This window comes from Rhizobium sp. Rhizsp82, assembly GCF_047325115.1.
GTDB lineage: Bacteria > Pseudomonadota > Alphaproteobacteria > Rhizobiales > Rhizobiaceae > Rhizobium.
In genome coordinates, this window is record NZ_CP168570.1 from 1396743 (window position 1) to 1508900 (window position 112158).

At 61.9% G+C, this 112158-nt stretch carries 111 protein-coding genes and 2 tRNA genes; 65 read left to right on the forward strand and 48 right to left on the reverse strand.

Annotated features, from left to right (window positions below; all coding sequences use genetic code 11):
• Nucleotides 1-23 precede the first annotated feature (23 nt).
• Nucleotides 24-527 (reverse strand): Rrf2 family transcriptional regulator, encoded by a 504-nt coding sequence (locus ACEN84_RS11575; RefSeq protein ID WP_112714362.1) that lies wholly within the window; start codon nt 525-527, stop codon nt 24-26.
• Nucleotides 528-608: 81 nt separating this feature from the next.
• The gene (locus ACEN84_RS11580; RefSeq protein WP_413710938.1) at nt 609-1538 is read right to left on the reverse strand and encodes an alpha/beta hydrolase; all 930 of its coding nucleotides are present in this window, start codon (nt 1536-1538) and stop codon (nt 609-611) included.
• 162 nt (nt 1539-1700) lie between these two features.
• On the opposite strand from ACEN84_RS11580, the gene ACEN84_RS11585 reads away from it, so the two are divergent.
• From ACEN84_RS11585 to pdeM, 3 genes are read left to right on the forward strand one after another with little or no spacing between them, the layout of a single operon-like run.
• Entirely contained in the window at nt 1701-2336 is a 636-nt protein-coding gene (locus tag ACEN84_RS11585) for a YitT family protein (protein WP_025555275.1), read from the forward strand.
• Between the two features lie 44 nt (nt 2337-2380).
• Nucleotides 2381-4891 (forward strand): ligase-associated DNA damage response DEXH box helicase, encoded by a 2511-nt coding sequence (locus ACEN84_RS11590; protein ID WP_413710939.1) that lies wholly within the window; start codon nt 2381-2383, stop codon nt 4889-4891.
• Nucleotides 4892-4913: 22 nt separating this feature from the next.
• A complete protein-coding gene (gene pdeM, locus ACEN84_RS11595) occupies nt 4914-5639 on the forward strand; it encodes a ligase-associated DNA damage response endonuclease PdeM (protein ID WP_413710940.1) in 726 nt (241 codons plus the stop codon).
• Between the two features lie 29 nt (nt 5640-5668).
• On the opposite strand, the gene ACEN84_RS11600 is transcribed toward pdeM, so the two are convergent.
• Complete coding sequence (locus ACEN84_RS11600) at nt 5669-6250, reverse strand: transglycosylase SLT domain-containing protein (RefSeq protein WP_413710941.1); 582 nt, start codon at nt 6248-6250, stop codon at nt 5669-5671.
• An 80-nt stretch (nt 6251-6330) separates the two neighbouring features.
• Nucleotides 6331-7254 carry an alpha/beta fold hydrolase gene (locus ACEN84_RS11605; RefSeq protein WP_413710942.1) on the reverse strand — a complete coding sequence of 308 codons (924 nt, stop codon included), beginning with the start codon at nt 7252-7254 and terminating at the stop codon, nt 6331-6333.
• Nucleotides 7255-7341: 87 nt separating this feature from the next.
• Between ACEN84_RS11605 and ACEN84_RS11610 the strand changes: the two genes are divergently transcribed.
• Nucleotides 7342-7920: a TetR/AcrR family transcriptional regulator gene (locus ACEN84_RS11610; RefSeq protein ID WP_413710943.1), complete on the forward strand. Its 579-nt coding sequence runs from the start codon at nt 7342-7344 to the stop codon at nt 7918-7920.
• A 53-nt stretch (nt 7921-7973) separates the two neighbouring features.
• Nucleotides 7974-8477, forward strand: coding sequence for a winged helix-turn-helix transcriptional regulator (locus ACEN84_RS11615; RefSeq protein ID WP_413710944.1), 504 nt, complete (start codon nt 7974-7976; stop codon nt 8475-8477).
• Here the strand turns inward: ACEN84_RS11615 and ACEN84_RS11620 are convergent, their stop codons facing one another.
• The 6 genes from ACEN84_RS11620 to ACEN84_RS11645 all read right to left on the reverse strand — a co-directional run bounded on the left by ACEN84_RS11620 (nt 8478) and on the right by ACEN84_RS11645 (nt 16739).
• Entirely contained in the window at nt 8478-9284 is an 807-nt protein-coding gene (locus tag ACEN84_RS11620) for a TIGR02186 family protein (RefSeq protein WP_112713470.1), read from the reverse strand.
• Entirely contained in the window at nt 9284-10204 is a 921-nt protein-coding gene (locus ACEN84_RS11625; protein WP_025555267.1) for a sulfite exporter TauE/SafE family protein, read from the reverse strand. Before ACEN84_RS11625 ends, ACEN84_RS11620 begins: the two co-directional genes overlap by 1 nt.
• Nucleotides 10205-10444: 240 nt before the next feature.
• Nucleotides 10445-11512, reverse strand: a complete 1068-nt coding sequence (locus ACEN84_RS11630; protein ID WP_413710945.1) for a D-alanine--D-alanine ligase family protein — start codon at nt 11510-11512, stop codon at nt 10445-10447.
• 35 nt (nt 11513-11547) lie between these two features.
• Nucleotides 11548-12162 (reverse strand): C39 family peptidase, encoded by a 615-nt coding sequence (locus ACEN84_RS11635; RefSeq protein ID WP_413711295.1) that lies wholly within the window; start codon nt 12160-12162, stop codon nt 11548-11550.
• A 120-nt stretch (nt 12163-12282) separates the two neighbouring features.
• Complete coding sequence (locus ACEN84_RS11640) at nt 12283-16023, reverse strand: peptidoglycan-binding protein (protein ID WP_413710946.1); 3741 nt, start codon at nt 16021-16023, stop codon at nt 12283-12285.
• Nucleotides 16024-16280: 257 nt separating this feature from the next.
• A complete protein-coding gene (locus ACEN84_RS11645) occupies nt 16281-16739 on the reverse strand; it encodes an Lrp/AsnC family transcriptional regulator (protein WP_025555263.1) in 459 nt (152 codons plus the stop codon).
• 126 nt (nt 16740-16865) lie between these two features.
• Here ACEN84_RS11645 and ACEN84_RS11650 point away from each other — a divergent pair, with 126 nt between their 5' ends.
• Nucleotides 16866-18149: a cystathionine gamma-synthase family protein gene (locus tag ACEN84_RS11650; protein ID WP_413710947.1), complete on the forward strand. Its 1284-nt coding sequence runs from the start codon at nt 16866-16868 to the stop codon at nt 18147-18149.
• Nucleotides 18150-18161: 12 nt separating this feature from the next.
• Here the strand turns inward: ACEN84_RS11650 and ACEN84_RS11655 are convergent, their stop codons facing one another.
• A complete protein-coding gene (locus ACEN84_RS11655) occupies nt 18162-18524 on the reverse strand; it encodes a hypothetical protein (RefSeq protein ID WP_025555261.1) in 363 nt (120 codons plus the stop codon).
• Nucleotides 18525-18607: 83 nt separating this feature from the next.
• Nucleotides 18608-19027, reverse strand: a complete 420-nt coding sequence (locus tag ACEN84_RS11660) for a hypothetical protein (RefSeq protein ID WP_413710948.1) — start codon at nt 19025-19027, stop codon at nt 18608-18610.
• Nucleotides 19028-19198: 171 nt separating this feature from the next.
• On the opposite strand from ACEN84_RS11660, the gene ACEN84_RS11665 reads away from it, so the two are divergent.
• Complete coding sequence (locus ACEN84_RS11665; protein WP_413710949.1) at nt 19199-20227, forward strand: diguanylate cyclase domain-containing protein; 1029 nt, start codon at nt 19199-19201, stop codon at nt 20225-20227.
• On the opposite strand, the gene ACEN84_RS11670 is transcribed toward ACEN84_RS11665, so the two are convergent.
• Entirely contained in the window at nt 20206-21630 is a 1425-nt protein-coding gene (locus tag ACEN84_RS11670; protein ID WP_413710950.1) for a PLP-dependent aminotransferase family protein, read from the reverse strand. The two genes, ACEN84_RS11665 and ACEN84_RS11670, sit on opposite strands and share 22 nt — an antisense overlap.
• A gap of 106 nt (nt 21631-21736) precedes the next feature.
• Between ACEN84_RS11670 and ACEN84_RS11675 the strand changes: the two genes are divergently transcribed.
• Nucleotides 21737-22636 (forward strand): DMT family transporter, encoded by a 900-nt coding sequence (locus ACEN84_RS11675; protein ID WP_413710951.1) that lies wholly within the window; start codon nt 21737-21739, stop codon nt 22634-22636.
• Here ACEN84_RS11675 and ACEN84_RS11680 read toward each other — a convergent pair.
• Complete coding sequence (locus ACEN84_RS11680; protein ID WP_112713452.1) at nt 22626-23102, reverse strand: VOC family protein; 477 nt, start codon at nt 23100-23102, stop codon at nt 22626-22628. The genes ACEN84_RS11675 and ACEN84_RS11680 overlap by 11 nt on opposite strands.
• A 189-nt stretch (nt 23103-23291) precedes the next feature.
• On the opposite strand from ACEN84_RS11680, the gene ACEN84_RS11685 reads away from it, so the two are divergent.
• The 5 genes from ACEN84_RS11685 to ACEN84_RS11705 all read left to right on the forward strand — a co-directional run bounded on the left by ACEN84_RS11685 (nt 23292) and on the right by ACEN84_RS11705 (nt 29269).
• Nucleotides 23292-23480: a hypothetical protein gene (locus ACEN84_RS11685; RefSeq protein ID WP_025555255.1), complete on the forward strand. Its 189-nt coding sequence runs from the start codon at nt 23292-23294 to the stop codon at nt 23478-23480.
• Nucleotides 23481-23540: 60 nt separating this feature from the next.
• Complete coding sequence (locus ACEN84_RS11690; RefSeq protein ID WP_130279100.1) at nt 23541-23843, forward strand: hypothetical protein; 303 nt, start codon at nt 23541-23543, stop codon at nt 23841-23843.
• 156 nt (nt 23844-23999) lie between these two features.
• Nucleotides 24000-25796: an acyl-CoA dehydrogenase C-terminal domain-containing protein gene (locus ACEN84_RS11695; RefSeq protein ID WP_413710952.1), complete on the forward strand. Its 1797-nt coding sequence runs from the start codon at nt 24000-24002 to the stop codon at nt 25794-25796.
• Nucleotides 25797-25833: 37 nt separating this feature from the next.
• Nucleotides 25834-27042, forward strand: coding sequence for an acetyl-CoA C-acetyltransferase (locus tag ACEN84_RS11700; RefSeq protein WP_413710953.1), 1209 nt, complete (start codon nt 25834-25836; stop codon nt 27040-27042).
• Nucleotides 27043-27055: 13 nt separating this feature from the next.
• Nucleotides 27056-29269 (forward strand): FAD-dependent oxidoreductase, encoded by a 2214-nt coding sequence (locus ACEN84_RS11705; RefSeq protein ID WP_413710954.1) that lies wholly within the window; start codon nt 27056-27058, stop codon nt 29267-29269.
• Between the two features lie 153 nt (nt 29270-29422).
• Here ACEN84_RS11705 and greA read toward each other — a convergent pair whose 3' ends face one another.
• The 6 genes from greA to ACEN84_RS11735 all read right to left on the reverse strand — a co-directional run bounded on the left by greA (nt 29423) and on the right by ACEN84_RS11735 (nt 35716).
• The gene (gene greA, locus ACEN84_RS11710; protein WP_413710955.1) at nt 29423-29905 is read right to left on the reverse strand and encodes a transcription elongation factor GreA; all 483 of its coding nucleotides are present in this window, start codon (nt 29903-29905) and stop codon (nt 29423-29425) included.
• A gap of 68 nt (nt 29906-29973) precedes the next feature.
• Nucleotides 29974-31323, reverse strand: a complete 1350-nt coding sequence (locus ACEN84_RS11715; RefSeq protein WP_413710956.1) for a DUF882 domain-containing protein — start codon at nt 31321-31323, stop codon at nt 29974-29976.
• A gap of 144 nt (nt 31324-31467) precedes the next feature.
• Nucleotides 31468-32067 carry a hypothetical protein gene (locus tag ACEN84_RS11720; RefSeq protein WP_413710957.1) on the reverse strand — a complete coding sequence of 200 codons (600 nt, stop codon included), beginning with the start codon at nt 32065-32067 and terminating at the stop codon, nt 31468-31470.
• A gap of 93 nt (nt 32068-32160) precedes the next feature.
• A complete protein-coding gene (locus ACEN84_RS11725; protein ID WP_413710958.1) occupies nt 32161-33138 on the reverse strand; it encodes an NAD-dependent epimerase/dehydratase family protein in 978 nt (325 codons plus the stop codon).
• An 8-nt stretch (nt 33139-33146) separates the two neighbouring features.
• Nucleotides 33147-34358, reverse strand: a complete 1212-nt coding sequence (locus ACEN84_RS11730; RefSeq protein WP_413710959.1) for a glycosyltransferase family 4 protein — start codon at nt 34356-34358, stop codon at nt 33147-33149.
• Nucleotides 34359-34510: 152 nt separating this feature from the next.
• Nucleotides 34511-35716, reverse strand: a complete 1206-nt coding sequence (locus tag ACEN84_RS11735; RefSeq protein ID WP_413710960.1) for an MFS transporter — start codon at nt 35714-35716, stop codon at nt 34511-34513.
• 139 nt (nt 35717-35855) lie between these two features.
• Here ACEN84_RS11735 and ACEN84_RS11740 point away from each other — a divergent pair, with 139 nt between their 5' ends.
• Entirely contained in the window at nt 35856-36443 is a 588-nt protein-coding gene (locus ACEN84_RS11740) for a TetR/AcrR family transcriptional regulator C-terminal ligand-binding domain-containing protein (RefSeq protein ID WP_413710961.1), read from the forward strand.
• Here the strand turns inward: ACEN84_RS11740 and ACEN84_RS11745 are convergent.
• Nucleotides 36403-39900: a PAS-domain containing protein gene (locus ACEN84_RS11745; RefSeq protein ID WP_413710962.1), complete on the reverse strand. Its 3498-nt coding sequence runs from the start codon at nt 39898-39900 to the stop codon at nt 36403-36405. The genes ACEN84_RS11740 and ACEN84_RS11745 overlap by 41 nt on opposite strands.
• Before the next feature lie 214 nt (nt 39901-40114).
• Between ACEN84_RS11745 and mscL the strand changes: the two genes are divergently transcribed.
• The 5 genes from mscL to ACEN84_RS11770 all read left to right on the forward strand — a co-directional run bounded on the left by mscL (nt 40115) and on the right by ACEN84_RS11770 (nt 46284).
• Nucleotides 40115-40546 (forward strand): large conductance mechanosensitive channel protein MscL, encoded by a 432-nt coding sequence (gene mscL / locus ACEN84_RS11750; protein ID WP_112713422.1) that lies wholly within the window; start codon nt 40115-40117, stop codon nt 40544-40546.
• A 126-nt stretch (nt 40547-40672) separates the two neighbouring features.
• On the forward strand, nt 40673-41839 hold the full coding sequence (locus ACEN84_RS11755) for a pyridoxal phosphate-dependent aminotransferase (RefSeq protein WP_413710963.1): 1167 nt from the start codon (nt 40673-40675) through the stop codon (nt 41837-41839).
• 202 nt (nt 41840-42041) lie between these two features.
• A complete protein-coding gene (gene galE / locus ACEN84_RS11760; protein ID WP_199626162.1) occupies nt 42042-43076 on the forward strand; it encodes a UDP-glucose 4-epimerase GalE in 1035 nt (344 codons plus the stop codon).
• Nucleotides 43077-43187: 111 nt separating this feature from the next.
• A complete protein-coding gene (locus ACEN84_RS11765; protein WP_413710964.1) occupies nt 43188-45161 on the forward strand; it encodes a putative bifunctional diguanylate cyclase/phosphodiesterase in 1974 nt (657 codons plus the stop codon).
• 64 nt (nt 45162-45225) lie between these two features.
• A complete protein-coding gene (locus tag ACEN84_RS11770) occupies nt 45226-46284 on the forward strand; it encodes an enoyl-CoA hydratase/isomerase family protein (RefSeq protein ID WP_413710965.1) in 1059 nt (352 codons plus the stop codon).
• Between the two features lie 6 nt (nt 46285-46290).
• On the opposite strand, the gene ACEN84_RS11775 is transcribed toward ACEN84_RS11770, so the two are convergent.
• From ACEN84_RS11775 to ACEN84_RS11785, 3 genes are all read right to left on the reverse strand, one after another.
• The gene (locus ACEN84_RS11775) at nt 46291-48351 is read right to left on the reverse strand and encodes an ATP-dependent helicase (RefSeq protein WP_413710966.1); all 2061 of its coding nucleotides are present in this window, start codon (nt 48349-48351) and stop codon (nt 46291-46293) included.
• Between the two features lie 90 nt (nt 48352-48441).
• Nucleotides 48442-48672 carry a hypothetical protein gene (locus tag ACEN84_RS11780; RefSeq protein WP_413711296.1) on the reverse strand — a complete coding sequence of 77 codons (231 nt, stop codon included), beginning with the start codon at nt 48670-48672 and terminating at the stop codon, nt 48442-48444.
• Between the two features lie 136 nt (nt 48673-48808).
• A complete protein-coding gene (locus ACEN84_RS11785; RefSeq protein ID WP_162708636.1) occupies nt 48809-48946 on the reverse strand; it encodes a hypothetical protein in 138 nt (45 codons plus the stop codon).
• A 162-nt stretch (nt 48947-49108) separates the two neighbouring features.
• Between ACEN84_RS11785 and ACEN84_RS11790 the strand changes: the two genes are divergently transcribed.
• Nucleotides 49109-49375 (forward strand): hypothetical protein, encoded by a 267-nt coding sequence (locus ACEN84_RS11790; RefSeq protein WP_112713410.1) that lies wholly within the window; start codon nt 49109-49111, stop codon nt 49373-49375.
• Nucleotides 49376-49690: 315 nt separating this feature from the next.
• Here the strand turns inward: ACEN84_RS11790 and ACEN84_RS11795 are convergent, their stop codons facing one another.
• The 4 genes from ACEN84_RS11795 to ACEN84_RS11810 form a co-directional block, all read right to left on the reverse strand.
• Nucleotides 49691-49933, reverse strand: a complete 243-nt coding sequence (locus ACEN84_RS11795) for a DUF982 domain-containing protein (protein WP_413710967.1) — start codon at nt 49931-49933, stop codon at nt 49691-49693.
• A 208-nt stretch (nt 49934-50141) separates the two neighbouring features.
• Nucleotides 50142-50309, reverse strand: coding sequence for a Thivi_2564 family membrane protein (locus ACEN84_RS11800; protein WP_413710968.1), 168 nt, complete (start codon nt 50307-50309; stop codon nt 50142-50144).
• Nucleotides 50310-50497: 188 nt separating this feature from the next.
• Nucleotides 50498-51100 carry a hypothetical protein gene (locus ACEN84_RS11805; protein ID WP_413710969.1) on the reverse strand — a complete coding sequence of 201 codons (603 nt, stop codon included), beginning with the start codon at nt 51098-51100 and terminating at the stop codon, nt 50498-50500.
• A gap of 160 nt (nt 51101-51260) precedes the next feature.
• Nucleotides 51261-51335 (reverse strand) — tRNA-Thr (locus ACEN84_RS11810).
• A gap of 154 nt (nt 51336-51489) precedes the next feature.
• Here ACEN84_RS11810 and ACEN84_RS11815 point away from each other — a divergent pair.
• From ACEN84_RS11815 to ACEN84_RS11865, 11 genes are all read left to right on the forward strand, one after another.
• Nucleotides 51490-51684 carry a hypothetical protein gene (locus ACEN84_RS11815; RefSeq protein ID WP_413710970.1) on the forward strand — a complete coding sequence of 65 codons (195 nt, stop codon included), beginning with the start codon at nt 51490-51492 and terminating at the stop codon, nt 51682-51684.
• Nucleotides 51685-51790: 106 nt separating this feature from the next.
• Nucleotides 51791-53083, forward strand: coding sequence for a UDP-N-acetylglucosamine 1-carboxyvinyltransferase (murA, locus tag ACEN84_RS11820; RefSeq protein WP_413710971.1), 1293 nt, complete (start codon nt 51791-51793; stop codon nt 53081-53083).
• Nucleotides 53084-53237: 154 nt separating this feature from the next.
• Nucleotides 53238-53675, forward strand: coding sequence for a DUF2948 family protein (locus ACEN84_RS11825; protein WP_203429599.1), 438 nt, complete (start codon nt 53238-53240; stop codon nt 53673-53675).
• 53 nt (nt 53676-53728) lie between these two features.
• On the forward strand, nt 53729-55027 hold the full coding sequence (gene hisD / locus ACEN84_RS11830; protein ID WP_199626171.1) for a histidinol dehydrogenase: 1299 nt from the start codon (nt 53729-53731) through the stop codon (nt 55025-55027).
• A gap of 3 nt (nt 55028-55030) precedes the next feature.
• A complete protein-coding gene (locus ACEN84_RS11835) occupies nt 55031-55504 on the forward strand; it encodes a UPF0262 family protein (RefSeq protein ID WP_112387551.1) in 474 nt (157 codons plus the stop codon).
• Nucleotides 55501-55986 (forward strand): low molecular weight phosphatase family protein, encoded by a 486-nt coding sequence (locus ACEN84_RS11840; RefSeq protein ID WP_413710972.1) that lies wholly within the window; start codon nt 55501-55503, stop codon nt 55984-55986. Before ACEN84_RS11835 ends, ACEN84_RS11840 begins: the two co-directional genes overlap by 4 nt.
• 119 nt (nt 55987-56105) lie before the next feature.
• Nucleotides 56106-56324 carry a translation initiation factor IF-1 gene (infA, locus tag ACEN84_RS11845; protein ID WP_112713392.1) on the forward strand — a complete coding sequence of 73 codons (219 nt, stop codon included), beginning with the start codon at nt 56106-56108 and terminating at the stop codon, nt 56322-56324.
• 45 nt (nt 56325-56369) lie between these two features.
• Nucleotides 56370-56990, forward strand: coding sequence for a Maf-like protein (locus tag ACEN84_RS11850; protein ID WP_112713390.1), 621 nt, complete (start codon nt 56370-56372; stop codon nt 56988-56990).
• Nucleotides 56991-57009: 19 nt separating this feature from the next.
• On the forward strand, nt 57010-57222 hold the full coding sequence (gene yacG, locus ACEN84_RS11855; protein ID WP_112713388.1) for a DNA gyrase inhibitor YacG: 213 nt from the start codon (nt 57010-57012) through the stop codon (nt 57220-57222).
• A gap of 183 nt (nt 57223-57405) precedes the next feature.
• Nucleotides 57406-57481, forward strand: a tRNA-Phe gene (locus tag ACEN84_RS11860).
• A gap of 126 nt (nt 57482-57607) precedes the next feature.
• Entirely contained in the window at nt 57608-57964 is a 357-nt protein-coding gene (locus ACEN84_RS11865) for a VanZ family protein (protein ID WP_413710973.1), read from the forward strand.
• On the opposite strand, the gene ACEN84_RS11870 is transcribed toward ACEN84_RS11865, so the two are convergent.
• Nucleotides 57961-59175 (reverse strand): TIGR03862 family flavoprotein, encoded by a 1215-nt coding sequence (locus tag ACEN84_RS11870; RefSeq protein ID WP_413710974.1) that lies wholly within the window; start codon nt 59173-59175, stop codon nt 57961-57963. The two genes, ACEN84_RS11865 and ACEN84_RS11870, sit on opposite strands and share 4 nt — an antisense overlap.
• Nucleotides 59176-59291: 116 nt before the next feature.
• Here ACEN84_RS11870 and ACEN84_RS11875 point away from each other — a divergent pair, with 116 nt between their 5' ends.
• Both ACEN84_RS11875 and ACEN84_RS11880 read left to right on the forward strand, forming a co-directional pair.
• A complete protein-coding gene (locus ACEN84_RS11875; RefSeq protein ID WP_413710975.1) occupies nt 59292-59720 on the forward strand; it encodes an OsmC family protein in 429 nt (142 codons plus the stop codon).
• Between the two features lie 109 nt (nt 59721-59829).
• Nucleotides 59830-60723: a DMT family transporter gene (locus tag ACEN84_RS11880; RefSeq protein ID WP_413710976.1), complete on the forward strand. Its 894-nt coding sequence runs from the start codon at nt 59830-59832 to the stop codon at nt 60721-60723.
• 3 nt (nt 60724-60726) lie between these two features.
• On the opposite strand, the gene ACEN84_RS11885 is transcribed toward ACEN84_RS11880, so the two are convergent.
• From ACEN84_RS11885 to ACEN84_RS11915, 7 genes are all read right to left on the reverse strand, one after another.
• Nucleotides 60727-61752, reverse strand: coding sequence for a polysaccharide pyruvyl transferase family protein (locus tag ACEN84_RS11885; RefSeq protein ID WP_112713378.1), 1026 nt, complete (start codon nt 61750-61752; stop codon nt 60727-60729).
• 40 nt (nt 61753-61792) lie between these two features.
• Nucleotides 61793-63283, reverse strand: coding sequence for a lipopolysaccharide biosynthesis protein (locus tag ACEN84_RS11890; RefSeq protein ID WP_199626175.1), 1491 nt, complete (start codon nt 63281-63283; stop codon nt 61793-61795).
• A gap of 49 nt (nt 63284-63332) precedes the next feature.
• Nucleotides 63333-64262, reverse strand: a complete 930-nt coding sequence (locus ACEN84_RS11895) for a glycosyltransferase family 2 protein (RefSeq protein WP_413710977.1) — start codon at nt 64260-64262, stop codon at nt 63333-63335.
• A gap of 514 nt (nt 64263-64776) precedes the next feature.
• Nucleotides 64777-66336, reverse strand: a complete 1560-nt coding sequence (locus ACEN84_RS11900; protein ID WP_413710978.1) for a VOC family protein — start codon at nt 66334-66336, stop codon at nt 64777-64779.
• A gap of 62 nt (nt 66337-66398) precedes the next feature.
• The gene (locus ACEN84_RS11905; protein ID WP_130279067.1) at nt 66399-68021 is read right to left on the reverse strand and encodes a response regulator; all 1623 of its coding nucleotides are present in this window, start codon (nt 68019-68021) and stop codon (nt 66399-66401) included.
• A 2-nt stretch (nt 68022-68023) separates the two neighbouring features.
• Nucleotides 68024-68449 carry a response regulator gene (locus ACEN84_RS11910; protein WP_112713368.1) on the reverse strand — a complete coding sequence of 142 codons (426 nt, stop codon included), beginning with the start codon at nt 68447-68449 and terminating at the stop codon, nt 68024-68026.
• The gene (locus ACEN84_RS11915; protein WP_413710979.1) at nt 68436-70583 is read right to left on the reverse strand and encodes a PAS domain S-box protein; all 2148 of its coding nucleotides are present in this window, start codon (nt 70581-70583) and stop codon (nt 68436-68438) included. Before ACEN84_RS11915 ends, ACEN84_RS11910 begins: the two co-directional genes overlap by 14 nt.
• Nucleotides 70584-70770: 187 nt before the next feature.
• Here ACEN84_RS11915 and ACEN84_RS11920 point away from each other — a divergent pair, with 187 nt between their 5' ends.
• From ACEN84_RS11920 to ACEN84_RS11930, 3 genes are all read left to right on the forward strand, one after another.
• The gene (locus ACEN84_RS11920; RefSeq protein ID WP_413710980.1) at nt 70771-71139 is read left to right on the forward strand and encodes a response regulator; all 369 of its coding nucleotides are present in this window, start codon (nt 70771-70773) and stop codon (nt 71137-71139) included.
• A 469-nt stretch (nt 71140-71608) separates the two neighbouring features.
• Nucleotides 71609-72313 (forward strand): response regulator transcription factor, encoded by a 705-nt coding sequence (locus ACEN84_RS11925; protein WP_112713362.1) that lies wholly within the window; start codon nt 71609-71611, stop codon nt 72311-72313.
• A 14-nt stretch (nt 72314-72327) separates the two neighbouring features.
• The gene (locus tag ACEN84_RS11930; protein WP_112713360.1) at nt 72328-72765 is read left to right on the forward strand and encodes a response regulator; all 438 of its coding nucleotides are present in this window, start codon (nt 72328-72330) and stop codon (nt 72763-72765) included.
• Between the two features lie 5 nt (nt 72766-72770).
• Here the strand turns inward: ACEN84_RS11930 and ACEN84_RS11935 are convergent, their stop codons facing one another.
• The 4 genes from ACEN84_RS11935 to ybaL all read right to left on the reverse strand — a co-directional run bounded on the left by ACEN84_RS11935 (nt 72771) and on the right by ybaL (nt 78464).
• A complete protein-coding gene (locus ACEN84_RS11935; protein WP_413710981.1) occupies nt 72771-73472 on the reverse strand; it encodes a sensor histidine kinase in 702 nt (233 codons plus the stop codon).
• Between the two features lie 94 nt (nt 73473-73566).
• On the reverse strand, nt 73567-76122 hold the full coding sequence (gene secD, locus ACEN84_RS11940) for a protein translocase subunit SecD (protein ID WP_130279064.1): 2556 nt from the start codon (nt 76120-76122) through the stop codon (nt 73567-73569).
• A gap of 89 nt (nt 76123-76211) precedes the next feature.
• The gene (locus ACEN84_RS11945; RefSeq protein WP_112713354.1) at nt 76212-76589 is read right to left on the reverse strand and encodes a hypothetical protein; all 378 of its coding nucleotides are present in this window, start codon (nt 76587-76589) and stop codon (nt 76212-76214) included.
• Nucleotides 76590-76646: 57 nt separating this feature from the next.
• The gene (gene ybaL / locus ACEN84_RS11950; protein WP_413710982.1) at nt 76647-78464 is read right to left on the reverse strand and encodes a YbaL family putative K(+) efflux transporter; all 1818 of its coding nucleotides are present in this window, start codon (nt 78462-78464) and stop codon (nt 76647-76649) included.
• Nucleotides 78465-78543: 79 nt separating this feature from the next.
• Here ybaL and ACEN84_RS11955 point away from each other — a divergent pair, with 79 nt between their 5' ends.
• Nucleotides 78544-78807 carry a helix-turn-helix transcriptional regulator gene (locus ACEN84_RS11955; protein ID WP_112713350.1) on the forward strand — a complete coding sequence of 88 codons (264 nt, stop codon included), beginning with the start codon at nt 78544-78546 and terminating at the stop codon, nt 78805-78807.
• On the opposite strand, the gene ACEN84_RS11960 is transcribed toward ACEN84_RS11955, so the two are convergent.
• Nucleotides 78804-80231, reverse strand: coding sequence for an ArnT family glycosyltransferase (locus ACEN84_RS11960; protein ID WP_413710983.1), 1428 nt, complete (start codon nt 80229-80231; stop codon nt 78804-78806). The two genes, ACEN84_RS11955 and ACEN84_RS11960, sit on opposite strands and share 4 nt — an antisense overlap.
• Before the next feature lie 646 nt (nt 80232-80877).
• Here ACEN84_RS11960 and ACEN84_RS11965 point away from each other — a divergent pair.
• The 13 genes from ACEN84_RS11965 to visR all read left to right on the forward strand — a co-directional run bounded on the left by ACEN84_RS11965 (nt 80878) and on the right by visR (nt 93202).
• On the forward strand, nt 80878-82506 hold the full coding sequence (locus ACEN84_RS11965) for a globin-coupled sensor protein (RefSeq protein WP_413710984.1): 1629 nt from the start codon (nt 80878-80880) through the stop codon (nt 82504-82506).
• A 63-nt stretch (nt 82507-82569) separates the two neighbouring features.
• The gene (locus tag ACEN84_RS11970) at nt 82570-82866 is read left to right on the forward strand and encodes an STAS domain-containing protein (RefSeq protein ID WP_112713344.1); all 297 of its coding nucleotides are present in this window, start codon (nt 82570-82572) and stop codon (nt 82864-82866) included.
• A complete protein-coding gene (cheY1, locus tag ACEN84_RS11975; protein WP_003570362.1) occupies nt 82863-83228 on the forward strand; it encodes a chemotaxis response regulator CheY1 in 366 nt (121 codons plus the stop codon). The genes ACEN84_RS11970 and cheY1 overlap by 4 nt, the downstream gene beginning before the upstream one ends.
• Nucleotides 83229-83245: 17 nt before the next feature.
• A complete protein-coding gene (locus ACEN84_RS11980; protein WP_413710985.1) occupies nt 83246-85540 on the forward strand; it encodes a chemotaxis protein CheA in 2295 nt (764 codons plus the stop codon).
• A gap of 4 nt (nt 85541-85544) precedes the next feature.
• Nucleotides 85545-86012: a chemotaxis protein CheW gene (locus ACEN84_RS11985; protein WP_112713340.1), complete on the forward strand. Its 468-nt coding sequence runs from the start codon at nt 85545-85547 to the stop codon at nt 86010-86012.
• Nucleotides 86009-86920 (forward strand): protein-glutamate O-methyltransferase CheR, encoded by a 912-nt coding sequence (gene cheR, locus ACEN84_RS11990; RefSeq protein ID WP_112713338.1) that lies wholly within the window; start codon nt 86009-86011, stop codon nt 86918-86920. Before ACEN84_RS11985 ends, cheR begins: the two co-directional genes overlap by 4 nt.
• A complete protein-coding gene (cheB, locus tag ACEN84_RS11995) occupies nt 86917-87963 on the forward strand; it encodes a protein-glutamate O-methylesterase CheB (RefSeq protein WP_112713336.1) in 1047 nt (348 codons plus the stop codon). Before cheR ends, cheB begins: the two co-directional genes overlap by 4 nt.
• Nucleotides 87963-88352: a response regulator gene (locus ACEN84_RS12000; RefSeq protein WP_112713334.1), complete on the forward strand. Its 390-nt coding sequence runs from the start codon at nt 87963-87965 to the stop codon at nt 88350-88352. Before cheB ends, ACEN84_RS12000 begins: the two co-directional genes overlap by 1 nt.
• Nucleotides 88349-88903 (forward strand): chemoreceptor glutamine deamidase CheD, encoded by a 555-nt coding sequence (cheD, locus tag ACEN84_RS12005; protein ID WP_112713332.1) that lies wholly within the window; start codon nt 88349-88351, stop codon nt 88901-88903. Before ACEN84_RS12000 ends, cheD begins: the two co-directional genes overlap by 4 nt.
• A gap of 16 nt (nt 88904-88919) precedes the next feature.
• On the forward strand, nt 88920-89309 hold the full coding sequence (cheT, locus tag ACEN84_RS12010; protein ID WP_112713330.1) for a chemotaxis protein CheT: 390 nt from the start codon (nt 88920-88922) through the stop codon (nt 89307-89309).
• A 109-nt stretch (nt 89310-89418) separates the two neighbouring features.
• Nucleotides 89419-91119, forward strand: coding sequence for a flagellar basal-body MS-ring/collar protein FliF (fliF, locus tag ACEN84_RS12015; RefSeq protein ID WP_112713328.1), 1701 nt, complete (start codon nt 89419-89421; stop codon nt 91117-91119).
• 585 nt (nt 91120-91704) lie between these two features.
• On the forward strand, nt 91705-92451 hold the full coding sequence (gene visN, locus ACEN84_RS12020; protein ID WP_112713326.1) for a transcriptional regulator VisN: 747 nt from the start codon (nt 91705-91707) through the stop codon (nt 92449-92451).
• A gap of 10 nt (nt 92452-92461) precedes the next feature.
• Complete coding sequence (gene visR, locus ACEN84_RS12025) at nt 92462-93202, forward strand: transcriptional regulator VisR (protein ID WP_112713324.1); 741 nt, start codon at nt 92462-92464, stop codon at nt 93200-93202.
• A gap of 57 nt (nt 93203-93259) precedes the next feature.
• On the opposite strand, the gene ACEN84_RS12030 is transcribed toward visR, so the two are convergent.
• The 6 genes from ACEN84_RS12030 to motA all read right to left on the reverse strand — a co-directional run bounded on the left by ACEN84_RS12030 (nt 93260) and on the right by motA (nt 98439).
• Nucleotides 93260-93703, reverse strand: a complete 444-nt coding sequence (locus ACEN84_RS12030) for a hypothetical protein (protein WP_112713322.1) — start codon at nt 93701-93703, stop codon at nt 93260-93262.
• Nucleotides 93704-93708: 5 nt separating this feature from the next.
• On the reverse strand, nt 93709-94788 hold the full coding sequence (flhB, locus tag ACEN84_RS12035; protein ID WP_413710986.1) for a flagellar biosynthesis protein FlhB: 1080 nt from the start codon (nt 94786-94788) through the stop codon (nt 93709-93711).
• Nucleotides 94789-94917: 129 nt separating this feature from the next.
• A complete protein-coding gene (gene fliG, locus ACEN84_RS12040; protein WP_112713318.1) occupies nt 94918-95958 on the reverse strand; it encodes a flagellar motor switch protein FliG in 1041 nt (346 codons plus the stop codon).
• Between the two features lie 30 nt (nt 95959-95988).
• A complete protein-coding gene (fliN, locus tag ACEN84_RS12045) occupies nt 95989-96555 on the reverse strand; it encodes a flagellar motor switch protein FliN (RefSeq protein ID WP_112713316.1) in 567 nt (188 codons plus the stop codon).
• Between the two features lie 63 nt (nt 96556-96618).
• Nucleotides 96619-97560 carry a FliM/FliN family flagellar motor switch protein gene (locus tag ACEN84_RS12050; RefSeq protein ID WP_112713314.1) on the reverse strand — a complete coding sequence of 314 codons (942 nt, stop codon included), beginning with the start codon at nt 97558-97560 and terminating at the stop codon, nt 96619-96621.
• A gap of 6 nt (nt 97561-97566) precedes the next feature.
• A complete protein-coding gene (motA, locus tag ACEN84_RS12055; RefSeq protein WP_112713312.1) occupies nt 97567-98439 on the reverse strand; it encodes a flagellar motor stator protein MotA in 873 nt (290 codons plus the stop codon).
• Nucleotides 98440-98687: 248 nt separating this feature from the next.
• Between motA and flgF the strand changes: the two genes are divergently transcribed.
• The 13 genes from flgF to fliP all read left to right on the forward strand — a co-directional run bounded on the left by flgF (nt 98688) and on the right by fliP (nt 107645).
• Complete coding sequence (gene flgF / locus ACEN84_RS12060) at nt 98688-99422, forward strand: flagellar basal-body rod protein FlgF (RefSeq protein ID WP_112714354.1); 735 nt, start codon at nt 98688-98690, stop codon at nt 99420-99422.
• 17 nt (nt 99423-99439) lie between these two features.
• Nucleotides 99440-100834 (forward strand): flagellar protein export ATPase FliI, encoded by a 1395-nt coding sequence (fliI, locus tag ACEN84_RS12065; RefSeq protein WP_199626182.1) that lies wholly within the window; start codon nt 99440-99442, stop codon nt 100832-100834.
• A 2-nt stretch (nt 100835-100836) separates the two neighbouring features.
• A complete protein-coding gene (locus ACEN84_RS12070; protein WP_199626183.1) occupies nt 100837-101388 on the forward strand; it encodes a flagellar protein in 552 nt (183 codons plus the stop codon).
• A gap of 165 nt (nt 101389-101553) precedes the next feature.
• Complete coding sequence (gene flgB, locus ACEN84_RS12075) at nt 101554-101946, forward strand: flagellar basal body rod protein FlgB (RefSeq protein ID WP_112713306.1); 393 nt, start codon at nt 101554-101556, stop codon at nt 101944-101946.
• A gap of 4 nt (nt 101947-101950) precedes the next feature.
• The gene (flgC, locus tag ACEN84_RS12080) at nt 101951-102367 is read left to right on the forward strand and encodes a flagellar basal body rod protein FlgC (protein WP_112713304.1); all 417 of its coding nucleotides are present in this window, start codon (nt 101951-101953) and stop codon (nt 102365-102367) included.
• On the forward strand, nt 102367-102699 hold the full coding sequence (locus tag ACEN84_RS12085; RefSeq protein ID WP_112713302.1) for a flagellar hook-basal body complex protein FliE: 333 nt from the start codon (nt 102367-102369) through the stop codon (nt 102697-102699). The genes flgC and ACEN84_RS12085 overlap by 1 nt, the downstream gene beginning before the upstream one ends.
• Nucleotides 102700-102717: 18 nt before the next feature.
• Complete coding sequence (gene flgG, locus ACEN84_RS12090) at nt 102718-103506, forward strand: flagellar basal-body rod protein FlgG (RefSeq protein ID WP_199626184.1); 789 nt, start codon at nt 102718-102720, stop codon at nt 103504-103506.
• An 18-nt stretch (nt 103507-103524) separates the two neighbouring features.
• Nucleotides 103525-104007, forward strand: coding sequence for a flagellar basal body P-ring formation chaperone FlgA (gene flgA, locus ACEN84_RS12095; protein ID WP_112713298.1), 483 nt, complete (start codon nt 103525-103527; stop codon nt 104005-104007).
• Nucleotides 104004-105128 (forward strand): flagellar basal body P-ring protein FlgI, encoded by a 1125-nt coding sequence (locus tag ACEN84_RS12100; RefSeq protein ID WP_112713296.1) that lies wholly within the window; start codon nt 104004-104006, stop codon nt 105126-105128. The genes flgA and ACEN84_RS12100 overlap by 4 nt, the downstream gene beginning before the upstream one ends.
• Entirely contained in the window at nt 105125-105667 is a 543-nt protein-coding gene (locus tag ACEN84_RS12105; RefSeq protein ID WP_112713294.1) for a MotE family protein, read from the forward strand. Before ACEN84_RS12100 ends, ACEN84_RS12105 begins: the two co-directional genes overlap by 4 nt.
• Nucleotides 105664-106380: a flagellar basal body L-ring protein FlgH gene (gene flgH / locus ACEN84_RS12110; RefSeq protein WP_112713292.1), complete on the forward strand. Its 717-nt coding sequence runs from the start codon at nt 105664-105666 to the stop codon at nt 106378-106380. Before ACEN84_RS12105 ends, flgH begins: the two co-directional genes overlap by 4 nt.
• Before the next feature lie 12 nt (nt 106381-106392).
• Nucleotides 106393-106911: a flagellar basal body-associated protein FliL gene (fliL, locus tag ACEN84_RS12115; RefSeq protein WP_112713290.1), complete on the forward strand. Its 519-nt coding sequence runs from the start codon at nt 106393-106395 to the stop codon at nt 106909-106911.
• Nucleotides 106908-107645, forward strand: a complete 738-nt coding sequence (fliP, locus tag ACEN84_RS12120) for a flagellar type III secretion system pore protein FliP (protein WP_112713288.1) — start codon at nt 106908-106910, stop codon at nt 107643-107645. Before fliL ends, fliP begins: the two co-directional genes overlap by 4 nt.
• A gap of 104 nt (nt 107646-107749) precedes the next feature.
• Here fliP and ACEN84_RS12125 read toward each other — a convergent pair whose 3' ends face one another.
• Nucleotides 107750-109666 carry a glycosyl transferase gene (locus ACEN84_RS12125; RefSeq protein ID WP_112713286.1) on the reverse strand — a complete coding sequence of 639 codons (1917 nt, stop codon included), beginning with the start codon at nt 109664-109666 and terminating at the stop codon, nt 107750-107752.
• A 392-nt stretch (nt 109667-110058) separates the two neighbouring features.
• Here ACEN84_RS12125 and ACEN84_RS12130 point away from each other — a divergent pair, with 392 nt between their 5' ends.
• Both ACEN84_RS12130 and ACEN84_RS12135 read left to right on the forward strand, forming a co-directional pair.
• Nucleotides 110059-110955: a flagellin gene (locus ACEN84_RS12130; RefSeq protein WP_112713284.1), complete on the forward strand. Its 897-nt coding sequence runs from the start codon at nt 110059-110061 to the stop codon at nt 110953-110955.
• Between the two features lie 270 nt (nt 110956-111225).
• Nucleotides 111226-112125, forward strand: a complete 900-nt coding sequence (locus ACEN84_RS12135) for a flagellin (protein ID WP_130279054.1) — start codon at nt 111226-111228, stop codon at nt 112123-112125.
• Nucleotides 112126-112158: the final 33 nt, after the last annotated feature.

Here is a 112158-nt window from a genome sequence, read left to right on the forward strand (position 1 = left end):
CATTCTCCTTTGGGGGTTGAGGCTCAGCGAGCCGCTGATTTGCGTTCGTGCAATTCCATGAAGGCGCAGCCGCGGGCGGCGATGCCTCCGTCGTCATCGGCGGAAAGGTCCGCCAGAATGTCTGCAATTTTCGTCTTGGCGAGCTCCGCCCGGTAAGCGCGCTCCGCCTTCAGCATCGCCGCCGTCACCTGGCACGGCTTGGTAAAATAGCGCTGCGGCAGCGGGTTCGGCCCGCGCTGGCGGATCTCGCTGCAGCGGAAGGCGGGTGCCGGGCCTTCGACGGCGAGCACGATATCGAGCAGTGAAATCTCGCCCGGTTCCTTCGCCAGCCGGTATCCGCCCTTCGGCCCCGGCACGGTCTTGACCAGACCGGCGCCCGACAGCGCCTGCATGTGCTTCAGGAGATAGCTGGTCGAGACACCGTGAAATTCCGCAAGGGCTGCCGCCGAGAGCACGCCATCGGCGGAAAGGCCGGCGAGAACCGCCACGCAGTGAATAGCCTGCTCGACACCGTCGCTGAGTTTCATCGAAACCATCTCCTCAAATCGTGGATAAAAAATATCCATGATTAACGCGGGAGTCAAGCGGCTTTTGAAACGTGCCGATTTTCAGCCGGGAGACAGTGGCTGCTTGTCGAGCCAGCTGGCGAAATAGCCGGGCCATTGCATCGAGGCGGTGCCGGGCTTCCCCATGCCGAACCCATGTCCGCCATCGGCCAGCCGGTGCAGTTCGACGGGTACATGCGCCTGCTCGCACGCCGCCTGCATGATCAGCGTGTTCTGCGGATCGGAAACCGGATCATCTTCTGCCTGCGCCAGAAACATCGGCGGGCATCGGGCTCTGACATGGTCTTCGACCGACCATTCGGAACTCAAGGCAGGGCTCGGGTGACTGCCGATCAGCACCTTGCGCGTCGACGTATGGTCATAGGGCGGCTTCAGCGTGATGACGGGATAGACGAGGGCCGCGAAGGCGGGCCGCGCCGGGAGCGCATCGGCATCGTCGATCGCCGGATAGGAAGCGAAGGCCGACCGCGCCGCTGCCATGCCGAGGAGATGCCCGCCCGCCGAAAAGCCCAGGACGCCCAGCCGCTCGGGATCGATCTTGAACGTTCCGGCATTGGCCCGGATCAGTCGCAACGCCCGCTGCGCATCCTGCAATGGCGCCAGCGGACCGGCCTCCCAGCCCTCGTCCGGCAGCCGGTAGGACAGCACGAAGGCGGTGATGCCACGCGCATTCAGCCAGCGGGCGGCTGGCAGCGCCTCGTTGCGCATCTCGATGCGCTTGTAGCCGCCACCGGCAGTAATCAGAACCGCCATGCCGTTTGGCGAGGCCGGCTGGTAGATGTCGATCTTGGGCACGGCGATATTGCTGATCGCGCCCTTGGCATTTTCCTCGACATCTCCGGAAGGGCCGCCGCCCTCAGGCGGAGTGCCCGGCCAGAGCGTCAGGCTGGCGGCAGCGGGCGCTGCATTCGAGGTCCGGGGAAAAAGGGCGAGGGCGCCCATCGTGGCCAGGATTGCGCGGCGTGTCGGCATCGATTGTCTCTCATCTGCGTTCGCCGTCAGGCGGCTCCCGGAATGCGGCGAAAATGCAGGCCGCCGGAATGGATAAGGGCCTGCATGGTCATCCAGGCCTGAAATCATCTTGCCAAGCCGCCGCGTCAGGATAGAAAGAACGAAAAATCAGAGAGGAAAATAATGGCCGCACGGACTGCTTTCGCAGGCGCCCTGAACTCTTCGGCGGATCGCCACTCGCTCTTCGATGATGCCCAGGGACTGGTCGCCGGCAGCATGCTGGCGGTGCTCGGCGTCTCGCTGCTCTCGGGCGCAGGCCTTCTGACGGGCGGCACGGCGGGCATGGCATTTCTGCTGCACTACGCCACCGGCTGGAGCTTCGGCCTCTGCTTCTTCGCGGTCAATCTGCCTTTCTACTATCTCGCCTTCCGCCGCCTTGGCCCGGCTTTCACCGTCAAGACCTTCGCCGCCATCGCGCTCACCTCCGCACTGTCGGAAATCGTGCCACGGTTCATCAGCCTCTCGCATGTCGATCCGATCGTCGGTGCGCTTTTCGGCGGGTTGGTCATCGGCGCTGGCATGCTGGCGCTCTTCCGCCATCGCGCCAGCCTCGGCGGCGTCGGCATTCTGGCGCTCTATATCCAGGAGCGCTTCGGCTGGCGGGCCGGTCTGGTGCAACTCGGCTTCGACGGCGTCATTCTTGCGCTGTCGTTCTTTGTCGCGAGTCCCTTCATCATCGCCTGCTCGGTGCTTGGCGCTGTGGTTCTGAATCTCACGCTCGCCATCAATCACCGCAAGGACCGCTATATCGCCATGTGAGGCGGTGCCCTTCTCTTTCGGTCTGATTTCACTACCTTTATGGCGTGGATCACGTCGACGCCGAAACCAGCATCACCCTGCCTGCCCCCTTCATCCGCTGGTTTGCGGAAAAGGGCTGGCGGCCGCGCGCCCATCAGCTGGAATTGCTGGCCCGCGCCGAAGCCGGTGAAAGCACGCTGCTGATCGCACCAACCGGGGCCGGCAAGACGCTCGCCGGTTTTTTGCCTGCGCTCACCGATCTCACCCGCCGCGGCAAGATCCCGCCGGGCTCGGCCTTCACCGGCATCCACACGCTCTACGTTTCGCCGCTGAAGGCACTTGCCGTCGATATCGAGCGCAACCTGACGAAGCCAGTCGAAGAGATGGGCCTGCCCGTCACCATCGAGAACCGCACCGGCGACACGCCGAATGCCAAGCGCCAGCGCCAGAAGCTCAATCCGCCCGATATCCTGCTGACGACGCCGGAACAGGTGGCGCTGCTGCTCGCCAATGGCGAGGCGGAGCGCTTCTTCAAGGACCTGAGATATGTCGTGCTCGACGAACTGCATTCGCTCGTCACCTCGAAGCGCGGCCATATGCTGTCGCTCGGCATCGCCCGCCTGCGCAGGCTGGCGCCGAACCTGCAGACGATCGGCCTGTCCGCCACGGTCGCAGAGCCGATGGACCTGCAGAAATGGCTGGTCGCGCAGGAAGAGGGACGCGAGCATCACGCCGGTCTGGTTACTGTCGAAGGCGGCGCCAAGCCGGAGATCTCGATCCTGAAGACGGAAGAGCGCATCCCCTGGTCCGGCCATTCCGCCAAATATGCGATCCCCGATGTCTACAAAGAGCTCCTCGACCACCAGACGACGCTGCTCTTCGTCAACACCCGCTCGCAGGCAGAGATGCTCTTCCAGGAGCTCTGGACGATCAACGAGGATAACCTGCCGATCGCCCTACATCACGGCTCGCTCGATGTCAGCCAGCGGCGCAAGGTGGAAGCGGCGATGGCCGCCAACAAGCTGCGCGCCGTCGTCGCCACCTCGACACTCGATCTCGGTATCGACTGGGGCGACGTCGATCTCGTCATCCATGTCGGTGCTCCCAAGGGTGCCTCGCGCCTTGCCCAGCGCATCGGCCGCGCCAATCACCGCATGGACGAGCCCTCGAAGGCAATCCTTGTCCCCGCCAATCGCTTCGAGGTGATGGAGTGCCAGGCGGCGCTCGACGCCAATTATATCGGCGCGCAGGACACGCCGCCGGTCGGGCAGGGCGCGCTGGATGTGCTCGCCCAGCATGTTCTCGGCATGGCCTGCGCCGCCCCCTTCAACATGCTGCAGCTCTATGACGAGATCGTCAGCGCCTCGCCCTACGCCTCACTCTCTTGGGAGACCTTCGAGCGCATCGTCGATTTCGTCGCCACCGGCGGCTACGCGCTGCGCACCTATGAGCGCTATGCCCGTATCCGCAGGAACAAGGACGGTCTCTGGCGCGTCTCCAATCCGCAGGTCGCCCAGCAATACCGGCTCAATCTCGGCACTATCGTCGAAAGCCCGATGCTGAATCTCAAGATGGTCAAGCGTGGGGAGGGTGGACGGATCGGCCGTGGCGGCGCGGTGCTCGGCAAGATGGAGGAGTATTTCTTCGAGCAGCTCTCTCCCGGCGACACCTTCATCTTTTCCGGCAAGGTGCTGCGTTTCGAGGGTATCCGCGAGAACGAGGCGCTGGCATCGCAAGCCTTCTCGCTCGATCCCAAGATCCCCTCTTACGCCGGCGGCAAGTTTCCGCTCTCGACCTATCTCGCCGATCAGGTCCGCTCGATGATCGCCGATCCCGATCGCTGGGACGACCTGCCGGATCAGGTGCGTGATTGGCTATCGATCCAGAAGGACAAGTCGATGCTGCCGAAGCGCGACGAACTGCTGATCGAGACTTTCCCGCGCGGCAGCCGCTGCTACATGGTCGCCTATCCTTTCGAGGGCCGGCTGGCGCATCAGACGCTCGGCATGCTGCTGACGCGCCGCCTTGAGCGCGCGGGCGCCAAGCCGCTCGGCTTCGTCTGCACCGATTATTCGCTCGGCATCTGGGGTCTGGAGGATATGGGCCAAATGATCGCCAGCGGCCGCCTCAGCCTTGCTGATCTCTTCGACGAGGACATGCTCGGTGACGATCTCGAAGCCTGGCTCGACGAATCCTTCCTTTTGAAGCGCACGTTCCGCAATTGTGCCGTGATTGCAGGCTTGATCGAGCGCCGTCATCCCGGCAAGGAAAAGACCGGAAGGCAGGTCACCGTCTCGGCCGATCTGATTTACGACGTGCTGCGCAGCCACGAGCCGGATCACATCCTGCTGCAGGCGACGCGGCAGGATGCGGGCACCGGGCTTTTGGATATTTCACGCCTTGGCGATATGCTGAGACGAATCAAGGGTCACATCACGCATCGCGCGCTGGACCATATTTCGCCGCTCGCCGTGCCTGTCATGCTCGAGATCGGCAAGGAGGCGGTGCCGGGCGAAGCCCATGATGCACTGCTGGCCGAAGCGGCAGACGACCTCATCGCCGAGGCGATGAGCTGAAGATTTAGGATAGAAGACCGCAATGAACCGCCTGGCGCTGGCGCGCGAACTCAACGGACTGGTCCCGATGCCCGGCGTGGAAACGTCGGTCGCAGGCGTTGCCGCCGTCTGCGATCCGCTCGGCGCTCTCTACCTGCCCGACACCGGCGCGCTCGTCGTCTCCGATCTCCACCTTGAGAAGGGCGCCGCCTTCGCCCGCCGCGGCATGATGCTGCCGCCCTACGATACGCTGGCGACGCTCACGGTCCTCTCGGCCGTCATCACCCGCTACGACCCGAAGATCGTCGTCTCGCTCGGCGACAATTTCCATGACCGCGTCGGCTCCGAGCTTCTGCCGGCACCTTTCCGGACGCTGATTGCCGACATGGCGCGCGGCCGCGAATGGATCTGGATCAACGGCAATCACGACCCCGACGGCACCGTCGATCTGCCCGGCATCTGCGCCGACGAAATCCACTACGGTGGGCTGACCTTGCGCCACGAGCCGAAGGGCGGATTGCAGCAGGGCGAAATCGCCGGCCACCTGCACCCGGCCGCGACCGTCCGCCGCCGCGAAAAATCCATCCGCCGCCCCTGCTTCGCCACCGACGGCGCCCGCCTGCTGATGCCCGCCTTCGGCGTCATGAGCGGCGGTCTGGATCTCGGCCACAAGGCGATGAGGGGTCTCTTCGACCACGCATCGCTTGTCGCCCATCTGCTGGGTCGCGACCGCATCTATTCTGTCAGGTTCGGAAACCTGCGCGGGTAACTCCTCTCCCCCGAGGGGAGAAGGAAATCTCAATTACATCCCTGCAACTGCTGCTGATAGTTCGCCGCCATGGTCGCGAATTTCTGCGCCGTCTTCTGCAGCTGGCCGTTCGAGCGCCAGTCGCCGCGGCGATAGCCGGTCGGGCCGGAATAATAGGCGAGGTAGAGGCTGTAGGCGTCGTTGGGCGCAATGCCGGTCGCCTTGCTGTTTTCGGAGTGATACCAGCCGATGAAGTCGATGGCATCGGCAAAGTTGGTGCGGCGGCTGGCCCAGTTGCCTGTGGCGGACTGGTAATGGTCCCAGGTACCGTTCAGCGCCTGCGAATAACCATAGGCCGTCGACTGGCGCGTCCAGGGAATGAAGCCGAAGAGTTTCGTGCGCGGCGGGCGGGCATAGGGCTGGAAGCCGGATTCGACATACATCGTCGCCATCAGGATCGGCACCGGGATGCCATACTTGGCTTCAGCCTTCTCGGCGGAACGCTGCCAACTGGTGAAAATGCCGTCGCGCTGGCCGAAGACCGCGCAGATATTTCGGGTCTGACGGGGTGCCGTTGCGCAGCCGGCAACGAGCGCCAGCAGCACCAGGGCGAGAAGTGTACGGATACGCAAAACAGAACCTCTCGTTTCGAGAGATTACTAACTGGTAAATCTTAAAGACCGGTTTTTATTCAAAGGCGAAGTTGTGTCCCTCAAAAGGCGGGAGCGGGGCAGAGCCGCTGCGGCCAAGGATTGGTCCCGTCGCGCAGCCACAGAAGCGTATCCAGCCAGAAGCCGCTCGCATGCCGCTGATGGAACAGGCTGAAATGGCCGACTGCCTCAAGCCCGAGATCGCCCGGCGTGATCGTCACCTGTCTCGCATTCGCCTTCCTATAATAGCTGAGCCCGCGGCTGATCGCGGCCGGCGTGCCGATCGGATCGTCGGACATGCCGATCGCCAGAATGGGTGCTTGTACCGCATCGAAGCGCGCAATGATTTCCTTCCGCTCAGGAGCCGGATAGCTATGCTCCATCCGCGCCCGGCGAAAACTCCATTCATTGGCAACACCGGCCGGAAGATCCTCCAGCCACCCGATGCGCCTTCCCGGGAAGTAGCCGAATACCGCCGTCAGAGCGGGCATGGTGGAATGCCATTTCCAGAACAGCGAGCGGCGCTGCGATCTGGCGTAATCGCCCCAATAGCCATATTGCGCGCCGACCGTCAGCATGCGGTCAATGCCGGGAGCACTCTCCGCAAATCCCGGCAGGAAGCCGCCGATGCTGTGGCCGACGACAGCGACCGGCAGCAGCGGATCGTGTTCCCGCGCGAAGATGAGCGCGGCCTCGAAATCGAGAGCTCCCCAATCGTGCCAGCGATAGCCGCAGCCGCGCAGGCGAGCCGGGCGCGACAGACCGATGCCGCGATAATCATAGGTCAGCACCTGAAAGCCATGAGCGGAGAGAAACCGCGCATAGCGGTGATAGTAGCTGGCGAGCACGCCGGTCGCCGGGTTGATGATCACGGTGCCATCGCACCGGCCAACCGCTGGCCAGAGGTGGCCGCCTAGGATCACGCCATCGCGGCATCCGATATCGACACGCTGCCCTGCAATACCTGTCTGGCTCCCGGTATCCATCGCCGCTTGCTCCACCATCTCTGAGGAACTGATCCATAAGCTCACAGCGCTCTTTGTAACACTCACTAGTCGGTATACCTTGTCCTCATGAAACAGCCGACCGAAAGCACCCGTGACCGTATCGTCAATGCCGCCGCCAAGCTCTTTTACCGGCAGGGTATCCGCGCCGTCAGCGTCGATGCCGTCGCCGAGAAGGCCGGTGTCACAAAACGGACGCTCTATTACCACTTCGACAGCAAGGACGACCTGATCACCGCCTATCTCGAAGGCCGCGATCAGCCGAACCTCGCGCTGTTCCAGAAATGGTATGCGGCGGCCGAAGGCAGCGTGGAGGAGAAGGTCAAGGCGATCTTCGATGAATTGGCGAAAACCGCGCGCCATCCGAAATGGAAAGGCTGCGGCTTCCTGCGCACCGCCGCCGAGCTTGCCGATATGCCCGGCCATCCCGCGGTGAAGGCCGGTATCGTCCACAAGCAGCGCGTGGAGGATTGGCTCGCGGAGACCTTCGAAGCCGATGGAGTAAGCGACAGTAGAACCTTGGCGCGGCAGGTCATGCTGCTGCTCGATGGCGGCTTCGCCACCGTGCTTCTGCGCCGTGATCCATCCTATATCGAGACCGCCGGAAAAGCCGCGGCGGCACTGATCGCCGCTGCCGCTCGCACCTGATTGAACCGCCGATATTCTGATGGCAAAATGCAAGCGGCTTTTGGAGAATGAGCATGAGTGAAGAGCACCGTTCCGGCTGCCCCATCAACCTGACGCTGGAGGTTCTCGGCGACCGCTGGAGCCTGATCGTCATCCGCGACATCATGTTCGGCAACCGGCGCCATTTCCGCGAACTGCTGCAGGGCTCCAACGAGGGCATTGCCACCAACATCCTTGCCGACCGCCTGCGCCGCCTTGTCGAAAACGGCCTGCTGACCAAGGAAGACGACCCGAGCCACAAGCAGAAATCGGTCTATAGCCTGACCGAGATGGCCATCGAGCTCGTGCCGCTTCTCGCGCATATGGGCGCCTGGGGCCGCAAGCATCTGCCGGTTTCCGACGCGCTGGCAATCCGCGCGGAGGTGCTGGAGGCGGGCGGCCCGCCGCTTTGGTCGGATTTCATGGACGAGCTACGCGCCAGGCATCTTGGCATGCCATTGCCACCCGATGCGCCATCCGTGCTTGCCCGCCTGACGCAGGCCCGCAACGAGGTCGCAGCGCGCGAAAAGAGCGCGTGATCAATCCTTGCGGAACACGATGCTGGCGGCCCAGCCCGTCACCAGCGCCAGGAATACGGCAAAGGCACCGTATTCGATCGGCCGCTCATGCGCAGCATCGGTGATCATCTGCTCGATGCCCGTCTTGATGACGCGTAGCGGCACCGATTTCTGGTTCACCAGCTTGCCGCTCTTGAAGAGATAGGCGCGAACGGTGTGCACGCCGTTCGGAATGTTGGCGGGCAGACGGAGACTCGCCTTGAACAGGTTGGAGCTGACGAAGCGCACGCCGGATGGGTCGCGCTCGTAGAGGCCGCCGCTCTGCTGCAGCCGCCGGAAGGCTTCGCGGAATTCCCCGAGACTGCTGCCATCGCCGACGAAACCGACAGGCGTCAGCGGAATATGGTCGATGCCGATGCCCTCGTCGGTCAGGTCGAGCGGCGTCGTCACATCGTCGATCGCCCGTGAGCTCGACATCGAATAGGAGTGCGGCACGGCCTCGAAGGTCATCGAGCTGGTATTGATCCAGATGCCGAAGACCCGCTGCTTCTTGCGCACCGTCGCGTTCTCACGCGGCCCCTCGAGCACGACGACGACGTCATACTGGCCGACGGCGAGCAGCAGCTGGTCGGTTTCGGTCACCGCGCCGAAGATCGTCAGATCCGCGCCCTTGAAGTCGGAGGTGATGGCGATTTCGCTGGTCGAGGTGCCGATCTCCAGTCCCTCGCGCACGCTCTCGGCATTCTGCCCCGGCAGCAGCGTCTGCGCCGCGGCGAGACCCGGCAGGGCAAGGAAGAGCGAAAGGGCGAGAGCTGGAAGGCAGCGCATCAATTGCCTCCCATCACGATCGAATAGATATCGGCGGGTGTTACCACCAGCGAGATCGCCAGACGGATGCCGACGGCGAGAACGAGCAGGCCGAGCAGCGCGCGCAGCTGTTCGCCGCGCAGCTTCTGGCCGACGCGCACGCCATATTGCGCACCGATCACGCCGGCGACCATCAGGATGAAGGCGAGCACGATATCGACGGAAAAGTTGGTCGCCGCCTGAACGATCGTCGTATAGGCGGTCACGAAAATGATCTGAAACAGCGAGGTGCCGACAACGACGTTGGTCGGGATGCGCAGCAGATAGATCATCGCGGGAACCATGATGAAACCGCCGCCGACACCCATGACCGAGGTCAGGATGCCGATCGCAAAGCCGAGCGCGATCACCGGGATGACGCTGAGATAGATCTTGGATTTCTTGAACCGCACCTTGAACGGCAGGCGGTGCACCCAGTGGTGATGGCCGGGCTTGCGTGGCGTCGGCGGCACGTTCTTGGCCGCGCGGCGCATGGCATTGACGCTCTCGAGCAGCATCAGCCCGCCGACGGTGCCGAGGAAGACGACGTAGAGCAGCGAAATGAAGAGATCGAGCTGGCCGAGGCGGCGCAGCAGCGAGAAGATCCAAATACCGACGGTGGCGCCCGACAGACCGCCGATCAGCAATACGGACCCGAGCTTGACGTCGAGCGTACCACGCCGGAAATGCGTGATAGCGCCGGAGATCGAGGAGGCCACGACCTGGTTGGCGCCGGTGGCGACGGCAACGACGGGCGGAATGTTGTAGAAGATCAAGAGCGGGGTGATCAGGAAGCCGCCGCCGACGCCGAACATGCCTGACAGGAAGCCGACAGCGGCGCCCATGCCAAGAATGATGAAGATGTTCACCGACAATTCTGCGATGGGCAGATAGATTGCCACAACCGACCCCGATTACTCACTGCCCCCGCCGGGCAGGCGCGCTTGTCCCGTTCGAATGGCGCATCATAATGGGAAATCGTTGCCAGAGGCTTTCGAGAAACGACATCCAGGCCGCACATTCCGCGAGCGATAACTCCCGAATAATCCGGCTTTTTTCAGGTTTTGTGACAAGGCGGGGCGAAGTCGCGGCGTTTTTCTTCCCGGTGCGTGCCTGCCACACCGGGAAGGGGAATTTTCGGCTCAGAGACCGGCGCGCGCGAGACCATGCTCGACCAGCCGGTCGATGACATCAGGGTAGCTGACGCCGCTTGCCGCCATCGCTTTCGCATACATGCTGATATTGGTGAATCCCGGAATGGTGTTCACCTCGTTGATCAGGAAGCTCATGTCTTCGGTCAGGAAGAAGTCGACGCGCGCCATGCCGTCGCAGCCGAGCGCCCGGAAGGCAAGCGCTGCGGTCTCGCGGATCTTCGCCTCGACCTCGGCCGGAAGCTCCGCCGGAACTTTCAGCGCCGCGCCGTCCTCGTCGATATATTTCGCATCGTAGCTATAGAAGCCGTGGCTCTCGGCCGGGATGATCTCGCCCGGGCGGGAGACGAACAATCCGCCCCTGGTGTCCTCCAGCACGCTGCACTCGATCTCGCGGCCGCGGATGAACTCCTCGGCAAGCAGCTTGCGGTCATGCTTGAAGGCTTCCGCAAGCGCCGGCGCAAATTCCTGGCTGCCTGAAACCTTGCGCACGCCGACCGATGAGCCCTGACGTGCCGGCTTGATGAACAGCGGCAATCCGAGCGCGCTCTCGAGCGTATCGAAGGACGGCGCCTGGTCCGCATGCACGGTCACCGCCCGCGCGACCGGCAGGCCCGCAGCCCGTAGCAGCTGCTTGGCGATATCCTTGTCGAGCGCCGTCGCCGAACCCAGGATGCCGCAGCCGACCAGCGCCACACGGGCCACTTCCGCCAGCCCCTGCACGGAACCGTCCTCGCCGAAGATGCCATGCAGCACCGGGAAGAGAATATCGATCGTCCCGGCATCGCTCATGCGGCCACCGTCGATCGCGATCATCCGCCCGCGCCCGCCGGGCACCAGCGCGATTTCGGTGCCGCTTGCCGGCTTGGCGAGCGTGCCATTCTGGAAGCGGCTGAGCAGCCATTCGCCTTCCCGCGTCACGAAGATCGGCACCGCCTCGTATTTTGAAGGCTCCAGCGCCCTCATCACGTTGGTCGCCGACATCACGGAGACGTCGTGTTCGGCCGAGCGGCCCCCGAAGAGAACGGCGATGCGCAGCTTGCCGCGGGAAGATGTCATGAAAACCTCCAAATGATCTCGTGCGAAAATGTGTGTCAGAAGCCGATCGCGATGCCGCGATTGGCGAAGAAGCGGTCGAAGACGGCAAGCGGCAGCGTCGCGTCTGCCTGGCTCGCGGCATCATGGCCGGATGGATTGTGGAAACGGATCGCCTCGGGTGACGCCGCGGTCACCAGAACGAGATGCCCGCCTTTCGAGGGCGGTGTCCTCTCTGGCCAGCGGATGCCGCTATTGACCGAGGCGATGAAGAAAGGACGATCGGCCAGCAGCCCTGGAATGCTCTCTGTCGCGACACCTGTCATCGTCTCTGCCGAGAGCCCGAAGCGTTCGCGCACATAGGTTACGAAAGGTGCGTAGATCAGCCCCTTGATCGAGGCATCGAGCTCGTTGACGACATAGCCGCCATAGGCGGTGCAGGCGCGGGCGAGAGCAAGCGTTGGATGCAGCTCGCCGCGCGCTGCCAGGATCATCTTCAGGCAGGCCATGCCGCAGACATTGACCGCCCAGCGCGCATAGTCCTCGACCGTCTCGGCGCCTGACTGCCGCCAGAGCGGATCCCGCAGCAGCGCCGCCGACCCCTCGGCAAGCACTGATAACGTCATCTCCGGCGTTTCCCACTGGCTGAAATAGGGAACCTTGTCCTGCTGAATGCTCACGAATCCCCCGACCGGCAATCAATCCCGCCGCGAAACTCTGAAAGCAAAACGACCCTTTTGCGGCGAAGGCAAAAGGGTCGTCGTGATTTTCGAGGCGAGGGCCGGATTGGCGCCTTATGCCTTGGTGGCGTTCTTGGCGTTGCGCTCCAGCAGGGCCTTGACCGTATCGTCGTTGATCTTGCCGGACGGATCTTGGCCGATCGACTTCTGGAAGCTCTTGATCGCCGAAACGGTCTTGGCGCCCATCTCGCCATCAGGCTTGCCGGCGTCGAAACCGTTGTTGTTCAGGATCGCCTGAATGTTGCGGATCGCCTTCTTCATGTCGACGCTCGAGGTGCTGGTACCGGTGCCGGTCCAGGCGTCGGGCACGTCGATGCCGTTGGCCTTGTTGTCGAGCTGCTGCGGCTTCCAGGCGTCGGTTGCGGCCTTCGCCTTGTCGAGGTCGGCAGGCTTCATTGCCTTGGCGACTTCGTCGCGCTTGGCGCCAGCGTCCTTGTCGCCACCCTTGGCAGCGATCGCAAACCACTTGTAGCTCTCGCCGAGATCCTGCGTCACGCCATTGCCGCGGGCGCAGAGGATGGCGAGGTTGAACTGGCTGTCGGTGATGCCGAGATTGGCGGCCTTGGTGAACCAGTTGGCGGCCGTCGCATAATCCTGCTGGCCGAGCGCGCCGGAAGCGTAGAGCACTGCGAGATTGTGCATGGCGCTGGCATTGCCCTGATCAGCAGCCTGCTCGTAGTAGCCCTTGGCCTTGTTGATGTCGCGGGCGACGCCTGTACCCTTCTCGTAGATGCTGCCGAGACGGTACTGCGCCGGGGCAAAGCCCTTGTCGGCGGCCATCTGGTACCACTTGACCGCATCGGCTTCGCTGGCGGTGACGCCGTTGCGGCCTTCGCTGTAGCGGGCGGCAATTTCGAACAGGGCCAGCGCATCGCCGCCGCGTGCCGCATCGGCAAGTGCCGCCGGCTGGATTACATCGGGAACAGCGATTTCAGGCTGTGCCGGTGCCGCATTGGTGGTGGCCGGAGCATCCTTCGGAGCAAAGGCCGTGGCATCCTGAGCCGGAGCGCCCGGCGTCAGCGTCGCAGCACCTTCGCCATCGAGCGGCGCGGCGTCGGTCAGGTGATCGGCCGGTGATGCCGGAGCCGGATCGGCGGCCGGGGCAACGGCCTCTGGTGCTGCCGGTGCTTCGAGATTGGCTGTCGCCTGGTTGTCGATCTGCGGTACGGCCGTCGTGTCTGCCGTTGCCGGAGCCTGGTTCGCATCGCTCATGACCGCGACTTCTGCGGGCGGTGCGCTCTGGCCTGTGGTCAGCGTGCGGGCAAGCGGGAATGCCATGATCGCCAGAAGCACTGCGCCGGCTGCGAGAAGCAGCGGACGGCGGAAGCGCGAGAAGGCGCTGGCGCCACCGGCAGGCTTCGGAGCCTTGCTCTTCTTGTCGGCCTTCAGCGGCTGCGCTTTCGGGTCGGATTCGATAGCGGCGGCCTGGGCGGCACGGCGGGCAGCGGCGATATAGTCGGCGCGGTCGTTTTCCGAGGCAGGTTTCGGGTTGGCGCGCGCCGCACTCTGGCTGGCGCGAACCCGTTCTAGGATCTTCTTCACGTCAGGCGCGCCGGAGCCAGGCTCGAGAAGCTCGTTGGCCTCTTCGCCGGGCACGACATCGACAGGGTCGATGGACGGAGCCGGATCGATGATCGTGCGCTCGGCGGCATCGGCCTTCGGCGCCTTCTTGCCGGGCATCAGCTTCTTGCCGATCGCCAGGAACAGGCTCTTGCTCTGCTTGGCTTCGGCAGCATGCTTGGTGGCGGCTTCGATGGCGATGGCGCTGGTTTCGCTGACGGCGGGAGCCGGGGCCGGCTGCGGCGCAACGGCTTCAGCCACGGCGGCGCGCGGTGCCGCCACGCCCTTGGTGCCGAACACGGCAGGCTTTTCCGCCTCTGCGCCGGCAGGGATCAGCGAATAGGGGTCGACTTCGAAATCGACATTGGCGGCCGGCATGCGGGCGGCCGGCCGGTTGCGCGTTTCCATGTCGTCGAGGCGGTCGGCGATATGGACGAGCGTTTCATGCAGCGCCTGGAACGTCTTGTGGGTCCGTTCCTCGCCGCTGCGGCTCAGGTCTTCGAGGTGGCGAAGGTCGGCGGCCAGCGCGTTCAGCGCCGACATGTCGGCGGCCGGAACGCTGCCGGCCTGCAGGCCGCCATTGCGCGAATAGGCATCGACCACGGCTTCAGCCGCCTGACGGGCAGCCTCGATGATATATTCGTCGCTGGTCGCCATATAGTCTTCGATGGCGCCCATGCGGCGGTCGAGATCGGCGGAGATGCCGGCATCTGCACGCGGCTCGTGGAGCAGCGTGGAGAGATTGGCGATCTGGTCTTCGAGGCTCTTCAGCGCCCGCGAGTCGGTTGCCGGTGCCGCGGTGCTCTCTTCGAGACGGGCGGCGATGTCGCTAAGACGTCCCTCGATCCGGCGGAAAGCGCTGTCGTCGATGGCAGGTGCCGCCATGACGGGAGCCGGCTGGATTTCCATCTGGTCGATGCGGCGGGCGAGATAGTCGAGCCGCTCGGCAAGAACGTCGTTGACCGCGCCGGTTTCCAGCGCGTCGATCTTGCTGGAGATATCGGCCAGCGTGCGGTTGAGGTCGGGCTGCGGTGCGGCCTTCTGGGCGCGCTCCAGCATGTAGGACAGCTGCTCAAGCCGCTCGTCGAGATGGGCCGTCGCCTTGGTATTGGCCAGCTCCTCGACGCGGCGCGTCAGCATTTCCAGCCGGTCGGTCAGGCCATCGGCCGGTGCCGTGCGGTTGGCAACGCTGCGGCCCATCAGGTCGATCTGCTCGCCGAGCGCATTGAGACGGCCTTCGAGGCGGTGCATCAGCGCCGGGTCGCCGTTGGAGGCATTGCGGCTGCTGGCGGCAATGGCGCGGCTGATTTCGTCGAGGCGCGTATCCATCGCCGCGAACTGCTCGGACATCGCCCGGTCATGCGGCTGGATCATGCTGCCGAACTGTTCCATCGCGCTGGCAATGGAGATCAGCTTGTCTTCGAGAGCGCGGACAGCCGGGCTCTCGCCCATGCCGCCGATATGGCGCTTGATGTCGTCGAGCCGGTAGGCGAGCGAAACCAGTTCTTCCTGAAGGCCGGCGGTGTCGATCGTGTGCAGCTGATTTTCGAAGCTGTCCCAGCGGCGCTCCATGTGGCGGACGGAATCTTCGCGTGCCAAGCCATCCATCAGCGAGCGGAGTTCGTCGAATTCGCTGCGCAGGCCAGCGGCTTCCGGGCTCGCGGAGCGGTGCGAGAGCTGGTCGATGCTGTGCGCAAGCCGGCCCATATCGGCGCGGATGTCGTCGGCGAAACGGTTGTCCTGAGCGCTCGACTTGATCTCGCGGAGCTCACCGCGCAGTGCATTCATCTCCCGCGTCACGCCTTCGGAGATGTCGCGCTTCAGATCCTGGCGCAGGTTGACGAGCGCCTGGGCGATTTCGGTCATCGTGTCGTTCGAGGCGCCGTAGACGGGAGCGGCGGCCGTAGCCGGTGCGCGCGGCGCAGGAACGGGTTCGCGGTAGGCGGCACGTTCGGCGGCTGCGCGTTCGCGGCCGGCTTCGAGAATGCGCTGGCGCTGGCGGATTTCGGCGAGCGGGTCTGGACGGGGCTCGGCGACGGCGTAGGCCGGCCGCGGCTCGTAGGAACGTGCGTAGCTATCGCGTTCGGGAGCAGCAGCCCGTGGCGCCGGATCCCGCGGACCATTGGTGCCCATCAGCCCTTCGATACGCGCCTCGAGCCCTTCGATCGTGCGGTTCAGCGCGTCGAGGGAGGACCTGTCGGCGCTCCGGGGAGAATTTGATCGCGATCCGTTCATCTTCTTGCTCGCTTCGTCTGCCGCGTCCCTCGTCAGGGTTCGGCTATTGGCTTGAGAGACCGTTTCATCCGAGTTTAGTTTTTTAGACTTTCCTCAAACTGGACGGCGTAGCGGCATTCCAACGAAAAACGCGAGACTAGGAAAAGGAATGCGGATCACCACTGCTCACCGCGCACCTTTCACGAAACGTGGTAAACAACCCGTTAATTTGTGTGAGAATTTTTTAACACTTGAGGCTTTGTGGGCATTTTTGACGCTCAGGAGCGCCGCGCCTTGATGGTGTTCATCACGAAGCTGGTCTCGATCGTGTCGACGCACTTCAGCTTGGCGATCTTGTCCTTGATGAACCGCTCGTATTGTTCGAGCCCGGCGCTCATCACCTTCAGCACATAGTCCTTCGAGCCGGTGACGAGGTGGCATTCCAGCACTTCGTCCCAGCCGCGCACGGCATCCTCGAACATCCGGATCTCGTCTTCGTGCTGGCGGCTGAGCCGCACGGAGGCGATCGCCGTCATCGTCCAGCCCTCGACGGCCGGGTCGATCATCGCGGTGTAACCCTGGATGACGCCGGTCTCTTCCAGACGCCGTAGCCGCCGCAAACAAGCCGATGCCGAAAGCCCCACACGCTCCGCCAATTCGTTGTTGGTGATGCGCGCGTCGGCCGCCAGTTCCTTGAGGATACGGCGGTCGATCGTATCGGCAATTTTCTGCGTCACTTTTCGCTGATCTCCGCAAGAAGTTGCTTCCAACAATATCAGGCCGCGCCAAATAGCAAGAACCCGCCGCTGCATCTGATATAATTTGCCGGGCGAAGTCCGTGACATTGTTTGAGGAGACGTTTCATGACCGCGCCGCACCCGTCGAGAACCCATATCGGTAATCACGCCCTGCATCCGGAAACCCAGATGCTGAACTACGGCTATGATCCGGAATTGTCGGAAGGCGCCGTCAAGCCGCCGGTCTTCCTGACCTCGACCTTCGTCTTCAAGTCCGCCGAGGATGGCCGGGATTTCTTCGACTATGTCTCCGGCCGCAAGGAGCCGCCGGAGGGCAAGGGTGCGGGTCTCGTCTATTCCCGCTTCAACCATCCGAACAGCGAGATCGTCGAAGACCGCCTTGCCGTCTATGAGCGCACCGAAAGCTGCGCGCTCTTCTCGTCCGGCATGTCGGCGATCGCCACCACGCTGCTCGCCTTCGTCCGCCCCGGCGATGCCGTCCTGCATTCGCAGCCGCTCTATGGCGGCACGGAAACGCTGCTTGCCAGGACCTTCCTCAATCTCGGCGTCTCCGCCGTCGGTTTTGCCGATGGTGTCAGCGAGAGCTCGGTAAAGGCCGCGGCCGAACAGGCGATGGCCAAGGGCCGCGTCTCCGTCATCCTCATCGAAACGCCGGCCAATCCGACCAACAGCCTCGTCGATGTCGCGATGATCCGCCGTGTCGCCGATGCGATCGGCGAAAAGCAGGGCCATACGCCGATCATCGCCTGCGACAACACGCTGCTCGGCCCGGTCTTCCAGCGGCCGATCGAGCATGGCGCCGATATCTCGCTTTATTCGCTGACCAAATATGTCGGTGGTCATTCGGACCTGATCGCCGGTGCCGCACTCGGCCGCAAGGCCGTGATGAAGCAGGTCAAGGCACTGCGTGGGGCGATCGGCACGCAGCTCGATCCGCATTCCTGCTGGATGCTTGGCCGTTCACTGGAAACGCTGCAGATCCGCATGGAGCGGGCCAATAGCAATGCCGAAGCCGTCGCCGGTTTCCTGCGCGAGCATCCGAAGGTCGAGAAGATCCACTATCTGCCCTACAACGATCCGCAGTCGCCGGTCGGCCGCACGTTTACGGCCCAGTGCAGCGGCGCGGGCTCGACCTTCTCCTTCGATATCAAGGGTGGCCAGCCGGCCTCGTTCAAATTCCTGAACGCGCTGAAGATCTTCAAGCTGGCCGTCAGCCTCGGCGGCACGGAATCGCTCGCGTCTCATCCGGCGACGATGACGCATTCGGGCGTGCCGGCAGATGTGCGCCAGCGCATCGGCGTGCTGGAATCAACGATCCGCCTGTCGATCGGGATAGAGCATCCCGACGACCTGATTGCCGATCTCACGCTGGCGCTTGATGAGGCGTAAGGGCGGGCGGCCTCAGGCCGCCGCTGCCTCCCGCACGTCATCCAGCAGGAAATGCACGACGACATATTTCGTCGTGTAGTGCCTGCCGCTGTCCGATGTCTCGTCGGCGGTGCCGCCATCGGCAGGATGCCAGGTATGGTAATGTGGATTATTGGCGATCAGCGTGATCGCCTTGCCGGCGAATTTGCCGTCGAGGCGGTAGCGCGCCTCGGCGAGCGGCCAGATGCGCTCGTAATCCTGCTGCGAAATCCGCACCCGCAGCGCCTGGCGATGGGTCGCCTCGCCATGCGAGCCGTCTTCGTGCACGGTCGCCGGAATATCCAGCGTCACTTCCTCCGCGCCGTTCAGGATGAAATTGAACTCCTCAGGCCACATCCGTCTCATGAAGTCGCTCCTCCCAAGCTCGTTCTTCGGTTAGCCAACGAAATGTAACGCACCTGTCGCGGGAAGCAACCGCCTTACGAAAGCCAGTCCGGAAAGCTCTGGTCCGGCGTCATCTTGTCCCATGCCTGCGCCGCGATCTTCCAGCCGCTGCTGTCCTTCACCAGCAGCATCATCTCGACATTGCGGCTGCGCTCGCGATTGTTCTCGACGTTCTCACAGGCGGCAACCGCAACGGCAACATTGCCGAAGATGCGAATTTCTCGCGCCGGACAATGTTCGGCAAAGGCGCGCAGCGACGTCTGCGACAGCCCCTCCATGCGCTCCAGGAATTTCCGCGGCGTCTGTGCTCTTGCGGGACGCGCCGAGGCAAACAACAGGGGATCCGGATGGAAATCCTCCATGAAGCCCTCGGCATCAGGCCCAGTGCCATGCGCCCAGCTGAGACTGGCAAACTGCCGCTCGATCAGATCTGAAATGGCTTGACGGTCGTCCATGCGCTCCTCCGGTTGCAAGCCCGAAATCAGTTTACCAGCTTTCCGCGCCAATGTCCGCTGCCAGACATTGCTGCTGGCAACGCCTTGTTAACATTCGTCAAACTTTGCCCTTGCCCTGACAAATCATGACATCATGTTTTAGCAACGGGTTGCGAACTGACGGAGGTATGAATGGGACAGGTCGTCCGGCTCCCCGCCAATGAAGCAGAACGGCTGCTGGCGGTCCGCGCCTTGAATGCCGTAAGCCGCAGTTCGACGCCGGAGCTTGCGGCTCTCGCCGAGCTGGCCCGTGGCGTCTTCGAAACACCCTTCGCGGCCATCAACATCATCGATGAGGATTGGCAGCGCGTTGCCGGCCAGGCGGGGATGAAGCTCGCCGAGTGCTCGCGCGATCTCTCGATCTGCACCCGTGTCGTCTACGCCAACGATCTCGTCATCATTCCCGATCTGCAGCGCCATCCCGACTTGTCGGATATGCCTTATGTGACCGGCGACCCGCATTTTCGCTTCTATGCCGGCGCGCCGATCGAGATGGAGGGCAGCCTGGCCGTCGGCGCCTTCTGTATTCTCGATGTGGAACCGCGGGATTTGTCCGATGCCGAGATCGGCAATCTCAGCCGCTTCGCGCTGGTCGCCGGTGCGTTGCTGCGCCTGCAGAAGGCCAACATGGTCATGGGCCTTGCCGAAACCAGTCTGCGCGCCGCGGCAATGACCGACCCGCTGACCGGCTTCTACAATCGCACGGCGCTTGCGAGCCTTGTCGATGGTGAGCTTGAGCGGTCGCTTGCGGCGAGCCAGACCTTCGGCGCCCTCTATCTCGACATGGACGGGTTCAAGGGCATCAATGATCGCCTCGGCCACCATGCCGGCGACGAAGTGTTGCGCGAGGCGGCAAACCGCATCCGCGCCGTCATCCGGGCCGGTGATATTGCCGTGCGCATGGGCGGTGACGAGTTCGCCGTCTTCATCCCCAATCCGCCGAATGCCGCTGCACTTTCATCCGTGGCCGAGCGCCTGGTCGCCGCTTTCCGCGAACCTTTCGAGGTCGACGGCATATCGGTCGGTGCCCGTCTCAGCATCGGCGGAGCGCTGGCGCCACAGGCAGGCAGCAATCGCATCGATCTCCTCAAGGTCGTCGATGCCGCGCTCTATCAGGCGAAGGCCGCGGGCCGCGACCGCTACCTGATCGCCGGCATATGACGCGCCGCCTTCAGGGCTTTCTCAAGCGCGCGGTAAATGCGCGGATCGCCGGATTGCGCGGCATTGAAGCGCAGGAACCGGCTCCCCTCCGGCGCCGTGCTGAAGGCATTGCCGGGCGCCAGCACGACATTGTCGGCAAGGCAGGACTGGGCGATATCGCCCGCATTGATCCCGTCAGGCAATTGGCACCACAGGAAGATCCCGGATTGCGGCCTGATCCAGGGCGTGATGCCGAGCGGCGCCAGCCGCCCGATCGTCTCGTCCATCGCCTTCGAAAGCCGCACCTTCAGCGTATCGAGATGCTTGCGGTAGCTGCCGTCGGTCAGAAGCAGGAGGATCAGCTCGGCATTCAGCCGGCCGCCGCCGATGCTCGTCACCAGCTTGAGATCAATTAGCGGCTCGACCCATTCCGGCTTGGCCGCGATGAAGCCGCAGCGCACCGAGGTGGAAAGTGTCTTCGAGAAGCTGCCGACATGCACGACCCGCTCCAGCCCGTCGAAGGCGGCAAGGCGCGGAGAGGGCTCATGTTCCAGATCGGCGAAGATGTCGTCCTCGATGATCGTCAGATTGGCCCGTTCCGCGAGCTTCAGCAGCTTGTGCGCGACGACGGCGGAGCAGGTGGCTCCTGTCGGATTGTGGATGGCGGAATTGGTGATGTAGAGCCGCGGCTTGTGCTGCTCGATCGCCTGCGCAAAGGCGTCGATATCCGGCCCCTGCGGCGTCATCGGCACGGCGATGGCCTTGGCGCGATTGGCGCGCAGCAATGCATGGAAGTTGAAATAGCAGGGATCGTCGACGATGACGGTATCGCCGGGCTCTATCAGCAACCGGCAGACCAGATCGATCGCCTGCGTGCCGGATTCCGTCAGGATGATGTGGTCGGGCGAGGCGGGAATGCCACGCTCGTTCATCCGCCGGGAAAGCAGTTGCCGCAATGGAAGCTGGCCGAGCGGCGTGCCGTAATTGGCAAGAACGGCATCCTCTCCGCGGGCAATGGTGCGCAATGCCTTTCGGATCGCATCGACCGGCATCCAGCTTTCCGGAAGCCATCCGCATCCGGGCTTCAGGAGATCCGGGCTGTCCTCCAGCGATTGCCGGTAGACCCAGAGCGGATCGATCGCCCGGTCGAGCTTCGGCCCGATCTCCGATAGCGTCAGCGGTTGCGGCGAACTCGAGACATAGAAACCCGAACCGGGACGCGAGCGGATCAGCCCTTCGGCCGCCAGCCGCTCATAGGCCTCGACAACGGTGGAGGCCGAGACATGCATGGTCTTGGCGAAAGCGCGCACCGATGGCAGGCGTGACCCCGGTACCAGTTCCCGCCCGGCAATCCGCCGGCGAATCTCCGTCATTACGGCGCCGATGCGCTTGCCACTGTCCAGGTTTTTGACCGCTTGATCCATCTGTATTGTATCCGTGTCCATAACAGTTTGCGCAAACTGTACCGTACTGTTGCTGGCAATGCCATGCCTTCGGGTTCATAGCGGGCGAGAACAGGAGCATGCGCACATGGACAAGACGGCAGCCGGTTGGCTCAGTGGCTTTATGGGGATCCTCATCTTCAGCGGTTCGCTTCCCGCGACCCGTGTTGCCGTTGCCGGTTTCGACCCGCTGTTCCTCACCGTCGCGCGGGCGGTGATCGCCGGCATTCTGGCAGGTGGCCTGCTGATCCTCTTTCGCGAAAAGCGCCCGCTGCGCAGCGATCTCGTCTCGCTCGCGGTCGTTTCCTTCGGTGTCGTCATCGGCTTTCCGCTGCTGACCGCAATCGCGCTGAAGCATATCACCTCGGCCCATTCGACCGTCTTCATCGGCCTGCTGCCGTTATCGACGGCGATCTTCGGGGTGCTGCGCGGCGGTGAACGGCCGCAACCGGTCTTCTGGCTGTTTTCCTGCCTCGGCAGCGCCATCGTCGCCGGCTTCGCGCTGGCGCAGGGCGATGGAACGACATCGGTCGGCGATCTCCTGATGCTTGCGGCCATCGTCGTCTGCGGCTTGGGCTACGCCGAGGGCGCACGCCTTTCCCGCAAGCTCGGTGGCTGGCAGGTGATCTCCTGGGCGCTCGTCCTGTCGCTGCCGCTGATGCTGGTCCTGTCGGTCGTTGCGATGCCGCAGACCTTGCCTGAAATGAGCAATCCCGCCTGGCTTGGCCTTGGCTATGTGTCGCTGTTCAGCATGCTGATCGGCTTCATCTTCTGGTATCGCGGCCTGGCGCTTGGCGGCATCGCCGGTGTCGGCCAGCTGCAGCTGCTGCAGCCGTTCTTCAGCCTGGTGCTGGCGGCAACACTGCTCAAGGAGAGCGTCAGCTGGAGCATGCTGGCGGCAACGCTGGCCGTGGTTGCCTGCGTCGCCGGCGCGAAGAAATTCGCCAAGGCCGCTCCACCTGTGACTGGCGCCGCACTCAGCCGTTGAAGGCTGCCTGCAGCTCGGCCATATCGAGCTTGACCATCTGCAGCATCGCTGCCGTCATCCGCCGCGCCTTGGCACGATCCGGATCGGCCATCATCTTGCCGAGCACGCGCGGGGTGATCTGCCAGGAGAGGCCCCAGCGATCTTTCAGCCAGCCGCAGGCTTCCGTCGTTCCGCCATTGCTCAGAAACGCATCCCATATGCGGTCGATCTCGGCCTGGCTATCGCATTCGACAATGATCGAGAAGGCATGGTTGAAGGCATCGAGCGGTCCTGCCTCAAGCGCCAGATAATTCTGGTCGCCGAGCCGGAATTCGATCACCTTGCAGCTGCCTTCCGGCCCGCTCGGCGTATCGGCGGGAATGACCGTCGAGCGGATGAAGGTCGAGTCCGGGATCACGGAGACATAGAAATCCACGGCCTGCTGGGCGTCCTTTTCGAACCAGAGATTGTTCGAGATCCGGGTCATGAGAAGTCCTCCTCTATTGCCTTTTGGGGTTGAACAATCCGAGGACGGCTGAGCGGAGCGCTTCCCGACAATTCCGGCGCGCTTTCCCGCCCTTTGTCTTATTTCGTACAGAGAGCAAAAAGCCGTGATCGGCAGGAACTGAGGGGTAGTCCTCGGCGTTGATTTGACGCCTTGAAGGAGGGCGGTCCCATGAGCTCGCACATCGATCCCAAAGTCACATCGCTGCAGGATGCCAGAAAAGTCTGGAGTGTCAGCGATTTCGCCCGCAAACAAGGCCTGGATCGCAAGCAGGAGCGCGAGCTTGTCCAGCTGTTCGGCCACTTCGCCACCAAGCAGGAACTCATGGCAAATTGCCTGCGCCCGAGGCTCACACGATAGCGTTACAAAGCGCAGCTAGAGTGGGCGGCTCACGAGGGCTGATTCTTGCATAGAAATCTGATGTCCGAAATCCGGCATGCGCAGAAGAACATCTCCGGCATGCATCGCTGGCAGCGCCGCTCGCTCATCCGCAAGATTGTCGACGAGCTCCACACGCTGCGTGATGACGAGCTTTCCGAAGGACTGTTCGATCAGAGCGACAATCTCGACAAGCTGATCTTCAATGCCTGCGCCTCGATCACGGCGCTCGCCGAGACCGACGACGCCTATTTCGGCCTCGTCCTCGAGGAGTTTTCCTCACTGTTGAAAACCATGAGCGACGTCGTTCGCAGAAGCGCCGCGCTGTCGGCCGAACTTCACTGATCTCAAGGCGGAAATCTCCGTCCATCCGCTGTGCCGTGATCCCCATCACAAATTCGAGCAAATGCAGAATTTGACGTTTACGCAAACGTCAATATTTTGTAAGACACTCCCATGTGCCGGTCTCGGTCCGGTCTGCGAATTGGAGGAATTCGAACGATGCCAGTCTATAAGGCCCCGGTTAATGACACGCTCTTCGTCCTGAACGATGTGCTGGGTCTGGAGCGCTACAACAATCTGCCGGGCTTTGCGGACGCGACACCTGACATGATCGAGGCGATCCTCGGCGAGGCCGCGAAGGTGGCCGAAGAGGTGCTTTTCCCGCTCAACTATTCAGGCGATCAGGAAGGCTGCAAGCGCGGCGAGGACGGCTCGGTAACCACGCCGAAGGGCTTCAAGGCCGCCTATGATGCCTATTGCCAGGGCGGCTGGACCGGGCTTGCCGTGCCGGAAGAATTCGGCGGGCAGGGGCTTCCCTACACGCTGCACGCTGCCGTCGGCGAATATACCTCCGCCGCCAACATGTCGCTGATGATGTATCCGGGCCTGACGCAGGGCGCGATCGCCGCGATCCTCGTGCATGGTTCCGACGAGCAGAAGCAGACCTACCTGCCGAAAATGGTCTCCGGCGAATGGTCCGGCACCATGAACCTGACCGAACCTCATTGCGGCACCGATCTCGGCCTGCTGCGCACAAAGGCCGTGCCGCAGGGTGATGGCAGCTACAAGATATCAGGCCAGAAGATTTTCATCTCTGCCGGCGAACACGACATGACCGGCAATATCGTCCATCTGGTGCTCGCCCGCATCGAGGGCGCGCCGGAGGGCACCAAGGGCATCTCGCTCTTCATCGTGCCGAAGTTCATCGTCAAGGAAGACGGCACGCCGGGTGACCGCAACGCCGTCTCCTGCGGCGCGATCGAGCACAAGATGGGCATCCACGGCAACGCCACCTGCGTCATGAACTATGACGAGGCGACCGGCTATCTGATCGGTGCCGAAAACCGCGGCCTCAACGCCATGTTCGTGATGATGAACGAAGCCCGCCTCGGCGTCGGCCTGCAGGGCCTGTCGATCTCCGAGATCGCCTATCAGAACGCCGTCAACTATGCCCGCGAGCGCATCCAGGGCCGTTCCCTTTCCGGCCCGAAGGCGCCGGAAAAGAAGGCCGATCCGATCATCGTCCATCCGGATATCCGCCGCTCGCTGATGACCATCCGCGCCTTCAACGAGGCCGGCCGCGCCTTCCTGCTTTGGACCGCTCTGAAATCCGACATCGCCCACCGCTCCGCTGACGACAAGGAACGCCAGACGGCCGACGATATTCTCGGCCTCGTCACGCCGATCCTCAAGGGCGTGATGACCGACAAGGGCTTCGACCACGCCGTCATGGCCCAGCAGGTCTTTGGCGGCCACGGCTATATCGAAGAACACGGCATGAGCCAGTATGTCCGCGATGCCCGTATCGCCATGATCTACGAAGGCGCCAACGGCATCCAGGCGCTCGACCTCGTCGGCCGCAAGCTCGGCCTCAATGGCGGCCGAGCCGTCATGGCGCTCTTCAAGGAGATCGGCGATTTCTGTGAAGAGAACCGCAACGACGAAAAGCTCGCCTTCTTCACCAAGCATCTGAAGAAGGGCTTGAACGACGTGCAGGCGGCGACCATGTGGTTCATGCAGAATGCCATGGCCAAGCCCGACAATGCCGGTGCCGGTTCGACCGATTACATGCACCTCTTCGGCCTCGTCGTTCTCGGCTATATGTGGGCGAAGATGGCGAAGGCTGCCGAAGACGCGCTTGCGAATGGCGATAGCGCCCGTGCCGACTACCTCAAGACCAAGCTCGTCACCGGCAAGTTCTACATGGAGCGCATCATGCCGGAGACGGCGATGCGCAAGGCCCGCATCGAAACCGGCGCCGACACGATGATGGAATTGGCTGCCGAAGCATTCTGAGTTGAACGGCGCCATACGCCGCCAGGGAGAAGAGACGATGACCGACGTATTCATCTACGACCACGTGCGCACGCCGCGCGGCCGCGGCAAGAAGGACGGCTCACTGCATGAAGTGCCGTCCGTGCGCCTTGCCGCCAAGACGCTGGAAGCGATCCGCGATCGCAACGGGCTGGATACGGCAACGGTCGACGACATCATCATGGGCTGCGTCGATCCGGTCATGGATGCCGGCGCCGTAATCCCCAAGGCTGCCGCTTTCGAAGCCGGTTACTCCACCCGTGCGCCCGGCATGCAGATCTCCCGTTTCTGCGCTTCGGGCCTCGACGCCGTGAATTTCGCCGCCGGCAAGATCGCCCAGGGCGCCGATGACATCGTCATTGCCGGTGGCGTCGAAAGCATGTCCCGCGTCGGTCTCGGCATGTCCGGCGGCGCTTGGTTCATGGACCCCTCGGTCAACTTCCCGGCCTATTTCATGCCGCAGGGCGTCTCAGCCGACCTGATCGCCACGAAATACGGCTTCTCCCGCGACGACGTCGATGCCTATGCCGTCGAGAGCCAGAAGCGCGCCGCGAACGCCTGGGAGAAGGGCTACTTCAAGAACTCCGTCATCCCGGTGAAGGACCAGAACGGCCTCACGATCCTCGCCCATGACGAGCACATGCGCCCGGGTACCGACATGCAGGCGCTTGCCTCGCTCAACCCGTCCTTCCAGATGCCGGGCGAAATGGGCGGCTTCGAAGCTGTCGGCATCCAGGCCCACCCTGAGGTCGAGCGTATCAATTACGTCCACCACGCCGGCAATTCCTCCGGCATCGTCGATGGCGCAGCCGCCGTGCTGCTCGGCTCCAAGGCCGGTGGCGAAAGCCTCGGCAAGAAGCCCCGCGGCCGCATCAAGGCCTTTGCGAATATCGGCTCCGACCCGGCACTGATGCTGACCGGTCCTGTCGACGTCACCGAAAAGCTCCTGAAGCGCACCGGCATGTCGCTCGCCGATATCGATCTCTTCGAGCTCAACGAGGCCTTCGCCGCTGTGGTGCTGCGCTACATGCAGGCCTTCGACATCGACCACGACAAGATAAACGTCAATGGCGGCGCCATCGCCATGGGCCACCCGCTCGGCGCGACTGGCGCAATGATCCTCGGCACCGTGCTGGACGAGCTGGAGCGCCGCGATCTGAACACCGCGCTGGTCACGCTCTGCATCGGCGCCGGCATGGGCACGGCAACCGTCATCGAACGCGTCTGAGGGAGGAAAGACCATGACCTACAAGAATTTCACCCTCGCGACCGACGCAGACGGCATTGCGCTCGTCACCTGGGACATGCCCGGTAAGTCGATGAACGTCTTCACCGAAGAGGTGATGGAGGAGCTCAACGCCATCGTTGACGCCACTGTCGCCGACAGCGCCGTCAAGGGCGTGGTGATCACTTCGGGCAAGTCGTCCTTCTCCGGCGGCGCTGATCTGTCGATGATCAAGTCGATGTTCACGCTGTACCAGACCGAGAAGGCCGCCAATCCCGATACCGCCGCACAAAAGCTGTTCGATCTCGTCGGGCGCATGACCGGCCTGTTCCGCAAGCTGGAGACCTGCGGCAAGCCGTGGGTCTCAGCGATCAACGGCACCTGCATGGGCGGCGCGCTGGAAATGTCGCTCGCCTGCCATGGCCGCGTCGCCTCGAATGCCAAGTCGGTCAAGATCGCGCTCCCCGAAGTCAAGGTCGGCATCTTCCCGGGTGCCGGCGGTACGCAGCGCGTTTCGCGCCTCGCCGATGCGCAGTCCGCGCTGCAGATGATGACAACAGGTCAATCGCTGACCGCTTCGCGCGCCAAGGCGATGAACCTCGTGCATCAGGTCGTCGAGCCGGACCAGCTGATCCCGGCCGCCAAGCAAATGATCAAGGATGGTCTGAAGCCGGTTGCCCCGTGGGACGAGAAGGGCTTCAAGGTGCCCGGCGGCGGCATCTGGACGCCGGCCTCCGCGCAGCTCTGGCCGGCCGCACCGGCGATCCTGCGCCGCGAAACGGCAGGCAATTATCCGGGCGCGCTCGCCATCCTGAAATGCGTCTATGAAGGCCTGCAGGTGCCCTTCGATACGGCGCTGAAGATCGAGCAGCGCTATTTCACCCAGGTGCTGCAGACCACCGAAGCCTTCTCGATGATCCGCTCGCTGTTCATCTCGATGCAGGAACTCGGCAAGGGTGCGCGCCGCCCGGCCGGTCAGCCGAAGACCGAGCTGAAGAAGATCGGTGTCGTTGGCGCCGGCTTCATGGGCGCCTCGATCGCCTATGTCTCGGCCGCTGCCGGTCTCGAAGTCACGCTCATCGACCGCGATATCGACGCAGCCAGCAAGGGCAAGGCGACAGGCGAGGGGCTGGCGAAGGATTCCGTCGGCAAGGGCCGCCTGACGCAGGATGAGGCCGCCGCCATCCTTGCTCGCATCACTCCGTCTGCCGACTACGCCGATCTCCGGGATGCCGGCCTCGTCATCGAAGCCGTCTTCGAAGACCGCGACGTGAAGAAGGCCGTGATCGAAGCCGTCGAGGAAGTGCTGCCCGAGGGCGCGGTCTTCGCCTCCAACACCTCGACCCTGCCGATCACCGGCCTCGCCAAGAGCTCGAAGCGCCCGGCGGATTTCATCGGCATCCATTTCTTCTCGCCGGTCGAGAAGATGATGCTGACCGAAGTAATCCTCGGCAAGGAAACCGGCGACAAGGCGCTCGCCGTGGCGCTCGATTACGTCGCCGCGATCAAGAAGACGCCGATCGTCGTCAACGATACCCGCGGCTTCTTCGTCAACCGCTGCGTCCTGCGCTACATGGCCGAAAGCTATGACATGCTGATCGAAGGCGTGCCGCCCGTGATGATCGAGAATGCCGCCAAGATGGCGGGCATGCCGGTTGGCCCGCTGGCGCTGAACGATGAAGTGGCGATCGACCTGTCGCTGAAGATCCTCAAGGCCACCGTCGCCGATCTGGGCGACAAGGCGATCGATCCGCGCCACATGGAGCTCGTCGCCCGCATGGTCGAGAAGGAAGGCCGCTTCGGCCGCAAGAACACCAAGGGCTTCTACGACTACCCGCCGAAGCCCGCCAAGAAAACGCTCTGGCCTGAATTGAAGACCTTCTATCCGCAGAAGAAGGCCGATGAGGTGGATATCGAAGTGCTGAAGCAGCGCTTCCTCGTCACCATCGCGCTGGAAGCGGCCCGCACCGTCGAGGAAGGCATCGTCACCGATCCGCGCGAGGCCGATGTCGGCTCCATCCTCGGCTTCGGTTTCGCGCCCTATACCGGTGGTGCGCTGAGCTATATCGACGGCATGGGCGCCAAGGCCTTCGTCGAACTGGCGGAAAAGCTCGCGGCCTCCTACGGCCCGCATTTCAAGCCGACACCGCTGCTGAAGGACATGGCCGCCAAGGGCGAAACCTTCTACGGCCGCTTCGACCCCTATCGCGGGGAAAAGGAGGCGGCGTAAGCCGCCTCTGGTAAGCAGCCGCCCACCCATCACTCCGTCATGCTCGGGCCTGTCCCGAGCATCTGCAACGGCTGACATGGAATGAAACGGTTAGCGCAGGGAATCCTTAGATCCTCGGCACCGGGCCGAGGATGACGGCCTTGGTGACCGTACTCAAGCGATCGCCGTAATCTCCAGCTCCTGGTCGCCCACCATGGCGACATCACCCACACCCTTGCCCATCAGTCCTCTGGCCACCGGCGAAACAAACGAGATCGACCCCGCCTTGGGATCGGCCTCGTCCTCGCCGACGATGCGGTAGGTCTGCACGCGGCCGTCGTCGCGGCTGAAGGTCACCTTGCTGCCGAAGGCGACGACGTCGTTGGAGGTAGGCGCCGGCATCACCTGCGCGGTGCGCACGCGTTCGGCGAAATAGCGGAAATCGCGCAGCGGAATGGCCGTCTGCCGCCGTTTCTCGTTGACATCCTCGATCCCGGCTGCGGCTTCCACGCCCTCGCGCGCCTGCTGCAGCTGCGCCTCCAGCGCCTTCAGCCCGGTTTCGGTGACGAGGTTCGGATGCGGCGAGATCGGCCGGTCGGGCAGGTGGGTTTCTGCCGCGGTCTCGGCGCTCTCTTCCTTGACGAAAGCGGTACTCAATTCTCAAGACTCCATTCAGGCACGCGCCATCGCGAGGCGCAGAGGGGCGCTCGGGCGGCGCCCATCCCTCAGCCTGCCTGATCGGACCCGAAGCGGTCAACATCGAACTCGGCTTCGTCGGCTTCCTCTTCGTCGTCGAGGATCTCGTAGGCCATGCTGTGATCGGCAAGGATCGCCCGGCGGATGATGCGCGGCGCGCTCATGCCGAGCTCGCGGCCGTTGCCATGCAGCGCCCAGCCCATCAGTGCCTCGTCGGAGATGCTGGAAACGCCGCCATCGAGCTCCGGCGACCTGGCAAGCGGCAGCGCCGCCATCAGCTCGGACTGCGCGCCAGGCATCGAGCTCGGCTTCAGGGAGGCAAGTGCGCTGGCGCCGAAAGAGGGGCCGGCGGGGCGGATTTCCGGGCGGATGGCGACCGGATCGATCGATGCCGTCTGCACCGGATCGACAGGCGCATTCGCCTTCTCGCTGCCCGGCCGCAGAACCGGCAGCGGCACGCTGAGAGAGGCGAGATTGGTATAGCTCTCGGGTGCGGGCTTTTCAGGAACCGGCACGGCTGAAAGCATCGGAATGTCGCGCTTCACGCTGCGGCGCGGTGTCGGCACCAGCGCTGCCGCGAGCTTGCTCGGGAGTGTGGCGCTGCTGCCCGTATCCTCGTCGTCCTCGGCGGAGGCGATCTCCACCTGGCGGACGCTGCCGCGCTTCTTGTATTCGGCAACCGCCTGGCTGTAGCCCGGCAGCGGTCGCCCGTCGGAGGGAAGATGCATGGTCTTGCCGCTCGGGAAGATGCGCGCCAGCTCCTGGCGCGACATGCGCGGCCAGGCGCGTACGTTGCCGACATCGAGATGCACGAAGGGCGAGCCGGATTTCGGATAATAGCCGACGCCGCCGCCCTGCATCTGCATGGCAATGCCGCGCAGCTTGGCGAGCTGCACGCCCGGAATATAGAAATCCATCGCCTTGCCGAGCATGTGCTGGCTGTTCTTGGCAACGCCCGTCACCCGCGAGCGGGTGCGCAGCATGTTGTTGGTGGCAGGCGAGCGGTAGGCCGAGACGACATGAATGTAATCGCGCCCGCCGGCCTTCTGATAGACCTCCCAGACGAGATCGAGCAGCCGCGGATCCATCCGCGCCGGCTCGTTGCGGCGCCAGTCGCGCAGGAAGCGGTTGATCTGCTTCAAGCCGCGCGGATCGAACCTGCCGTCACGCTTGAAGGTGATCGTCGCCTTCTCGCCGGTATGGGTGAAATAAAGCTTCAGCGCCCGGTCTTCGGCAGCAGCCGCAACCTCGGATCCGAGAAAGGCCGGCACCGCCAGGAACGACGCCACGACGGCCCGCACAGCCTGCCGCGCCAGCGCCGAAAAGAGGCCAAACCCCTTCCCATCCTGACCCGCCCGCGTCTTCGCCGCACATTCCATATGACCATCTCCGTCTTACGCGAGTAAAGGCAGCAGAGGTCCGGTGAACGCCTACAATACCGCGCCTGAAGCGGCGATTATGGTCAATAAAGGTTTAACAAGGGGTTGATGGCAGTTCGCTTGCAATGCTGGCTGCGGTAAGGTTCAAAAATAGCGCTCGTAGGGGTAGTTGGCGCGCTCCTGTAACATCGTAGTCGTGGCGTCCGCCATCCCGGTGATATGACTATGAGCTCTTATCAGGCCCTCAAGATCGACATCGATGGGATCAAAGGGCGATCCCGCCAAATCACTTGGATATCTAAATGTCATTCCGCGAGGATCGACTTCGCTGATGTGCACAAGGAAACGGCGCGAAGACTTGGTCCATTCGTCATCCTCGTCAATCATCCCCAGCTCTAGCAATATCTGGTTGAGACTGTCATAAAGATGAAGAAGGTTATGGCTCGATTGGGTTCGCGGCTTCGACAAAAAGTATGTGCATTCATCAATCGCACTTTTGAGCGAAAGTTCGATGCTATGTCTTGCAAGTTGTACGAGGGGGATTAGCAGGTACTGCTGCTTCGGATAAACGCGGCAATAATGTTGCGCCAACGCTTCGAAGGCGTTTTCGTACGCAAACGCGTAATACTCCCAAGTCTGCTCATAGGTCGAACCTCTTGGCCTAGCGATAAGAAACGGTCGCATTCTCGGCGATATTCCGTCAGCCAATTGACTTTCAACGATCGCCTGAAAATCTATTGCCATAGCGTCCTCTCGATTAAGCTCGATGCAATATGGACCGCATGGCGTTGAAGATGAAGGTGCCTTTTGAGTTCAAATGCGCTGGCAGGCTACCCCTCAAGCCATCACCCCTTCCACCTCCCGATGAAACTCCAGCGACCGCCTGATCCCCTCCTCAAGGCTCACCTTCGGTGCCAGTCCGAACTCCCGTTGCAGCGCCGTATCCCCGCAGCGGTAGAACACGCCTTCCGGCCGGCTGGCGGTGCCGTTTACCTCCGGTGACCAGCCGAGTTCGCGGGCGATCAGTCTGGCGAGTTCGATGAAGGAGGTGGCGTCTCCGGTGGAGAGGTTGAGGCTGGTGCCCGAGGTCATGGCGTCCATCGTGTCGATGACGAAGCCGATGCAGTCGGAGATGTGGATGAAGTCGCGGCACTGGTGGCCGCTGCCCCAGACGGAGACGTTCGGCGCCCCGCGCTCGCGTATGAGGCGGCGGCAGATGGCGGGGAAGGGGTAGGCGAGGTCCTGGTCTTCGCCATAGCCGCTGAAGGGGCGGTAGGCGACGGCGCGGCCGCCGTAGCGCTCGACATAGAGCTTCATCAGATATTCGCCGGTCAGCTTCGTCCAGCCGTAGCTGAGGTCGGGCACGCCGATCGGCCGGTCGAAGGAGATCATGTCTTCGGAGAGGATCGTCTGCGCCTCGAAGGTCTGCAGGGAAACGGGATAGGCGGCACTCGAGCTGAAATAAACGACATTTTCAGGCCGTCTCTCACCTGCCCAGCGCCAGAGCGCGGCATCGACGGCGAGATCCTCGGCTACGAGAAGCGTCTGGTTCTCCAGCGTCATCCGCCCGCCGACGAGTGCCGCGAGATGGAAGACATAGTCGAAATGTTCGTTTGTCCGCTCGAAATAGCTGCGGCAATCCTCCTGCAGGAAGGTGAAACGGCGGTTGGACAGCAGTCTAGGCGATGGCGGCAGCGCGCCCGTGCCCGGTTTCATCAGGTCCACCGAGACGACGTCCATTCCTTCGGCAAGCAGCCGCTCGCATAGATGCCGGCCGACGAAGCCGCATCCCCCAGTCACCAATGCACGCGCCATGATCCCTCCTAGGCCGCAAGAAAGGCATTTTCCCCCGTGTAGATCGCGATCATCCGCTGGTCCCATTCCTGGCGGGAGGGCGCGATCTTCTGTCCGAAGGCGCGGGCGCCCTCGGTGAGCTTTTCGACAAGGCTGTCGCTCTTGACCTTGTTGAGCGCGTCGGCCAGCGAGGCGGCATCGCCGCTCTTGAACACCAACCCGGCGCCATTCGCCGCGATCTCTTCGGAGATCAGCGCATTGCTGCTGACGATCAGCGGAATGCCGCTCATGATCGCTTCTGCCGCGACCAGCCCATAGGGCTCGGGCATCCGCGACGGCATGATGAAGACGCGCGCCTCGCCGGCAAGCTTGGCGACGGTGGCATCGTCGAGCCAGCCCGGCACCCAGCAATGCGGCAGGGTCTTCTGCATCTCTTCCAGCAGCGGCCCGCGGCCGATCAGCGTTGCCGCCTGGCCGGTCATCCGCAGCGCTTCGCCCAGCGTTCGCACACCCTTTTCCCAGGTCATGCGGCCGAGAAACATGATGCGGTCGCGCAGCCAGGGTTCGGTCGGCTGGCGGGTCAGCGGTTCGGTCGGCGTGCGCAGCGTCTGGAAATGCTTGAGCGGCCCCGGCGTGAGATAGGCCTCCATGTTCTCATGGGCGAGGATCACCTCGATCCGCTCCCAGAAAGCATCGCCGACACCCGCCTGCGCCAAGGTCCGGCGGAAGCGCCAGAGCTTGTGGAGATAGTTGCGCTTGTCGCAATTGGTGGTCAGGCAGCTCATCGACATAGGCGTCACCGAGCAGATCTCGCCGCTCTTGTAGTTCAGAAGGCCGCCATTCGGGCAGTTCAGGAAGAAATCATGGGCGGTGATGATGACGCGCGCCTTGCTCTGCGACAGCGCGTGGAAGATCGAGGGCGAGAGGATCTGGTTCCAGCCATGCACATGCACGACAGTCTCGTCGGCGGATTCGGCGAGCAGCCCGGAAAGCGCCTCATAGGCCCGCTTGTTGAAATGCCGGTCGAAGATATTGGCGATCGCAGGCCCGTCGCGCAGCGGCTTTTCGCCGAGCGCAATGGTGCGCACATCGAGCCCGTATTCCTTCAGCCCCGCCCCGTCGTCACCGACGAAGAAGGTGCAGTTGACTCCGGCATCGACGCATGCCTCCAGGCACTGGATCGCAACCTTGGTGGCACCACCCCGGACAACGGACACGTCATTGACGACAATCAGGCGCATGTGTGAAACCAAAGCGTTGCCAGGGGCCCAGGGCGGACCCGTGTCGATGAGGATAGAAGATTGTTGCCCGGCTCAATGAGGCGATGGATCGCACGCTATTGCAATTCAGCCTTTTGCATTAGCCTACCATTGCGCGCATAGGCGGCTGCGTTTTATGCAACCGCCGCGCTTGGCTTTCCCGCCCTCATCACAGCCAGCAGCCCGGCAAGGCTGACCAGCACGATCGCCGTGCCGTAGATATCCGTCGTCAGCGCGTAGCCGATCGATTTCGCCAGGAAACCGGCCAGAATGGCGGGCAGGCTGAAGGCGAGATAGCTCTGGATGTAGAAGGCAGATAGCAGGCCAGCCCGCTCGTCAGCCTTGGCAAGCGGCATGATCGAGCCGACCGAGCCCATGAAATTGACGCCGAAGCCGATGCCGGTCAGCAGCGTGCCGGCGAGCAGCACCGGAACATTGGCGAGATGCACGCCCGCGACGACGGTCAGAATACCCGCAGTCGTTGCCGAAACACCGAAACGAAGATTGGCCCTCGGCGCCTGCGCGCGGCGCAGATAGACCGCGATTGCGCCGGAGATCATCAGCGCGGTGACGACCGCGCCACCCGTCAGCGGCGCATGGCTGCCGGTTGTGGAGACGACGAGCGAGGGCACGAGCGACAGATAGAAGCCGCCGAGCGTCCAGTTGGCGATGTTGATCGGCGTCACCAGCGCCAGTGTCCGCTTCACCTGCGGCGGCACGGCGATCTGCGGTTTCAGCGACGCGAGCATGCCCGGCCGCTTGCCGCCGGTCTCCGGCGTCAGCCAGATCGCCACCGCCTGGATCGCGAAGCCGATCAGCAGCAGCGCGTAGACGAGGTGCAGCGGGAAGGGGCCGTATTGGATCAGCGCGCTGGTGCCGATCGCGCCGACCGCCATGCCCGAAAGCGGCGCCAGCGAATTGACGAGCTGCCCGCGGGCGCGGTCGACATCGACGAGCGCCGCGCCGATCGAGGCGCCGGCAATGCCTGTGGCAAGACCCTGGACGATGCGGGCGGCGATCAGCCAGCCGGGGCCGCTGGCGACGGTGAACAGCGCCATGGCGGCGATCTCTAGCAGGAGCGCCGTAAAGATCACCGGCTTGCGGCCGAGATGGTCGGAAATCGAACCGGCAATCAACAGCGCCGTCAGCAGCGCGAAGGCATAGACGGCGAAGACGACGGTGATCATCACAGGCGAGACGGAGAAGCTCTCCTGATAGATGCGATAGAGCGGCGTCGGCGCCGCCGACGCGCCGAAGAAGGTGGCAAGCGTGACGGCATGAAAGGCGATCGGATTGCGGGCTGCGGCATCCGCTTCACTGGATTTGCGATCCGAGACCATCTATATACCTCTTAAAGCTAAATCGTTGCGTTTGCCTCATGTAGGGCTGCGCGATGCTAAAAGCAAATAATTTGCGTTTATGGTTCTATGAGAATCGTTGAACCATCGGCGCCGGGGCAGGAAAGGCAGGGTAAGAGAGATGGCAGGCAGGGAAGGCCCGCGTCCGGGCGGCAGAAGCGCAAGGGTTCAGGCATCGGTGCACAAGGCCGTGCAGGATCTCCTGGCAAAGATGGATCGCGCCGAGATCACCGTACCGCTGATCGCCACCGAAGCCGGCGTCACGCCCTCGACGATCTATCGCCGCTGGGGTGATTTGCGTGAACTCATGGCAGACGTCGCCGTCGAGCGCCTGCGGCCGGACATGCAGCCGGTCGACACCGGCAACGCCCAGCGCGACCTGCAGCAATGGGCGGAGCAATATGCCGAGGAAATGGCCTCCGGCCCCGGGCGCTTGGTCATTCGTGACACGCTTGCCTCCATAGAAGGGACTGGCGCACAGCAAAGCTGCGATTTCACCCGCCAGCAGATCGGCGTGATCGCCGCCCGCGCCGCCCGCCGCGGCGAGGCCTTCCCGGATATCGAGCATGTGCTGGATCGGGTCGTCGCGCCGATCATCTACCGCATCCTCTTCGACACGGCCTTGGGGCCGGAGCGCGTTGCGGTGCTGGTCGAAGACATGATGAAATCTATTCCGCCGCGGCCCGCTTCTGCCCTGAAATCTGCGTGATGAAAGCGCGCAGCGCTGCCGGACGCACCGGCTTGTGCTGCACGGCAATGCCGTAGCGCTCTGCCTCGGCGCGGATTTCCAGCGTCCGGTCGGCGGTCAGCAGCAGCGCCGGAAGCTCGGCTGCGAAACGCTGCCGGAGATCGAGAATGGCGGCAATGCCGGTGCCATCGTCGAGATGGTAATCGGCGATAACCAGATCGGGCGATGCGGAGCGGAAATCGGCGACCTCCGCAAGCGAGGCAATCGACTGCACCTCGCAGCCCCAGCCGGATATCAGCAGCCGCATCCCCTCCAGGATCTTCGGCTCGTTGTCGATGCAGAGAATGTTGAGACCGCGCAACGTCTGCGTCTGTCGTTCGGCCGTAACGGCCGCGACAGGCGCGCTCCCTGCCTTCGCCACGTCGAGCGGCATGACGATGCGGAAATCCGTGCCCTTGCCATGCGTCGAATGCAGCTCGACCGGATGGTTCAGAACACGGGCGATGCGATCGACGATCGACAGGCCAAGCCCGAGCCCGGTCGCCGTCTTGGCGCCTTCGTCGAGACGCGCGAATTCCTTGAAGACGGTGCGGAATTTCGAGGGCGGAATGCCGATGCCGGAATCCATAACCTGGATCACCACCTTGTCGCCGCGCCGCCTCACCCCGACCAGCACCTTGCCCGTCAGCGTGTACTTGATCGCATTGGAAACGAGGTTCTGCACGAGACGGCGCAGGAGATTGGGGTCGGAGCGCACCCGCAGCGTCGTCGGCATGACGGTAAGCTTGAGCTTCTTCTCACGCGCAATCGGCGCGAAGTCGGTCTCGATCCGCTGCAGCAGGTCGGAGAGCGGCACCGTCGTCAGCCGCGGTCGCATGGCGCCGGTATCGAGCCGGGAGATATCGAGCACGGCGCCGAGAATAGTCTCGACCGATTCCAGCGCCGAATCGATGTTGCGCACGATCGGCCCGTTGTCCGACTGCGCCATCCGCTCCACCAGCGCCGAGGAGTAGAGCCGGGCCGCATTCAGCGGCTGCAGAATGTCGTGGCCGGCGGCGGCGAAGAAGCGCGTCTTGCCGATATTGGCCTCGTCGGCGGCGGCGCGCGCTTCGCCAAGCTCGTGGTTCACCCGGGTCAGCTCTACGGTGCGCTCGGCAACACGCTGCTCCAGCGTCTCGTTCGCCTGCTTCAGGGCTTGGTCTGCTGCTACGCGCTGGGTGATGTCGGTGAAGGTCGCAACGATGCCCTTGTCCGGCATGGCGTTGGAGCGCACTTCGATGATCCGCTCGCCGCCGCCGAGAACCAGCGAGAAGGGCTTGTCGAGCGTCTGGAAGTGACGAACGGTCTGCACGAGGTCGGCGGGCGCTATATCGCCGCGCTGGCCGAGAATGGCGACGATCTCCGACAGCGGAAAGCCGACGCGTCCGGCATCTTCGGGCAGGTCCAGCAGCTGGCGGAAGCGCCGGTTCCAGATCGTCAGCTGGTTGGAGCTGTCGAAAACGGCGATCCCCTGGTCCATCTGCGAGAGCGCAGTCTGCAGCATGTCCTGGTTATATTGCAGCGCCTCGCTCGCCTGGTCGAGCAGCCAGGCCGTGTCGGAAGAGGCATCCTCGATCTTCTGCAGAATCAGCGACAGCACCAGCCGTGCCGAAGACGAACCGATGGCGCTGCCGAGCAGCTGTTCGGTGAAGTGGATTAGCGCCATGTCGGCCGGCTGGTCGTCTTCGAGCTTGCGGCCCGAGCTTTGCTCGTAGGTCGCGAGCGAACGCTGCATGCGCTCCTCGCCGAGATAGCGGGCAATCGCCGCCTTCAGGTCGCCGACGCTGATCCGCGTCTTCCACCCACGCGTCGCAAACTGCGAGCGCGACTGGCGCTTGACGAAGATGCCCGCCTGGATGCGCTCCAGCGGCCGCGCATTGCGCGTCATCGAGCCGACGATGAAGAAGGCGGTGTTGACGAGCAGGCTCATCGCCGTGGCATTGACGAGAGGATCGGCATCCGGAGCGGTGAAAACCGTCGTGCCGGGGAACAGGAAGCCCAGGAAGCCGCTGGCGATATAGGAATAGTCAGGCCCGCCGAGCGAGGGCAGGAACAGCAGATAGAACCAGATGACGAAGCCGGAGGTGAGGCCGAGGATCGCGCCCCGCGCATTCGCCCGCCGCCAGATGAGGCCGCCGAACAGCGCCGGTGCGATCTGCCCGATCGCCGCAAAGGAGAGCAGGCCGATCGAAGCGAGCCCCGCCGTGCTGTCGGTCGACCGGTAATAGGCATAGCCGAGCAGAAGCACGGCGAAGATCGCGCTGCGGCGGATATTGAGCAGCGTCTTGGCGAAATCGTCGCGCTGGCTGGCGCGCCCGGCAAGCTTACGCCGCAGGAAGATCGGCATGATGATGTCGTTCGACACCATGATCGACAGCGCCACGGAATCGACGATCACCATTGCCGTTGCCGCCGAGAAGCCGCCGATGAAGGTGATCAGCGAAACGACCGGCATCTGGCCCGCCAGCGGCAGCGACAGCACATAGAGGTCGGCATTGCCGGCGCCGCCAAAGGTCAGCAGCCCGCCGATTGCCACGGGCAGCACGAACAGATTGATGGCGATGAGATAGAGCGGGAACAGGTAGCCCGCGAGCTTCAGCTGCTTCGCCGTCCTGTTTTCGACGACCGTCACATGGAATTGCCGCGGCAGCATGATGATCGCGAAGGCCGAAAGCAGCGTCAGCACGATCCAGCGGCTGATCGGCGTCTGGTATTCCAACGCCGCCGTCACCAGCGGGTTTGTCGCACTTTTCTCCCAGAGATCCATCGGCCCGTCGAACAGGAACCAGATGACACAGACCCCGGCCGTCAGGAAGGCGATCAGCTTGACGACGGATTCCATCGAGACAGCAAGGATCAGCCCGTCCTGATGTTCGGTCGCATCGGTGTGGCGGGTGCCGAACATCACGGCAAAACAGGCAAGCACCAGCGTCACGATCAGCGGCAGGTCGAGGAAATAGAGATTGCCGCTACCGATGCCGTAATCCTGCGGGTTGACGACGACGGAAACTGTGCTCGAAATCGCCTTCAGCTGCAGCGCGATATAGGGGATGACGCCGACCAGCGATATCAACGCCACGATCGTCGCGACGGTTGAATTTTTCCCATAGCGCGCCGCGATGAAGTCGGCGACGGAAGTGAGCTTCTCGGCCTTGGCGAGTTCGATGATCCGCCTCAATACCGGCATGCCGAGCGTGAAGACGAGGATCGGGCCGATATAGATGCCGGCGAACTCAAGCCCGTGCTGCGAGGCGAGGCCGACGCCGCCGAAATAGGTCCAGGAGGTGCAGTAGATCGCCAGGCTCAGCGCATAGACAACAGGCCAGCCGCCCTCAAGAGTGCCGAGCCGGCGGCTCTTGCGGTCGCCATAACTTGCGACGGCAAACAGCAGAAGCATGTAGCCGAAGGCAGAAGCAATGATCACCCAACCCGGAAGCATCGATCCTCCACCGGCGTGTCATGCGCCGGTTCTCCCTGATGCATGCGAGATTAGGTGAAATCCCCCACTTTGGAAATTGGGGTGATCTAGGCATTAAGTCCAAGACGTAGGAAGCGGTGATTATTCAAAATTAACAATTGAATAATTGTGGCGGAGATGTAGCTAATTAACGCACGGACTGTCAGTGAGAGCACTTCAGAGGGAGACAGATCGGATGCTCAACGAATTCAAAGCGTTTATTGCCCGCGGTAACGTCATGGACCTAGCGGTCGGTGTCATTATCGGTGGCGCTTTCGGCGGTATCGTCAAGTCGCTTGTCGACGATATCATCATGCCTATCGTTGGCGCCATCTTCGGTGGCTTCGACTTCTCCAACTACTTCATCGGCCTGTCGTCGGCGGTCAATGCACCGACGCTGGCCGCCGCGCGTGCCCAGGGCGCCGTCTTCGCCTACGGTAACTTCATCACCGTCGTCATCAACTTCATGATCCTCGCGTGGATCATCTTCCTGATGGTCAAGGGCGTGAACACGCTGCGCAAACAGGTCGAGCGCAACGAAGAGAAGGCCGCCGAAGCTGCTCCGCCGCCGGCCGACGTCGCCCTTCTCACCGAAATCCGCGATCTCCTGGCCAAGCGCCCGGCCTGATCCGGGGCATTTGAGCCCTGCTTTCGGGCAGGGCTCAATCCATCACGAAAATCGATGTGACATCACGCATTCTCATTGGGATTCGCGCCGGGTTTTGTTCTATGAAGGCCAAAACCGGAGTCCTTCATGTCGATCGTCAATAGCCTCAGCCCGCGCGCCATCACGGCACCCGAAAGCGGGATCGTCGAAGTCGTCAATTATGCACGCGGCCGCGAAGGCCTGCTGCCGCTTTGGGTCGGCGAAGGCGATCTGCCGACGCCCGATTTCATCAGCAAGGCGGCGATGGATGCGCTGGCGGCGGGCGAGACCTTCTATACCTGGCAGCGCGGTATCCCGGAGCTTCGCCAGGCGCTCTCGGATTACTATGCCCGCCACTTCGGCGTGACGCTGTCTCCTGAACATTTCTATGTCACCGGCTCCGGCATGCAGGCGATCCAGATCGCCGTGCAGGCGATGACCTCGCCCGGCGACGAAATCGTCTACCTGACGCCCGCCTGGCCGAACATCGCGGCAGCGCTTGAAATCGCCGGCGCCCGCTCTGTCGGCGTCGAGCTGCAGTTCGAAGGCGGCACATGGGCTGTCGATCTCGACCGCATCGAAGCGGCCATCACCCCGAAGACCAAAGGCCTCTTCGTCAACACGCCGTCGAACCCGACGGGCTGGACAGCGACGAAGCAGGATCTGAAACAGATCCTGGAGATCGCCCGCAAGCACGGCCTCTGGATCATGGCCGACGAGATCTACGCCCGTTACTTCTATGCCGGCGGCCGCGCGCCCTCGTTCTTCGATGTCATGGAGCCCGGCGACAAGATCTTCTTCGTCAATTCCTTCTCGAAGAACTGGTCGATGACCGGCTGGCGCGTCGGCTGGATCGTCGGCCCGCCGGAAACCGGCCAGGTGCTGGAAAACCTGATCCAGTATTCGACTTCGGGTGTGGCGCAGTTCATGCAGAAGGGCGCAGTTGCGGCGCTCGACCACGGCGATGATTTCGTCGCCGCCAACGTCCGCAAGGCCACCGAAGCCCGCGATATCCTCTGCGACGCCCTGATTGCCACCAATCGCGTCGAGACCCTGAAGCCGGATGGCGCGCTCTATGCGTTTCTGAAGATCGACGGCGTCACCGACAGCCGCAAGGCGGCGCTCGATATCGTCGACAAGACCGGCGTAGGCTTGGCGCCCGGTGCGGCCTTCGGCGCTGGCGGCGAGCTCTTCCTGCGCGCCTGCTTCTTGCGCGATCCGGCTCAGGTACGCATCGCCGCTGAGCGTCTCTGCGATTATATCATGAGCCGCTGAATACCGCGTGCCCGGCTCCTTCAGCCGGGCATCTGCCCCGGATTCGGCCGGTTCGATAAAATTGTAGCGAAAGCCGAAATCAGCCTCTAACCACACCCGCAAACTTACCCGCCGGAACGGCCCAAAACGGGCCCTTGATAAGAAAATCCGAAAGGGAAAATCCGTCTGATGCCCCTGTGCGACAAAACAGGGAATGCGGGACATGGCAATCTTGGTGACGGGCGGCGCTGGCTATATCGGCAGCCATATGGTCTGGACACTGCTGGAGGCAGGTGAGGACGTCGTCGTTCTCGATCGTCTGTCAACGGGCTTCCGCTGGGCGGTGGCGCCGGCGGCCCGCTTCTATCTCGGCGATGTCGCAGACCCCGAGATCCTGCGGACCATCTTCATCGAAAACGATATCGAGGCGATCATCCATTTCGCCGGTTCGGCCGTCGTGCCGGTCTCTGTCGCCGATCCGCTTTCCTATTACGACAACAATTCCGGCAAGACGCGCGCGCTGCTCAGCGCCTCGATCGAAGCTGGCGTCCGCCATTTCGTCTTCTCATCGACCGCGGCCGTCTATGGTCCGCAGAAGACCTCGGATCCGGTCAAGGAAACCGCGACCCTCAATCCTGAAAATCCCTACGGCCAGTCGAAGCTGATGACCGAGTTCATGCTGCGCGATGCCGCTGCAGCCTACGACTTCAACTACGTGGCGCTGCGCTATTTCAACGTCGCCGGAGCCGACCCGCAGGGCCGCGCCGGCCAGTCCACCAACGGCGCCACGCATCTGATCAAGGTCGCCTGCGAAGCCGCTCTCGGCAAGCGCGACGGCGTCAGCGTCTACGGCGTCGATTACCCGACCCATGACGGCACCGGCGTGCGCGACTATATCCACGTCACCGATCTCGCCGATGCCCACCTGAAGGCGCTGCAGCACCTGCGCCAGGGCAAGGGCTCGCTGGTCGCCAACTGCGGCTATGGTTTCGGCTATTCGGTTCTCGACGTGCTGAACATGGTGACCCGCGTTCACGGCCACTCCTTTAAGATCCACATGGCGCCGCGCCGCCCTGGCGATTCCGCGAGTGTCGTCGCCGACGCAACCTTGGCGCGCCGCGTGCTTGGCTGGGTGCCGCAGCATGATGCGCTCGAAACCATCGTACGTAGCGCGCTCGACTGGGAACTGGAGCTGATGCATCGCCGCGTCGGCGATCTGCAGGGCATCTACCGCGAACTGGCTGCTGCGTCGTTCTGATCGCGCTAACACGGCATTTACCATCCGCGGCGGGATAGCCGTGCGAAAACAGCGAAACTAAGAAAAAATCAAGCTTTCTCTGGCTGTTCTGTGGCCAAGGGAAAAGGGACAATGAAAAGCTTCATCGCTTCGCTACGGCTGCAAAAAGACAACCCGAAGTTCTTGATGGCACAGTTTCAGGCTCTGTCGACACAGATCCCGATTCTCTATGTCCTGCTGATCATCAACGCGCTCTCCGTCGCGATCACCCATATCAAGACCGCGCCGCTCTGGCTGGCGCTCTATATTCCGACCGGCCTCAGCGTCGTCTGCCTCTTGCGTCTCTGCTGGTGGGAAATCAACGGCAAGGAAAACGTCACCCCCGAGCGCGCTTACAAGCTCATGCGCTTCACGATCGTCGGCTCGTGCATCCTGACGGTTGCCTTCGGCTTCTGGGCAGTGGCGCTCTATAGCTATGGCAATGCCTTTCAGCAGGGCCAGATCGCCTACTTCCTCGTCGTAACGGGCATTTCCTGTATCTTCTGTCTCATGCATCTGCCGATCGCGGCTGCAATCACCACCGTCATCACCTTCACCGCAATGGCGCTGACCTTCCTGTCCTCGGGCAATCCGGTTTTCATCGCCACTGCCGTCAGCGGCCTCTTCCTGATCCTGCCGTTCCTCAGGGTGATCAACAGCTACTTCCAGAACTTCGCCGGTCTCGTGCAGATGACCGAGGAGCTCGAAAAGAAGCAGGCCGAAGCCGAGGAGCTTAATCTCGTCAACAGCCGCAACGCGCTGCAGGACCAGCTGACCGGCCTTGCCAACCGCCGCAGCTTCTTCCTGTCGCTGGAGCGCCTGCTGCAGCAGAATCCCAACGAGCCACCCGTTATCGGCATCATCGATCTCGACGGCTTCAAGCCGGTCAACGACGTCTTCGGCCATTCGGCAGGCGATCTCGTGCTGAAGGAGACCGCCCGCCGCTTTGCCGCACTTGCCGGCAGCGAAGCTGTTGTCTCGCGTCTCGGCGGCGACGAATTCGGCCTGATCTTCCCGCAGGGCATCAGCCGCAAGGATGTCGCCGATCTCGGCCATGCCCTCTGTGCCTCCGTGCACGAGGCCTTCGAAATCCCCGATGGCTCGGTCCGGGTCTCGGCCTCCTGCGGCATCGTCTATCCCGAGGATCGTGATTCCACCGCCGAAGACCTCTATGAGAAGGCCGACTTCGCCCTCTATCAGGTCAAGAGCAAGCGCCGCGGCGGCGTCGAGTTCTTCTCTTCGGAGCACGAGAAGATCCTGAACCAGCGCTATCAGATCGAGCTCGAACTGCAGGCCAACGATTTCTCCAGCGAACTGTCGTTGGAATACCAGCCGATCATCGAGCTGAAGAGCGGCCGTGTTGTCGGCTATGAGGCGCTTGCGCGCTGGGATAGCGCCCGCTTCGGCCGCATCAGCCCGGATGCCTTCATCCCCGCCGCCGAGCGCACCGCCGTCATCGGCCGGATGACCCGCGTGCTGTTCGGCCAGGCGCTCGATGCGCTGAAGCAAATCCCCGATCATCTCTGCCTGTCGTTCAATCTCTCGGCCCGCGACATCTGCGACCACGAGACCTCGATGAACCTGCTTGCGATGATCCACCGCTCTGGTGTCGATCCGAAACGCATCGAGTTCGAAATCACCGAGACGGCGCTGCTGTCCGACTTCGATACCGCCGACCAGGTGATCGGCCTGCTGCGCGCCGCCGGCATTTCGATCGCGCTCGATGATTTCGGCACCGGCTTCTCCAGCCTCAGCCACATCCACCGCCTGGCCTTCGACAAGCTGAAGATCGACAAGACCTTCGTGATGAATTTCGATCGCGATGTCCGCTCGATGAACATCACCCGCTCGGTCGCCAATCTCTGCCAGAACCTCGGCATTGCCTCGGTCGCCGAAGGCGTCGAGAGCGAGGAAATCGCCGACGGCCTGCGCGCCATGGGCGTCCGGCTGGCCCAGGGTTATCACTTCTCGCGGCCGCTGAAACTCAACGCCGCGATCGACTATGCTCTCCAGCGCGACGCCATGACGATGGCTCGCGAACCGCTCCACGCGCTGCTTCCGTATTGATCCCCACTGGAACGAAGTGCCCTGCCTGTCTATTGATTAGCTGATCAAGGAGGCGCGGCACACCATGCACAAGAACAGCGACCGGGAAGTCTTCATCGAAAAGCGCGGCAGCGCCGGCATTGTCCGCCTCAATCGCCCCAAGGCTCTGAACAGCCTCACGCTGCCGATGGTGCGCATGCTGGATGCCGCATTTGACGAATTCGAGGGTGATCCTGACGTCGCAACCGTGGTCGTCACAGGCGAGGGCGAGCGCGGCTTCTGCGCCGGCGGCGATATCCGCGCGCTGCATCAGAGCGGTCTTTCCGGATCCGAGGATGCTGAAGCCTTCTGGCGCGAGGAGTTCACGCTCAATCATCGCATCGCCCACTTCCCGAAACCCTATGTCGCGGTCATGGATGGCATCACCATGGGCGGCGGTGTCGGCCTCTCGGTGCATGGCCGCCACCGGGTCGTGACCGAGCGCACCCGGCTTGCCATGCCGGAAACCGGCATCGGCTATTTCCCGGATGTTGGCGCTACTTGGCTGTTGCCGCGCATGCCGGGCGAAACCGGCACATGGGCTGGCCTCACAGGTCTTGAGATGAACGCCACCGACGCGCTCTATGCCGGTCTCGCCGACGTCAAGATCGCCTCCGGCCGCTTGCCTGAAATGATCGATGCACTGGCCCGCATGCCGCTCGGATCGTCTTCGACCGCGGTCGATGCGCTGCTGAAACATATCGCCATCCACCCGCATGCCGGCCACCTGCAGCATAACCGCGAGGTGATCGACCGCGCCTTCGGCTTCGACAGCGTCGAGGAGGTTATCGCTGCCCTGGAGGCGGAGGAGGGTGAGTTTGCCGCCGAGACCCGCGCCACCATCCTCAAGCGCTCGCCGACCAGTCTCAAGGTGACGCTGAGGCTGCTGCGACAGGGAAGAGCGAGTGCCGATCTCGCCGAATGCCTGAACCGCGAGCTCGCCGCCTGCATGCAGATCCTGAAGACGCCGGATTTCTACGAAGGTGTGCGCGCCGCCGTCATCGACAAGGATCGCAATCCGAAATGGAAACCGGCCGAGCTTGCCGCCGTCGGCCAGGAAGCGATCGAACCGTTTTTCGGCAGCGTCAAACCTCTGTCGCTTTAGGCGGTCCTAGCGCCACATGCCGCGCATGCGCGCGCCGACATCGATCCGCACCTGACGCGCGTGCTGGCTGGCCGCCGTCTCGGCCTTGGCCTGTTGCCAGCCGCAGACTTCGAAGAACTGCAGAAGCGTCGCCGGGATGAAGCGGGTGCGGGCAGCATAGACGTGACGGTCGCCCTGGGCATTCTGCCCATGGGTGAAGAAGCGCTGTGGCACGACGAGATCGAGATTGTCCTTCGCCCGCGTCATCGCGACATAGAGGAGCCGCCGCTCCTCCTCGATCTCGGCGCTGGTGCCGACAGCGAGGTCGGAGGGAATGCAGCCGTCCACGACGTTCAGCATGAAGACCTTGGTCCATTCCTGCCCCTTGGCCGAATGGATGGTCGACAGGATCAGGTAATCCTCATCGAGCAGCGGCACGCCGGCCTGATCGCTTGTCGCATCCGGCGGATCGAGCGTCAGCTCCGTCAGGAAGCGTTCGCGGGAAGGATAGCCCGCGGCGATCTGCTCGAGCTGCAGCAGGTCGGCCTGGCGCGTCGAGGCGTCCTCATGCAGCCGTTCCAGATGCGGCTGGTACCATTCCCGCACGAGCCCGATCTCGACCGGCCAACCGGCCTTGCCGGTCTTCAGCTCCTGCATCACAGACACGAAGGCCGTCCAGTCATCGCCGGAGCGCGGCGGCGCGGCCAGTTCGGCAAGCGCTTGAATCGGGCTCGGATCGGCCGCCATATGATCCAGCGTCTTCTGCGCCGTCGAGGGCCCGACACCGGGCAGGATCTGCATCAGCCGGAAACCGGCGACGCGGTCGCGCGGGTTCAGCGCAAAGCGCAGCGCCGCCAGCATGTCCTTCACATGGGCGCTGTCGAGAAACTTCAGCCCGCCGAACTTGACGAAGGGAATGTTGCGCCGTGTGAGCTCGACTTCCAGCGCGCCGCTGTGATGCGAGGCGCGAAACAGCACCGCCTGGCTCTTCAGCTTCACGCCTTCTTCGCGGTTCTCCAGCACCTTGTCGGCAACGAAGCGCGCCTGATCCGCCTCGTCGCGCACGGTGACGAGGCGCGGCCGCTCGGCAGACTGCCGTTCTGTCCAGAGGTTCTTGGTGAAGCGTTCCGAGGCGAGATCGATGACCGCATTGGCGGCGGCGAGGATCGGCTGCGTCGAGCGGTAATTGCGGTCGAGCGTGACGATATTGGCGGCTGGCGTGAACGAGGCCGGAAAGTCGAGAATGTTGCGTACCGTTGCGGCGCGGAAGGAATAGATCGACTGCGCATCGTCGCCGACGACGGTCAGTCCCTGCCCATCCGGCTTCAGCGCCAGCAGGATCGAGGACTGCAGCCGGTTGGTATCCTGATATTCGTCGACGAGCACATGGTCGAAGCGGCTGCCGATATCCTCGGCAATCATCGGCTCGGCCACCATCTGCGCCCAGTAGAGCAGCAGGTCGTCGTAATCGAGAACGTTCTGCGCCTGCTTGGCCTCGACATAGGCGCCGAAGAGCTCGCGCAGCTGGTTCTCCCAGGTCGCGCACCAGGGAAAGGCATCGCGCAAGACGAGCGGCAGCTCGCCTTCGGAATTGACGACCCGCGAATAGATCGCCAGGCATGTGCCCTTGGTCGGAAAGCGGTTCTCGGTCTTCGAGAAGCCGAGATCGTGGCGCACGATATTCATCAGGTCGGCGCTGTCTTCCCGGTCGTGGATCGTGAAGGCCGGATCGACGCCGATCTGCTCGGCATAGTCGCGCAGCAGCCGCGCGCCGATGCCGTGGAACGTGCCGCTCCAGGCAAGCGCATCCTCCATGATGCCGGAATTGGCGCCGAGCACTTCGGCACAGATGCGCTCGACGCGCCGCGCCATCTCGGAGGCAGCCCGGCGCGAAAAGGTCATCAGCAGGATGCGGCGCGGATCGGCGCCCTTGACGATCAGGTGCGCGACGCGATGGGCCAGCGTGTTGGTCTTCCCGGAACCGGCGCCCGCAATGACGAGCAGCGGGCCCGCGACATGGCTGCCCTCGGTAAGGGTTCCGTGTTCCACCGCCATGCGCTGTTGCGGGTTGAGTTTTTCGAGATACATCCAGCCGTCCGGTTGGCGCCCGCGCGCTTGGCGCCGCGGACTATGAGACGTTCCTTGAATGTTCTTGATAGTGATTCCTGTCAAGCGTGGTCAGTAAACGAAGTCTGAAACCACTTCCTGGCGCGTCAGCTTCAGCGTCCGGTCCGGCTGCAGGATATAGGTCTCCTGCACCTTCTGGCCGCTGGAATTGTAGAAGCTGTTGTAGACATAGCTGCCGGGCGGCGACTTCGTCAGCTTCGAGCGCGCCGGCCCGCCATAAGTGAGGCTTCCCGGGATCGGCGTCGGCCCGGCGTTATCGGCGGCGCTGCAGGCCGCAAGCATGGCGGCGGCGGTGAAAACCGGAACGATGACCTTGAACATGAAAGCTGCCCCCATTTCGACCCTTCATTGATATGGCGTCAAAAATCCGCTTCACCAAGTAGAGCGCGCCGAAATTTGCGGGGGCAAGAGCGGGGCGCTACTTAGGCTCCGGCTGCTGGATGGTCTTTTGCGGCGTGTCGTCCTGGCTGCCGCCCTGTTCGAAGGGCTTGATGACAAGGATACTCAGAATGGAAGCGACCATGAGCGCGATGATGATCAGCATCAGTGTTTTCATGATTAATTCTACTTCGTCCGGCCATGCTGTTCTCAACCTTATTGAACAGCGCCGCTGCCCGAAAAGTTCCGGCAAGTGCGCACGAAAACGTGCGAAGAAAAGCGGGGAACCAAAGCTGCCCTTCACGGGTTGATTGGGCGGATTTCAACGCTGGAGATAGTCATGAGGACCTGCATCCGTCTGGGGGTTCCAGCCCTCTTTATTGCAAGTGCCGCTTTCGCCATTCCCGCATCCGCCGCTCTCGAAACCGATGTCGATTATTACTCGGCCCTGCCACAGGACCAGATGGCGCTGAACGAATATAGCGGTACCGTCGCCTGCCCGCAGCCCGAATCCCACTACGTGCCGTCCTTCATCCGCGCTCCCGACGGAACGATCATCGGTGTCGGCTATCTGGAAATGGACAGCCAGAGCGACGCCGGCTGTTAACGCATGAAATTCTTGAAGTATTGCCAGAATATCGGTTGTTCGAGGCTCGTCTGCATAGTGCAGAGGGTGACGAGCCTCTGACCATCATCATGATGGCTGCAGATGTTCTATTGATGCACAACGCGAGGGCGCAACGACAATACTTGGGCTATCCCGCGCCAGATTCCCCCACGGTTAAGCGAAAATTAACGGCCATCCCGTTCCGGTACGGCGCCGGCAAAACCGCATTCAGCGATATCAGTCCGCATGACGTTGCGACCGTTCCCGGCCAGCGAGCCATGCCCGACTGCGGGCTCGGCTCGCCCGGCGGGACGTTTAGTGAAGCTTGAGCTTCGCCTCTTCCGCAGCCGCCACGAACTCCATCCGCGCTTCTTCGGCCGTCTTGCGGCCGTCGAGCGCGGCACGGCAGGTACTGCGGGCCTTGAGGTAGCGCAAACCGCGCGCGGCGGGCCAGAGATCGGCAAGGCATTTCAGCGCATCGAACGGACCGTTGACGGTACGGGCATCGGTATCCTCGAAGCCCACCTTGACCGGACTATCCCATCTGTCAGTTGCCATAGGCGTATTCCTCCAGTGTGTACGCCAAAACGCGCAGCCAGCCCCTCGCGTTCCTCCCGCAGTGCCGCTGCATGAGGGTATTTTAGCGGGTTATTTTGGCGGGGCAATGGGGATTTAAGGTGAGGCTGGCCGTGTGGGCTGCGTCAAATTGGGAGAACTCCAGGCCGCCACGTAGCAGTGTGGCCCGGCCGAAGCCGGGCCTTTGGCTCTACCAGATGGCCAGGTATTTGAGTAGCGAGACGATACCGATGATGATCACGATCATCTGCACGATCTGCCGGGTGCGGCCATCGATCGGCAGGCGTTGAACCAAATACAACACGAGAATGATGACGAGAAACGTGATCAGAATACCGATCAGTATCGAAGCACCCATTTATACCCACTCCTATCAAAAAGCCTTTCGGCGACAAGGATTTAACTATGAGTCAACTGGTTAAAGGGAAGGGGAGAGTGTTTAAACTCAATAAATTGTTCTCTCGGCGTGTGCCACCATCCACCTGATTACGCATCTTGCTTCCCCAGCTGATGCAGAACTGCAAAGGCATCGCGGCGTTTCCCGAGCTATTCAGTGCGGAAGTCTTGACCGTGCTTGCGCAGGTCGATCCAACGCCACGCGTCCGTCAATTCGTTTCTGGAATCGTTGAGTAGCCAACTATCAACAGGACCAGCAACGTACTGCCGAGCAGCCCGGACCTGTGCCTCTCGCGTTTCCTGCTGCAGGTTTGGGAATAGCTTTTTTGCCAAGCCAGAGAACAGGCTATCAGGTTTCGACGGGTATACGGCGGAATGCCACGCAAGAAACACGCCGACCGGCAGCGGCGATCGCCCGCTTGCAATCCCGTAATCCAAACATGCGGTGAGAATTACTGCGTCGCAGTCCTCGTGAGTTATGTCGTCCATCACCGCGTCGGGATCACGGTTAGCGTGCTTGGTGAAATTTCTAGGCCTGTTGACGAGGGCAACAATGTCTTGTTCGCTCCAGCCTGTCACCTGACGGATATGCTCCTTCATACGAAACTTATCCATCGACACTAGAAGGCTATCGCATAACTCTGCAGCATTTGCGGCTAGCTGATAGGTGGCGATTGGCTCTGTCAGAAACCAGTTGAGGTGTATAGCCGCGAGAAGTTGCCTGCGCGCAGCGTCAAGCTTGCTGATTTGCATGCGCGTCTCCGAGTTTATCCGGTCAACGTTAGAACGTTTATGCACGGATTTTGCACGAATTATCTCTGCAATTCACGTATTGTTCCCGCGTTTGAAGCGACTATGCGCAGGGCGACGGTCTTTGGACTTGCGGCTTGGTTGTTGATTTTTGAAGAAAAACTGGTGCTGCCGAGTGGGATTGAACCACCGACCTCACCCTTACCAAGGGTGTGCTCTACCACTGAGCTACGGCAGCAGGACCAGGAACGCTTCGAGCCGTTGGGCTGTGTTGCGTGGACGGGGCGCCTATTGCCACAGGTTCTTGACAAGCGCAAGCCGCAATTTCCAACTTCGCGTGGATTAACGACGAAGCTCTTTTGACAAGGGCGGGAATCCGGTAAGCAGAACACATGGAAGACAATAGCGAAAAGCCTGCAAACGGCCGCAAGGCGGCGATCGAAGAGCATGCCCGGCTCCGGCGGGAGCGGGCTGCAGAAAAACTTCGTGAAAATCTTTCCCGGCGCAAACAGCAGACCCGGGCGCGCCGTTCCGGCGAGGCGGATCAGACGATCGGCCTGCCTGCCGCAAAAATGGACGAATCGTAATGTTGGCTCCGCGGCGAATTGAAGCGTCGCGGGAATTCGTCTAAAGACCCCCATCCCTTTTAAAGGCAGAACTTTCAGGAAAGGCGGGCGCAGCCCGTAAGCCCCCATGGATCGTATCAGAATTGTCGGCGGGAATGAGCTGAATGGCATCATCCCGATTTCCGGCGCCAAGAATGCCGCACTGCCGCTGATGATCGCCTCGTTGCTGACCAGCGACACGCTGACCCTTGAGAACGTGCCGCATCTGGCCGATGTCGAGCTGCTCATGCGCATTCTCGGCAATCATGGCGTCGACGTTGCCGTCAACGGCCGCCGCGAGCGCCAGGATGATGCCTATTCCCGCACGATCCATTTCACCTGCCGCACCATCGTCGATACGACCGCTCCCTATGAGCTGGTCTCGAAGATGCGCGCATCCTTCTGGGTCATCGGTCCGCTTCTGGCGCGCGAGGGACAGTGCCGCGTCTCGCTGCCGGGCGGTTGCGCCATCGGCACGCGCCCGGTCGATCTCTTCCTCGAAGGCCTGACGGCGCTCGGCGCCAATCTCGAGATCGATGGCGGCTATATCAACGCCACGGCTCCGAAGGGCGGCCTGATCGGCGCCAAATACACCTTCCCGAAGGTTTCCGTCGGCGCCACCCACGTCATGATGATGGCGGCAACGCTTGCCCGCGGCACGACGGTGATCGGCAATGCCGCCCGCGAACCCGAAGTCGTCGATCTCGCCAACTGCCTGATCGCCATGGGCGCCAAGATCACCGGCGCAGGCACCTCGACCATCACCATCGAAGGCGTTCAGTCGCTCTCCGGCGCCCGCCACCGCGTTCTGCCGGACCGTATCGAAACCGGCACCTATGCCATGGCCGTTGCCATGACCGGCGGTGACGTCGTTCTCGAAAACACCGACATGGCGCTGCTCGAAACCGCTTTCGAAACCCTGCGCCGCGCCGGCGCCGATGTCTCGGCCACCAATAGCGGCGTGCGCATCAAGCGCAATGGCGCGGGCATCAAGCCCGTCGACGTCGTCACCGATCCCTTCCCGGGCTTCCCGACCGACCTGCAGGCGCAGTTCATGGCGCTGATGACCCGCTCGTCCGGCGTCTCTCACGTCACCGAAACCATCTTCGAAAACCGCTTCATGCACGTGCAGGAGCTTGCCCGTCTCGGCGCCAAGATCTCGCTCTCGGGCCAGACGGCAAAGATCGAAGGCGTTCCTCGCCTCAAGGGCGCACCGGTCATGGCGACTGACCTGCGTGCCTCCGTGTCGCTCGTCATCGCCGGTCTCGCGGCCGAGGGCGAGACCATGGTGTCGCGTGTCTATCACCTTGATCGCGGCTTCGAGCGTCTGGAAGAAAAGCTCACGCGCTGCGGCGCGATCGTCGAGCGCGTCAGCGAATAAGGGTAGGGCGGTTTCCGCCCTTTTATCCCCCGGCGATGCGGCCGCGCCGCATTGCCGCTTGGGAGTTGCGCATTGCCGCGCGGCGTCCTATTTCCCTTGTCTAGCGCATCGTCATACTGGCGATGCGGCACCATCGACCGGGGGTACAGCCTGCATGACCGATCTGAAGCTTCTTGCACTCGACAGTGAAGACCTCGCCGTGGTCTCCGCGCATCTGCAGGACGCCGTTTTCAAGATCGGCGACATCGCCTGGTCGCCCAAGGACGCGCAGTTCGCCTTCGCGGCAAACCGCTTCGTCTGGGAAGAGGCCAATGGCAAGCGCAAGGGCTTCGAGCGCCGCCGCGCCGCCCTCGTCTTCAAGCGCGTTCTTGCCGTCCGCTCGACCGGCATCGATCGCAAGCGCCGCGATGAAGTGCTGTCGCTCCTATCCGTCGTCTTCGAGCCGAAGGGCGAGGGTCCGGAAGGCACGATCGAAATCACGCTGTCGGGTGCCGCCGAGATCGTTCTCGATGTCGAATGCATCGAAGTTCAGCTTGCAGATATCGGCGGGGCATGGGAAACCGCCTCCAAGCCGCGCCATCCCGGCGCGTAACGATCTTTTCTGCGCTGTTTGGCGTTTAGCGTTGGTTTGGAAGGGAATTGAGCGTGGCAATCTGGCTTGATCAGGCATCCGAAGGTTTCGAGCAGCGTTTTGCCGCTTTCCTGACGACCAAGCGCGAGGTCTCCGAAGACGTCAACATTGCCGTCCGCGCCATCATCGATGATGTCCGCGCCCGCGGCGACGTCGCACTTGCCGAATATTCCAAGAAATTCGACAGCATCGATTTTGCCAAGGTGCCGATGCGCGTCACCGAAGCCGAGATCGACGCGGCCGTCGAAGCTGTGCCGGCCGAAGTGCTGGGCGCGCTCAAGGTCGCCGCCGTCCGCATCGAATCCCATCACCGCCGCCAGCTGCCGAAGGACGATATCTACGAGGATGCGATGGGTGTCGGCCTCGGCTCGCGCTGGACGGCGATCGAAGCCGTCGGTCTCTATGTGCCCGGCGGCACGGCGAGCTATCCGAGCTCCGTGCTGATGAATGCCGTTCCGGCCAAGGTCGCGGGTGTCGATCGCATCGTCATCGCCGTGCCGGCAACCGGCGGCGTGGTCAATCCGGCCGTTCTCGCTGCCGCCAAGCTGGCAGGCGTTTCGGAAATCTACCGTGTCGGCGGCGCGCAGGCGATTGCGGCGCTCGCTTATGGTACCGAAACGATCGCCCCGGTCGCCAAGATCACCGGCCCCGGCAATGCGTACGTTGCCGCCGCCAAGCGCCACGTCTTCGGTACCGTCGGTATCGACATGATCGCCGGTCCCTCGGAAGTTCTCGTCATCGCCGACAAGGACAACAATCCGGATTGGATCGCCGCCGATCTTCTGGCCCAGGCCGAACATGACGCAAGCTCGCAGGCAATCCTCGCCACCGATGACGCGGAATTCGCCAAGGCCGTCGAAGCCGCCGTCGAGCGCCAGCTGAAAACGCTGAACCGGGCCGATACCGCTGCCGCCAGCTGGCGCGATTTCGGCGCGATCATCCTCGTCAAGGATCTGAAGGACGCTATCCCGCTCGCAAACCGCATCGCGCCGGAACATCTGGAGCTTGCCACCGCCGATCCGGATGCGCTGCTCGATGGCATCCGCAATGCCGGTGCGATCTTCATCGGCGCACATACGCCCGAAGTGATCGGCGATTATGTCGGCGGCTCGAACCACGTTCTGCCGACGGCCCGTTCGGCGCGCTTTTCGTCCGGCCTTGGAGTGCTCGATTTCGTCAAGCGCACCTCGATCCTCCGTCTCGGCCCGCAGCAGTTGCGCGAGCTCGGCCCGGCGGCGATCGCGCTTGCGGTTTCCGAAGGCCTTGATGCCCACGCGCGATCGGTCGCGATCCGCCTCAATCTCGAAAGGTGAGGCATGGCGAAGGGCGACTTCCGGCTTTCTGATGTCGTCCTAGACGACACGATCGGCCGTTCGACGCCCGATGTCGAACACGAGCGCGCCGTCGCGATCTTCGATCTGATCGAGGAAAACACCTTTGAGCCTGCCGGTCACCCGGGCGGGCCGTACAAGCTCAACATCTCGCTTGTCGACAGCAAGCTGGTCTTCGTCATCAGGACGGAGGAGGGCGGCGATGTCGCCACCCATATCCTCTCGCTGACGCCCTTCCGCCGTATCGTGAAGGACTACTTCATGATCTGCGAGAGCTATTACGAGGCGATCCGTTCAGCCTCGCCCAGCCGCATCGAGGCGATCGACATGGGCCGCCGCGGCATCCATAACGAGGGCTCGCAGACCCTGAAGGACCGGTTGAAGGGCAAGATCGACGTCGATTTCGACACGGCGCGCCGCATCTTCACGCTGGTCTGCGTGCTCTACTGGCGCGGATGACCGGGATGGAGCCCGCTCCGCTCACCGCAGAAGGCAAGGCGCCGGGCGCGATCCTCTTCATGTGCGGCATGAATGCCATCCGCTCGCCGATGGCCGAAGCGATCGCCCGCAGTGTGCTGCCGTCAAATACCTATATACGCTCTGCAGGCGTTCGCGCCGGCGAGCGCGATCCCTTCGTCGATGTCGTGCTCGAGGAGATCGGCCTGTCGCTCGGCCGCCACCTGCCGAAGACGCTGGACGAGCTCGAAGACGATTATTTCGATCTCATCATCACGCTGTCTCCGCAGGCCCACCACGCCGCCCTGGAACTGACGCGCGCCAACGCCGTTGAAGTGGTGTATTGGCCGACCATGGATCCGACCGGCGAAACCGGCAGCCGCGACCAGATTCTCGATGCCTATAGAGAGGTACGGGATCACATATCGGCGCTGATCGAGAGCCGGCTACTCAGGCGAAGTGGCATCGCCGCGCAGTCGGCGTGAACAAAAGGAAGAAAGCCCAATCAATTAGGTTCACAAATGACCCTTGATTGTGTAGTTTCCGCGCAAATTTTGAGGCGGCCCAGGTCCGCCATCTCAACCGACAGGAAGAAAAGCCTTATATGCCTAAAGAAGAAGTCCTTGAATTTCCGGGTATCGTGACCGAACTTCTGCCGAACGCGACCTTCCGCGTGAAGCTTGAGAACGATCACGAAATCATCGCCCACACCGCCGGCCGCATGCGCAAGAACCGCATTCGCGTTCTGGCTGGTGACAAGGTTCTTGTGGAAATGACCCCGTACGACCTCACCAAGGGCCGTATTACCTACCGTTTCAAGTAAGCTTGGGCCGCAAGCCCTCGAGGCTTCCTTTCCGGTCGAGGTTCCATGGCGCTCACATACAAGCTCATCCTGGCTTCCGGTTCGCCGCGCCGCGTCGACCTGCTCAATCAGGCAGGGATCGAACCGTCGCGGCTGATGCCGATGGATATCGACGAGACGCCGAAGAAATCGGAACATCCCCGCTCGCTGGCGCGCCGGCTTTCCACTGAAAAGGCGGAAGCCGCGCTCGCTGCGATCAAGGGCGACATGGCCTGGAAGGGCAGCTACATTCTGGCGGCCGATACGGTCGTGGCCGTCGGCCGCCGCATCCTCGGCAAGGCCGAATTTGCGGATGAGGCCTCTGCCTCGCTGCATCTGCTTTCCGGCCGCAGCCACTGGGTCTATACCGGCGTCTGCCTGGTAACCCCGGATCGCAAGGTCCGTCAGAAGATCGTCGAGACCAAGGTGCGCTTCAAGCGCCTCTCCGGTTTCGAGATCGAAAGCTATCTCGCCTCCGGCCAATGGCGCGGCAAGGCCGGTGCCTACGGCATCCAGGGCCTGGCGGGTAGCTTCGTGCAGAAAATGGTTGGCTCCTACACCAATGTCGTGGGCCTGCCGCTCTATGAAACCATCCTCTTGCTGACTGGCGAAGGCTTCGACGTGCACAGCCGGTGGCCCGAGGGCTAAGCCCGGAGGAGACATCCTCATGTCTGAAGACGAAAAGAAGCCGACCGCCAAGGTCGAACCGCTACGCAAGACGCGTCCCTGCCCGGAATGCGGCAAGCCATCGCATCGCGAACACTACCCGTTCTGCTCGAACCGCTGCCGCGAGGTTGATCTCTCGCGCTGGCTGACGGGCTCCTATGCCATCCCCGTGGCGGAGGATGAGAAGAAGGCCGGTTACGAGGACGAGGAATAGCCACAGATTTTTGCGAGTGAACCCATTCAATTTGCTCGTTAATTTGTAAAAATTCGACAACTGGCAAAAAACTGTCATTTGACGCTTGCCATGTCCCGACAAGATGCTATAACCCCGCTCGCTTCCGGGGCACACCAAACCCTCCGGTTCCTTCTTGGAAGGAATGCAGGCCGAAGCAGGAATGCCCAGATAGCTCAGTTGGTAGAGCAGCGGATTGAAAATCCGCGTGTCCGTGGTTCAAATCCGCGTCTGGGCACCACTCTTCTTTCTCATCAAATCAATAAACGCCGACTGTTTGATCGCACCGCCTAGCAGCGCGCGGATTAGCCCATTTTGTACTTTTGGCTGAATTGCGCCCGGTCGCCATCGGCCTAGGCTTCGGCCCATGAACAAGATGCTTCTGGTAAGAGTGGCCGCCTGGCTGTCGCTGGCCGCCGTTGTCTTTGTGACCCTGTGTCCGATCGAATACCGGCCGCACGACATCATCGATGTCGATGTCGACAGGGCGATGGCCTTCATGGTGATGGGCATCCTGTTCGTCACCGGCTATCCGCGCCGTATCGTGCTCTGCGCCATCCTGCTGGTCATCGGTGCTTTTGCGCTGGAGACGCTGCAGTTCCTGTCCCCGACGCGCCACGCGCATTTCGAGGATGCGGCGACGAAGAGCATGGGGGCGCTGTTCGGTGTCTTCCTGGCCGAAGTCGTCAACCGTATCAGGGGCATACGGCACAAGGCCGGCTAGGTGGCTTTCTCCAGCCAGGCATGCATGCCAGCAGCCGCAGCCTTTCCGGTGGCCATGCAGGCGGTGAGCAGATAGCCGCCGGTCGGCGCTTCCCAGTCCAGCATCTCGCCCGCGGCAAACAGGCCAGGCAGGGCCTTCAGCATATAACTGTCGTCGATCGCATCGAGCGAAATGCCGCCGGCCGACGAGATGGCTTCGGCGATCGGGCGGGTTGCCGTCAGCGGGATGGGCAGCGCCTTGATCTGCCCGGCAAGCCGCTGCGGGTACTTCAACGCGTCCTCGGGCACAAGTTCGCGAACCAACGCAGCCTTGACCGCATCGAGACCGGCGCCCTTGCGCAGGCGGTTCGAGAGGCTGGCCTTCCTGTCCTGCCGGGCGAGATCGGCCGCGATGCGCTCGAGCGGCCGGCCCGGCGCCAGGTCGACGATGAGGGATGCTGTTCCCTTGCCGTCAAGCTCAGCGCGAAGCGCAGCCGCATTCGCGTAGACGAGGCTGCCCTCGATGCCGTGGCGCGAGATGACGAATTCGCCGGGGAGGGTGCCCGCAGCGGATGTCGTCGTCACTGCCTTCAGTGGCGCACCGGCGAAGCGATCCCGGAAGATCGCGCTCCAGTCGACATCGAAGCCGCAATTGGCCGGGCGGAAGGGTGCGATCTCGACACCCCTGTCGCGCAGCCACGGCACCCAGGCGGCGTCGGAGCCGAGCTTTGGCCAGCTTGCGCCACCAAGGGCCAGTAGCGCGGCATCGGCCTCTATTGTCTTGCGGCCCTCGGGCGTTTCGAAGACATAGGCGCGGCCATCAAAGCCCGTCCAGCGGTGGCGTTTGGCGATCGCAACGCCCTGTCTTTCCAGTCGGGCGATCCAGGCGCGGAGCAGCGGCGAGGCCTTCATCACTTTGGGGAAGACACGGCCGGAGGAGCCGACGAAGGTTTCCGTGCCGAGCGCGGCGGCCCACTCGCGGATATCCGCAGGCGTCAACTGATCGAGCGCCGGGCGAAGCCGCGTGGACGCACTGCCGAAGCGCGCTGCAAACCGCTCGTAGTCCTCGGAATGCGTGATGTTGAGCCCGGATTTTCCCGCCAGCAGAAACTTGCGCGCCAGCGTCGGCATCGCATCGTAGATGGTGATCGCATGCCCTGAAACGGCCAGCGTTTCCGCCGCCATCAGGCCCGCCGGGCCACCCCCGATGATCGCGATCTGTTTTTTCTTCATGTGCTGCCTGATACAGCATTCAAATGCGCGCGTCTCCGGATTTGAGGGAAGCCGTTTCGTTGCTTCCCGCCGCCAAACTCACTATCTCAATCTCATATCAAATGGAGTGTCGCGGCATGGCCGATCTCAAAGCAAGACCCAGACCCACAGGCGCCAAGGCCGTTCTTGGCCGCACCGGTTTCCCGCATGTCACATCGGCGACGAAGGGCGAGATCGATATCGTCACCAGCCCGTCGCAGCCGGGCTTCAACCCGCTCGATCTTCTCTATTCCTCGCTCTCGGCCTGCCTGGTGCTCAGCGCCCGCATCGCCGCCAGCAATCTCGGCATTCTCGACAAGATCACCGAGATCACCGCCGACGTGACGGGCGAGAAGGCGCCCGAAGGCCTGTCACGCGTGCAGAAGTTCAACATCGCCTTCTCGATCAAGGGCGATATAGACGACGCGACGCGACAGAAGATCGCCCATCTCGCCGAAGACGAAATCTGCACCGTCAGCAACACGATCCGTGGCAACCCGGAATTCTCCTCCGTGGTCACCGGCTGAGCTTTTGTTTCGGGGGTGTCGTTCCTGCGCTATCCCTCGGCATGGCGATCTGATAATCCGCCTCAGGGCTGGCACCTCAATCCTAGCCGCCCTGAGAGCATAGAAGATCATGTCGCAGGCCGCAGCCCCCTCCGTTGAAACCGCTCCCTCCCAGCGTTTTGCCCTGACCGCACTCATCCTTGGCGGTGCCGCGATCGGCGGCTCGCCGATCTTCGTGCGACTCTCGGAAGTCGGGCCGATGGCGACGGCCTTCTGGCGCGTGGCGCTGGCGCTGATTCCGATCTTCATCTTCTCGCTGATCAAGAAGGACAGCGGCCCGAAGCCGGAAAAGCTTTCCGATTACGCAATGCTGATCCTGCCGGGCGTGATTCTGGCGGCCGATCTTGCCGCCTGGCACCTGTCGATCACCATGACCTCGGTCGCCAATGCGACGCTGCTCGCAAACCTCGCGCCCGTCTTCGTCACCGTCATCGGCTTCATCTTCTTCCGCGCGCCGGTCTCCCGCATCTTCGTGATGGGTCTGGCACTGGCGCTTGTCGGCGTCATCGTCCTGAAGGGCGGTCCCTCGGCTTTCGGCAACGGCGATCTGCGCGGCGATGGCGTCGCGATCATCGCGGCTGTCTTCTATGCCGGTTATATCCTGGCGATCGGCCAGCTGCGCAGCCGCTTCGATACGATCCGCATCATGCTCTGGAGCACGGCATCGGCCGCCGTTTGCGTCTTCCCGCTCGGCTTCTTCTTCGAGCCGCAGATGCTGCCGCCGACGGCCTATGGCTGGGCGATCGTCTTCGGTCTCGCCTTCGTCAGCCATGCCAGCGGCCAGGTGGCGATCGCCTTCGCGCTCGCCTATCTGCCGGCCGCCTTCTCCTCGCTGACGCTGCTGCTGCAGCCCGTCGTCGCGGCCATTCTCGCCTGGGTACTGCTCAACGAGGCGATCGGCCCGATGCAGGCGCTCGGCGGTCTGGTGGTGCTCGCCGGGATCATGATTGCCCGGCGAGGCTGATCGTCAGGCGACGGCTGCCGGCTGCATGCGCCGGGCATCGAGGATGCCGAGCGCTTCGTCGACCGTTGCAGCGATCGCTGCCTTCTCAGCATTGTTGCAGGTGCCCCAGGCTTCGATGAAGCTGCTGGTCTTGCCGTAGCTGTTGTCGAGCACGCAATGGTCGGCGCCGAGAAGCACGCACATGATATGGCCGTGCATGCGGTCGGTGATGACCTGCCGTGCGGAGCCGAGCAAGGCCACGCCGCGGTCGAAGCGCTGCTGCGCCCGCTCGCGATAGGCAAGCTCGGTCATCTTCGCGCGTCCGCCGATGCGGCCGGACATCAGCCCCTTCAGGATCGCCGTATGCTTGGTATGGCGCTGGAAATCGGCGGGCTCATCCGGCCAGTCGGATTTCACAGTGCCCGGGCGGCTGGTGGCGGCGGTCAGATCCTGCGGCGCGCCGACTTCCTGGTCTTCGCGCAGGTTGAGCAATAGCTCGTGCTGTGGCGCCGGGCGGCTGACCGGGCCGATGCAGAAAGCCATGTCGGGGCAAAGACGGACATCGCACTGGAACCAGCGCTTGGCGAATTCGAAGCTCTTGTGGTCGCGCACCAGAAGCGTGAAATTGCCGTGCTTCTCGATGGCGCGGGCCGTGCTGTCGATACCGGCCTGCTCCCTGAAGTGGATCGTCTGCGGCATCTGCACGATCGGCCGGCCCTTGTACTTCGTCAGCATGTCCTCGCGGAACTGCCGGTAGCCGGCCCAGATATCGCCGAAATTGCCGCCGCCATGCAGGAAGATGCGGCCATCGCCGATCGCCGCCAGCATGCGCTCGTCATTGTAGGTCGGGATTTCCGTCACATAGGCCGGCCGCGTCTTGCGGCGGTCGAAATAGGCAAGTTCCCCCAGCCAGATGGCGCTGTCGCCGATATTGTAGTGGTTCGGGAAATCGAGCAGCGCGAAGCGCTCTGCCGGATCGACGAGATCGGAAAGGCAATTTGCGATCAAACCCTGAAGGCGGTTGATGATCGTAATGTTGGTTTCCTGCATACAGTGGCTCCTGTTGAAGAGTCTGGCCCAGCCCCGGCGGCTAGGCCTCTGCCCGCTTCCCGAACGGCAGCAATGACTTGCCGAGCGCGATATAGGGGCGGATTGCGGATCTGCCGAAGACCGGCAGGAAGGCGAGATAGATGACGGCGCCAAGGCCGATGCTGAACCCGAGCACCAGCCAGCGGCTCTGGATATGGGCGGCAATGACGGGGTGCGCGAACCAGACGCAGACGGCCATGACGGCGGCACCGCAGAAGGGCAGCGCCACGGCCTTGAAGGTGCCGAGCGAGTCGATGCCGGCATAGCGATGCAGCACATATTGCTGATAGGGCATCGTCAGCCAGGCGCGCAGGACGTAACCGGCCGCAACGGCGAGAATGCCGTATGGCACCAGCAGCCACGTCAGTAGCAGCGTCGCGGCAAACTGCAGGGCGGCGACTGAAAGGATCGATTCCGCGCGGTTGACGGCTGAGAGCGCCGAGGAGGCGAAGAAGTTCGTCACGAACGGCACAGACATCAGCACCAGCACGGTGGCGATATCGCCGGCATTGCCCCATTTGTCGCCGAAGAGCAGGGCGATCATGTCGTTCGACAGGGCGCCGAAGCCGAAGAGCAGCGGAATGGTGCCGAGTGCTGCGGCGCCGACAATCTTGTTATAGGCGTTGCGGAAGGCGACGCGGTCGTTCTGCAGGCGCGAGAGCGTTACCAGCGAAACGCTGCCGATCGGCGCCAGAACGGCCTGGCCGATCAGCTCGATGAGCCGCCAGGCGATGCGGTAACGGCCGACTTCGACGGCGCCGTACCAGCGTGAAATGAAGATGTCCTGTACGCGCGCCAGCAGCATCCACATCAGCTGTGTCACGACAAGGCTGACGCTGAACAGGAAGACCGAGCGGAACTTCTCGACGTTGAAGCGCAGGCGCGGCATCCAGGGATAGGCGACCCAGCCGAGAACGACGGTGACCGCGGCGTTGACGGCGGTCTGCGCCACCAGTGCCCAGATGCCCCAGCCTAGATAGGCGCAGACGACCGCGGTGATGCCGGAGAGGAGGCTGGCGGCAATGCTCTGCGCCGCAAGGTTCTTGTGACCGAACTCGCGGGCAAGGCGCGCATTGTGGATGACGGCCAACGAGGAGACCGGCAGCAGCGGCGCCAGCCAGCGCAGGATGCCGGATACAGATTCATCGCGAACGAGCTCGCCGTAATAGGGCGCGAAGACGAAGACGATCGCCGCCACGATGGCGCTGAAGGCGACGGTCGCCCAGAAGCAGGTGTCGGCAAGCTCCTCATCGAGATCGAGCTGCCGGGTGATGGCATCGCCCAGCCCGGCATAGGCAAGCACACGGCCGATCTCGACGAAGAGGCTCGCAAGCGCAAAGGTACCGAAATCGCCGGGGCCGAGAATGCGCGCCAGGATCACGAAGATCACGAAGGTCGCGATCGTGCTCCAGGCCACGCGGACCACCGACCAGAGGACGGAAAGGGCCGTCTTCTTTTTCAGGTCGGCGTGCGCAACTGCATGTTCTGCCATTCGGCGTCCTATCGATTGCAGCCGCTCGCGGGCGGCCTTTGGATCTGTTTCAGGTGCGGGCTGCGGCCGGGGTCTTGCCGCGCGTGCTGCGCCAATAGGCGAGCATGCCGGTCAGATTGTCCCTGAGCTGGCGGCGATAGGTGAGCCCCATCTCCTTGCTCATCGGCTGGCCGCCGAGCGCCTCGCGAACCGCCTGGCGAATATCCCAGCGCAGCATGCCGCGCATGTTCGAGCGCTTGTCGAACAGATATTTGGCGTAAAGCGCACCGTTGCCGAATGCGTATCCGGCATGCAGGCGATGGATATCCTCGACCTTACGGCGGCCGTGGAAATGCTTCACCTCGAGCTCCGGAACATATTCGACGCGAATGCCGGCATTGAAGGCGCGGTGGATGTAATCGGTGTCCTCGCCCGAGCGGAACGTCGCTCCGGCGCCGAAACGCGGATCGAACTGGCCGACCTGATCGACGAGGGCGCGCGGAAACACCATGTTACAGCCATGGATGAAACCGCCGGCATGCAGCTCGTTCGTCAGAACCGCCGGTTCGCGCTCTGTCTTGATCGTGACAGGCAGGTCACGGACATCGCCGAGCTCCACCCGGCCGCCGCGCATGACGATGCCCCGATCAGCCGCAAACAGACCGGCGATCACGGTGAAATAGTCGGGCAGCACTTCGCAATCGTCGTCTGTGAAGGCAAGCAACCTCCCGGCCGCCGCGGCGATCCCGCTATTGCGGGCATTGGCGAGCCCCGGCAGCGTCTCATAGATGAGATTGGTATGCAGGGGCGCGACCGCGGCCCAGCGGCGGAATACTTCCGACGTATCGTCTGTCGATCCGTTATCGACGAAGACGAGCTCCAACTGCAAATCGCCCGACAGACGGGCGGCATTTGCAATCGCATCCAGGCAGTTCAACAGGCCACTCGCCCGATTTCTCGATGAGATAATCAGGCTGATGTCAACGGGCCGAGGAGGCATTCAATTTCCCCTTCTGCGATCGATGTCCGGGGCAAGATAGGTCGGACACAGAGGTTCGGCAAGAAATTTTTGCAATGCAGCAAAATAGAACAGGCACAGAAGAAACGGAAAGAATGAGGTAATTTATAGGCGAATGAATTTTATTCGTGAATTAGGTAAATTGATCTTCCGAATATTTGTAATAATTCGTGATCAACGTGAAATTTATAAGTCGATTGGTATTTAAGGTAATCTCAGCATCGATATAATCTCTGTAATATCGGTTTTATGTCGCAAAAATATATGTGAATACGATAGAGATATATTTATTTTTCTTTGATGATTGTTTTTCCGATGCTCACTGGCTGATTTGCGCTGCACAATAGAAGGTTGTGCGCTGAAACCGGTGACTTCAGCTATTTGCATCCTGCCTGCCGCAAAGTTCTAAAACACCGGTTGCTGCCGGATTAACTTCAAGCGCAAGTTCAAAACCAAGAACAAGCGGCGGCGCGGACAGTCTTTCCGCGCCGTGCCGTTACTGGTTTTCTCTGAGCAGCCATTGCTGGATAATCGGCACGTCGGCGTCGCCGAGATCGTGCCCGCCGGGGATAACGTCCGAATCGACCGTCGCGCCCGAGGTCTTCAGCCGCCCTTCCAGCTCGCTCGCATATTTGCCATAGGCGTCTGTCTTGCCGCTGATGACGAGCAGGTCGGTGCCCTTCAGGTCTGCATGCGGATAGTTGGTCAAGACGGGCATGGAGCGCAGCAGCACCGCTTTGTGAATGAGCGAGGGGTGCAGGTAGATCAGCGAGTTCAGAAGGTTCGCGCCGTTGGAATAGCCGACATAGACGATCTTCTTCGGGTCGAGCCCGTAGGATTTGACCGCGCCGTCGATGAAGGCCGCGAAGGCTTCCGCCTCGTTCTTGATGTCGTCCTGATCGAAGGAGAAGGGCGTGATGCGCTTGTACCAGCGCGGGAAGCCTTCCTCGGTGGCGCGGCCGCGCACGCCGAGCAGCGTCGCTCGCGGGGCAACCTTGTGCAACAGCGGCATCAGCGTCGTCTCGTTACCGCCCGACCCGTGCAGCAGCACGAAGACGCTGCCATCCGGATCCGGCGGCGTGTAGAAGCGGTGCACGAAGGGCAGTTCGCGGTAGTTCACGCGCGGTTCGCCCGGCATCGAGAATTGCGGCAGGATGACCTTGAGGTCCTTCAGGTCCTTGATCGAATCCTTCGGCGGCAGGAACAGCTTGGTGCCGAGCGTCGGTGCCGGCTCATCGATCGTCATCCCGGGCTTGTCGGTCGCAAGCTCGATCAGCGTCCCACCAGGTTCGCGCACATAGAGCGACTTGAAATACTTCCGGTCATGCATGTTAGTCGCCGAGTCCGTCGACCTGGCAAGCGCGTCATGAACGGATTTCAGCTCGGCTTCATCCGCCGCGCGGAAAGCCACGTGATCGATCGCACCGGTGCCCGGCGCCCCCGACCAGAAACCCTTCGCGTTGCGAACATCGACGACATCGCCGGAATCCGAAACAAGCCGGTCGATGGCGCCCTTGTTTTCCTGGAAGCGATAGCCGAAATGGCTCTCGATGAAAGCGCGGCTTTCGGCCGGCGTCTCGGTCAGCATCGTCGCGCCGCGTACGCGCTGAACGGCGTGCTCGATCGGAACCGGTCCGCCCTCCCAGGCGGCAGCGCTCTTGAGCTCCCTGTTTCCGGCAAGCTTTAGAATGATGTTATCGGGGTCCTTGAAGCGCAGCACCGGCTCGCCGAATTCATCGGCCGGTCCTTCCATGCGAATACCGAAGCTCATGGCCCGCGTCAGCCAGTAGCCGATGCTCGTTGGGTCGATCGCCAGCGCGATCTCGCTGATCTGACCGAAGCCGGCGCGTCCCTGCGAGCCGTCTTCCCAGGCAAGGAAGGTCAGCAGCGAGCCGGGCGTGCCCTCGCCATCGCCATAGAAGAGGTGCAGTTGGGTTTCGTCCTCGAAACCGGCGGTCTGCTTGACGAGCCGCATACCGAGGAAACCGGCATAGAAATCCACATTCGCCTGCACTTTGCGGGTGATGGCGGTGATGTGATGTATGCCAGAAATCATCGAAAGCAGTCCGTATTGTTGGGGAGTGGCGAGAAGCGCCAGAACTAATGCGGATACTAAAGTCATACCAGTGCCGTTGGAGATTGCCTCGATTGTTCTGCACAAAGAACTAGGGCATCACCGCGCGGCTGCAATTCCAAACTGTCGACGCCTTCGAGCGCCTGCTCCAGCTGCTGGAGCGTCGGCGGCTTGATCATATAGGCGAGAGCGCCGAGGTCCTTGGCCCTTTGCATGTCGCCTTCGTCGCTCGATGTGCTCAGGATGCAGACCGGTATTTCCTTGAAGCGCGCGTCCGCCGAAAGCGCGTTCAGCACCTCGAAACCGTCCATGATCGGCATGTTGATATCGAGCAGCATCAGGTCCATCGGCGGCTGCGAAACGTTGCCCGCCCGATCCTCCAGAAGCCGCATCGCCTCGCGCCCGTTCGTCGCCACATGCAGGTTGAAGCTCACCTTTTCGCGCCGCATCAGCTTCAGCTTCAGAAGCTGGATATCGGCCGGGCTATCCTCGACGAGCAGAACCTCGGCAAGCCGCCCTCCGGTATCGGCGCTCTGCTCTGAGACGCGTGCCGCCTGTGCCTCGGCACCGCGGGCAGCTGTGGCAGGCATGCTCCGCGCCAGCGGCAGTTCGAGCACGAAGGTCGCCCCACGCCCGGTCTTTGCCTCGCACCAGATCGCCCCGCCATGCAGCTGGGCGATACGCCGGCAGATCGCAAGGCCGAGCCCGGTTCCCTCGATACCGCGTCCGACCAGCCGCTTGAAGGGTTGGAAAATGAGTTCGCGATGTTCGGGATCGATGCCCGGGCCATTGTCGCTGACGAGCAGGCGGCAGAGCCCGCCGTCGGCCGCCTCGGCGGTCACCCGCACTTCGGGCCGCTGATCCTCGCAATAGCGGATGGCGTTGGAGATCAGGTTCTGCATCACCTGGATCAGCAGCGTCCCGTCGCCCATCACCTCCGGCAGCTCGCCGCGCACGATCGTCGCCTGGCGGCTTTCCATCTGCTGGTGCAGGTTGTCCTCGACCTGATCGAGCACCGCGGCGATCGACACCGGCTTCATCTCCAGATCACCGGAGACCTCCAGCTTGGTGAAGCCGGAAACCTTGACGATCAGGTCTTCCATGTGGTCGGCGGCGCTCAGGATGTAGTCGAGCAGCTCGCGGTCTTCCGTCGGAAGCGCTGCCGAGCCGTGCAGGATCTTGCTGAACGACTTGATGGTCCGCAGCGGCTCCTTCAGGTCATGCGCCATGGCGCGGGTGAAGATCTCCAGCGATTGGCGCTTCTGCTCCAGTTTCATCTCCAGCGCGCCATGCATGACGGCGCTCTGGATGCAGCGATGTAGCGATTCAGGCGAGAGCGAATCCTTCGTCAGATAATCGCGCGCGCCGTTCTTCATCACCTCGACGGCAACGGTCTCGTTGCCCTGGCCGGTCAGCATGATGACATTGGCTGTCGGGTCGCGCTTGAGGATTTCCGCCAGCACGCCGAGGCCGTCGCGGCCGGGCAGCGAATAGTCGAGCAGGATGCAGCTCGGCCGCTTGCTCTCGGCGAGCTTGATCCCTTGGTCGCCGGTTTCGGCTTCCGAGACGATATAGTTCATCCCGGCGACGCGCGAGAGCATCCGCCGGTAGACCTCGCGGTCGTCGATATTGTCGTCGATGATCAGTACCGGGCAGTCTTCCGCCAATGTCAGTCCTCGTGCGGCAGGATGGCAATTTCGAACCAGTATTCCTTCAGCCGCTGGATGGCGGCGAACAGCCCGTCCAGATCCACCGGCTTCTGCACATAGGTATTGGCGCCGAGCGCATAGCAGCCCTCGATATCGCGCTCGTCGTCGGATGTCGTCAGGATCACGACCGGGATCTTGCGCCAATGCGCATTGGACTTAATGGCTTCAAGCGTCTTGCGCCCATCGAGGCCCGGCATGTTCAGGTCGAGTAAAACCAGGCCGGGACGCGGGTTCATCTCCGCCAGCGCATCGAGCGCTTCCTGGCCGGATGCGGCCCAGCGGATGGGGTTTCGCAGGTTGGTGCGCTTGAAGGCGCGCATCGTCGCCTCGAAGTCGTCCTCGCTGTCCTCGACAATCAGGATCGGCTGCATGTCACGCGGCTGCATTCTGGTCCTCTCGTTTGCTTCCCAGCGTAAAATAGAATGTCGTGCCTGTCCCGAGCTCGGATTCGAGCCAGATCTCGCCATTGTGGCGGGCGATGATCTTGCGCACGAAGGTCAGACCGGCTCCGGTCCCATCATCCGAATCCTGCGATTTTTCCAGACGTTTGAAAATGCGGAAAATGTCTTCGTAGAATTCCGGTGCGATGCCCTTGCCATTGTCCCTGACGAAGAACACGTCGCTCGCCTCCGAGCCGTCCTTGCCATGGTAATGATCGAGATAGCCGATCGTTACCAGCGGCTCTGCCTTGTCGTTGTATTTGACTGCGTTGGTCACGAGGTTGCGGAACACCTCGGTCAGCCGCGTTGCGTCGCAGACCACCTCGGGAAGCTCCCCATCCGTCGTCACCTGCGCATTGCGCTCCTCCAGGAACACTTCGAGCGTGCCGACGACATCCTTGACCACGAGGTTGATGTCGGTGCGCTTCACCGCCAGCTGCTGTCGGCCGATGCGGGAGAAATAGAGCAGGTCGTTGACGAGCTTCTCCATCCGCTGGCTGAGGCGAACGAGGCGGTTCAGACGCCGCACGCCATCCTCGTCCAGCTGCTGCTCATAGTCTTCGAGCAGGAAGCGGGAGTGATTGTGCAGCCCGCGCAGCGGCTCCTTCAGGTCATGCGAGGCGATATAGGCGAATTCGTCGAGATCCTGGTTGCTACGCTCCAGATCGGCCGTATAGGCCTCAAGCTGGCCGACCATGGTCTTCAGCCGCTCCTCCTGGCGAATGCGCTCGCTGATATCGCGCACGATGCCGACAAAGGTGCGCGAACCACCGGTCGGCACGACGCTGACGGAGAGATCGAGCGGAAAGGCAGCGCCATTCTTGCGCCGGCCGGAGACCATGCGGGTCGTGCCGATGATCCGTTCCTCGCCGGTCTGCCGGTAACGGCTGAGATAACCGTCATGCTCGGAGTGATAGGGCTCCGGCATGAGCATCTTGATATTCTTGCCCAGCGCTTCGGCCGGCGTATAGCCGAACATCTGTTCCGCGGCCGGATTGAAGCTCGAGATCACCCCGCGCTCGTCCATGGTGATGACGGCATCCGGCGTGTTGCGCACCAGCGAGCTGAAGCGGATGCGCTCGGTCTCCAGGCTCGCGCTGTTGCGCATATAGTGATGCACCAGATAGGCGATCAGCCACAGCATCGCGATGGTGACCGTGCGATTGGCGATTTCCTGCCAGAGAATGTCGTCCGGGTGGCTGACGGCAAAGAAGCCGAGCAGGATCAGGATGGTGCAGACGAAGGCGAAGAACAGCGGTGCCTTGCGATTGCCGAACCAGAGCGCCGTCAGCACCAGGGGGACATAGAGAATGCCGTTGGCAACGCCGAGCGGCGTATAGAGGTCGGCGAGCAGGCCGGTGAAGCAGATGACGCCGGGGATCCAGAGCGGCACGCTGGCGCCGCCTTGCGGCTGCCGCCACCAGGCGCTCGCCAGCAACCCGCCGCCGAACACCATCATGCCGATCGACGTATGCAGCGCCATCGCCGCATAGGGCCCCCACCGGTAGCCATGCTCGGCGCTGGTGATATAGGCGGCAAAGGCGATCATCCCGAGCGTGATCGCCACATAGCTCGTCAGTTCCTGGACGAGCGGCGCCCGCTCGTCCTTCCAGTTCAGCGTCGCAAACAGCGCGACATTGCCGATCAGGAAGATCAGAGCGGTATTCGGACCCATGCCGCCGCCGATCAGGTCGGAGAATTCCTGGGAAACCAGAAGATTGGTGAGCAACCGATCGACGAGATGTGACGTTCGTCCGAGTGCCAGGATTTCGCTGAAGCGGATCAGCGTGATGGCAATGACGCCGGCGGCAAACACCGAGGCCGCGATATTGAAGCGCCGCCTGGTCGAGACCGAGCCGGCGAGCGCAAAGCCGGAGAGGATGAAGCAGAGCGCCGTGTTGAAGGCCATCGCCGGAAAGTCCGGCACCACCGAGACGATGACCTCGACCTCGAACAACCAGCCGGCAATCGCGGCGATGCCGAGCAGCCCGATCAAGCTGCTGACGGTCAGTGCTGTCGCCCGATAGCGCTTCTTCTTCCGCTCGTCGTCCCGCGATTTGCCAGCGGCTTCAGCCCACACGCGCCCTGTCCTCCTGAGTTCGTGCCATCTTTTCCGAATTCGGCGAATACTCAATAGGAAACGCAGGGTTGCGATCGTGTTCTACTGACGATTTTCACAGGATTGATAGCGATTGTTAGCGAAACATATCTAGTGTCATGTTTCGGGTCAGTGAAGCGAGGCCCGCCGATGATCGGATCGAGCAGCTATGCCTTTGATATTCTACATCGACGATAGCAAGGATGATCTTTTCTATCTCGACTACATGCGCCGCAAGAACGTGCTGAAGGCGGATCTCGTCACCTTTTCCCAGCCGCAGGAGGCGTGGGAAATGCTGCAAGCGCGCCATGGAAAAGGCGAGCCGATGCCCGATCTGCTGATCGCCGATCTCTACATGCCGCTCGATGGCGGGCTGCTTTTGATCCGGCAGATCAGTCAGGATCCGCGATTCACAGGCATCAGGCTGGGTGTCTGCAGCGGCTCGGATGCGGAAGAAGACCGCCAGCGTTCGCTGGCAGCCGGCGCCCATGTGTTTTTCCTGAAGCCTTTGAATCCTGAGGATATTCCGCTCGGTTGAGCAGCATGGAACCGGCGCTCGGAACGCTCCGGGCGCGCACGGAAAGGCCGATTGACAAGGCCGTTTCAGCGTCTCAAGATACAACCAATGGGAAGAGGAGTGATTTGAGCGCTGAGAGAGCCGACCGACCCTTGTTCGCCGCCACGAACTTCAGCCAACCCCTTAGCTGAACGGATCTATCGGCCCTCCCGCGCTTACTTCCGGCACTTTTTCCGCTATTCGAGAGATCAAGAATAACGAAAAATGCGATACCTAGGTAAGACTACGATTTCAGTACATCTGGCCTTTGCATCACTTGCGGTTGAGAAATCGATGAGCGTTTATGCCTCAGGATATTGGAGGTCCCTGTTCCTTTATCCTCATCAACTGTCTCGGAAATTTTTCTAACTGTTCGCGTTTAGGACGTATATCCCAAGATTTCGGGATGAGGTGGGGTGACTTGTGAAGGCTTCGAGGTAAGGTTGCCGGAATGACCAACGCAGCGGCTGTTCCTTTTCATACTGGGCCCGAGCTGAACCGGGCCATCAACCGCACCGATTTCTTCCGCTTGTTCAAGGCGGCGGCGCACCATTATCACTTCGACAACTTCGCATTGGCGAAGATTTCCGAAGCCGCCGCCCCGTTCGGTGAGCGCGAAATCGTCATCACCAATATCGCCGAGCGCCGCGCCAGCCTGTTCATCCAGACGCTGAAGGAAGCGCTGGGAACGATCAAGGCCAAGTCCGCGCAGTTCCTGACGACGCCGGTCTTCGGCAAGAGCGCCCAGCTGGAAGGCTATCCCGCCGATCTGGTGTTCAACGAGTTCAACGGCAACACTTTTCTCTTCATCCCGCTCTTCACGCCCGAGGGCCGCCGCTACTGTCTGGTGCTCAGCGGCATTCGCCAGGAGCCGGACCAGAGCGAGATCGCCGATGTCCTCCTCGACGTCATGCGCATCTTCGACAAGCTGTACGAGGAAATCTTGACCCAGGAAATGACTGGACGTCTGACGCAGCGCGAGGCCGAGATCGTCAAGTGGACGAGCGAAGGCAAGACCTCTGCCGAGATCGCCATCATTCTTGGCCTCTCGGAGCATACGGTGAATTCGCATATCACCGCTGCGGTGCGGAAACTCGATGCGGTCAATCGCGTTCATATGGTTGCGATAGCGCTGAGAAACGGGCTCGTTTCGTGACCGGAGGAGATCAGATGACAGCCGAGGCCAGAGCCGCGGGGACCGTCAAGGTCCTGTTCGTGGACGACGAGTTCATCGAGTTCCGCTCGCTGAAGAAGAAGATCGGCAGCCTGTCGGAGCCGGCGGTCGATGTCGAATATGCCCAGTCGGTGGGCGATGCCGTCGACAAGATGAAGAGCGTCAAGTTCGACCTGATCCTGCTCGACAATCGCCTGCTGCCGAATGCCGATTTCCGCGAGACGGTGCCGGAATTGCGCGGCATCGGCTATACCGGGCCGATCGGCGTGATCTCGACGGATATTTCCGACGGCTATTTCCAGCAGTTTCCCGACTACGGCGTCGATTTCCGCATCGGCAAGGACGAGATGGACGCGCGCACGCTGCAATACATCATCCGCGAATACGTGACCTACGACGTCCCGGATTTCTGGAAGGACGACTACAATATCTGACGATCTCAGGCGGGCAGGCGGATTTCGAACCGGCTGCCATTCTCGGATGAGCTTGCGAGATCGAGCGTTCCGCCCATCGCAGTGGTCAGCTCGCGCGAGATAGACAGCCCGAGCCCCGGACCCGCAATGCGGCCCGGCTTCGGCAGCTTCCAGAAGGCTTCGAAGATGCGCCCCTGATGATCAGGATCAATGCCGTGTCCATTGTCCGCAATGGCGATGACCAGCGTGGACCCATCCCGCGCTGCCGTCACCTCCACCCGCAGGGCATCCCGCTCGCCATGAAAAACCGCATTCGCGAATAGCTGCCTCAGCACCGCGGTCAGCAGCGCGCCGTCGGTGCGCAGTTCCGGCAACTCGCCGTGGACTAGGGTCGCATCGGTACCGGGAACCTCGGCAATCGCCTCATTCCATGCCGTTTGCGCAGCAGCGTTGAGATTGACGCTCTCGCGCGCTACTTGCGGCGTACCGGCAGCAAAGGTCATCAGCGCCTTCGTCAGCCGCTGTGCCGTCTGCACCTTGTCGAGAATGGTCGTCAGGCTCTGCTTTTCGTCGGCGCTGATCCTGCCTTCGAGATCCTCAAGCAGGATTTCCGAATACATGGCGATATGACGGAGCGGCGACTGCAGGTCGTGCGATGCGACTGCGAGGAAGCGGCGGATGCGCTCCTCGGTAGTGTTCGTCTCCTGCGGCGTCGTGCTGGATGACATGGCGGTATCTCCCCTCGACCTCAGGGCTACCATAAAAAGAGGGCGCCGGTTCTGCAACCGGCGCCCGCCTCAAGCTTTTGTTAACAACCGGTTTTTAGCCGATCGATTTGCGCGGCTCCACAGCGTCCGGCGGAATGATCTCTGCTTCGGGCTTCGCATCCGCTGCCGGCTTGGCATGGCGGCGGCGCCAGTCGCCGAGGAAGAGAAGGATCGGCGCTGCGATGAAGATCGACGAAGCACCGGCAACGAGGATGCCGAAGACCATCGGGATCGCGAAGCTCTCGACCGCGCTACCGCCCCAGATCGCCATAGGAAGCAGGGCGAGGAATGCGGTGGCGTTGGTGTAGAGGCTTCGTGCCAGCGTCTCGTTGATCGAGCGGTCGATGATTTCGCGCAACGGCATCGACTTGTAGAGGCGCATGTTTTCACGCATGCGGTCATAGACGACGACCTTGTCGTTCACCGAGTAGCCGACCAGCGTCAGGATCGCCGCGATAGCCGTCAGGTTGAAGTCGAGGCCGGTCAGCGCGAAGAAGCCGATTGCCTTGGTGACGTCGAGGACGAGCGTCACGATGGCGCCGACAGCGAATGGCCATTCGAAGCGTGCCCAGATATAGGCGAGCATCGCCAGGCTGGCGATGACGACGGACAGGATACCTGCCCACGCAAGTTCGCCGGAGACCTTCGGGCCGATGACGTCGGTGCCGGTAACGGTTGCCGACGGATCGATCTTGACGATCTCCGCCTTCAGCTTTTCGACGGCGGCCGTCTGTGCCTCTTCGCCACCTTCCTGGCGCTGCGCACGCACCGCCATGGTGTTGTTGTCGCCATAGGACTGCAGCGAGACTTCGCCGAGGCCGAGGCTGTTCAGGCCTTCACGGAACTTGCCGAGATCAGCAGCTTCGGTCGTCTTGACCGACATCTGGATACCACCACGGAAGTCGACGCCGTAGTTGAGGCCCGGATGGATGAAGAGCACGACCGATGCGATCGACAGCAGTGCCGAGACCGTGACGCCGAAGAAGCGTGCCTTCATGAACTGGATGTGGCGGCCGTAGGGGTTGAACATCATCGGCAGCAGCGGCTTGATGTTCAGAACCTTGAGCTTACGGCGGCGGGTGATCTCGATCATCGTGACGCGAACGAAGGCGACCGAGGTGAACATCGAGATGATCAGGCCGAGTGCCATGGTGACCGCGAAGCCGCGGACCGGGCCGGAGCCGAACCAGAACAGGATGGCGGCAGCGATAAGCGCCGTCATGTTGCCGTCGATAATCGTCGAGTAGGCGCGGCGGAAGCCGGTATCGATAGCGGCAAAGGCGCTCTTGCCCTTGCGCGTTTCTTCACGAATGCGCTCGTTGATGAGAACGTTCGCGTCGACCGCAAGACCGATACCGAGAACGACACCCGCGATACCCGGCAGCGTCAGCGTCGCGCCGACAAGGGTCAGGGCCGAGAAGGTCAGGATCGTGTGGATCAGCAGGGCGAAGTTCGCGAGGAAGCCCCAGGTGCCGTAGAGCACGAAGATGAAGAGGGCGACGAGAACGAAGCCGACGATACCCGAATAGATACCCATGCGGATCGCGTCTGCGCCAAGGTCGGCACCGACGGTGCGTTCTTCGATGACGGTCAGCTTGGCGGGCAGGGCGCCGGCGCGCAGCATGGCGGCGAGCGTCGTTGCCGTATCCGGCGAGAAGCTGCCGGAGATCTGGCCCGAACCACCGGTGATCGGCTCGCGGATGACAGGCGCGCTCAGCACCTTGTCGTCGAGAACGATGGCGAAGGGGTTGCCGACATTCTGGCGGGTGATGTCTGCGAAGCGGGTCGCGCCGGCGCTGTCGAAGCGGAAGCTGACGATCGGCTCATGCGTGTTCGGGTCGAAGCCGACGCGGGCATCCGAGAGGCGGTCGCCGGAGATTTCGACGCGGTCGAGAACCGGATAGCTGTTGCCCTGGTCGTCCTTCAGCATGGTCACACCAGGACCCGGCTGGTTGTTCGGGGCAAGCATGTGGAACGACATCTTGGCGGTCGAGCCGAGCAGCTGGCGAAGGCGCGACGGATCCTGGGCGCCCGGCAGCTGCACGAGAACGCGGTTGGCGCCGATGCGCTGGATCGTCGGTTCGGCAACGCCGACCTGGTCGACGCGCTGACGGATGACTTCAAGGCTCTGCTGAACGGCGGAATCGACGTGGCTGGCAAGACCGGCCGGCGAGAAGGCGACGATGACGTTGCCGCCATTTGCCGTGACCGAGAGGTCCGACTGGCCGGCGCTGAGACCGGTGCTGATCGGGTTGCCGAGCGTCTGGAGCTGGGTGATGGCTTCGCTGCTCTGCGCCGGATCAACCGGGGTCACGACGATCTGGTTGTTGTTGAGAACGATCGACTTGGTCTGGATGTTCTTCTCGCGCAGAACGCGGCGGGCGTCCTGCAGCAGCGTCTGGAGACGCTCCTTGGTCAGGTCCGCTTCATCGACTTCGAGCACGAGGTGCGAGCCGCCGCGAAGGTCGAGCCCAAGGGAAACCTGGCTGTGCGGCAGCCAGGCGGGCAGCTTGTCGAGGGTGCTCTGCGAGAGCATGTTCGGCAGCGCGATGATAATGCCGAGCACGATGATCACCGAATAGGTGAACACCAGCCATGGTGAATTGCGCATTCTTTCAGTTCCTTGAATAAAAGTAGGCCGGCGCAAGGCGCTGGCTGTGTCTCTGCAGTTCTGGAGGCGCCCGTCAGGGGCGCGAAAAATCAGGCGACCGGCGGTGCGCGGGGCTGATGGGCCGCCGGGGCGGCAGGCCGGATGACCGTATCGGCGATGCCTGCGGGCGCAGGTGCCGGCCATTCGGCGAATGCGAGATGCGCAAGAAGCGGCAGTGCCGCGGCATCGGAATCGTGCAGTGTCTGTTTCGGCGCGATCTTGCGCTCGGTGGCAAGCAGCCCGCGCACGGCTTCACGCGCCGTCAGCTGCAGCGGCTGGCTTTCCTTGCCGGGCGCGCTCAGCGCATTATTGCTCTGGGAGTCGGGGCCAAGAACGAGGTTGCCGCCGAAAAGCAGGCCGAGATAGGCGAAGACGGCAAGCAAGAGGGAAACGGCGATGCGGGCGCTCAGGCGGCGCGCATCCGGCATTCCCTCGTCATGTCCTGCGATCTCGCTCTCAAACCGGCTCAAAAGCGCAAAAACCCGTCATTCTTTCTCCGGCGGCTCTGTGGCCGCGGGCGGAATTGTATCAGTCTCCGGCCCATCTTCATAGGCTGGTCTGTCATGATGCACTTGAGCGAGCCGGTCAACCATCCCCATGGCGATTTCTCGCTCGCCCATGATCACGGTATCGGCGCCATATTGCTTGAGTTCTTCCACCTCGGCGTCCGAGTGCGCCCGCGCGACGATCAGGATCGAGGGGTTGACCGTACGGCCGAGCTCCGCCACGTGGCATGCCTCAAAGGCATTCGGAATGGCGATGACCAGGCTGCGGGCGCCGTTGAGATTGGCGAGATCGAGCACCTCTCGCGCCGCGGCATTGCCGAGCACCGTCTCGACGCCCTGGGCCGAGAGCTCTTCGATGCGCTTTTCGGAATCTTCGATGACGAGGAACGGCGTGCCAGACGATTTCAGGTTCTGTCCGACGATGCTGCCCACGCGGCCGTAGCCGACGAGGATCACATGGCCGGACAGGGATGTCGGCTGGATGTCGTCCTCCTCCGGCTGGATAGGCTCGACGGGGGCGGACTCCTGGGACTCCGCTGCCTCTGCCGCTGGCTCCTCGCGCTTCGGACGCTCCAGGAGGGGCTTGATGCGGTCGCAGAGGTAGAAGAGGGCAGGGTTGAGAATAATCGAGATGATCGCACCGGCGAGGATTAGATCGCGTCCTTCTTCCGGCAACAGGCCGAGATCGACGCCAAGCGCCGCGAGGATGAAGGAAAATTCGCCGATCTGACCAAGGCTCGCCGAAATCGTCAGCGCCGTGCCCACCGATTTCCTGAACAGCAGCACGATCAGCAGCGCGGCGACCGACTTGCCGATGACGATGATGAAGACGGTGGCGAGAACCGGCAGCGGCTTCTCGATCAGGATGTTCGGGTCAAACAGCATGCCGACCGAAACGAAGAACAAAACCGCGAAGGCATCGCGCAGCGGCAGGCTTTCCTGCGCGGCGCGGTGGCTGAGCTCGCTTTCGGCAAGAACCATGCCGGCGAAGAAGGCACCGAGCGCCAGCGAAACGCCGAACATCTTCGAGGCGCCGAAGGCAACGCCGAGCGCGATGGCGAGAACGCCGAGGCGGAACAGTTCGCGAGAACCGGTATGGGCGATGCGATGCATCGTCCAGGGGATCAGCTTGCGGCCGAAGATCAGCATCAGCGCCACGAACAGCGCCACCTTGACCAGCGTCATGCCGATGATGCCGCCGATGCCGAGATCGAGGCCGAGCAGGCGGTTCAGACCAGCCGAGAGCGGCTCGACCGTCGCATGCTCGCCACCGCCGATGCTGGCAGCCGCCGGGATGAGAACGAGTGCCAGAACCATGGCGAGGTCTTCGACGATCAGCCAGCCGACGGCGATCTTGCCGCGCTCCGTCTCGACGAGACGCCGCTCCTGCAAGGCCTTTAGAAGCACGACGGTCGAGGCGACCGACAGCGCAAGACCGAAGACCAGGCTGCCGCCGGTCGGCCAGCCCATCAGCCAGCCGAGACCCCAGCCGAGCAGCGTCGCAAAGCCGATCTGCACGATCGCGCCGGGCACCGCGATGCCGCGAACAGAGAGAAGATCCTTGAGAGAGAAATGCAGGCCGACGCCGAACATCAGCAGGATGACGCCGATTTCGGCGAGTTCGGGAGCTAGATTCTGGTCAGCGACGTAACCGGGCGTATGCGGCCCGACGAGAATACCGGCAAGCAGATAGCCCACCAGTGGCGGCAGCTTCAGCCTGTTGGCGATGGCGCCGAAGATAAACGCCAGCACGAGACCTCCGACGATTGTCGAAATCAAAGGTGTGTCGTGCGGCATCGCAATCTCCCGATCTGGTATTCCCGTTCAAAACATGACATATATGGCTTATGTTGACCAATATGGGTGACTTGAAATCATGGGTCAAGGCGCTAAAGAAACAATTCTGACGCCTGCTTTATGCCGCGCTGCCCGAGGTTTGCTCGATTGGACGCAGAGCGACCTTGCCGACAAGGCCGCCGTCTCACGCAGCACGATACGCGACTATGAAGGCCGGCACCACGAAATCCACCGTGCGACCGAGGCACAGCTGCGCCTCGCCTTCGAGGAAGGCGGCGTGAGATTCGTCGATGTGGAAGGGGCGGGGACAGGTCTCTGCCTGCCCCCGCAAGCGCCTGCCTAGCGCTGCCGGTCGAGGCAACTGCCCGGCATCTTGTAGGCGTAGACGTCCTTGCCGCGATAATAACCGTCGGCCGGCTGCCAGCTCTTCACCAGCTCGGCCGTGCCGGTGGTGCAGGTAAATTCATTGCGGCTGACGAAAAGCACCGGCTCCTGCGAACCCGCGGGCAGGGCGAAGTTCTGCTCGTAATAGCTGTTCGGCAGATCGACGGGCGCCCGGGCATAGATCTTTACCGGCTCGTTGCGCAGCGTGTGGAACATGTCGGCGACGAAATCGCGGTTGTCGGTGACGATAGTCGCGGTCCCGGCCTGCTTGGCGAGCGCGGCGGCTTCGCGGCTGATTTCGGCGCGGCCGAGATAGCGCTTCATGATCTCGTTGCCGCCGGGCAGCACGAGTTCATGCGCGAAGATCGTAGCCAGCGGGAAGAGGATGCTGGCGACAGCGCCGATGATCAGCGAGATGTTGAGGCCCTTCGGCCAGAGGCGCGAAAGAACGGTCACGGCAAGCACGGTCCCGGTCACATAGGCCGTCACGCCCCAGTTGGCCTCGGCCTTGGCGACGAATGCCTGCAGGGTGATCAGGAACACCACCGGCAGCGAGAACCAGACGAGCAGCTTTTCCGTTTCTCCGCTCCGGCCCCGGATCATCCGCCATCCGGCCCAGAGCATTGCGAAGAAGATGATCGGGCCGACGACGCCGAACTGCGCAGCGAAGAATTCCGCAGCGCCGGCGAAATCCAGCTTCATCTGGTCCCACTTGGCGATGTCCTCGGTGTGGCGAACCGTGGTCGCGTCATGCGTGAAGTTCCACCAGAGGTTCGGCGAAGCGAAGATCAGCGCCGTGACGACGGAAATGAAGAAATCGCGCCAGGCAATGCGCGCTGCAGGCACGAAGAGCAGCGCAATCAATCCGCCGGGCACGACGAAGAGGATCGCGTATTTCGACAGGAACGAGCAGCCGAAGGCAGCGCCCATCAGCAGCGCCAGCCCGATAGAGGACTTCTTCGTCAGGCCGGCATAGGCCCAGAGTCCGATCGTCATGAAGAACAGCAGCACGACGTCGGTGGAGAAGAACACCGACGAAAGGGCAACCGCCGGCATCGTCACATAGATGGCGCCCGTCCACCCCTCGACCTCGGGTCCGACGACGCGCTTGGCGAGCTTCATCAGCAGGAAAGCGGTCGCCGCGTGAACGATCGGTCCGCAGAGGCGCACCCAGAAAATATCGGTCGAACCCGCAATATCGGTCATCGCCCGGATGAACCAGGCGATCATCGGCGGCTTGGAATAATAGCCGAAATCGAGATTTTGCGACCAGAACCAGTATTGCGCCTCGTCGACGAAGAAATCCGTCGTGTCGAAATGCAGCGTCACGATGCGCCACAAGGTGACGGCAAGAATGATGAAAAGGCCGGTTCTGGCAGACATATAGAACTTCCGCTGGTTAAGGCGCCTGCCATACATCAGCGAAGCTGCACTGCCAACACGGGCGGCTCACAAAGCCGCACTATGCCGCAGTCAAAGGCTTTTCAGAGAACCCGAAGGTCGATGCTGCCGCGGCGTGCTTCGATCTGATCGAGCAGGGCGACGGCTGCCAAAGTGGCAATTGCGATGAGGCAGGATCCCAATCCGAGAACAATCATTGCTCTATCCTTAACGACATCATGTCATGTCTTAAGGGTGCGATATAACACAAAGCTTGCGCAGGACTTGTAGCGCGCCTGCAACTCCTTGGGACTATTTCATTTGTTGCTCCAAAAATGCTTTCAGCGGCTGCGTTGATTAAAAAGCGCATTAACCTTCAAGCAAGGAATTAACCATAAACATGGCGTTACACGTCGGAATGGGAAATGTTGCTCGTTCCCACCAGGCATGACGCCGTCCCGCCGTACCGGCTCGATCCGGTATCCACTCTTTTCCGAAACAGATTTCTGTTGATGGGAGACGCCTGTCTTCCGGCCATACTGCCGGAGGCTGAAGGCCGCTTCCCTGCATTGTGCTCGTCGGATGGAGCAAAACGGTTTTTCACCGGACCAGGTCCGGATGTGGTTGGGGATAGGCATTGCGGCAGGATATGCCATCAGATCAGGCCAAGGGCGCGCAGGCAGGCAGCCTCCGTGATCGCCTGCGTTTTGCCGGCCTCGATGCCGCGCAATGCGAGCTTGTTCGCCGCCACCGCCCGCTGCTCGAAACCGAGCTGAAGAGCGGCCTCCGCGATCTTTTCCAGCGGTTCCAGGCATTTCCGGACGCCGCCAGCAATTTCCAGAACGACCGCCAGCTCGACCGGCTGCACGATCTGCAATCCTCGCACTGGGATGTGCTGACGGATGCGCGCTTCGACAGCCTCTATGCCGAGCGCGTCAAGGTTCTCTCCGATACGCAGAGCAAGATGGGCCTCGACCCGCGCTGGCACGTCGCCGGCCACGGCGTCATGCTCGAGCATATCATCTCCGGTCTCGCGAGTGATCTAGCCGGCAAGCCGCTGCTTCCGGGCGCCAAGCGCCGCGCCAAGGAAATCAGCGAGATGATGACGGCGATCATCCGCCTCGTGATGGTCGATGTCGAGATTGCTGTTTCGCTCCGCTTCAATGCTCTGCGCGCATCGCAGGGCCGCGTGCTCTCCGAGCAGCGCGAGAAGGACAAGGCAGATATCGCCCGCATCTTCGGCGACGTTATCGATGGTCTTGCCGCCCGCGACCTGACGGTTCGCGCACCCGTCGAGGCCGATGGCGCCCATGCGGAACTTGCCGCGGCCCTCAACGCCGCGCTCGACGCCGTCCAGACAGAATTCGTAGGGATCTCCGATCGCACCCAGAAGGCAGAGCTGTCGACGCGCTCGCTTTCCGAGGCATCGAAGAATTTTGCGGGTCACGCCGCCGGTCATGCCGGAGAGTTGCAGTCCTCGGCTGCTGCGCTGCAGGCAATCGCCGAAAGCGTTCGTCAGGGGGCGACGGGAAGCCGCGCCGCCGAACAGGCCGCCGCGTCGACGCGCGTTGCGGCCGAAGAGAGCGGCGCCGTCGTTGGCCGGGCGATCACCGCCATGGCCGATATCGAGCAGTCGGCGGAGAAGATCGGCCAGATCATCGGCGCCATCGACGAGATCGCCTTCCAGACCAACCTTCTGGCGCTGAACGCCGGTATCGAGGCTGCCCGCGCCGGTGAATCCGGCCGCGGCTTTGCCGTCGTCGCTCAGGAAGTCCGCGCTCTGGCGCAGCGCTCGGCAGATGCCGCCCGCGAGATCAAGACGCTGGTGACGACCACCAAGGCGCAGGTCGATGCCGGCGTCCAGATGGTCGGCCGCACCCAGGATTCGATCGGCAGCATCGTCCGCCAGGTCACCGGCATCAACGAGGCGATCGCCGCGATTGCCGTCAATACCGGCGAGCATGCCGCAAGCCTCGACGCCGTCACCGGCGAGGTGAAGAGCCTGAGCGCCGGTGTCGCCGCCAATGCCAATGCAGCCCGCCATTCGGCCGATGGTGCCGATCATCTGCACACCGTCATTCTCGAACTCGGCCAGACGATCCGCGAATTCCGCATCGCCCGCGAAAACGCCCAGCCGGCGCGCCGCGAACCGGTTCGCGCAGCAGCGCCGCGCGTCGAGATCGCCGCCCAGCCGGTGACGCTCGACGAGCAGTTCGACAACGAAGATTTCGACTTTTCCCGCCCCGCAGCAAGCTTCGGAGGACGGAATGTTTACTAACCTATCGGAATATGAGGTCCGCTCGCTTTTGCGGGTTGGACACAAGGGGACAAGGACAGGCTGATGGCAGCGAAGAAGAGCGGCAAGACGCTTAATCTTGCAGCGGTACTCGATCTCAATGAAGCGACAGCACTCCGTGATAAGCTTCTTTCCATGCGCGGCAGCGACATCGTTATCGATGCATCGGGCGTCGAGCGTGTTGGTGGCCTCTGCGCACAGGTGCTGATGGCTGCGGAAAAGACCTGGGATCAGGACAAGCAGTCTTTCAAGTTCTCGAAAGTGTCTGATGCATTCGAAAAAACCATGCAGCTGGTCGGCGTCGATATAGACCACCTGCTTGCCAAGGAGATCCGGCAATGAAGAAAAAAGTGCTTACCGTGGATGATTCACGGACGATCCGAAACATGCTTCTCGTGACGCTCAACAATGCGGGCTTCGAGACGATCCAGGCGGAAGACGGTGTCGAGGGCCTCGAAGTTCTCGAAGAGTCGAACCCTGACGTCATCGTGACCGACATCAACATGCCGCGTCTCGACGGTTTCGGCTTCATCGAAGGTGTTCGCCGCAACGAAAAGTACCGCGCGATCCCGATCTTGGTGCTGACCACCGAGAGCGATGCCGAAAAGAAGAACCGTGCCCGCCAGGCCGGTGCGACGGGCTGGATCGTAAAGCCTTTCGACCCTGCCAAGCTGATAGATGCCATTGAGCGTGTAACCGCTTAAACCCAGGAATTTCTCCTATGGATATGAACGAAATCAAAGAGATCTTTTTCCAGGAGTGCGAGGAGCAGCTCGCCGAACTGGAATCCGGTCTCATGAAAATGAATGATGGCGATCGTGATCCGGAAACCGTCAACGCGGTGTTCCGTGCCGTCCATTCGATCAAGGGCGGCGCTGGCGCCTTCGGTCTGGATGATCTCGTCGCTTTCGCCCATGTATTCGAGACCACACTTGATTGCGTTCGTTCCAACAAGCTTGAGCCTAATCAGGACGTCCTGAAGGTCATGCTGAAGTCGGCCGACGTTCTGGCCGACTTGACGAATGCTGCCCGCGATGGCGGCAGCATCGATGAAAGCCGCAGCCGCGGCCTGGTGAAGGAGCTCGAGGCTTTGGCACACGGCGAAATGCCGTCGTCGTCGGCTGCCGCCGAAGCGCCCGCACCGAAAGCGGCTGCAAAGCCTGCGCCGGCCCCGGCACCCGTTGCCGCAGCCCCGGCTCCGACCGATGATAGCGGTTTCCAGCCGATCCCCTTCTCCTTCGGCGATTTCGGCGATGAAGTAGAAGCCGGTTCCGACCTGCCGGCCTATGAGATCACCTTCAAGCCGCGCTCGGACCTCTATTCCAAGGGTAACGACGCCACGCTGCTGCTGCGCGATCTCTCCCGCCTCGGCGAGATGAGCATCTACTGCAACATGGACGCGCTCGTCGGCCTCGACGAGATCGATCCGGAAGCTGCCTACTTCTTCTGGAACGTCACGCTCAAGACGGACAAGGGTGAAGACGCCATCCGCACCGTCTTCGAATTTGCCGAATGGGATTGCGAACTGACCGTGACGCCGGTCGAGGACGCCAAGTCCGCGGAAGCTTCGAACGAAGAGCTGCCGATGATCCCGGTTCCGTTCGATCTCTCGGCCCTCGACGATGCGCCTGAAGCACCGGTCGAGCCCGCAAAATCGGATGTTGCCGCAGCCGTTGCTGCCGCTGAGACCGCTTCCAACGTCACGCAGATGGCCGCTGCCGCTGCCCGTGTCGAGAAGAAGGAATCGGCTGCCGCCGCCAGTGCCGCTGCCGCCGCAGCAGCCCAGAACAATGCCGCTGCCAACAGCGCAGGCCAGACGATCCGCGTCGATCTCGATCGCGTCGACCGCCTGATCAACCTCGTCGGCGAGCTTGTCATCAACCAGGCGATGCTCTCGCAGAGCGTCATCGAAAACGACACGACCGGTACGTCCTCGATCAACATGGGCCTCGAAGAGCTGCAGCAGCTCACCCGCGAGATCCAGGACTCGGTCATGGCGATCCGCGCGCAGCCGGTAAAGCCGGTCTTCCAGCGCATGTCGCGTATCGTTCGCGAAATCGCCGACATGACCGGCAAGTCGATCCGCCTGATCACCGAAGGTGAAAACACCGAAGTCGACAAGACGGTTATCGACAAGATCGCCGAACCGCTGACGCATATGATCCGAAACGCCGTCGACCACGGCATCGAATCGCCGGAGAGACGCGCAGCCGCCGGCAAGAGCGCCGAAGGCACCGTCCGCCTCACTGCAAAGCATCGTTCGGGCCGCATCCTGATCGAACTCGCCGACGACGGCGCCGGCATCAACCGCGAAAAGGTCAAGCAGAAGGCAATCGCCAACGAGCTGATCCCGGCCGATGCCAACCTGTCGGATGAAGAAATCGACAACCTGATCTTCCTGCCGGGCTTCTCCACAGCCGACAAGATCTCCGACATCTCGGGCCGCGGCGTCGGCATGGACGTCGTCAAGCGCTCGATCCAGGCACTCGGCGGCCGTATCAACATCACCTCGAAGCCGGGCCAGGGTTCGGTCTTTACGATGAGCCTGCCGCTGACGCTCGCCGTCCTCGACGGCATGGTCGTCACGGTTGCCGGCCAGACGCTGGTCGTGCCGCTGACGGCGATCGTCGAGACGCTCCAGCCGGAAGCCTCCGCGATCCACTCCTTCGGTGCGAGCCATCGCCTGATCTCGATCCGTAACTCCTTCTGCCCGCTGGTGGATGTCGGCCGGATCCTGAACTTCCGAGCAACCCAGGCAAACCCGGTCGAAGGCGTTGCCCTGCTGGTGGAATCCGAAGGCGGCGGTCAGCGCGCTCTGATGGTCGATGCCATCCAGGGTCAGCGTCAGGTCGTCATCAAGAGCCTCGAAGCCAACTATACCCACGTTCCGGGTATCGCGGCTGCAACGATCCTCGGCGACGGGCGCGTGGCGCTCATCCTCGATGTCGATGCAGTGGTCGGCGCCTCGCGCGGCCAGGCCTTGAAGCAGGAAATCTCCCTGGCAGCGGTAGGATAAGACGATGTCGTACGGCGTAAAAAATCTGAACCATGGGGATAGCGAGCTCATCGCTTTCCGCATCGGTGACCAGGAATTTTGCGTGAATATCATGGCGGTGCGCGAAATTCGCGGCTGGACGCCTGCAACGCCCATGCCGCATGCGCCCGCCTATGTCATTGGCGTCATCAACCTCCGCGGCGCGGTCCTGCCGATCATCGATCTGTCGGCCCGCCTTGGAATGAAGGCGGCCGAACCGACCCCGCGCCACGTCATCATCGTGGCGCAGGTCAAGCGGAAGGTCGTTGGTCTGCTGGTCGATGCTGTCTCGGATATCCTCACGGTGACCGAGCAGCATATCCAGCCGACCCCGGAAATCGCATCCGATATCCAGCGTCAGTTTGCCCGCGGCATCCTGTCGATCGACAAGCGGATGATCTGCCTGATCGAACTCGAAGCCCTCTTCCCGGAAGCTGAAAGCGAAGCTGCATGAGTGTCATGAGTGCAAAAGATGTGCGGCAGGGAAGCCCCGACGAGGTTCTGGCGAGCGGCGAATATCCGCTGACCCGCCGCGACCTCTCGGAGATCGCCGCCATGATCTATTCGGACGCGGGGATTTTCCTCAACGAGACGAAGGCCTCGCTGGTCTATTCGCGCCTGTCGAAGCACATCCGCAATCTCGGCCTTTCCGGCTTCCGCGAATACTGTTCGCTGGTGGCTTCGCCGGCCGGTGCCGCACCGCGCCGCGAGATGCTGTCGCACCTGACGACCAACTTCACGCGCTTCTTCCGCGAAAACCATCACTTCGATCACCTGCGCGATCAGGTGCTGCCGGAACTTCTGCACCGCGCCAAGATGGGCGGCCGCGTGCGCATCTGGTCGGCCGCTTCGTCGGATGGCCAGGAGCCCTATTCGATCGCATTGACCGTGCTGTCGCAGATGCCGAATGTCGCCGATTACGATTTCAAGATTCTGGCGACCGACATCGACCCGAAGATCCTGGCGATCGCCCGGCAGGGCGCCTACGATGAAAGCGCCCTGGAAACCGTGTCGCCGCAGATGCGCAAGCAGTGGTTCTCGGAAGTCGAGATCCAGGGACGCCGCAAGTTCCAGGTCGACGACCGCGTCAAGCGCCTGATCACCTACAACGAACTGAACCTGATGGCGCAGTGGCCGTTCAAGGGCAAGTTCGACGTGATTTTCTGCCGCAACGTCGTCATCTATTTCGACGAGCCGACCCAGATGAAGATCTGGTCGCGCTTCGCCGAGCTGCTGCCGGAAGGCGGGCACCTCTATATCGGTCATTCCGAGCGTGTCTCGGGCGATGCCAAGAACGTCTTCGACAATATCGGCATCACCACGTACCGCTATACGACCAAGGGCGTCGGGAGGAAGGCATGAGCGCACCTGCAAGGGTACTCGTCGTCGATGACTCGCCGACCATGCGCGGCCTGATCACCGCGGTTCTGAGCGCCGACCCCGATGTGACCGTCATCGGCCAGGCCGGCGACGCGCTGGAAGCGCGCGAAGCGATCAAGAAGCTCAATCCCGATGTCGTGACGCTCGATATCGAGATGCCGAACATGAACGGCCTCGATTTCCTCGAGAAGATCATGCGCCTGCGCCCGATGCCGGTGATCATGGTGTCGACGCTGACGCATCGCGGCGCCGAGGCAAGCCTCGCAGCCCTCGAAATCGGTGCCTTCGACTGCATCGGCAAGCCTGCTCCGGGCGATCTCCGCCCGTTCGGCGATCTCGCCGAGAAGGTCAAGGCTGCCGCCCGTACGCAGCGCCAGTTCACCCAGCGCCCGGCCGCAGCACCTGTTGCGCCGCCTGCGGTCGCCGATTTCCGGGTCGGCCGCAAGATCGTCGCGATCGGTTCGTCGACCGGCGGTGTCGAGGCTCTGATCGCGGTTCTGCAGAAGTTTCCGGCCAATTGCCCGCCGACGGTTATCACCCAGCATATGCCGCCGACCTTCACCAAAAGCTTCGCCGAACGGCTGAATCGCCTCTGCGCCCCTGTGGTCGAAGAGGCGAGGGACGGGGCTCGTTTGGAAATTGGCAAGATTTATCTGGCACCAGGAGGTGAACGACACCTGCAGGTCGCCAATGTCTCGGCGCCGCACTGCCGGCTTGTCGAGCGTGACCCCGTCAACGGCCACCGTCCTTCGGTCGATGTGCTGTTTGATTCCGTCGCGGAACTTGCCGGCCGCAACTCGGTCGGCGTGATACTCACAGGGATGGGCCGCGATGGCGCGGCTGGCCTGCTGAAGATGCGCCATGCGGGCGCACGCACCATCGGACAGAACGAGAAGACCTGCGTGGTCTACGGCATGCCCCGTGTTGCCTATGAGCTTGGAGCCGTTGAGCATCAGCTGCCACTGAATGCCATCGGCGAGGAAATCTTGAAAATGACAGCCGCCCGAAAGGAAGGGACAGAATAATGTCGATAGCGGAGAAAATTAAGGTTCTGATTGTTGACGATCAGGTCACCAGCCGCCTGCTGCTCAGCGATGCGCTGACCCAGCTCGGTTTCAAGCAGATCACCTCTGCGGGTGACGGCGAACAGGGCATGAAGATCATGGCCCAGCAGCCCCACCACCTGGTCATCTCGGACTTCAACATGCCGAAGATGGACGGCCTCGGTCTGCTCCAGGCCGTGCGCACCAACCCGGCAACGAAAAAGGCTGCCTTCATCATCCTGACCGCGCAGGGCGACCGCGCGCTGGTTACGAAGGCCGCTCAACTCGGCGCCAACAACGTGCTTGCCAAGCCCTTCACCATCGAAAAGATGAAAGCGGCTATCGAAGCCGTGTTCGGAGCACTGAAATGACAATCGAGGCAGCAGCCCGCCGTGTCCACATCATCCAGGGAGAATGGAAAGTCCTGAATGATCCGAATGCGGTTCTGACGACCATTCTTGGCTCGTGCGTGGCTGCTTGCCTGCGGGATCCCGTGGCAGGAGTGGGCGGCATGAACCATTTCCTTCTGCCGGGAACCGGCAATACGCCGATGACCGGCGGGGATGCCACACGCTACGGCGTGCATCTGATGGAACTGCTGATCAACGGCCTTCTGAAGCAGGGCGCGCGCCGCGACCGCCTCGAGGCCAAGATCTTTGGCGGGGCGAAGACGATCTCGACCTTCTCCAATGTCGGCGAACAGAACGCCGCTTTCGCCGCGCAGTTCCTGAGGGATGAAGGAATCCCCGTTGTCGGCTCCAGCACCGGCGGCGATCACGGCCGCAAGCTGGAATTCTGGCCGGTCTCCGGCCGGGCCCGTCAATATCCGCTTACCGGCGCCGAGACGCAGAAGACCGTTGCCCTCGAGCAGCGTCCGGTCGCGCCTGCCAAACCTGTTGAAAATAGTATCGAATTTTTCTGAGTTTGAGGATTTTTATATGACTTTTAATGCCCCCATCGAACCGCCCTCGCCGTTGGAGGCTCTGCCCGACCTCCTGATGCGCATCGTTTCCGAGCTGCATGACGTTGCCTACCTGATCGAACGCATCGAACCCCAGCTTCTCGAAATCGGCGGTGCCGATATCCTCAATGCGCCCGACAGCATGAAGGTCATGCAGGGCATCGACCTTGCCGTCCAGAAGACCCGCGGCCTCGCCGAATTCATCGACACGATCACCGGCGAAATCCCGCAGAACTGGACCGTCGACGTCGCAACGGCCCTCAGCCTGGTCAAGCTTGCAGAAATGCAGAAGGCCCTTGGCGGAGCCACGCGGCATGGTCATTCCCAGCCTCTCAGCAAGGCAGCAGGCGACTTCGACTTTTTCTGATCCCTGCTTTTCAAGCATGCCCTGACGAAACGCTCGCACAAGTTTCGGTCTCTATCAAGGAATGAGGCAATAAGCCTGTTTTGTCTTTGACGGATCGTGCGAGAACAGAATGAATCTGTTAAATCAATTAGTTCAGGTCATGAAGAACCTCGGTTCGCTAGGCCGGACCCGCCTGCTGGCGCTTGCGGGTGTGGGTGTTCTTTCAATAGCAATTGTTTTGGCTGCGGCCCTTTTTGTTAATAAGCCTGCCCAGGAAACCCTTTACGTCGGCCTCGACAGCCCTGATCTCAACCAGATCAGCATGGCGCTTGCCGAAAACAATATGGCATTCGAGGTTGGTACCGACGGTTCCAGCATCACCGTACCGGCTGGCATGACCGGCAAGGCCCGTCTGCTTCTTGCAGAACGCGGCCTGCCGAACAGCGCCAATGCCGGTTACGAGCTTTTCGACAAGGTCGGCTCCCTCGGCCTGACGTCGTTCATGCAGGAAGTCACTCGCGTCCGCGCGCTTGAAGGTGAAATCGGTCGCACCATCCAGTCGATCTCGGGCATCAATGCCGCCCGCGTTCACATCGTCATGCCCGAAGTCGGCAACTTCCGCAAAGCAGAGCAGAAGCCGACGGCATCGGTCATGATCAGAGCGAGCGCTGCCACAGGGCGAAGCGCTGCAAGCTCCATCCGCCACCTGGTGGCCTCGGCTGTGCCGGGGCTCGATGTCGATGACGTCACGATTCTCGATTCGACCGGCCAGCTGCTCGCTTCCGGCGACGAAGCCGGCAACAACACGCTTAATCGTTCTCTCGGCATCGTGCAGAACGTCCAGCAGGAAGTTGAATCCAATATCGACAAGGCTCTCGCACCCTTCCTCGGTATGGATAACTTCCGCTCCAGCGTGACGGCGAGCCTCAACACCGACGCTCAGCAGATCCAGGAAACCACCTACGATCCGGAATCCAAGGTCGAGCGCTCGGTTCGCACCACCAAGGAAGCCAACCAGTCGTCGCAGAAGCAGTCTGACAACGCCACGACTGTCGAGCAGAATGTTCCCCAGGCTGCTCCTGAAGCTGGTGGCGCTGCCGGTCCTCAGTCGGAAGACAAGTCCGACAAGAAGGAAGAGCAGACCAACTACGAAATCAACAGCAAGACGACGGCCACGACGCGCAACAGCTACAAGATGGAAAAGCTCTCCATCGCCGTTGTCGTCAACAAGGGCCGTATCGCCAAGATGGTCGGCGAACCCGCAGACCAGGCCAAGATCGACGCCTACCTTGCCGAGATGAAGAGCATCGTCTCCTCGGCCGCCGGCATCGACGCCAGCCGCGGCGACGTCGTGACGGTCACCGCCATGGACTTCCTCGAGAACCAGCTTCTTGACGATACCACCAGCGGTCCCCGCGTTCTCGACATGCTGAGCCGCAACCTTGCGACCATCATCAACTCGCTCGCCTTCCTGGGTGTCGCCTTCATCGTGGTCTGGATGGGCATGCGTCCTCTGGTCCGCTCGATCGGTGGCGGTGGTGCCGGCGCAGGCATCCTCGGCGACAGCTCGTCGGAATCGGCCGGCCTCGAACTGCCCGACTTCGCTCCGGCAGCAGCAGGCGGCGGGGCAGGCGGAGCGCTCATGGACGGCTTCGGCTCGGACTTCGGCTTCGACAGCACCGAGGACCTTCTCAGCCTCGGCGACGACGACGGCAACTTCAATCGCCGCGTCAAGGAAGGCCCGGAACGCAAGCTGTCTCGAATGGTCGAAATCAACGAGGAGCGCGCTGCGAAAATCCTCAGAAAATGGGCGGTCGATCACGCCGCGTAACGAACAAAGGCCGGGCAACCGGCCTTTTTCTTTGCCTGGAATAGGCCGCTGGAGCGGCCCGGCGATCCGTCAACTTGACTGACCTTTTTTGGGGGAATGATTAGCTGGCACAAGGAAAACGCATTTTGTCCGATTGTGGCAAAATGGCCTTAATCCCCAGGCGAAACATATACTCTCGATTGAACGAAAAAAGGAAATACACAGGAATTGCTTAAACGATTATCTAGTTGTTCATTAAGTACATTTTCCGATAATCATCGTAATATTGCTGATCAATATCGACACTTGGCGATATACATTAGATATGCTGATGCAATATTGACTGTTCTTGCCTCGCGCATGGCGCGAATTGTGTTGCGGAACAGAGAGAATCAATTTAGCTTTACTAGAAATTAATCGAGCGACCTCTGCGTGCGAATCAGCGCACGGAATGCGGCAACAGTAAATCCCCAGAACTCGGAGATGGCGATTTGGAGCGCTTCGCCTAGGCTTTGGTGATTCGTGTAAGGGTTGCCGCGGGCCGGAGTTGAACCTGCGCAGTTAGTGCTTTTGCAAAGATTGGTTTTGAGCCGCAGGACGCTGCCTATGGATATGCATATATTGCAGTCGCTTAAGGGCGAAAATCAAACGGCGAATTTTATTGGCCTTCAGGCGTCTAGTCTGTGTTCGCGGGACGAGTTGATCAAGCAGCTCGGCGAGATCGCGGATACCGGCCGCTTGCAACCTGCAATGCGCACCCTGACGGATTACGTCGGCGCCTCCCATTACCTGCTCGCCCGTTCCGACCTGGTTCAGGAAGACGGCCTCGATTTCATCGTTTCCTCCGACTGGCCCTTCGATCTGGTCAAGGATCTGGCCGGTGCGCTCGTCAGCGGTTATTCGCGCACGACCGAGCTCGAGAAGTGCATGCAGCTCTTCCAGCCGAGCTTCTCGCTGCTGCCCGACAATGCCGATGTGCCGGATGGCGCCAGCCGCCAGTACTGCACGCTGTCCTTCAACGTCGGCCGTTCGCGCCTGTCGCTGATGTTCCTCTTCGACGACGGCTTCATTCTTTCTCCGGAGCGCCTGCGCGACGTCGGTCTGCTGGCCGGCTATTTCGCCAGCTTCCTGCGCTGCGGCGGCACCAAGGCCGACCGCGACTTCGAACTGACCGAGCGCGAGCTCGAGTGCCTGTTCTGGATTGCCGAGGGCAAGACCAGCGACGAGATCGCCATGATCCTCGGCATCTCGCGCAACACAATCAACAACTACATCACAAGCGTGATGCGTAAGACTGCTACCAAGACGCGGTCTGAAGCGATTGCATTTGCGGTCAGGAACAGTCTGGTCTGAGAGGGGTTACATGGGGCAGCCGTCAACCAGAACGATGGGAAATACCGACATACGGTCGATGCGGGTCAGCAGGGTTTCCAGCCGCTCCGATCTTTTCCCGCGCCTCGTCGCCATGCAGAAGCTGGCTGACGCGCAGAATTTCGGTGTCTTCCGGGTCAGCGGTTCCGGCGTTCCGGCCAAGCAGCGCCTTGTCTGCGAGCTCGAGAATTGGGGACCGTCCAGCAACGCCGCAAAGGCCTTCGTCGACGCCTACGGCGAGTTCCTGCTCGAACATATCGACAAGTCTCTGTTACCGCTGACATGGGCTGGAGGCCACGACAGGGCCGCTCCTGGCCCCGCAGCATTTGCACCCTTCCTGACGCGTCTGAAGGACGGCGTGCTGCCGTTTTCGGGCATGGCCTTCCCGGTGCGCCTCGGCGCCAACGGCAACGGCTACGTCGTCTTCACCGGCGACTACATGGAACCCGGCAGCGATACGATCATCGAGCTCCACGGCCGCAGCAGCCATATCATGATGGACTTGCTCTCCCTCGACGAGCGCCGCGCGGCCGCATCGGAAGCGCTGAGCGAGCGCGAGATCGCCTGCCTGCAGCTCGCCGGCGATGGCCGCATCAGCGAAGAGATCGCCGACAAGCTCGGCCTCTCGGTTCACACGGTCAATGCCTATCTCGGCTCGGCGACCATCAAGCTGGATTCGGTCAACCGCATCCAGGCGATCGCCAAGGCGATCCGCCTCGGCTACATCAGCTGAGAGCAGAAAGCCCGGCGGGTAAACCAGCCGGGCTTCAGCACTGAATTTCGAAAATGATCAGCCGGCGAAGGCCGGGTAGGACGGGCGCACGTTGTAGCGTGCTTCGCGCAGCGCGTTCTCGAGGAAAGCGGTGTTCTCGTCCGGATCCGCAGACGGATCCTGGAAAGCGATGTGATTGATCTCGATGCCGGCGACGTCTTCGGCGAGCGTCAGCTGCGCATAGACGGTGACGCCGCGCGGCTTGATCTCGAGATCGAGCACTACTTCCGGCTTGCCGCCCCATTCCAGCGTATAATTGCCGCCCAGGCCGAAATTGACGGTGCCCGGATGGAAGAAAAGCTCGGCAGCGGAAGCCACCAGATCGGCGAGATTGCCGTAATACTCGAATCGCAGCAGCGAAATCAGGTCGGATGCGTCCAGAAGCCGAAGCTCCGTCGCAACCGGGCTGATCGCCTCAGCTAGAATTCTTTCACGCTGCGAGGAGTAGGGGCACTTCTTCATGCTGTTTATCTGACCCGCTTGTTCTTGGCTTGTGCGGCGTACACCCGGTGGATGAGCTCCGCGACGGCCTTGTAGAAGACTGACGGGATGACACTATCTATCGAGACTTGCGCAAACATGGAGCGTGCAAGCGGCGGATCTTCGAAAACGGGGATCCCTTGCTTCTCGGCTATCTCTCTGATTTTCAACGCAATGAGGTCCTGGCCCTTGGCAATGACGATCGGCGCGTCGTTTTCCTCGCGCACGTAGCGCAGCGCCACGGCAAAGTGCGTCGGGTTGGCGATGACGAGCGTTGCGCGCTCGACATTGGCGATCATGCGGCGGCGGGCGCGGTCGCGCATCAGCGAGCGCTGGCGGCCCTTGACGAAGGGGTCACCCTGCGACTGCTTGTTTTCTTCCTTCACTTCGTGGCGCGTCATCTTCAGTTCGCTGAACCAGTGATGGCGGGTCCAGAAGAAATCGGCGATCGCGACGAAGGCGGTGGCAAACAGCACGATCAGCACGATCTTGCGCATGATCGTCATCGCCCGCTCGAAGAAGGTCTGCGGGTCGGAGAACATCGAATCGATCGAGCTGAAATATTCGCTCTTCAGCACGAAGAACATGATGAAGCCGACGACGACGACCTTGAACAGCGATTTGCCGAATTCGATCAGGCCGGGCACGCTGAACATGCGCGCGAAACCCTTGGCCGGCGACAGCCGTGAAAACTGCGGGCGGATACGCTCCAAGACGACGCTAGGAAGGTTCTGGCTGAGCGAGGCGATCAGCCCGAAGCACATGAACAGCAGCATGGCGGGAGTCAGCAATACCGCGCTGACCCAGCCGAGATGCACGAAGAGAGACATGGCGTCCGGGCCGGTCTCGATCTTCCATTGGTCCGGCTGCTCGAAAATGTCCCGCAGCTGCTCGCTGACGGTGCTGATGCCGTCGGGCAGGTAGAAGGTCAGATAGACGTAGGTGGCGAGAACCGTGGCAAAGATCGGCACCTCTCGCGAGAAGGGGGTATTACCTTTCTCGGCGGCATCCGACAGTTTTTTGCCTGTCGGGTCTTCTGTTTTGCTGTCCTTGTCTTCATCAGCCAAGTGAACGGCACTCCCTGAACGGAAAAGGCCGCGACAGAGCGCGGCCCGACAGGGAAAGGGTAGTCTCCCGGCGCATGGCGATCAACCGCGCGGCGCCGGGAGGAGGTAATTGTCAACAGCTGCGGTGGCTTATGCCGCCGCCGCTGGCTCGCCCTCGGTCTCCTTGAGCTGGATCTGGCCCGAATTTGCCAGGCGAATCGCTTCCTGAGCGACGGCGCGGCGGGCAATAGCGATCTCGCGCGGGTTGATACCCGTCGTACCGCTCTGCAGATCCGATTCGATCATGCGGCGCTGACGCGGGCTGATTGAAGCGAGAACCGATTCGCGAATTTCGGCAGAGGCGCCACGCAGCGCCATCGTGAGAATGTCTGCCGAAATGTCGTTGAGCAACATGACGCGGCTGCGCTGCGGCATGAGGAGCAGATCCTCGAAGAGGAAGATCTTCGGACGAACCTTGTTGACCGCTTCGCGGCTGATCGATTCGAGCGAGGTGAGCAGCGTATCGACCTGCGGCTTGTCCATCTCGTTCATCAGTTCGGCGACCTTGTTCGAGCCGCTCGAATTCTTCTCGGCATCGATCTCGGCAAGCAGCGTCATGACCTGCTTCTCGATGATCTGCGCCGCCTTCGGGCTGACGGACTTCAGGTTGACCGTACGGTTCATGATGTCGGCACGGCGGCTGTCGGGCAGCTGCATCAGCACCTTGGCGCCGAAGGACGACGGCATCATGGACAGGATGTAGGCGATGGTCTGCGGATGTTCGCGCAGCAGGAACTTGCCGATGAAGGCCGGGTCGCCTTCACCGAGGCGATCCCAGATCGACGTCTCATAGGCCTGGAAGGCCGTACGGCGGCCGAGCAGGCTATCGACTTCGTCAGGCGTCAGGCCTTCCTCGAGAATGCTCTCGATGGCCTTGGCGTTGTCCATAAGGCCAGCGCCTTCGGTAAACAGGTCTTCAAATTCAGCGACGAGGCCAAGCAATTCATCCGGCGGAATAGCACGAAGGGCCTGTGCCGAAGAGATAATCGTCTGCAACTCAGCCTGCGTAAAATATTTCAACAGCCGGCCAGCGACTCCCTTCCCCATAGCGAGGAGTACAGCCGCTGCCTTTTCAGCCTGGGTCAACGGTTTCCCGGCAATAGCGCCGCTGAAATCGTCAAAGTCCATCATGGTCTAACCTCTCCGTCCCTAAAACCGGGATCAGGCTTTTTTGGTACTTAAAACTTCTATCAGTTTTACGCCGAAACGCGTGTCGTCATTTTCCAGAACGGTGATTTCGCCGCGTGCAATCTTGCGGCCGTTCACCATGATATCTACGGGCTCGCCGATCCTCTTGTCGAGCGCGATCGTGGCGCCCTCGTTGAGGTTCATCAGGCCGGAAACCTGCATGCGGCTGCTGCCGAGCATGATCTGGACGTCGATCGGAATGTCCATGATCAGTTCGAAATTCGAAGACAGCGCGCTGCCGAGCGGAGCAGGTTCGCCAGAGCCTGCCTGGAAACCGGTATCACCGAAATCCGAGCTGCCGCCGAAGTCACCGCCGCCAAAGGCCGCACCGGCATCGTCGTCACCACCGAAGTCGCCGAAGGTCGAAAGGTCGGTGCCGGTGCTGAATGCATCGGCGTCGCCGCCGAATTCCGGGAGACCGCCTTCGGAATCCTGCTTCAGGACACCGCGAAGATCATCGATCGCCTGATCGAGGTCAGCCTCGTTGCCCGGAAGCTCCAATGACAGATCGTCGTTCTGCTGTGTTTTCTTCGTAGCCATGAAATCACTATTCCAGTTGAAACTTGCCTCAAGCTGCCGTGGCAGCGAAATGGCGGGAACCGATTAATTCATTAAGTGGCGGATCAGCTCGTCGTCCGAGCTCATCGTATCCTTGACCCGGACCGTGTAATTCTCGCCGGAACGCCCAAACTCGCACACATACAATTCCTTGCTGTTGGCGCTGACCTCGACCCGGACATCGCCGGAATCGCGGAAAGGAATGACATCGCCGGCGGCAAGCTTGGAGATCGTGCGCAGCGTCAGGTCCTGCAGGCGGATCTTGGCTTCGAGCGTCACCTGCGAGCGGCGAACCTGCTCGCTGATCTGCTCCGTCCAGGCGGCCGACTTCGAGGCCTGGCTCTTTGCCTTCGGCGCCGAAATCTGTGTCTTCAGCAGGGCTTGCTGCAGCACGATCAGCGAGAATTCCGAGGTGATGCCGGCAAGCGTGATCGACATGTTGATCGCCGCGCCAAATTCATCCGCCTTGTCGTCGGCAGGCTTCGGGCGGTTTTCCAGCGCATGCGGCAGTTCGAGCGCAGGCTCGAAGCCACCAGGCGCGTTGACCGCAGAGCGCAGCACGCCGGCAATCTTGTCGAACACCATGACCGCAAGTTCGAGCTCGATCGCCGAAAGCAGGCGGTCGGCCGGCGGTTCGATCGTTTCGGGCGCCGCACCAAGCAGGCTTTCCATCAGCGTGATGACGAAGCCGTTGCCGCAGGCAAGCGTGATATCCTGGGACCAGTTGCGCAGCGTCGCATCGACCAGCGTCGAGTTGGCGCCGAGATCGGCAATCAGGTCGTTCTTGTATCCGGAATCGCAGCCGAGATAGGCGATCGTCACGTCGAGGCCGGTCTCGCTCTTGAACATGTCCGGCATGAATTCGATGTAGACGTCCGCGAATGCGGCGCAGAGTTTTTCGATTGTAGCCTTGTCGCCGAGACGGCCAGTAAGCTTGGCCAGCAGTGCGGCATTCATTGCCGGATTCTCTAGTGCAACGTTGTTCATGGTCGCTTAGGCCGCCTTGTTCTCGCCACCCGGGTTCATCATTTCCTGTTCGACCGCGTCGATCGACGGACGCTCGTAAGCGGAGATCGTCTTGCGGCCGTATTCGAGAGCAACCTGCGGTACCGAGCCGTTCATGTAGGCCAGCAGCGTCTGCTTCACGATGACGTAGAGGCGGTGCTGCTTGGAGCGAACGATCTTGATCTGCGAGCAGATCGGCGAGCAGACGCAGTAAGAGAGAAGAATACCGAGGAAGGTGCCGACGAGAGCCGAACCGATCAGGTGACCGAGGACTTCAGGCGAGTCGTTGATGTGCGCCATGGCCTTGATAACGCCGAGAACGGCCGCGACGATACCGATAGCCGGGAAGGCGTCACCCATGGTCTGGATGGCGTGGTAGGGCTTCAGCTTGTCGTGCAGGATGGTGTTGATTTCTTCGTCCATCAGTGCCTCGATCTCGTGGGAGCGGGCATTGCCGATGATGATCAGGCGAACGTAGTCGCAGATGAAGGCCGTCAGTTCCTTGTTCTTCAGAACCGTCGGAGCGGTCTGGAAGATCGAGGATTCGGCCGGATTGTCGATATGCGCTTCGATCTCGTTGCGCGACTTGGTGCGCAGGTCGCGCATCAGCGAATAGAGAACGCCGAGCGTGTCGAGATAGTTGCGCTCCTTCGGAACGGTGTGCTTGAAGGCTTCGCCGAGCGCCTTGCCCGAGTCCTTCACCACCTTCATCGGGTTACCCATGATGAAGCTGCCGAGACCGGCGCCGCCGATGATAACGAGCTCGAACGGCTGAAATAGTGCCTCGAGATGGCCACCCATGGCCATGAAGCTGCCGATGATGCAGCCGAGCGTAATCACAAATCCGATAATGATATTCATCGTCAGTCACACCTGATCGTTATTTTCACCGGAAGGGATAGGGTTGCTGGCTTGCGTCAGGCTGACGGCAGGCCGCAGAAACCGGTTTTCTGCGTGCCAGCTTCGCACAAGGAATTGCCGTCAGATTGGAGATGACGAATGGGCGAATCTCGCCCGTTTCTGAGATGCCGCCTCAGCGGAAGCCGTCGTCGAACGACAAGGAACCCGGCTTTCGTCCCGTTCATCGCCAATGCCAGGAGCTTACCCCGATGCAGTCCGGTCTTTATGTTTCTCTGTCGTCACAGATGGCACTTGAAAAGCGTTTGACGACCATCGCGGACAACATGGCAAACGTGAACACGACGGGCTTCCGCGGCACGGAAGTGAAGTTCAACCAGATCCTCAGCAATACCGACAACAAGCTGAACGCCAAGGTCGCCTTCGTTTCGCAGGGCAACGACTATCTCTCCAACGAGACGGGCGAACTGCAGCACACCGGCAACATGCTGGATTTCGCGATCAAGGGCGACGCCTGGTTCTCGCTCGATACCCCGGCCGGTCAGGTCCTCACCAAGGACGGCCGCTTCACGATGAAGGATACGGGCGAGCTCGTGTCGGTTCGCGGCTATCCGGTCCTCGACGCCGGCGGCGCGCCGATCATCCTCAATACGGCAGGCGGCGAGCCGAAGGTCGGCGCTGACGGCAATATCTATCAGGGCGGCCGCCAGGTCGGCTCCATCGGCCTCTTCGAAGCCGATATCTCCAAGGGCTATCTCCGCTACGAAAACAGCGGCGTCATGACCACGGAAACGCCACGCACCGTCACCGACCGCTTCAATATCGGCGTCGAGCAGGGCTATCTCGAAAATTCCAACGTCAACGCCATGCGCGAAATCACCCAGCTGATCGAAGTCAACCGCGCCTTCGAAAGCATCGCCTCGCTGACGACGGATAGCGAAAACTCATTCGGCGAAGCGATCAAGACGCTGGGCGGCAGCCGCTAAGCGGAAGGGTCTGAGACATGAGCCAGACACCGCTCACCGAAGGCGCGCTTTCGCCGAAGCTTGGCCACCTCGCATCGCTGGTCGAGCGCTACAGCAAGCCGGAATTCTCCGTCGCCCATGGCGGCCATGTGCAGACGATCGCGGCGGGCCACTATACCGTGACGGGCCTTTCCCGGCATGTCCGACTCGGCGAATTCGTCGCCCACAAGTCGGCAACAGGTATCCATCTCGGCGAAGTCGTTCGCGTCGAGCCGGATCTCGCCTATGTCTGCCCCATCGAGCCCGGCGAGCCGATCGGCATCCACGACACGGTTATCCGCAAGGGCGCCTTCCGCATTTCGCCCTCCGAAAGCTGGTGCGGCCGCACGATCAACTCGCTCTGCGAGCCGATCGATGGTCTCGGCCCGGTTGTCGAAGGTCTCGACCGCCGCTCGATCTCCAATACCGCCCCGCCGTCAATGACGCGCCGCCGCGTCGACAAGGGCTTCAAGACGGGCGTTCGCGCCGTCGATATCTTCTCGCCGCTCTGCCACGGCCAGCGCCTCGGCATCTTCGCCGGCTCCGGCGTCGGCAAGTCGACGCTCTTGTCGATGCTCGCCATGGCCGATGCCTTCGACAAGGTGGTGATTGCGCTGGTCGGCGAACGCGGCCGTGAAGTGCGCGAATTCATCGAGGATACGCTCGGTGAGAACATGAAGAAGTCGATCGCCGTCGTCGCCACCAGCGATGAAAGCCCGATGCTGCGCAAGATGGCGCCGCTGACGGCGGTAACGATCGCCGAATATTTCCGGGACCAGGGCCAGAACGTCCTGCTCATCGTCGACAGCGTCACCCGTTTCGCCCATGCGATCCGCGAGGTCGCGACGGCGTCCGGCGAGCCGCCGATCGCCCGCGGCTATCCGGCCTCGGTCTTCACCGAATTGCCGCGTCTTCTGGAGCGCGCCGGTCCCGGCCCCGAAGGCACGGGCACGATCACCGCGATTATCTCGATCCTCGTCGATGGCGACAATCACAACGATCCGATCGCCGACTCCACACGCGGTATTCTCGACGGCCACCTTGTTCTGCAGCGCAGCCTGGCGGAAGAGGGGCGCTATCCGCCGATCGATCCGCTGGCCTCGATCTCGCGTCTCGCCCGCAAGGCCTGGACGCCGGATCAGGAGAAGCTGGTCTCGCGCCTGAAGTCGCTGATCCACCGTTTCGAGGAGACGCGCGACCTTCGCTTGATCGGCGGTTACCGCCCGGGTGCTGACCCGGATTTGGACATGGCGGTCAAGCAGGTACCAATTATTTACGATGTTTTGAAACAGTCGCCGGGCGAATCGGCGTCGGCAGATGCCTTTGCTGATCTCGCGGCTGCGCTCAAGGCTGGGGCAGCCCCGCCCAACCAGCCTGCACCCAAAAGAGGTTAGACGTGACCGGGTTTGAAGACGACGACGAGCGCATTGCTCCGCTGAAATCCGATGAGAAGCGCAAGTCGCTGATGCTCGACCGCGTGCTGACCGTGACCGGTCTCGCGCTCGCCGGCGCTGCCGCGATCTTCCCTTGGTACGTCTTCTTCAACGAAGACAAGTTCAGCCTCAATATCGCCCAGGGCGACCGCACCCGCGACCTCCCGGATTGGCCGGCCCGCAATGTCTTCAGCGTGTCGCCGCTGGCGATGGTCAACAAGAACGAAGTCAAGAACAAGCCGGAACCGCCGATCGACCCGCTGACGACAGCAACGGTCTCGAGCGTCGGCAAGGAAATCGACAAGGGCCTGGTCCCGGAAGACCAGCCATTCCCGGCGAGCTCCGGCTTCAAGCTCCTGCATGTCGCAAACGGCCGGGCGCTGATCGAAGACCCCTCGGGCATGTATGTCGTGCGCGTCGGTTCGGTGCTTCCCGACGAAAGCCGCCTGGCGACGATCGAGCAGCGCGACGGCAAATGGGTGATCGTCACCTCCAAGGGCGACATCTACCAGTAAACGTCAGCCTCTCGAGCTGAATGGAATGCTTCACGGCCCCGGTTTTCCGGGGCCTTTCCGTTTGTGCTGCGCCTGATCGGCAACAGGCCGCAAAAGCCGAATTCTCCGTAAGTCTGACGCAAGATTACCGCCCTAGGGTCGTCTCAGTAAAAACGGAGAGTTCCCATGCAACCGATTCAACTTTTCGACTTGGCCTCGCGGCAGGCGGAATGGCTGACGATCCGTCAGGAGGTTGTGGCCGGCAACATCGCGAACGCGAACACGCCGAAGTACCGTGCGAAGGACATCACGCCCTTTCAATCGGTTCTCGACAAGTCTGATGTTGCCATGGCGCGCACCAATCCTGCGCATTTCAGCGGCAATGACTTCAGCACCAGCGGCGACATCGACGTCAAGGAAGCCGCACTCGATCAGGAGATCGGCGTGCAGGAATCCGGCAACACCGTCGGTCTCGCCGAGGAACTCTCCAAGTCCGGCGAAATCAAGCGCCAATACGAGCTGAACACCTCGCTGGTCGGCTCCTTTAATCGAATGATGTTGATGACCGTAAGGAAGTAAAATCGTGGATCCTTTATCAGCAGCCATGAAGATTGCTGGGTCGGGGCTTGAGGCTCAATCGACTCGCCTGCGCATTGTCTCGGAAAACATCGCGAACGCCCGTTCGACCGGCGACACGCCTGGTGCCGATCCCTACCGCCGCAAGACCGTTACCTTCGGCGAACAGGTTGACCGTGCAGCCGGCTTGACCACTGTCAACGTCAAGAAGCTCGGCGTCGACGAATCGGAATTCACCACCGAATACGACCCCAGCAATCCGGCAGCGGATGAGCGCGGCGTGGTGAAGCTGCCGAACGTCAACATGCTGGTCGAAATGGCCGACATGCGCGAAGCCAACCGATCCTATGACGCCAATCTGCAGACCATCAAGCAGACCCGCGACTTGATCTCCTCCACCATCGACCTCCTGAAGAGCCAGTAATGATCAGCAACGTACAGAACATCGGTTCTCTTTCCTCCACACGCGGCCTCGGCAGCGTCGTTGGCGAGAATTCTTCCTCTTCGGTCACTTCGGCGGCCGAAAGTGCAAAGGCAGACCAGAGCTTCGCCTCCGTTATGGGCAACATGGCCACGCAGGCCATAGACTCGGTAAAGGGCGCGGAATCCATGTCCTTCGCCGGCCTCAAGGGCACCGCGACGACCCGCGAGGTCGTCGACTCCATGCTGCAGGCGGAACAGACGCTGCAAACCGCAATTGCCATCCGTGACAAGGTCGTTTCGGCCTTCCTCGACGTCACCAAGATGCAGATGTAACCGGATAAGGACGGACCGATGAGAGCGCTTGCCATTGCGGCCACGGGCATGGATGCCCAGCAGACCAACCTCGAAGTCATCGCGAACAACATCGCGAACATCAACACCACCGGTTTCAAGCGCGCCCGCGCCGAGTTCACCGACCTTCTGTACCAGACCGAGCGCGCCAAGGGCGTTGCCAACCGCGCCAACCAGGCGATCGTGCCGGAGGGCGCGAATATCGGTCTCGGCGTCCAGACCTCGGCCGTACGCAACCTGCACATCCAGGGCGAACTCAGCCAGACCGGCAACGACCTCGACGTCGCGCTCGTCGGCCGCGGCTTCTTCCAGGTTCAGGCGCCTGACGGCACGACGCTCTATTCCCGCGCCGGCGCCTTCAACAAGAACGAGACCGGCCAGCTGGTCACCGCCGACGGCTATACCGTCGTTCCCGGCGTCACCATCCCGACCGGCTCGACGCAGCTGACGATCAGCCGCTCCGGCGAAGTGACCGCCGTTCTCGCCGGCCAGACCGATCCGACCACGCTCGGCCAGCTGACGCTCGCAGACTTCGTCAACGAAGCCGGTCTCCAGCCGATCGGCGACAACCTGTTCCAGCAGACGCCGGCATCCGGCGAAGCTGTCGTCGGCACGCCCGACGAGCAGGGCTACGGCTACATGAAGCAGGGCTACCTGGAATCGTCGAACGTCGATCCGGTGAAGGAAATCACCGACCTGATCTCCGCCCAGCGCGCCTATGAAATGAACTCGAAGGTCATCACCACTGCCGACGAAATGGCCTCCATCGTCAGCAAGAACCTGAAGTAATCTAGGAAAGGGCCGAACATGATGTTTCGCCGGGCGAGAAATACCGTCGCTCTGACGGCATTCGCTGCGATCGCTTATGCCGGGATCCTCGTGACCCCGGCGGCGAACGCCAGCATGGGTTACGCAGTCGTTCCGACCGCGATCATCTATCCCGGCGAAACCATCGCTGCCGGCCAGCTTCAGGAAGTCGAAGTCACCAACCCGAACCTTTCCGGCGGCTATGCAAAGTCGATCGACGAGGTGCAGGGGATGATTTCGAAGCGCACCCTGCTTCCAGGCCGCACGATCAGCGTCTCGGCGCTGCGCGAACCCTACACGGTGACGCGCGGCTCGCAGATCCGGCTGGTCTTCAACATCGGTAACATGACCATCTCGGCGGCCGGTTCGCCGCTGGAAGACGGCTCGACCGGTCAGGTCATCCGCGCCCGCAACATGGATTCGGGCGTCATCATCAGCGGTACAGTCCTCGCTGACGGCACCATTCACGTGGCGGCAAAATGAAGATCGTCTCTCGCATCATCGCCGCGTTTGCGGCTCTTTCCATGTGCATGGGAAGCGTGACGCCCGCCTCGGCGCAGATGGCCTCGCGCATCAAGGATATCGCCTCGCTGCAGGCCGGCCGCGACAACCAGCTGATCGGCTACGGCTTGATCGTCGGTCTGCAGGGAAGCGGTGACGGTTTCCGCGCCTCGCCCTTCACCGAGCAGTCGATGCGCGCCATGCTGCAGAATCTCGGCATCTCGACGCAGGGCGGTGAATCGAACGCCAAGAACACGGCGGCCGTCATGGTCACCGCCAACCTGCCGCCGTTCGCCAGCCCCGGCAGCCGCATCGACGTCAATGTCAGCTCGCTTGGCGATGCCACGTCGCTCCGTGGCGGTACGCTGGTCATGACCTCGCTGTCCGGCGCCGATGGCCAGATCTACGCCGTCGCCCAGGGCTCGGTCGTCGTATCGGGCTTCCAGGCGCAGGGTGCGGCCGCAAGCGTGACCGAAGGCGTGACCACCGCCGGCCGCGTGCCCGGCGGCGCGATCATCGAGCGCGAGCTGCCCTCGCGCTTCAAGGATTCCGTCAATCTCGTTCTGCAGCTGCGCAACCCCGACTTCTCGACGGCCGTGCGCATCGCCGACGTCGTCAACGGTTATGCGTCCTCTCGTTTCGGCGGCCCGGTTGCGGAAGCCAAGGACGCCCAGGAAGTCATCGTCCAGAAGCCGCGCGAAGCCGATCTCACGCGCCTGATGGCCGATATCGAAAATCTCATCGTCGAGACCGACACGCCGGCCAAGGTCGTCGTCAACGAGCGCACCGGCACCATCGTCATCGGTGCGGATGTCCGCGTCTCGCCGGTGGCCGTCAGCTACGGAACGCTGACCGTGCAGGTCACCGAGACGCCACAGGTCATCCAGCCATTGCCCTTCTCCAAGGGGCAGACGGCGGTCCAGCCGCAGACGGATATCGCTGCGCAGAAAACCGGCGGCCGCGTTGCGATATTGCAGGGGCCGGATCTCAGAACGCTCGTCGCCGGCCTGAACAATATCGGCGTCAAGCCTGACGGCATCATCGCCATCCTCCAGGGCATCAAATCTGCAGGCGCTCTGCAGGCGGAGCTCGTACTGCAATGATCAAGCTCAACAAGGATATGACCGTCTCGGAACTCGTGCGGCGCCTGGCATTGCCGGCCGCCGCCGTCATGCTGCTGACGATCCCGGGCGCCTTTGCCCAGGAAGCGCCGAAGCCTGAGGGCGACATCACCTCCGAGGACGAGATCAAGCAGTTCTGCACCAACATTGCCGATCCCGCCCGCGACCAGCGCTATCTGCTGCAGAAGCAGGATCTGGAAAAGCTCCGGGCCGATATCGATACGCGCATGGCCGAGATGGACAAGCGCAAGGCCGAATATCAGGATTGGCTGAAGCGCCGTAACGACTTCCTCAAGCAGGCGGAAGCGGGCCTCACCGACATCTACAAGAATATGAAGCCGGACGCGGCGGCGCTGCAGCTTGAGAAGGCCAATACCGGGATCGCGGCGGCCGTGATCATGCGGCTCGGTGCGCGTCAGTCGAGCCTGATCCTTGCCGAGATGGATCCTGAAAAGGCAGCCGTCATCGCCAACATCATTGCAAGTGCATCCGATCCCAATACGTCGAAGGATCCCTCATGAATAAGCGTTTCCCGGCTGCCATCGCCGCCGTTGCCCTTCTCGCCGGCTGCCAGTCGCCGCAGTCCGTGAGAGAGATCGGCAGGGCGCCCGCCATGAGCCCGATCGGCAGCGGCCTGGCCTATGGCCAGACGCCGCAGATGGCGCTTTATCCAAAGCAGCCGCGCCAGGTCGCACAGGGCTATTCGCTCTGGAGCGATAGCCAGGCCGCGCTCTTCAAGGATGCCCGCGCTCTGAACGTCGGCGATATCCTGACGGTCAACATCCAGATCAACGACAAAGCGTCGTTCGAGAACGATACCAGCCGCAGCCGCACCAATTCCAGCGGCATGAACTGGGACGTCCAAGCCAATATCCTCGGCTGGAACCCGAAGTCCAAGACCGACCTGACCTACGGCTCCGACACGAGCACCGACGGCAAGGGCAAGATCGACCGCTCCGAAAAGCTGACGCTGCTCGTCGCCGCGGTCGTCACCGGCATCCTGGAAAACGGCAACCTGGTCATCAGCGGCTCGCAGGAAGTCCGCGTCAACCAGGAAATCCGTATTCTGAACGTCGCCGGTATCGTTCGCCCGCAGGACGTCAACGCCGAAAACCAGATCTCGTATGAAAAGATCGCCGAAGCCCGCATCTCCTACGGTGGCCGCGGCCGCCTGATGGAAGTGCAGCAGCCGCCGCGCGGCCAGCAGGCCGTCGATCTCTTCTCACCGCTCTAAGGCCAGGAAACCATGGCAGACGAAGAAACAGGCGAAGCCAAACCGAAGAAGAAGTCCGGGGCGATGATGACGATCGTCGGCGTCGCGGTATTGACCCTTCTCGGCGCCGGCGGTGGCTGGGCTGTCGGCTCGATGCTCGCCCCGAACGTCAAGAGCGCCGAGCAGGCCGAAAAGCCGGCCGACCCGAAGGCCGCCGGAGGCGAGAAGAAGGAGGGCGAAACCGGCCTTCCGCATATCTCGACCGAGGCCAACAACGTCGTCCAGCTCGAGCCGATCACCTCGAACCTCGCTTACCCCTCCGAAAACTGGGTGAGGCTAGAGGTCGCACTTCTCTTCAATGGCCCCCCCGACGTGAAGGTCGCGGAGGATATCCATCAGGATATAATGGCTTACATCCGCACTGTTTCGCTGCAGCAGATCGAAGGTCCGCGCGGCTTCCAATATCTACGGGATGACATCCAGGAACGTGTTGACCTGCGCTCTCAGGGGCGCGTATCCAAGGTCATGTTCAGGACCTTTGTCGTCGAATGATTCGGTTCATAATTTTCTTGGCCGCCATGATGGCGGTACCGGAATTGGCGGTGGCTCAGCAGCTGCCGACAAATCTGTTGAATATCCCTGTCGATGGTTCGGTCGCTGCCTGGATCATCCGTACATTCGGCCTTCTGACCGTTCTTTCGGTCGCGCCGGGCATCCTGATCATGGTGACGAGCTTTCCGCGCTTCATCATCGCCTTCTCGATCCTGCGCACCGGCCTCGGCCTCTCCTCGACGCCATCCAACATGATCCTCTTGTCGCTGTCGCTGTTCATGACCTTCTACGTCATGACGCCGACCTTCGACAAAGCCTGGCAGGATGGGGTGCAGCCGCTGCTTTCCAACCAGATCCAGGAACAGGAAGCCATCCAGCGCATCGCCGAGCCGTTCCGCACCTTCATGGCCGCCAATACCCGCGACAAGGATCTGGCGCTGTTCGTCGATCTTGCACGTGAGCGTGGCCAGAATGTCCAGACCGGCGCCCAGATCGATTACCGCGTGCTGATCCCGGCCTTCATGATCTCGGAAATCCGCCGCGGCTTCGAAATCGGCTTCCTCGTGGTTCTGCCGTTCCTCGTCATCGACCTGATCGTCGCCACCATCACCATGGCCATGGGTATGATGATGCTGCCGCCGACGTCGATCTCGCTGCCCTTCAAGATCCTCTTCTTCGTGCTCATCGACGGCTGGAACCTCCTGGTCGGCAGCCTGGTTCGCTCGTTCAGCTAAGCCACGGCAGTTTTCCCTGGCCGTGTCTTCGGCCGCCACAGCAGACAACAAAAAACCCGCCTGGATCTCTCCGGCGGGTTTTGTGTTTGTCGGTCTCTCGAACCTTATGCGGTCCAGAACGGCTGCGTGCGGGCCGGCAGGGCAGGGACGTCGAAGTGGTCGGGAGCCTCGCCGCGCTTGGCGCGGTCGGCCATAGTCACGAAGGCCTGCTCGAGATGCTTGCAGAAGCGCTCGGCATCGAAGAGCGGAGCGATATAGCGCTGCTCGGCGAGATGCGCCTTGTAGGCCGTGACCTTCTCGCGATTGTTGGCGAGCTCGACAGCCATATCCTCGTAATCCTGCAGATCCTTGCCGACCAGCTCCGGCAGGCCGATGGCGTTCAGCAGGCTCTCGCTGACGCGCGAGGCGAAGTTGGTGCCCTTCATCGTCAGAACCGGCAGGCCGCCCCACAGCTGTTCCGATGTGGTGGTGTGACCGTTGACGGGGAAGGTGTCGATACCGAGATCGGCGGCCTGGATACGGTCGATATGCTCCTGGTAGCCGGTACGGGCGCAGAAGATGATCCTGTTCGCCGCGATACCGGATGCCCGGAACGCCTTGCGCAGGTTCTCCTCGTTGCGCGGAGAATTGCTCATCAGCCACAGGACGCTGTTCGGCGCCCGTTTCAGGATCCGCGTCCAGCTCGCAATGGCTTCCGGCGTGATCTTGCGGTTACCGTTGAACGAGGCGAATACGAAGGCATCGTCTGCCAGGCCGTATTGCTCGCGCGTCACCGGCTTCGGCTGCGGACGGTTCGACGGGTCGTTCGGCTGGTAGCTCTCCGGCATGCGGCAGAACTTCTCGTGGTAGAACGGCTTGGCGACGTCAGGCAGGACGAACTGGTCGCCGATGACGTAGTCGAGGTCGATCCCCAGCGTGCTGCCCGGAAAGCCGAGCCATGCGACGTGCACGGGCGCCAGCGGGATGTTGAAGCTGTTGGCGCGGCTATCTGCGGTATGACCCTTCAGGTCGACCATGATGTCGATATTGTGCTCGCGCACCAGCCGGAGCACTTCCTGGTCGGAGACGCCGTGGATGTCGACGATCGTGCCCCACTTGCTGCGGTCGGTCTTGTTGTTCAACAGGGCATAGGGGCCGCTGTGGTCGAACAGCACGATCTCGAACTTGTCGCGATCGTGGAGTTCGAGAACCCGCTGCATCAGCTTCATGGTTGCGTGGTTGTCCCAGAAGTCGGCGGACATGTAGCCGATGCGGATCTTGTCCGACCATGCATGCGGCTGCGCCCGGCGCGCCGCGACCTTGTCGGGATCGAGCTTCGGTACGCCGACCATCGGCAGGCGGTTGAGATCTTCGTTGCCGCACCAGTGCAGGTGATAGAAGGGATGGTCCTTGCGCAACACTTCCGGCCGGCCGTCGAGGACCGCGTCGTCCACGACCTTCTGGTGCCTGAGGCTTTCCTCGTAGTCGTTGAATTCGCGCAGGAAGATCAGATACAGGAAGCGCGCCGAGAAATCCTTCGGGAAGCGCTTGAAGATGTTGCGGGCGAGCTGCTCGTTGGACGGGTCGCTGAGGTCGTTGGAGACCAGCGTCGCGGCGGCCTGGAGATGTTCGCGGTTGCTGCTCTTGGACAGCACGTTCTTCAGCGGCTGGATCAGATCGCGCTGCTGGCGCGCATAGAAGACCGAGACCAGGATGAATGCCAGGTCGGGATCCTTCTGCGCCTTCTCGAAGTTGCGCATGCAGATGACCAGCGCTTCATCGTGTTCGCCGCAATCGTAGTGCAGGCGCGCGGCAAGCTTGTAATATTCGTAGGCGTTCGCACCGCCGGCCTTGGCCGCAAGCCCGTAGGACTTCGCCGCGTCGGACTTGAAGCCGAGCTGCAGCAGGTTCTTTGCGAGCAGGGCGTAGGTCTTCGCATCCTTCTGGGTGTCAATCAGCTGGTTCAGTGTTGCGAGGGACTGCGTATAGCGGCCTGCCTGAAATTCTCGGGACGCCACCGAAAACGAGACTTTGCTGTTCAAAACCGAACTCCGTTAGGAAATGCGCTGATCAAAACATCGATGCTGCCGCACGCAGCGAGCCGCCGCGTCTGGACGAGGCGAGCTGTGCTGTTTCTGGCCATGGCACATTTGCATCCGAAGCTTGCACGAAGCCGGTGTATTGCTTTGGAACGGGCGGAATTTAACTGTCTCCGACCCCCTGTTCCGGATTGTTTAACTATAGACTGCAGGGGTTTGGCGCCCCCTGCCACTTTTAAGAAGTTGGCAAGTATTGGCTGCGAGATTGCCCTGGACATGACGGGTTTGGGGCCAAAAAAGAAGGCGCCGAGTTGCATGAAGCAGGTCCGTCATCGCCGGTAATAGCAGTCCGGTAATGTCCTCCTTTTTGTATCTAGTTTTCTAGGGGACAGATTATGACAAGCATTAACACCAACACTTCCGCAATGGCAGCTCTCCAGACGCTGCGTAACGTCAACCAGAACCTCTCCTCCACGCAGAGCCACGTTTCGTCGGGCCTGCGCGTTGGCAAGGCTTCCGACAACGCTGCTTACTGGTCTATCGCCACGACGATGAAGTCGGACAACAAGGCCCTCGGCGCTGTTTCTGACGCTCTCGGCATGGGCGCTGCTAAGGTCGACACGGCTTACACCGCCGTTGAAAGCTCGATCGACGTCGTTTCCGAAATCAAGTCGAAGCTGGTTGCTGCAACTGAAGACGGCGTTGACAAGTCCAAGGTTCAGGACGAAATCACCCAGCTCCAGGCTCAGCTGAAGAGCATTGCTTCTTCCGCTTCGTTCAACGGCGAAAACTGGGTTGCCAACACCGCCGGCGAAACGATGAGCGTTGTCTCGTCCTTCGTCCGCAGCAGCTCGGGTGCCGTTTCGGTCACGACTTCGGAATACACGGCTGCCGATACCGACCTGCTCTACACCGACGCAACTGCCGGCACCGGCGGTATCCTCGGCACGGCTGGCGCTTCGTCGGGCAAGTCGATCACCGAGTTCACGATCGACTCCTCCACGACCAAGGGCGGCATCGACAACCTGCTTTCGGACGTTGAAACCGCACTGAAGAGCATGACCTCGCTCGGCTCCAAGTTCGGCTCGATCTCCTCGCGCATCGACATGCAGTCGAACTTCGTCTCGTCGCTCAGCGACTCGATCGAATCGGGTGTTGGCCGCCTCGTTGACGCGGACATGGAAGAAGAGTCCTCCAAGCTGACCGCGCTGCAGACGCAGCAGCAGCTCGCGATCCAGTCGCTCTCGATCGCTAACTCCTCTTCGCAGAACATCCTGTCGCTCTTCCGCTAAGACCGGAACAGCACATCGCAAAAATGGAAATGGCCGGTGTTTCACCGGCCATTTTTCGTTAACAAGCCATTAATGCTAAAATAGCGTAAGTTACCGATTTTTAACGATTTTTTTTGGGTCGTGTTTAGGTTGTTTTAACTATGATGCTGTTTCCTAGGGACATCGAAACGGCGGTCGATCAACAGACGATCGGCAGGCATGACGCTGAGCGCCGTTCCCGGTGAGACCGGAATGCCCTTCATCACGTAGCCAATTAGGGGCACATTTAAAATGACCAGCATTCTTACCAACAATTCCGCAATGTCCGCACTGCAGACGCTGCGCAACGTCAACCAGAACCTGTCCGACACCCAGAACCACGTTTCGTCGGGCCTGCGCGTTGGCAAGGCTGCCGACAACGCAGCTTACTGGTCGATTGCCACGACGATGAAGTCGGACAACAAGGCCCTCGGCGCTGTTTCTGACGCTCTCGGCATGGGCGCTGCCAAGGTCGACACGGCTTACACTGCCGTTGAAAGCTCGATCGACGTCGTTTCCGAAATCAAGTCGAAGCTGGTTGCTGCAACCGAAGACGGCGTTGACAAGTCCAAGGTTCAGGACGAAATCACCCAGCTCCAGGCTCAGCTGAAGAGCATCTCTTCTTCCGCTTCGTTCAACGGCGAAAACTGGGTTGCCAACACCGCCGGCGAAACGATGAGCGTTGTCTCGTCCTTCGTCCGCAGCAGCTCCGGCGGCGTTTCGGTCACGACGACCGAGTACACGGCTGCCGAAACCGACCTGCTCTACACCGACGCAACGGCTGGTACGGGTGGTATTCTCGGCACGACCGGCGCTTCGTCGGGCTTCTCGATCACCTCGTTCACGATCGGCGCTTCCACGACCAAGGGCGACATCGACAACCTGCTGACCGACGTTGAAACCGCTCTGAAGGACATGACTTCGCTCGGTTCGAAGTTCGGTTCGATCTCCTCGCGCATCGACATGCAGTCCAACTTCGTTTCGTCGCTCAGCGACGCAATCGACTCGGGTGTTGGCCGCCTCGTTGACGCGGACATGGAAGAAGAGTCCTCCAAGCTGACCGCGCTGCAGACGCAGCAGCAGCTCGCGATCCAGTCGCTCTCGATCGCCAACTCCTCTTCGCAGAATATCCTGTCGCTCTTCCGCGGCTAATAAGTCCAGAAAACATACCCGCCGGCTTAGCCG

What these genes read in the sequence shown, in the direction of transcription:
- ACEN84_RS11575 (WP_112714362.1), bottom strand. Translation starts at nt 527, where the DNA reads ATGAAACTCAGCGACGGTGTCGAGCAGGCTATTCACTGCGTGGCGGTT.
- ACEN84_RS11580 (WP_413710938.1), bottom strand. Translation starts at nt 1,538, where the DNA reads ATGCCGACACGCCGCGCAATCCTGGCCACGATGGGCGCCCTCGCCCTT.
- ACEN84_RS11585 (WP_025555275.1), top strand. Translation starts at nt 1,701, where the DNA reads ATGGCCGCACGGACTGCTTTCGCAGGCGCCCTGAACTCTTCGGCGGAT.
- pdeM (WP_413710940.1), top strand. Translation starts at nt 4,914, where the DNA reads ATGAACCGCCTGGCGCTGGCGCGCGAACTCAACGGACTGGTCCCGATG.
- ACEN84_RS11605 (WP_413710942.1), bottom strand. Translation starts at nt 7,254, where the DNA reads ATGGATACCGGGAGCCAGACAGGTATTGCAGGGCAGCGTGTCGATATC.
- ACEN84_RS11610 (WP_413710943.1), top strand. Translation starts at nt 7,342, where the DNA reads ATGAAACAGCCGACCGAAAGCACCCGTGACCGTATCGTCAATGCCGCC.
- ACEN84_RS11615 (WP_413710944.1), top strand. Translation starts at nt 7,974, where the DNA reads ATGAGTGAAGAGCACCGTTCCGGCTGCCCCATCAACCTGACGCTGGAG.
- ACEN84_RS11620 (WP_112713470.1), bottom strand. Translation starts at nt 9,284, where the DNA reads ATGCGCTGCCTTCCAGCTCTCGCCCTTTCGCTCTTCCTTGCCCTGCCG.
- ACEN84_RS11630 (WP_413710945.1), bottom strand. Translation starts at nt 11,512, where the DNA reads ATGACATCTTCCCGCGGCAAGCTGCGCATCGCCGTTCTCTTCGGGGGC.
- ACEN84_RS11640 (WP_413710946.1), bottom strand. Translation starts at nt 16,023, where the DNA reads ATGAACGGATCGCGATCAAATTCTCCCCGGAGCGCCGACAGGTCCTCC.
- ACEN84_RS11650 (WP_413710947.1), top strand. Translation starts at nt 16,866, where the DNA reads ATGACCGCGCCGCACCCGTCGAGAACCCATATCGGTAATCACGCCCTG.
- ACEN84_RS11655 (WP_025555261.1), bottom strand. Translation starts at nt 18,524, where the DNA reads ATGTGGCCTGAGGAGTTCAATTTCATCCTGAACGGCGCGGAGGAAGTG.
- ACEN84_RS11660 (WP_413710948.1), bottom strand. Translation starts at nt 19,027, where the DNA reads ATGGACGACCGTCAAGCCATTTCAGATCTGATCGAGCGGCAGTTTGCC.
- ACEN84_RS11665 (WP_413710949.1), top strand. Translation starts at nt 19,199, where the DNA reads ATGGGACAGGTCGTCCGGCTCCCCGCCAATGAAGCAGAACGGCTGCTG.
- ACEN84_RS11670 (WP_413710950.1), bottom strand. Translation starts at nt 21,630, where the DNA reads ATGGATCAAGCGGTCAAAAACCTGGACAGTGGCAAGCGCATCGGCGCC.
- ACEN84_RS11675 (WP_413710951.1), top strand. Translation starts at nt 21,737, where the DNA reads ATGGACAAGACGGCAGCCGGTTGGCTCAGTGGCTTTATGGGGATCCTC.
- ACEN84_RS11680 (WP_112713452.1), bottom strand. Translation starts at nt 23,102, where the DNA reads ATGACCCGGATCTCGAACAATCTCTGGTTCGAAAAGGACGCCCAGCAG.
- ACEN84_RS11685 (WP_025555255.1), top strand. Translation starts at nt 23,292, where the DNA reads ATGAGCTCGCACATCGATCCCAAAGTCACATCGCTGCAGGATGCCAGA.
- ACEN84_RS11690 (WP_130279100.1), top strand. Translation starts at nt 23,541, where the DNA reads ATGTCCGAAATCCGGCATGCGCAGAAGAACATCTCCGGCATGCATCGC.
- ACEN84_RS11695 (WP_413710952.1), top strand. Translation starts at nt 24,000, where the DNA reads ATGCCAGTCTATAAGGCCCCGGTTAATGACACGCTCTTCGTCCTGAAC.
- ACEN84_RS11700 (WP_413710953.1), top strand. Translation starts at nt 25,834, where the DNA reads ATGACCGACGTATTCATCTACGACCACGTGCGCACGCCGCGCGGCCGC.
- ACEN84_RS11705 (WP_413710954.1), top strand. Translation starts at nt 27,056, where the DNA reads ATGACCTACAAGAATTTCACCCTCGCGACCGACGCAGACGGCATTGCG.
- ACEN84_RS11715 (WP_413710956.1), bottom strand. Translation starts at nt 31,323, where the DNA reads ATGGAATGTGCGGCGAAGACGCGGGCGGGTCAGGATGGGAAGGGGTTT.
- ACEN84_RS11720 (WP_413710957.1), bottom strand. Translation starts at nt 32,067, where the DNA reads ATGGCAATAGATTTTCAGGCGATCGTTGAAAGTCAATTGGCTGACGGA.
- ACEN84_RS11725 (WP_413710958.1), bottom strand. Translation starts at nt 33,138, where the DNA reads ATGGCGCGTGCATTGGTGACTGGGGGATGCGGCTTCGTCGGCCGGCAT.
- ACEN84_RS11730 (WP_413710959.1), bottom strand. Translation starts at nt 34,358, where the DNA reads ATGCGCCTGATTGTCGTCAATGACGTGTCCGTTGTCCGGGGTGGTGCC.
- ACEN84_RS11735 (WP_413710960.1), bottom strand. Translation starts at nt 35,716, where the DNA reads ATGGTCTCGGATCGCAAATCCAGTGAAGCGGATGCCGCAGCCCGCAAT.
- ACEN84_RS11740 (WP_413710961.1), top strand. Translation starts at nt 35,856, where the DNA reads ATGGCAGGCAGGGAAGGCCCGCGTCCGGGCGGCAGAAGCGCAAGGGTT.
- ACEN84_RS11745 (WP_413710962.1), bottom strand. Translation starts at nt 39,900, where the DNA reads ATGCTTCCGGGTTGGGTGATCATTGCTTCTGCCTTCGGCTACATGCTT.
- mscL (WP_112713422.1), top strand. Translation starts at nt 40,115, where the DNA reads ATGCTCAACGAATTCAAAGCGTTTATTGCCCGCGGTAACGTCATGGAC.
- ACEN84_RS11755 (WP_413710963.1), top strand. Translation starts at nt 40,673, where the DNA reads ATGTCGATCGTCAATAGCCTCAGCCCGCGCGCCATCACGGCACCCGAA.
- galE (WP_199626162.1), top strand. Translation starts at nt 42,042, where the DNA reads ATGGCAATCTTGGTGACGGGCGGCGCTGGCTATATCGGCAGCCATATG.
- ACEN84_RS11765 (WP_413710964.1), top strand. Translation starts at nt 43,188, where the DNA reads ATGAAAAGCTTCATCGCTTCGCTACGGCTGCAAAAAGACAACCCGAAG.
- ACEN84_RS11770 (WP_413710965.1), top strand. Translation starts at nt 45,226, where the DNA reads ATGCACAAGAACAGCGACCGGGAAGTCTTCATCGAAAAGCGCGGCAGC.
- ACEN84_RS11775 (WP_413710966.1), bottom strand. Translation starts at nt 48,351, where the DNA reads ATGTATCTCGAAAAACTCAACCCGCAACAGCGCATGGCGGTGGAACAC.
- ACEN84_RS11780 (WP_413711296.1), bottom strand. Translation starts at nt 48,672, where the DNA reads ATGCTTGCGGCCTGCAGCGCCGCCGATAACGCCGGGCCGACGCCGATC.
- ACEN84_RS11785 (WP_162708636.1), bottom strand. Translation starts at nt 48,946, where the DNA reads ATGAAAACACTGATGCTGATCATCATCGCGCTCATGGTCGCTTCCATT.
- ACEN84_RS11790 (WP_112713410.1), top strand. Translation starts at nt 49,109, where the DNA reads ATGAGGACCTGCATCCGTCTGGGGGTTCCAGCCCTCTTTATTGCAAGT.
- ACEN84_RS11795 (WP_413710967.1), bottom strand. Translation starts at nt 49,933, where the DNA reads ATGGCAACTGACAGATGGGATAGTCCGGTCAAGGTGGGCTTCGAGGAT.
- ACEN84_RS11800 (WP_413710968.1), bottom strand. Translation starts at nt 50,309, where the DNA reads ATGGGTGCTTCGATACTGATCGGTATTCTGATCACGTTTCTCGTCATC.
- ACEN84_RS11805 (WP_413710969.1), bottom strand. Translation starts at nt 51,100, where the DNA reads ATGCAAATCAGCAAGCTTGACGCTGCGCGCAGGCAACTTCTCGCGGCT.
- ACEN84_RS11815 (WP_413710970.1), top strand. Translation starts at nt 51,490, where the DNA reads ATGGAAGACAATAGCGAAAAGCCTGCAAACGGCCGCAAGGCGGCGATC.
- murA (WP_413710971.1), top strand. Translation starts at nt 51,791, where the DNA reads ATGGATCGTATCAGAATTGTCGGCGGGAATGAGCTGAATGGCATCATC.
- ACEN84_RS11825 (WP_203429599.1), top strand. Translation starts at nt 53,238, where the DNA reads ATGACCGATCTGAAGCTTCTTGCACTCGACAGTGAAGACCTCGCCGTG.
- ACEN84_RS11835 (WP_112387551.1), top strand. Translation starts at nt 55,031, where the DNA reads ATGGCGAAGGGCGACTTCCGGCTTTCTGATGTCGTCCTAGACGACACG.
- ACEN84_RS11840 (WP_413710972.1), top strand. Translation starts at nt 55,501, where the DNA reads ATGACCGGGATGGAGCCCGCTCCGCTCACCGCAGAAGGCAAGGCGCCG.
- infA (WP_112713392.1), top strand. Translation starts at nt 56,106, where the DNA reads ATGCCTAAAGAAGAAGTCCTTGAATTTCCGGGTATCGTGACCGAACTT.
- ACEN84_RS11850 (WP_112713390.1), top strand. Translation starts at nt 56,370, where the DNA reads ATGGCGCTCACATACAAGCTCATCCTGGCTTCCGGTTCGCCGCGCCGC.
- yacG (WP_112713388.1), top strand. Translation starts at nt 57,010, where the DNA reads ATGTCTGAAGACGAAAAGAAGCCGACCGCCAAGGTCGAACCGCTACGC.
- ACEN84_RS11865 (WP_413710973.1), top strand. Translation starts at nt 57,608, where the DNA reads ATGAACAAGATGCTTCTGGTAAGAGTGGCCGCCTGGCTGTCGCTGGCC.
- ACEN84_RS11870 (WP_413710974.1), bottom strand. Translation starts at nt 59,175, where the DNA reads ATGAAGAAAAAACAGATCGCGATCATCGGGGGTGGCCCGGCGGGCCTG.
- ACEN84_RS11875 (WP_413710975.1), top strand. Translation starts at nt 59,292, where the DNA reads ATGGCCGATCTCAAAGCAAGACCCAGACCCACAGGCGCCAAGGCCGTT.
- ACEN84_RS11880 (WP_413710976.1), top strand. Translation starts at nt 59,830, where the DNA reads ATGTCGCAGGCCGCAGCCCCCTCCGTTGAAACCGCTCCCTCCCAGCGT.
- ACEN84_RS11885 (WP_112713378.1), bottom strand. Translation starts at nt 61,752, where the DNA reads ATGCAGGAAACCAACATTACGATCATCAACCGCCTTCAGGGTTTGATC.
- ACEN84_RS11890 (WP_199626175.1), bottom strand. Translation starts at nt 63,283, where the DNA reads ATGGCAGAACATGCAGTTGCGCACGCCGACCTGAAAAAGAAGACGGCC.
- ACEN84_RS11895 (WP_413710977.1), bottom strand. Translation starts at nt 64,262, where the DNA reads ATGCCTCCTCGGCCCGTTGACATCAGCCTGATTATCTCATCGAGAAAT.
- ACEN84_RS11900 (WP_413710978.1), bottom strand. Translation starts at nt 66,336, where the DNA reads ATGATTTCTGGCATACATCACATCACCGCCATCACCCGCAAAGTGCAG.
- ACEN84_RS11910 (WP_112713368.1), bottom strand. Translation starts at nt 68,449, where the DNA reads ATGCAGCCGCGTGACATGCAGCCGATCCTGATTGTCGAGGACAGCGAG.
- ACEN84_RS11920 (WP_413710980.1), top strand. Translation starts at nt 70,771, where the DNA reads ATGCCTTTGATATTCTACATCGACGATAGCAAGGATGATCTTTTCTAT.
- ACEN84_RS11925 (WP_112713362.1), top strand. Translation starts at nt 71,609, where the DNA reads ATGACCAACGCAGCGGCTGTTCCTTTTCATACTGGGCCCGAGCTGAAC.
- ACEN84_RS11930 (WP_112713360.1), top strand. Translation starts at nt 72,328, where the DNA reads ATGACAGCCGAGGCCAGAGCCGCGGGGACCGTCAAGGTCCTGTTCGTG.
- ACEN84_RS11935 (WP_413710981.1), bottom strand. Translation starts at nt 73,472, where the DNA reads ATGTCATCCAGCACGACGCCGCAGGAGACGAACACTACCGAGGAGCGC.
- secD (WP_130279064.1), bottom strand. Translation starts at nt 76,122, where the DNA reads ATGCGCAATTCACCATGGCTGGTGTTCACCTATTCGGTGATCATCGTG.
- ACEN84_RS11945 (WP_112713354.1), bottom strand. Translation starts at nt 76,589, where the DNA reads ATGCCGGATGCGCGCCGCCTGAGCGCCCGCATCGCCGTTTCCCTCTTG.
- ybaL (WP_413710982.1), bottom strand. Translation starts at nt 78,464, where the DNA reads ATGCCGCACGACACACCTTTGATTTCGACAATCGTCGGAGGTCTCGTG.
- ACEN84_RS11955 (WP_112713350.1), top strand. Translation starts at nt 78,544, where the DNA reads ATGGGTCAAGGCGCTAAAGAAACAATTCTGACGCCTGCTTTATGCCGC.
- ACEN84_RS11960 (WP_413710983.1), bottom strand. Translation starts at nt 80,231, where the DNA reads ATGTCTGCCAGAACCGGCCTTTTCATCATTCTTGCCGTCACCTTGTGG.
- ACEN84_RS11965 (WP_413710984.1), top strand. Translation starts at nt 80,878, where the DNA reads ATGCCATCAGATCAGGCCAAGGGCGCGCAGGCAGGCAGCCTCCGTGAT.
- ACEN84_RS11970 (WP_112713344.1), top strand. Translation starts at nt 82,570, where the DNA reads ATGGCAGCGAAGAAGAGCGGCAAGACGCTTAATCTTGCAGCGGTACTC.
- cheY1 (WP_003570362.1), top strand. Translation starts at nt 82,863, where the DNA reads ATGAAGAAAAAAGTGCTTACCGTGGATGATTCACGGACGATCCGAAAC.
- ACEN84_RS11980 (WP_413710985.1), top strand. Translation starts at nt 83,246, where the DNA reads ATGGATATGAACGAAATCAAAGAGATCTTTTTCCAGGAGTGCGAGGAG.
- ACEN84_RS11985 (WP_112713340.1), top strand. Translation starts at nt 85,545, where the DNA reads ATGTCGTACGGCGTAAAAAATCTGAACCATGGGGATAGCGAGCTCATC.
- cheR (WP_112713338.1), top strand. Translation starts at nt 86,009, where the DNA reads ATGAGTGTCATGAGTGCAAAAGATGTGCGGCAGGGAAGCCCCGACGAG.
- cheB (WP_112713336.1), top strand. Translation starts at nt 86,917, where the DNA reads ATGAGCGCACCTGCAAGGGTACTCGTCGTCGATGACTCGCCGACCATG.
- ACEN84_RS12000 (WP_112713334.1), top strand. Translation starts at nt 87,963, where the DNA reads ATGTCGATAGCGGAGAAAATTAAGGTTCTGATTGTTGACGATCAGGTC.
- cheD (WP_112713332.1), top strand. Translation starts at nt 88,349, where the DNA reads ATGACAATCGAGGCAGCAGCCCGCCGTGTCCACATCATCCAGGGAGAA.
- cheT (WP_112713330.1), top strand. Translation starts at nt 88,920, where the DNA reads ATGACTTTTAATGCCCCCATCGAACCGCCCTCGCCGTTGGAGGCTCTG.
- fliF (WP_112713328.1), top strand. Translation starts at nt 89,419, where the DNA reads ATGAATCTGTTAAATCAATTAGTTCAGGTCATGAAGAACCTCGGTTCG.
- visN (WP_112713326.1), top strand. Translation starts at nt 91,705, where the DNA reads ATGGATATGCATATATTGCAGTCGCTTAAGGGCGAAAATCAAACGGCG.
- visR (WP_112713324.1), top strand. Translation starts at nt 92,462, where the DNA reads ATGGGGCAGCCGTCAACCAGAACGATGGGAAATACCGACATACGGTCG.
- ACEN84_RS12030 (WP_112713322.1), bottom strand. Translation starts at nt 93,703, where the DNA reads ATGAAGAAGTGCCCCTACTCCTCGCAGCGTGAAAGAATTCTAGCTGAG.
- fliG (WP_112713318.1), bottom strand. Translation starts at nt 95,958, where the DNA reads ATGATGGACTTTGACGATTTCAGCGGCGCTATTGCCGGGAAACCGTTG.
- fliN (WP_112713316.1), bottom strand. Translation starts at nt 96,555, where the DNA reads ATGGCTACGAAGAAAACACAGCAGAACGACGATCTGTCATTGGAGCTT.
- ACEN84_RS12050 (WP_112713314.1), bottom strand. Translation starts at nt 97,560, where the DNA reads ATGAACAACGTTGCACTAGAGAATCCGGCAATGAATGCCGCACTGCTG.
- motA (WP_112713312.1), bottom strand. Translation starts at nt 98,439, where the DNA reads ATGAATATCATTATCGGATTTGTGATTACGCTCGGCTGCATCATCGGC.
- flgF (WP_112714354.1), top strand. Translation starts at nt 98,688, where the DNA reads ATGCAGTCCGGTCTTTATGTTTCTCTGTCGTCACAGATGGCACTTGAA.
- fliI (WP_199626182.1), top strand. Translation starts at nt 99,440, where the DNA reads ATGAGCCAGACACCGCTCACCGAAGGCGCGCTTTCGCCGAAGCTTGGC.
- flgB (WP_112713306.1), top strand. Translation starts at nt 101,554, where the DNA reads ATGCAACCGATTCAACTTTTCGACTTGGCCTCGCGGCAGGCGGAATGG.
- ACEN84_RS12085 (WP_112713302.1), top strand. Translation starts at nt 102,367, where the DNA reads ATGATCAGCAACGTACAGAACATCGGTTCTCTTTCCTCCACACGCGGC.
- flgG (WP_199626184.1), top strand. Translation starts at nt 102,718, where the DNA reads ATGAGAGCGCTTGCCATTGCGGCCACGGGCATGGATGCCCAGCAGACC.
- flgA (WP_112713298.1), top strand. Translation starts at nt 103,525, where the DNA reads ATGATGTTTCGCCGGGCGAGAAATACCGTCGCTCTGACGGCATTCGCT.
- ACEN84_RS12100 (WP_112713296.1), top strand. Translation starts at nt 104,004, where the DNA reads ATGAAGATCGTCTCTCGCATCATCGCCGCGTTTGCGGCTCTTTCCATG.
- ACEN84_RS12105 (WP_112713294.1), top strand. Translation starts at nt 105,125, where the DNA reads ATGATCAAGCTCAACAAGGATATGACCGTCTCGGAACTCGTGCGGCGC.
- flgH (WP_112713292.1), top strand. Translation starts at nt 105,664, where the DNA reads ATGAATAAGCGTTTCCCGGCTGCCATCGCCGCCGTTGCCCTTCTCGCC.
- fliL (WP_112713290.1), top strand. Translation starts at nt 106,393, where the DNA reads ATGGCAGACGAAGAAACAGGCGAAGCCAAACCGAAGAAGAAGTCCGGG.
- fliP (WP_112713288.1), top strand. Translation starts at nt 106,908, where the DNA reads ATGATTCGGTTCATAATTTTCTTGGCCGCCATGATGGCGGTACCGGAA.
- ACEN84_RS12130 (WP_112713284.1), top strand. Translation starts at nt 110,059, where the DNA reads ATGACAAGCATTAACACCAACACTTCCGCAATGGCAGCTCTCCAGACG.
- ACEN84_RS12135 (WP_130279054.1), top strand. Translation starts at nt 111,226, where the DNA reads ATGACCAGCATTCTTACCAACAATTCCGCAATGTCCGCACTGCAGACG.